This window comes from Streptomyces sp. NPDC018029, from assembly GCF_044327655.1.
In the GTDB taxonomy this organism is placed as follows: Bacteria; Actinomycetota; Actinomycetes; order Streptomycetales; family Streptomycetaceae; genus Streptomyces.
This window is the reverse complement of the sequence record NZ_JBIRFV010000005.1, coordinates 222755-334042: the sequence shown is the minus strand read 5'-3', so window position 1 is coordinate 334042 and position 111288 is coordinate 222755. Positions and strand designations below refer to the sequence as shown.

The 111288-nt window shown below is 72.6% G+C and carries 101 protein-coding genes and 1 pseudogene (1 of these 102 running past the window's edge); 49 read left to right on the top strand and 53 right to left on the bottom strand.

What is annotated here, in order from left to right:
- The 5 genes from ACH4D5_RS17825 to ACH4D5_RS17805 form a co-directional block, all read right to left on the bottom strand.
- Nucleotides 1-1705, bottom strand: the 5' portion of a protein-coding gene (locus ACH4D5_RS17825; RefSeq protein ID WP_398303208.1) for an amidohydrolase family protein. Its footprint begins 35 nt before the window's first position; only the first 1705 of its 1740 coding nucleotides appear in the window; its start codon is at nucleotides 1703-1705; the stop codon falls past the left edge of the window.
- A 134-nt stretch (nucleotides 1706-1839) separates the two neighbouring features.
- The gene (locus ACH4D5_RS17820) at nucleotides 1840-2967 is read right to left on the bottom strand and encodes an LLM class flavin-dependent oxidoreductase (protein ID WP_398303206.1); all 1128 of its coding nucleotides are present in this window, start codon (nucleotides 2965-2967) and stop codon (nucleotides 1840-1842) included.
- Between the two features lie 133 nt (nucleotides 2968-3100).
- The gene (locus tag ACH4D5_RS17815) at nucleotides 3101-3886 is read right to left on the bottom strand and encodes an SDR family NAD(P)-dependent oxidoreductase (RefSeq protein ID WP_398303204.1); all 786 of its coding nucleotides are present in this window, start codon (nucleotides 3884-3886) and stop codon (nucleotides 3101-3103) included.
- Between the two features lie 59 nt (nucleotides 3887-3945).
- On the bottom strand, nucleotides 3946-4854 hold the full coding sequence (locus ACH4D5_RS17810; RefSeq protein ID WP_398303748.1) for an LLM class F420-dependent oxidoreductase: 909 nt from the start codon (nucleotides 4852-4854) through the stop codon (nucleotides 3946-3948).
- A gap of 616 nt (nucleotides 4855-5470) precedes the next feature.
- Entirely contained in the window at nucleotides 5471-6721 is a 1251-nt protein-coding gene (locus tag ACH4D5_RS17805) for an amidohydrolase family protein (RefSeq protein ID WP_398303202.1), read from the bottom strand.
- A 309-nt stretch (nucleotides 6722-7030) separates the two neighbouring features.
- Here ACH4D5_RS17805 and ACH4D5_RS17800 point away from each other — a divergent pair, with 309 nt between their 5' ends.
- The 3 genes from ACH4D5_RS17800 (at nucleotide 7031) to ACH4D5_RS17790 (ending at nucleotide 10778) form a co-directional block, all read left to right on the top strand.
- Entirely contained in the window at nucleotides 7031-10009 is a 2979-nt protein-coding gene (locus ACH4D5_RS17800) for an AfsR/SARP family transcriptional regulator (RefSeq protein WP_398303200.1), read from the top strand.
- Between the two features lie 202 nt (nucleotides 10010-10211).
- Nucleotides 10212-10391, top strand: a complete 180-nt coding sequence (locus tag ACH4D5_RS17795; protein WP_398303198.1) for a sigma-like protein — start codon at nucleotides 10212-10214, stop codon at nucleotides 10389-10391.
- A gap of 186 nt (nucleotides 10392-10577) precedes the next feature.
- On the top strand, nucleotides 10578-10778 hold the full coding sequence (locus tag ACH4D5_RS17790) for a hypothetical protein (RefSeq protein ID WP_398303196.1): 201 nt from the start codon (nucleotides 10578-10580) through the stop codon (nucleotides 10776-10778).
- A 297-nt stretch (nucleotides 10779-11075) separates the two neighbouring features.
- On the opposite strand, the gene ACH4D5_RS17785 is transcribed toward ACH4D5_RS17790, so the two are convergent.
- Nucleotides 11076-11912, bottom strand: a complete 837-nt coding sequence (locus tag ACH4D5_RS17785; protein ID WP_398303194.1) for a hypothetical protein — start codon at nucleotides 11910-11912, stop codon at nucleotides 11076-11078.
- 80 nt (nucleotides 11913-11992) lie between these two features.
- Here ACH4D5_RS17785 and ACH4D5_RS17780 point away from each other — a divergent pair, with 80 nt between their 5' ends.
- Nucleotides 11993-12628 carry a hypothetical protein gene (locus ACH4D5_RS17780; protein WP_398303192.1) on the top strand — a complete coding sequence of 212 codons (636 nt, stop codon included), beginning with the start codon at nucleotides 11993-11995 and terminating at the stop codon, nucleotides 12626-12628.
- Between the two features lie 62 nt (nucleotides 12629-12690).
- The gene (locus ACH4D5_RS17775; protein ID WP_398303190.1) at nucleotides 12691-13086 is read left to right on the top strand and encodes a VOC family protein; all 396 of its coding nucleotides are present in this window, start codon (nucleotides 12691-12693) and stop codon (nucleotides 13084-13086) included.
- On the opposite strand, the gene ACH4D5_RS17770 is transcribed toward ACH4D5_RS17775, so the two are convergent.
- Entirely contained in the window at nucleotides 13064-14692 is a 1629-nt protein-coding gene (locus ACH4D5_RS17770; protein ID WP_398303188.1) for a FadD3 family acyl-CoA ligase, read from the bottom strand. The two genes, ACH4D5_RS17775 and ACH4D5_RS17770, sit on opposite strands and share 23 nt — an antisense overlap.
- A gap of 113 nt (nucleotides 14693-14805) precedes the next feature.
- Between ACH4D5_RS17770 and ACH4D5_RS17765 the strand changes: the two genes are divergently transcribed.
- The 4 genes from ACH4D5_RS17765 to ACH4D5_RS17750 all read left to right on the top strand — a co-directional run bounded on the left by ACH4D5_RS17765 (nucleotide 14806) and on the right by ACH4D5_RS17750 (nucleotide 18070).
- Nucleotides 14806-15957, top strand: a complete 1152-nt coding sequence (locus ACH4D5_RS17765; protein WP_398303186.1) for a lipid-transfer protein — start codon at nucleotides 14806-14808, stop codon at nucleotides 15955-15957.
- Nucleotides 15958-16041: 84 nt separating this feature from the next.
- On the top strand, nucleotides 16042-16491 hold the full coding sequence (locus tag ACH4D5_RS17760; RefSeq protein WP_398303184.1) for a Zn-ribbon domain-containing OB-fold protein: 450 nt from the start codon (nucleotides 16042-16044) through the stop codon (nucleotides 16489-16491).
- Nucleotides 16488-17279, top strand: coding sequence for an enoyl-CoA hydratase/isomerase family protein (locus tag ACH4D5_RS17755; RefSeq protein WP_398303182.1), 792 nt, complete (start codon nucleotides 16488-16490; stop codon nucleotides 17277-17279). The genes ACH4D5_RS17760 and ACH4D5_RS17755 overlap by 4 nt, the downstream gene beginning before the upstream one ends.
- A 125-nt stretch (nucleotides 17280-17404) precedes the next feature.
- Nucleotides 17405-18070, top strand: coding sequence for a hypothetical protein (locus ACH4D5_RS17750; protein WP_398303180.1), 666 nt, complete (start codon nucleotides 17405-17407; stop codon nucleotides 18068-18070).
- On the opposite strand, the gene ACH4D5_RS17745 is transcribed toward ACH4D5_RS17750, so the two are convergent.
- Both ACH4D5_RS17745 and ACH4D5_RS17740 read right to left on the bottom strand, forming a co-directional pair.
- Nucleotides 18067-20460 (bottom strand): PQQ-binding-like beta-propeller repeat protein, encoded by a 2394-nt coding sequence (locus ACH4D5_RS17745; protein WP_398303178.1) that lies wholly within the window; start codon nucleotides 20458-20460, stop codon nucleotides 18067-18069. The genes ACH4D5_RS17750 and ACH4D5_RS17745 overlap by 4 nt on opposite strands.
- 194 nt (nucleotides 20461-20654) lie before the next feature.
- Nucleotides 20655-21446 carry a VOC family protein gene (locus tag ACH4D5_RS17740; RefSeq protein WP_398303176.1) on the bottom strand — a complete coding sequence of 264 codons (792 nt, stop codon included), beginning with the start codon at nucleotides 21444-21446 and terminating at the stop codon, nucleotides 20655-20657.
- A gap of 179 nt (nucleotides 21447-21625) precedes the next feature.
- Here ACH4D5_RS17740 and ACH4D5_RS17735 point away from each other — a divergent pair, with 179 nt between their 5' ends.
- Nucleotides 21626-22273: a TetR family transcriptional regulator gene (locus ACH4D5_RS17735; RefSeq protein WP_398303174.1), complete on the top strand. Its 648-nt coding sequence runs from the start codon at nucleotides 21626-21628 to the stop codon at nucleotides 22271-22273.
- A gap of 63 nt (nucleotides 22274-22336) precedes the next feature.
- Here the strand turns inward: ACH4D5_RS17735 and ACH4D5_RS17730 are convergent, their stop codons facing one another.
- On the bottom strand, nucleotides 22337-22864 hold the full coding sequence (locus tag ACH4D5_RS17730; RefSeq protein ID WP_398303172.1) for a nitroreductase family deazaflavin-dependent oxidoreductase: 528 nt from the start codon (nucleotides 22862-22864) through the stop codon (nucleotides 22337-22339).
- A complete protein-coding gene (locus ACH4D5_RS17725; protein ID WP_398303170.1) occupies nucleotides 22864-24081 on the bottom strand; it encodes an acyl-CoA dehydrogenase family protein in 1218 nt (405 codons plus the stop codon). The genes ACH4D5_RS17730 and ACH4D5_RS17725 overlap by 1 nt, the downstream gene beginning before the upstream one ends.
- Nucleotides 24082-24231: 150 nt before the next feature.
- Here ACH4D5_RS17725 and ACH4D5_RS17720 point away from each other — a divergent pair, with 150 nt between their 5' ends.
- Nucleotides 24232-25419 carry a thiolase C-terminal domain-containing protein gene (locus ACH4D5_RS17720; RefSeq protein ID WP_398303168.1) on the top strand — a complete coding sequence of 396 codons (1188 nt, stop codon included), beginning with the start codon at nucleotides 24232-24234 and terminating at the stop codon, nucleotides 25417-25419.
- Here the strand turns inward: ACH4D5_RS17720 and ACH4D5_RS17715 are convergent.
- On the bottom strand, nucleotides 25393-25650 hold the full coding sequence (locus ACH4D5_RS17715; RefSeq protein ID WP_398303166.1) for a DUF397 domain-containing protein: 258 nt from the start codon (nucleotides 25648-25650) through the stop codon (nucleotides 25393-25395). The genes ACH4D5_RS17720 and ACH4D5_RS17715 overlap by 27 nt on opposite strands.
- Entirely contained in the window at nucleotides 25647-26486 is an 840-nt protein-coding gene (locus tag ACH4D5_RS17710; RefSeq protein ID WP_398303164.1) for a Scr1 family TA system antitoxin-like transcriptional regulator, read from the bottom strand. The genes ACH4D5_RS17715 and ACH4D5_RS17710 overlap by 4 nt, the downstream gene beginning before the upstream one ends.
- Nucleotides 26487-26575: 89 nt before the next feature.
- On the opposite strand from ACH4D5_RS17710, the gene ACH4D5_RS17705 reads away from it, so the two are divergent.
- A complete protein-coding gene (locus tag ACH4D5_RS17705) occupies nucleotides 26576-26983 on the top strand; it encodes a hypothetical protein (protein WP_398303162.1) in 408 nt (135 codons plus the stop codon).
- 65 nt (nucleotides 26984-27048) lie between these two features.
- Nucleotides 27049-27729 carry a pyridoxal 5'-phosphate synthase gene (locus ACH4D5_RS17700; protein WP_398303160.1) on the top strand — a complete coding sequence of 227 codons (681 nt, stop codon included), beginning with the start codon at nucleotides 27049-27051 and terminating at the stop codon, nucleotides 27727-27729.
- Nucleotides 27730-27732: 3 nt separating this feature from the next.
- Here ACH4D5_RS17700 and ACH4D5_RS17695 read toward each other — a convergent pair whose 3' ends face one another.
- The gene (locus ACH4D5_RS17695) at nucleotides 27733-28650 is read right to left on the bottom strand and encodes a GNAT family N-acetyltransferase (protein ID WP_398303158.1); all 918 of its coding nucleotides are present in this window, start codon (nucleotides 28648-28650) and stop codon (nucleotides 27733-27735) included.
- Between the two features lie 87 nt (nucleotides 28651-28737).
- The gene (locus ACH4D5_RS17690; RefSeq protein ID WP_398303156.1) at nucleotides 28738-29181 is read right to left on the bottom strand and encodes a Zn-ribbon domain-containing OB-fold protein; all 444 of its coding nucleotides are present in this window, start codon (nucleotides 29179-29181) and stop codon (nucleotides 28738-28740) included.
- 409 nt (nucleotides 29182-29590) lie between these two features.
- Between ACH4D5_RS17690 and ACH4D5_RS17685 the strand changes: the two genes are divergently transcribed.
- From ACH4D5_RS17685 to ACH4D5_RS17675, 3 genes are all read left to right on the top strand, one after another.
- Complete coding sequence (locus tag ACH4D5_RS17685) at nucleotides 29591-30727, top strand: flavin-containing monooxygenase (RefSeq protein WP_398303154.1); 1137 nt, start codon at nucleotides 29591-29593, stop codon at nucleotides 30725-30727.
- Nucleotides 30728-31185: 458 nt separating this feature from the next.
- Nucleotides 31186-33411: an acetate--CoA ligase family protein gene (locus tag ACH4D5_RS17680; protein ID WP_398303152.1), complete on the top strand. Its 2226-nt coding sequence runs from the start codon at nucleotides 31186-31188 to the stop codon at nucleotides 33409-33411.
- A gap of 112 nt (nucleotides 33412-33523) precedes the next feature.
- Entirely contained in the window at nucleotides 33524-34387 is an 864-nt protein-coding gene (locus tag ACH4D5_RS17675; protein WP_398303151.1) for an enoyl-CoA hydratase/isomerase family protein, read from the top strand.
- A gap of 60 nt (nucleotides 34388-34447) precedes the next feature.
- On the opposite strand, the gene ACH4D5_RS17670 is transcribed toward ACH4D5_RS17675, so the two are convergent.
- Complete coding sequence (locus ACH4D5_RS17670) at nucleotides 34448-35317, bottom strand: hypothetical protein (protein ID WP_398303149.1); 870 nt, start codon at nucleotides 35315-35317, stop codon at nucleotides 34448-34450.
- A gap of 83 nt (nucleotides 35318-35400) precedes the next feature.
- Between ACH4D5_RS17670 and ACH4D5_RS17665 the strand changes: the two genes are divergently transcribed.
- Complete coding sequence (locus ACH4D5_RS17665) at nucleotides 35401-36051, top strand: flavin reductase family protein (RefSeq protein ID WP_398303146.1); 651 nt, start codon at nucleotides 35401-35403, stop codon at nucleotides 36049-36051.
- A 15-nt stretch (nucleotides 36052-36066) separates the two neighbouring features.
- Here ACH4D5_RS17665 and ACH4D5_RS17660 read toward each other — a convergent pair whose 3' ends face one another.
- Entirely contained in the window at nucleotides 36067-37383 is a 1317-nt protein-coding gene (locus ACH4D5_RS17660) for an MFS transporter (protein WP_398303144.1), read from the bottom strand.
- 71 nt (nucleotides 37384-37454) lie between these two features.
- On the opposite strand from ACH4D5_RS17660, the gene ACH4D5_RS17655 reads away from it, so the two are divergent.
- Nucleotides 37455-38444 carry a GlxA family transcriptional regulator gene (locus ACH4D5_RS17655; protein ID WP_398303142.1) on the top strand — a complete coding sequence of 330 codons (990 nt, stop codon included), beginning with the start codon at nucleotides 37455-37457 and terminating at the stop codon, nucleotides 38442-38444.
- Here ACH4D5_RS17655 and ACH4D5_RS17650 read toward each other — a convergent pair.
- The 4 genes from ACH4D5_RS17650 to ACH4D5_RS17635 form a co-directional block, all read right to left on the bottom strand.
- On the bottom strand, nucleotides 38376-39626 hold the full coding sequence (locus tag ACH4D5_RS17650) for an MFS transporter (RefSeq protein WP_398303140.1): 1251 nt from the start codon (nucleotides 39624-39626) through the stop codon (nucleotides 38376-38378). The genes ACH4D5_RS17655 and ACH4D5_RS17650 overlap by 69 nt on opposite strands.
- A gap of 73 nt (nucleotides 39627-39699) precedes the next feature.
- Nucleotides 39700-40749, bottom strand: coding sequence for a Zn-dependent alcohol dehydrogenase (locus tag ACH4D5_RS17645; protein WP_398303138.1), 1050 nt, complete (start codon nucleotides 40747-40749; stop codon nucleotides 39700-39702).
- 12 nt (nucleotides 40750-40761) lie between these two features.
- A complete protein-coding gene (locus tag ACH4D5_RS17640) occupies nucleotides 40762-41988 on the bottom strand; it encodes an acyl-CoA dehydrogenase family protein (RefSeq protein ID WP_398303135.1) in 1227 nt (408 codons plus the stop codon).
- Nucleotides 41989-42021: 33 nt separating this feature from the next.
- On the bottom strand, nucleotides 42022-42945 hold the full coding sequence (locus ACH4D5_RS17635) for an SDR family NAD(P)-dependent oxidoreductase (RefSeq protein WP_398303133.1): 924 nt from the start codon (nucleotides 42943-42945) through the stop codon (nucleotides 42022-42024).
- 83 nt (nucleotides 42946-43028) lie between these two features.
- On the opposite strand from ACH4D5_RS17635, the gene ACH4D5_RS17630 reads away from it, so the two are divergent.
- Complete coding sequence (locus tag ACH4D5_RS17630) at nucleotides 43029-43973, top strand: cyclase family protein (RefSeq protein WP_398303131.1); 945 nt, start codon at nucleotides 43029-43031, stop codon at nucleotides 43971-43973.
- Nucleotides 43974-44624: 651 nt separating this feature from the next.
- On the opposite strand, the pseudogene ACH4D5_RS17625 reads toward ACH4D5_RS17630, so the two are convergent.
- The 3 genes and pseudogenes from ACH4D5_RS17625 to ACH4D5_RS17615 form a co-directional block, all read right to left on the bottom strand.
- A pseudogene (locus ACH4D5_RS17625) lies at nucleotides 44625-45050 on the bottom strand (ATP-binding protein); the annotation flags it as partial.
- A gap of 475 nt (nucleotides 45051-45525) precedes the next feature.
- Nucleotides 45526-46383, bottom strand: a complete 858-nt coding sequence (locus tag ACH4D5_RS17620; RefSeq protein WP_398303747.1) for an acyl-CoA dehydrogenase family protein — start codon at nucleotides 46381-46383, stop codon at nucleotides 45526-45528.
- 8 nt (nucleotides 46384-46391) lie between these two features.
- Nucleotides 46392-47534 carry an acyl-CoA dehydrogenase family protein gene (locus ACH4D5_RS17615; RefSeq protein WP_398303129.1) on the bottom strand — a complete coding sequence of 381 codons (1143 nt, stop codon included), beginning with the start codon at nucleotides 47532-47534 and terminating at the stop codon, nucleotides 46392-46394.
- 160 nt (nucleotides 47535-47694) lie between these two features.
- On the opposite strand from ACH4D5_RS17615, the gene ACH4D5_RS17610 reads away from it, so the two are divergent.
- Nucleotides 47695-49272, top strand: coding sequence for a class I adenylate-forming enzyme family protein (locus tag ACH4D5_RS17610; protein WP_398303127.1), 1578 nt, complete (start codon nucleotides 47695-47697; stop codon nucleotides 49270-49272).
- A 43-nt stretch (nucleotides 49273-49315) separates the two neighbouring features.
- Here ACH4D5_RS17610 and ACH4D5_RS17605 read toward each other — a convergent pair whose 3' ends face one another.
- On the bottom strand, nucleotides 49316-49828 hold the full coding sequence (locus ACH4D5_RS17605; protein WP_398303126.1) for an EF-hand domain-containing protein: 513 nt from the start codon (nucleotides 49826-49828) through the stop codon (nucleotides 49316-49318).
- Nucleotides 49829-50033: 205 nt separating this feature from the next.
- Here ACH4D5_RS17605 and ACH4D5_RS17600 point away from each other — a divergent pair, with 205 nt between their 5' ends.
- Nucleotides 50034-50465 (top strand): hypothetical protein, encoded by a 432-nt coding sequence (locus ACH4D5_RS17600; RefSeq protein WP_398303124.1) that lies wholly within the window; start codon nucleotides 50034-50036, stop codon nucleotides 50463-50465.
- Nucleotides 50466-50484: 19 nt separating this feature from the next.
- Here the strand turns inward: ACH4D5_RS17600 and ACH4D5_RS17595 are convergent, their stop codons facing one another.
- A complete protein-coding gene (locus tag ACH4D5_RS17595; protein ID WP_398303122.1) occupies nucleotides 50485-50859 on the bottom strand; it encodes an STAS domain-containing protein in 375 nt (124 codons plus the stop codon).
- A gap of 330 nt (nucleotides 50860-51189) precedes the next feature.
- On the opposite strand from ACH4D5_RS17595, the gene ACH4D5_RS17590 reads away from it, so the two are divergent.
- Nucleotides 51190-51786: a sigma-70 family RNA polymerase sigma factor gene (locus tag ACH4D5_RS17590; RefSeq protein WP_398303120.1), complete on the top strand. Its 597-nt coding sequence runs from the start codon at nucleotides 51190-51192 to the stop codon at nucleotides 51784-51786.
- Nucleotides 51783-53120 carry a zf-HC2 domain-containing protein gene (locus ACH4D5_RS17585; RefSeq protein WP_398303118.1) on the top strand — a complete coding sequence of 446 codons (1338 nt, stop codon included), beginning with the start codon at nucleotides 51783-51785 and terminating at the stop codon, nucleotides 53118-53120. The genes ACH4D5_RS17590 and ACH4D5_RS17585 overlap by 4 nt, the downstream gene beginning before the upstream one ends.
- Nucleotides 53121-53142: 22 nt before the next feature.
- Here ACH4D5_RS17585 and purU read toward each other — a convergent pair whose 3' ends face one another.
- Both purU and ACH4D5_RS17575 read right to left on the bottom strand, forming a co-directional pair.
- The gene (purU, locus tag ACH4D5_RS17580; RefSeq protein ID WP_398303116.1) at nucleotides 53143-54024 is read right to left on the bottom strand and encodes a formyltetrahydrofolate deformylase; all 882 of its coding nucleotides are present in this window, start codon (nucleotides 54022-54024) and stop codon (nucleotides 53143-53145) included.
- A gap of 91 nt (nucleotides 54025-54115) precedes the next feature.
- Nucleotides 54116-54616, bottom strand: a complete 501-nt coding sequence (locus tag ACH4D5_RS17575) for a hypothetical protein (protein WP_398303114.1) — start codon at nucleotides 54614-54616, stop codon at nucleotides 54116-54118.
- Between the two features lie 118 nt (nucleotides 54617-54734).
- Between ACH4D5_RS17575 and ACH4D5_RS17570 the strand changes: the two genes are divergently transcribed.
- Nucleotides 54735-56009, top strand: a complete 1275-nt coding sequence (locus ACH4D5_RS17570; protein WP_398303112.1) for an ABC transporter substrate-binding protein — start codon at nucleotides 54735-54737, stop codon at nucleotides 56007-56009.
- A 36-nt stretch (nucleotides 56010-56045) separates the two neighbouring features.
- Here the strand turns inward: ACH4D5_RS17570 and ACH4D5_RS17565 are convergent, their stop codons facing one another.
- Both ACH4D5_RS17565 and ACH4D5_RS17560 read right to left on the bottom strand, forming a co-directional pair.
- The gene (locus ACH4D5_RS17565) at nucleotides 56046-58490 is read right to left on the bottom strand and encodes a hypothetical protein (RefSeq protein WP_398303110.1); all 2445 of its coding nucleotides are present in this window, start codon (nucleotides 58488-58490) and stop codon (nucleotides 56046-56048) included.
- Nucleotides 58491-58659: 169 nt separating this feature from the next.
- The gene (locus ACH4D5_RS17560) at nucleotides 58660-60048 is read right to left on the bottom strand and encodes a transcriptional regulator (protein WP_398303108.1); all 1389 of its coding nucleotides are present in this window, start codon (nucleotides 60046-60048) and stop codon (nucleotides 58660-58662) included.
- 315 nt (nucleotides 60049-60363) lie between these two features.
- On the opposite strand from ACH4D5_RS17560, the gene ACH4D5_RS17555 reads away from it, so the two are divergent.
- The 4 genes from ACH4D5_RS17555 (at nucleotide 60364) to ACH4D5_RS17540 (ending at nucleotide 65325) form a co-directional block, all read left to right on the top strand.
- Nucleotides 60364-61023, top strand: a complete 660-nt coding sequence (locus ACH4D5_RS17555; protein WP_398303106.1) for a bifunctional DNA primase/polymerase — start codon at nucleotides 60364-60366, stop codon at nucleotides 61021-61023.
- An 80-nt stretch (nucleotides 61024-61103) separates the two neighbouring features.
- Nucleotides 61104-61880: an ABC transporter ATP-binding protein gene (locus ACH4D5_RS17550; protein ID WP_362998084.1), complete on the top strand. Its 777-nt coding sequence runs from the start codon at nucleotides 61104-61106 to the stop codon at nucleotides 61878-61880.
- Nucleotides 61877-63502, top strand: coding sequence for a transporter (locus ACH4D5_RS17545; RefSeq protein WP_398303104.1), 1626 nt, complete (start codon nucleotides 61877-61879; stop codon nucleotides 63500-63502). The genes ACH4D5_RS17550 and ACH4D5_RS17545 overlap by 4 nt, the downstream gene beginning before the upstream one ends.
- 407 nt (nucleotides 63503-63909) lie before the next feature.
- Nucleotides 63910-65325 (top strand): PAS domain-containing protein, encoded by a 1416-nt coding sequence (locus tag ACH4D5_RS17540; RefSeq protein WP_398303102.1) that lies wholly within the window; start codon nucleotides 63910-63912, stop codon nucleotides 65323-65325.
- A 228-nt stretch (nucleotides 65326-65553) separates the two neighbouring features.
- Here the strand turns inward: ACH4D5_RS17540 and ACH4D5_RS17535 are convergent, their stop codons facing one another.
- From ACH4D5_RS17535 to ACH4D5_RS17520, 4 genes are read right to left on the bottom strand one after another with little or no spacing between them, the layout of a single operon-like run.
- Nucleotides 65554-66774: an ABC transporter permease gene (locus ACH4D5_RS17535; protein ID WP_398303100.1), complete on the bottom strand. Its 1221-nt coding sequence runs from the start codon at nucleotides 66772-66774 to the stop codon at nucleotides 65554-65556.
- Nucleotides 66771-67514, bottom strand: a complete 744-nt coding sequence (locus tag ACH4D5_RS17530) for an ABC transporter ATP-binding protein (RefSeq protein ID WP_398303098.1) — start codon at nucleotides 67512-67514, stop codon at nucleotides 66771-66773. Before ACH4D5_RS17530 ends, ACH4D5_RS17535 begins: the two co-directional genes overlap by 4 nt.
- Nucleotides 67511-68581: an efflux RND transporter periplasmic adaptor subunit gene (locus tag ACH4D5_RS17525; protein WP_398303096.1), complete on the bottom strand. Its 1071-nt coding sequence runs from the start codon at nucleotides 68579-68581 to the stop codon at nucleotides 67511-67513. The genes ACH4D5_RS17530 and ACH4D5_RS17525 overlap by 4 nt, the downstream gene beginning before the upstream one ends.
- Complete coding sequence (locus ACH4D5_RS17520) at nucleotides 68578-69105, bottom strand: hypothetical protein (RefSeq protein ID WP_398303094.1); 528 nt, start codon at nucleotides 69103-69105, stop codon at nucleotides 68578-68580. The genes ACH4D5_RS17525 and ACH4D5_RS17520 overlap by 4 nt, the downstream gene beginning before the upstream one ends.
- A 119-nt stretch (nucleotides 69106-69224) precedes the next feature.
- Here ACH4D5_RS17520 and ACH4D5_RS17515 point away from each other — a divergent pair, with 119 nt between their 5' ends.
- Nucleotides 69225-69893 carry a response regulator transcription factor gene (locus tag ACH4D5_RS17515; RefSeq protein ID WP_398303092.1) on the top strand — a complete coding sequence of 223 codons (669 nt, stop codon included), beginning with the start codon at nucleotides 69225-69227 and terminating at the stop codon, nucleotides 69891-69893.
- Nucleotides 69890-71101 (top strand): sensor histidine kinase, encoded by a 1212-nt coding sequence (locus ACH4D5_RS17510; protein WP_398303090.1) that lies wholly within the window; start codon nucleotides 69890-69892, stop codon nucleotides 71099-71101. Before ACH4D5_RS17515 ends, ACH4D5_RS17510 begins: the two co-directional genes overlap by 4 nt.
- A gap of 1 nt (nucleotide 71102) precedes the next feature.
- On the opposite strand, the gene ACH4D5_RS17505 is transcribed toward ACH4D5_RS17510, so the two are convergent.
- Entirely contained in the window at nucleotides 71103-71879 is a 777-nt protein-coding gene (locus tag ACH4D5_RS17505) for an SIS domain-containing protein (protein ID WP_398303088.1), read from the bottom strand.
- Nucleotides 71880-72039: 160 nt separating this feature from the next.
- Here ACH4D5_RS17505 and ACH4D5_RS17500 point away from each other — a divergent pair, with 160 nt between their 5' ends.
- A complete protein-coding gene (locus ACH4D5_RS17500) occupies nucleotides 72040-72732 on the top strand; it encodes a metal-dependent transcriptional regulator (protein WP_398303086.1) in 693 nt (230 codons plus the stop codon).
- Between the two features lie 608 nt (nucleotides 72733-73340).
- Nucleotides 73341-74207, top strand: coding sequence for an alpha/beta fold hydrolase (locus ACH4D5_RS17495; RefSeq protein ID WP_398303084.1), 867 nt, complete (start codon nucleotides 73341-73343; stop codon nucleotides 74205-74207).
- An 89-nt stretch (nucleotides 74208-74296) separates the two neighbouring features.
- Here the strand turns inward: ACH4D5_RS17495 and pdxH are convergent, their stop codons facing one another.
- Nucleotides 74297-74932, bottom strand: a complete 636-nt coding sequence (gene pdxH, locus ACH4D5_RS17490) for a pyridoxamine 5'-phosphate oxidase (protein ID WP_398303745.1) — start codon at nucleotides 74930-74932, stop codon at nucleotides 74297-74299.
- Nucleotides 74933-75225: 293 nt separating this feature from the next.
- Here pdxH and ACH4D5_RS17485 point away from each other — a divergent pair, with 293 nt between their 5' ends.
- Nucleotides 75226-76326, top strand: coding sequence for a citrate synthase 2 (locus ACH4D5_RS17485; RefSeq protein ID WP_398303082.1), 1101 nt, complete (start codon nucleotides 75226-75228; stop codon nucleotides 76324-76326).
- 64 nt (nucleotides 76327-76390) lie between these two features.
- On the opposite strand, the gene ACH4D5_RS17480 is transcribed toward ACH4D5_RS17485, so the two are convergent.
- From ACH4D5_RS17480 to ACH4D5_RS17445, 8 genes are all read right to left on the bottom strand, one after another.
- Nucleotides 76391-77026 (bottom strand): TetR/AcrR family transcriptional regulator, encoded by a 636-nt coding sequence (locus tag ACH4D5_RS17480; RefSeq protein WP_398303080.1) that lies wholly within the window; start codon nucleotides 77024-77026, stop codon nucleotides 76391-76393.
- Nucleotides 77014-77748: an enoyl-CoA hydratase family protein gene (locus ACH4D5_RS17475; RefSeq protein WP_398303077.1), complete on the bottom strand. Its 735-nt coding sequence runs from the start codon at nucleotides 77746-77748 to the stop codon at nucleotides 77014-77016. Before ACH4D5_RS17475 ends, ACH4D5_RS17480 begins: the two co-directional genes overlap by 13 nt.
- 11 nt (nucleotides 77749-77759) lie before the next feature.
- Nucleotides 77760-78950: an acyl-CoA dehydrogenase family protein gene (locus ACH4D5_RS17470; protein ID WP_398303075.1), complete on the bottom strand. Its 1191-nt coding sequence runs from the start codon at nucleotides 78948-78950 to the stop codon at nucleotides 77760-77762.
- Complete coding sequence (locus tag ACH4D5_RS17465; protein ID WP_398303073.1) at nucleotides 78947-80863, bottom strand: biotin carboxylase N-terminal domain-containing protein; 1917 nt, start codon at nucleotides 80861-80863, stop codon at nucleotides 78947-78949. The genes ACH4D5_RS17470 and ACH4D5_RS17465 overlap by 4 nt, the downstream gene beginning before the upstream one ends.
- Before the next feature lie 12 nt (nucleotides 80864-80875).
- Entirely contained in the window at nucleotides 80876-82474 is a 1599-nt protein-coding gene (locus ACH4D5_RS17460; protein WP_398303070.1) for an acyl-CoA carboxylase subunit beta, read from the bottom strand.
- A 16-nt stretch (nucleotides 82475-82490) separates the two neighbouring features.
- A complete protein-coding gene (locus ACH4D5_RS17455; protein WP_398303743.1) occupies nucleotides 82491-84170 on the bottom strand; it encodes an acyclic terpene utilization AtuA family protein in 1680 nt (559 codons plus the stop codon).
- A gap of 103 nt (nucleotides 84171-84273) precedes the next feature.
- Nucleotides 84274-85071 (bottom strand): TIGR03084 family metal-binding protein, encoded by a 798-nt coding sequence (locus ACH4D5_RS17450; protein WP_398303067.1) that lies wholly within the window; start codon nucleotides 85069-85071, stop codon nucleotides 84274-84276.
- A gap of 113 nt (nucleotides 85072-85184) precedes the next feature.
- Nucleotides 85185-86300 (bottom strand): EamA family transporter, encoded by a 1116-nt coding sequence (locus tag ACH4D5_RS17445; protein WP_398303065.1) that lies wholly within the window; start codon nucleotides 86298-86300, stop codon nucleotides 85185-85187.
- A 140-nt stretch (nucleotides 86301-86440) separates the two neighbouring features.
- Here ACH4D5_RS17445 and ACH4D5_RS17440 point away from each other — a divergent pair, with 140 nt between their 5' ends.
- The gene (locus ACH4D5_RS17440) at nucleotides 86441-87322 is read left to right on the top strand and encodes a LysR family transcriptional regulator (RefSeq protein ID WP_398303063.1); all 882 of its coding nucleotides are present in this window, start codon (nucleotides 86441-86443) and stop codon (nucleotides 87320-87322) included.
- Nucleotides 87323-87347: 25 nt separating this feature from the next.
- On the opposite strand, the gene ACH4D5_RS17435 is transcribed toward ACH4D5_RS17440, so the two are convergent.
- Nucleotides 87348-90350, bottom strand: coding sequence for an FAD-binding and (Fe-S)-binding domain-containing protein (locus ACH4D5_RS17435; protein ID WP_398303060.1), 3003 nt, complete (start codon nucleotides 90348-90350; stop codon nucleotides 87348-87350).
- 157 nt (nucleotides 90351-90507) lie between these two features.
- Between ACH4D5_RS17435 and ACH4D5_RS17430 the strand changes: the two genes are divergently transcribed.
- The 7 genes from ACH4D5_RS17430 (at nucleotide 90508) to serC (ending at nucleotide 97346) form a co-directional block, all read left to right on the top strand.
- Nucleotides 90508-92097, top strand: a complete 1590-nt coding sequence (locus ACH4D5_RS17430) for an ATP-binding protein (protein ID WP_398303058.1) — start codon at nucleotides 90508-90510, stop codon at nucleotides 92095-92097.
- Nucleotides 92094-92549 (top strand): roadblock/LC7 domain-containing protein, encoded by a 456-nt coding sequence (locus ACH4D5_RS17425; protein ID WP_398303056.1) that lies wholly within the window; start codon nucleotides 92094-92096, stop codon nucleotides 92547-92549. Before ACH4D5_RS17430 ends, ACH4D5_RS17425 begins: the two co-directional genes overlap by 4 nt.
- Nucleotides 92546-92902: a DUF742 domain-containing protein gene (locus ACH4D5_RS17420; protein ID WP_398303054.1), complete on the top strand. Its 357-nt coding sequence runs from the start codon at nucleotides 92546-92548 to the stop codon at nucleotides 92900-92902. The genes ACH4D5_RS17425 and ACH4D5_RS17420 overlap by 4 nt, the downstream gene beginning before the upstream one ends.
- Nucleotides 92883-93557 (top strand): GTP-binding protein, encoded by a 675-nt coding sequence (locus ACH4D5_RS17415; protein WP_398303052.1) that lies wholly within the window; start codon nucleotides 92883-92885, stop codon nucleotides 93555-93557. Before ACH4D5_RS17420 ends, ACH4D5_RS17415 begins: the two co-directional genes overlap by 20 nt.
- Nucleotides 93554-94828, top strand: coding sequence for a cytochrome P450 (locus tag ACH4D5_RS17410; protein ID WP_398303050.1), 1275 nt, complete (start codon nucleotides 93554-93556; stop codon nucleotides 94826-94828). Before ACH4D5_RS17415 ends, ACH4D5_RS17410 begins: the two co-directional genes overlap by 4 nt.
- Nucleotides 94825-96078 (top strand): cytochrome P450, encoded by a 1254-nt coding sequence (locus ACH4D5_RS17405; protein ID WP_398303048.1) that lies wholly within the window; start codon nucleotides 94825-94827, stop codon nucleotides 96076-96078. Before ACH4D5_RS17410 ends, ACH4D5_RS17405 begins: the two co-directional genes overlap by 4 nt.
- A gap of 149 nt (nucleotides 96079-96227) precedes the next feature.
- A complete protein-coding gene (gene serC, locus ACH4D5_RS17400) occupies nucleotides 96228-97346 on the top strand; it encodes a phosphoserine transaminase (RefSeq protein WP_398303046.1) in 1119 nt (372 codons plus the stop codon).
- An 81-nt stretch (nucleotides 97347-97427) separates the two neighbouring features.
- On the opposite strand, the gene ACH4D5_RS17395 is transcribed toward serC, so the two are convergent.
- Together ACH4D5_RS17395 and ACH4D5_RS17390 are read right to left on the bottom strand one after the other, a co-directional pair.
- Nucleotides 97428-98267, bottom strand: coding sequence for an ABC transporter permease (locus tag ACH4D5_RS17395; RefSeq protein ID WP_398303044.1), 840 nt, complete (start codon nucleotides 98265-98267; stop codon nucleotides 97428-97430).
- Entirely contained in the window at nucleotides 98264-99262 is a 999-nt protein-coding gene (locus ACH4D5_RS17390) for an ATP-binding cassette domain-containing protein (RefSeq protein ID WP_398303042.1), read from the bottom strand. The genes ACH4D5_RS17395 and ACH4D5_RS17390 overlap by 4 nt, the downstream gene beginning before the upstream one ends.
- A gap of 113 nt (nucleotides 99263-99375) precedes the next feature.
- On the opposite strand from ACH4D5_RS17390, the gene ACH4D5_RS17385 reads away from it, so the two are divergent.
- The gene (locus tag ACH4D5_RS17385) at nucleotides 99376-100158 is read left to right on the top strand and encodes a TetR/AcrR family transcriptional regulator (RefSeq protein WP_398303040.1); all 783 of its coding nucleotides are present in this window, start codon (nucleotides 99376-99378) and stop codon (nucleotides 100156-100158) included.
- A gap of 15 nt (nucleotides 100159-100173) precedes the next feature.
- Here ACH4D5_RS17385 and ACH4D5_RS17380 read toward each other — a convergent pair whose 3' ends face one another.
- Nucleotides 100174-101193 (bottom strand): WD40 repeat domain-containing protein, encoded by a 1020-nt coding sequence (locus ACH4D5_RS17380; protein WP_398303038.1) that lies wholly within the window; start codon nucleotides 101191-101193, stop codon nucleotides 100174-100176.
- An 85-nt stretch (nucleotides 101194-101278) separates the two neighbouring features.
- On the opposite strand from ACH4D5_RS17380, the gene ACH4D5_RS17375 reads away from it, so the two are divergent.
- Nucleotides 101279-101989, top strand: coding sequence for an SGNH/GDSL hydrolase family protein (locus ACH4D5_RS17375; protein WP_398303036.1), 711 nt, complete (start codon nucleotides 101279-101281; stop codon nucleotides 101987-101989).
- Between the two features lie 52 nt (nucleotides 101990-102041).
- Here the strand turns inward: ACH4D5_RS17375 and ACH4D5_RS17370 are convergent, their stop codons facing one another.
- The gene (locus ACH4D5_RS17370; protein WP_398303034.1) at nucleotides 102042-102935 is read right to left on the bottom strand and encodes an MBL fold metallo-hydrolase; all 894 of its coding nucleotides are present in this window, start codon (nucleotides 102933-102935) and stop codon (nucleotides 102042-102044) included.
- A gap of 102 nt (nucleotides 102936-103037) precedes the next feature.
- Between ACH4D5_RS17370 and ACH4D5_RS17365 the strand changes: the two genes are divergently transcribed.
- Nucleotides 103038-104000, top strand: coding sequence for a cupin domain-containing protein (locus tag ACH4D5_RS17365; RefSeq protein ID WP_398303033.1), 963 nt, complete (start codon nucleotides 103038-103040; stop codon nucleotides 103998-104000).
- A gap of 8 nt (nucleotides 104001-104008) precedes the next feature.
- Here the strand turns inward: ACH4D5_RS17365 and ACH4D5_RS17360 are convergent, their stop codons facing one another.
- A complete protein-coding gene (locus ACH4D5_RS17360; protein ID WP_398303032.1) occupies nucleotides 104009-104419 on the bottom strand; it encodes a hypothetical protein in 411 nt (136 codons plus the stop codon).
- Between the two features lie 83 nt (nucleotides 104420-104502).
- Between ACH4D5_RS17360 and ACH4D5_RS17355 the strand changes: the two genes are divergently transcribed.
- Nucleotides 104503-105312, top strand: a complete 810-nt coding sequence (locus tag ACH4D5_RS17355) for a helix-turn-helix domain-containing protein (protein WP_398303031.1) — start codon at nucleotides 104503-104505, stop codon at nucleotides 105310-105312.
- The gene (locus ACH4D5_RS17350) at nucleotides 105309-105554 is read left to right on the top strand and encodes a DUF397 domain-containing protein (RefSeq protein WP_398303029.1); all 246 of its coding nucleotides are present in this window, start codon (nucleotides 105309-105311) and stop codon (nucleotides 105552-105554) included. Before ACH4D5_RS17355 ends, ACH4D5_RS17350 begins: the two co-directional genes overlap by 4 nt.
- Before the next feature lie 5 nt (nucleotides 105555-105559).
- Here ACH4D5_RS17350 and ACH4D5_RS17345 read toward each other — a convergent pair whose 3' ends face one another.
- A complete protein-coding gene (locus ACH4D5_RS17345) occupies nucleotides 105560-106066 on the bottom strand; it encodes a carboxymuconolactone decarboxylase family protein (RefSeq protein ID WP_398303027.1) in 507 nt (168 codons plus the stop codon).
- Nucleotides 106067-106108: 42 nt separating this feature from the next.
- Between ACH4D5_RS17345 and ACH4D5_RS17340 the strand changes: the two genes are divergently transcribed.
- The 3 genes from ACH4D5_RS17340 (at nucleotide 106109) to ACH4D5_RS17330 (ending at nucleotide 108323) form a co-directional block, all read left to right on the top strand.
- Nucleotides 106109-106609 carry a MarR family winged helix-turn-helix transcriptional regulator gene (locus ACH4D5_RS17340; RefSeq protein ID WP_398303025.1) on the top strand — a complete coding sequence of 167 codons (501 nt, stop codon included), beginning with the start codon at nucleotides 106109-106111 and terminating at the stop codon, nucleotides 106607-106609.
- An 81-nt stretch (nucleotides 106610-106690) separates the two neighbouring features.
- A complete protein-coding gene (locus ACH4D5_RS17335) occupies nucleotides 106691-107281 on the top strand; it encodes a Uma2 family endonuclease (protein ID WP_398303023.1) in 591 nt (196 codons plus the stop codon).
- 49 nt (nucleotides 107282-107330) lie between these two features.
- Nucleotides 107331-108323 carry an aldo/keto reductase gene (locus ACH4D5_RS17330; RefSeq protein ID WP_398303021.1) on the top strand — a complete coding sequence of 331 codons (993 nt, stop codon included), beginning with the start codon at nucleotides 107331-107333 and terminating at the stop codon, nucleotides 108321-108323.
- Nucleotides 108324-108471: 148 nt separating this feature from the next.
- Here ACH4D5_RS17330 and thpR read toward each other — a convergent pair whose 3' ends face one another.
- Together thpR and ACH4D5_RS17320 are read right to left on the bottom strand one after the other, a co-directional pair.
- Nucleotides 108472-109065 carry an RNA 2',3'-cyclic phosphodiesterase gene (thpR, locus tag ACH4D5_RS17325; protein WP_398303019.1) on the bottom strand — a complete coding sequence of 198 codons (594 nt, stop codon included), beginning with the start codon at nucleotides 109063-109065 and terminating at the stop codon, nucleotides 108472-108474.
- Between the two features lie 467 nt (nucleotides 109066-109532).
- Nucleotides 109533-110879 (bottom strand): MFS transporter, encoded by a 1347-nt coding sequence (locus ACH4D5_RS17320; RefSeq protein WP_398303017.1) that lies wholly within the window; start codon nucleotides 110877-110879, stop codon nucleotides 109533-109535.
- Between the last annotated feature and the right edge of the window lie 409 nt (nucleotides 110880-111288).

Below are 111288 nucleotides of genomic sequence, written 5' to 3'. Positions count from 1 at the left end.
AGCGCAGCACCTTGCCCGGCACCGCGCCGGTCACCACGTCCTCACGGATCGTCTCGACCCCGTTGACCCAGACCGCGTTGACGCCGATCGCCTTGGAGTCCAGGCGCGGGCTGTCGCCGGGCAGGTCGTGGACGAGGGTCGCCTTGCCCGCGTCGATCCGCTCGGGGTCGAAGAGGACGAGGTCGGCGTGGTAGCCCTCGGCGATCCGGCCACGCTCGCGCAGCCCGAAGAGCCGGGCCGGATCGTCGGTGAGCATCTTCACGGCCTGTTCGAGGCTCGCCAATTTGCGGCCGCGCAGGCAGTCGCCGAGGAAGCGCGTCGTGTACGGGGCCCCGCACATACGGTCCAGGTGCGCGCCCGCGTCGGAGCCGCCCAGCATGACGTCCTCGTGCTGCCAGGCCTCGGCGCGCAGGGCCCATGAGGCGGGGTCGTTGTCGGTGGGCATCGGCCACAGGACGGTGCGCAGGTCGTCGGCCGCGCAGATCCCGACCAGGCACTCGAACGGCTCCTGCCCGCGCTCGGCCGCGATGTCGCCGACGACGCGCCCGGTGAGGCCTTCGTTCTTCTCGGAGTACGTGTCTCCGATGACGTACCGGTCGAAGCGGGCGAGCCGCCGGAAGACGCCCGCCTCCTTGCTGCCCGCGCGCCGCAGCATCTCCGCGCGCACCCCCGGGTCACGCAGCTTCGCGATCCGCTCGGGCACGGGCAGGCCCAGGATGTCGCCCCAGCCCGGGATGAGGTTCAGGGCGCAGAACGTGCCGAGCGACATGTTCATGGGCGTGAGGATCGGCATGGTGAGCGCGACGACCCGGCCACCCGCCTTGCGGGCTCGCTCGCTCGGCACGAGCTGGCGGGGCACGCGCTCGGGGACGGCGGCGTCGATGGTGAGCACGTTCCAGTTGAGCGGCCTGCCCGCCGCCGCGCTCATCTCCACGAGCAGGTCGATCTCGTCGTCGCTGAACTGGTCGAGACAGCCCGCGACGATCGCCTCCAGCTGCGTCCCCTCGTGCTCGGCGACGGCACGGGAGAGCGCGAGGAGCTCCGCCGGCTTCGCGTGCCGCGAGGCGACCGGCTGCCCGTCGCCGTCCGAGTGGGTGGACGACTGGGTGGTGGAGAGCCCCCAGGCCCCCGCGTCCATCGCGTCGTGGAAGAGGCGCAGCATCTCCTCCAGCTGGGCGGGCGTGGGCTGCCCCCCGACGGCGTCCGCGCCCATCACGTACCGGCGCAGCGCGCAGTGCCCCACCATGAACCCGGCGTTGACGGCGATGCGCCCGTCGAGGGCGTCCAGATACTCCCCGAAGGAACTCCACGACCACGGCGCGCCCTCTTCGAGCGCCACCAGCGACATGCCCTCGACCTTCGACATCATCCGCCGCGTGTAGTCGGCGTCGCCGGGCCGCTCCGGATGCAGCGGCGCGAGCGTGAACCCGCAGTTGCCGCCCGCGACGGTCGTCACGCCGTGGTTGAGCGACGGCGTCGCGTACGGGTCCCAGAACAGCTGGGCGTCGTAGTGCGTGTGCGGATCGACGAACCCGGGGGCGAGGACGCGGCCCCGGGCGTCCTCACTGGTCCTTGCCTCCTCGGTGACGGACCCCGGCTCGGCGACGACGGCTATGCGCCCGTCCCGTATCCCGACGTCGGCGACGCGCGCGGGGGCGCCGGTCCCGTCGACGACGGTCGCGCCCTTGATGAGGTGGTCGAGCATGACGGGAGGTCCCCTTTCGAAGGGCGAACGGGAAGGGCGGTACGGGGGGGGAGGGTGGTACGGGAGGAGCGTCCGTCCGCCGGAGAGGGCCCCGGCTTCCGTCCGGGAGGGGAAGCCGGGGCGGTCGAGGGGTGCTACGCGCCGGCGGCCTGCCGGAACCGCGTCGTGCGGTGCACCGGATCCGTGTCGATCTTCGGGATCACGTGCTCACCGATCAGCTTGATCGTGTTCTTCGTGTCCTCGGGCGAGATCCCGATCGGCAGCCCGAAGCTGAGCTGGTCCGCCCCGGCCTGCTCCCACCGCTTGCACTGCGTGAGCACCTCGTCCGGGTCGCCGCAGATCATCAGCTCCTCGGCGATGAGGAGTTCGATCAGCTCCTCGGTGTAGTCGGGGAGCAGCTCGGGCCACTCGGGGATGCCCTCGGGCCGGGGGAAGGTGTCGTGGTAGCGGAAGAGCAGCGACTGGAGGTAGTTGAGCCCGCCGCCGACGGCGATCTCGACGGCCTTGGCGTGCGTCTCCGCGCAGATCGCCGTGGACGTCACCATGACGTTGTCGTTGACGAAGCCGCCGATCGCCTCGGCCTCCTTCACGGCCGTCTTGTACGACTCGACGACCCACTCCATGTCGGAGACCTTCTGCACGCTGAAGCCGAGGACCCCGAGCCCCTTCTTGCCCGCCATGGCGTACGAGGAGGGGGACCCGGCGGCGTACCACATGGCCGGGTGCGACTTCCCGTACGGCTTGGGGAGGACCTTGCGGGGCGGCAGCGACCAGTGCTTGCCCTGGAAGCCGACGTACTCGTCCTGGAGCCACATCTTGGGGAATTCGGCGATGGTCTCTTCCCATATCTCCTTGGTGTGGTTCATGTCCGTGATGCCCGGCATGAAGCCGAGGATCTCGTGCGAACCGGCACCGCGCCCCGTCCCGAACTCGAAGCGCCCTTCGGAGAGGTGGTCGAGCATGGCGACCTTCTCGGCGACCTTCACCGGGTGGTTCACGGGCGCGAGCGGGTTGAAGATCCCGGAGCCCAGGTGGATGCGGTCGGTCGCGTGGGCGAGGTAGCCGAGGAAGACGTCGTTGGCGGAGAGGTGTGAGTACTCCTCCAGGAAGTGGTGCTCGGAGGCCCAGGCGTATTTGAAGCCGGACTTGTCCGCCTGGATGACGTACTCGGTCTCCTCGATGAGCGCCTTGTGCTCCGCTTCGGGGTCGACCTTGGCCCGCTGGGCGGGCACGTATCCCTGTACAAAGAGACCGAATTCCAAGGAGGTTCACCGTCCTCGTGAGAGTCTGACGGTTTCTGACGAGCCGTCAGATTGTGATGCGTCGACTGTTCCACTGGCTCGGGAGGGCCGTCAAGGGCTGGGCGAGCCCGGGCGCCGGTTACCTGACGTAACGTCAGATGACGCTGACCCCGGCGAGCCAGCCGCCGTCCACGACGAACGGCTGGCCCGTGATGTACGCCGAGTCGTCCCCGGTCAGGAAGAGCGCGAGCGCCGCGACCTCCTGCGGGCGCCCGATCCGCCCCAGCGGCACGAGCTTCTTGTACAGCTCCGCGACGGCCTCCCGCGCCTCCGTCGGGTCGGCGGTGGGATCCAGCTGCGCGGGGTTGGTCATGGGGGTGTCGACCGCCCCCGGGCACACGGCGTTGACGCGGATGTTCCTGGCGGCCAGCTCCAGGGCGGCGACCCGGGTGAGGCCGAGAATGGCGTGCTTCGTCGCGGCGTACGCGCCCACGTACGCCATGCCCGTCAGGGCCGTGTACGAGGCCGTGTTCACGATCGTGCCGCCGCCCGCGGCGCCGATCTCGGGCGCGACGGTACGGATGCCGAGGAAGCAGCCGATCTGATTGACCTGGATGAGCTGCTGGAACTCTTCGAGCGGGGTGCTGACGATTTCGTTGAACCGGAGGATGCCGGCGTTGTTCACGAGCCCGTCGACCTTCCCGAAGGCGTCCTTCGCGGCGGCCGTGGCGGCCTGCCAGTCCGCCTCCACTCCTACGTCCAGGTGGACGTAGGCCGCGGAGTCCGCACCCAGCTCCTTTGCGAGCGCCTCGCCCTGTTCGTCGAGTACGTCGGCGACGACGACGCGGGCTCCCTCCTCCACGAAGAGGCGCGCCTCCTGCTCGCCCTGTCCGCGCGCGGCGCCGGTCACGATGATGACGCGGCCGTCGAGCTTGCCCATGCCGTGCTCCCTATTCGCTCGTCATTCGGTCATCAGTGGTTCCAGTGGTGCCAGCGGTTTCAGAGGTTGAGATGTGGGGCCACTTCTGTCGCGAACGCCGCCATCTGGTCGGTGAGTTCGGTACGGCTCCGGCTGCGGAAGCGCACCTGGATCTGGTCCACGCCCATCGCGGCGTACTCGCGCAGGGACTCGGCGAGGGCGGCCGGCTTTCCGGAGAGCGTGCGGCGGCCCACGGGGTGGGTCGGCTCTCCCACGTACAGCGCCTCGGTGATCGCGCCGACGGTGACCGGTTCCTGGATCCCCGCCTCCTCCCGCAGCCGCTTGAGCCTGGCTATCTGAGCGGGCAGCGCGGGGCGCGGGTCGCCCTGCGGCAGCCAGCCGTCGCCGCGGGTGGCCGCCCTGCGCACTGCGGCGGGCGAGGAGCCGCCGATCCAGACGGGGACGCGGGTCTGGGCGGGGCGGGGCCGCTGCCCGAGATCCCGGAAGTCGTAGTGGTCACCGTGGTGCTCGGGATACTCGTCCGGGCCGAGGGCCGCTCTCAGCGCGTCGATCGTCTCGTCGAGGACCGGGCCGCGCCGCGCGAAGTCGACGCCGAGCGCCCCGAACTCCTCCTGTACGTGACCGGCGCCGACCCCGAGGATCAGGCGGCCGCCGCTGAGGTGGTCGAGGGTGGCGTACTGCTTGGCGGAGAGGAGGGGGTGACGCAGGCCGACGATGGCGACGTGGCTCAGGAGGCGGACGTTCTCGGTGACGGCGGCGAGGTGGGCGAGGGTGGCTACGGGGTCGTACCAGACGGTGCCCATCGCGTCGGCGAGGCGGCGCGGGATGGCGACGTGGTCGCAGGTCGCGAGGTAGGCGAAGCCGGTGCGGTCCGCGGTGCGGGCGATCTCGACGAGGTCTTCGGGGCCGGCCTGGGCTTCCCATGGTTCGGCGTAGAGCGAGCTCTGGGACTGGATCGGCAACTGCATCCCGTAGACGAGCACGGGCACCCCACCCTTCGTCTTGACCTGACGCCCCGTCATGTGGAGCGCCGCCGTCATGGTGCTGCCTGACGCCCCGTCAGACAACCCCTGCGGGCTGTCTGCGCGCGGCGTCGCGTTGTGCGGGTCGCGCCTTGGGGCCGTCTGTGGGTGCGGGGCCGCGGGGGTATGTACGTACTCGCCATCACTACGCGCCACGCCTCAAGAACAAAGACGCCACAGTGCGCTCAGTGCTCCGTGCGCACATACCCCCACGCCCCCTCCCGTCTCGACCGCGGCGAACGGCCGGTGGGGAGCCTTGTCCCTTCCCCTGCGGGCCGTCGCGGGGCAATTCCCACCCGCCCGTCCCCACCCCCTCCGGGCGTCGCGGGGAGCACCGGCCCACCCGCCCCACTCCCGGCGCAGGGCAGCCCCCACCCCGCCCGTCCCCACCCCCTCCGGGCGTCGCGGGGAACACCCGCCCACCCGCCCCTACCCCCGCAAGACGTCGCGGGGCAAACGGGTGGGTGGGTGGGAAACATCCGCCGCGAAGCGGCGGGCTTGTCGCCCCTACCCCGCAGGACGGCGCAGGGAAACCCACCCACCCGCCCCCCGGAGGGCAGCCTCACCGGCCGGGCCAGAGGCCCGACTCCGTCAGGCCGAGGAGGCCGATCGCGTTGCCGCGGACGATGCGGTCGACGACCTCGGGAGCAAGGTGACCCATCTGCGCCTCCCCCACCTCCCGCGACTTGGGCCAGGTCGAATCGGAGTGCGGATAGTCCGTCTCGTACAGCACGTTCCCGACCCCGATGGAATCGAGGTTCCGGAGCCCGAACGCGTCGTCGAAGAAGCACCCGAAGACGTGCGAGGAGAACAGCTCGGACGGCGGCCGAGTCACCTTGTCCGCGACGCCGCCCCACCCCCTGTTCTCCTCCCACACCACATCCGCCCGTTCCAGGATGTAGGGGATCCAGCCGATCTGCCCCTCCGCGTACATGACCCTGAGGTTCGGGAAGCGTTCGAACTTGCCGCTCATCAGCCAGTCGACCATCGAGAAGCAGCAGTTGGCGAAGGTGATGGTGGAGCCGACGGCGGGCGGCGCGTCCGCCGATGTGGACGGCATCTTGCTGGACGAGCCGATGTGCATGGCGATGACCGTGCCGGTCTCGTCGCAGGCACGCAGGAAGGGGTCCCACTCGTCGGTGTGGATGGAGGGGAGCCCGAGGTGGGGCGGGATCTCGGAGAAGGCGACCGCCCGCACGCCGCGCGCGGCGTTCCTGCGCACCTCCGCGGCGGCGAGCTCCGCGTCCCAGAGGGGGATGAGGGTGAGGGGTATGAGGCGGCCGTGGGCCTCGGGGCCGCACCATTCCTCCACCATCCAGTCGTTGTACGCCTGGACGCAGAGGAGCCCGAGCTCCCGGTCCTTGGCCTCGGTGAACGTCTGGCCGCAGAAGCGCGGGAAGGTGGGGAAGCAGAGGGCGGACTGGACGTGGTTGACGTCCATGTCGGCGAGCCGGTCGGGGACGGAGAAGGAGCCGGGACGCATCTGCTCGTAGGTGATGACCTCGAGCCGGATCTCGTCCCTGGCGTAGCCGACCGCGGTGTCGAGGCGGGTGAGGGGGCGGTGCAGATCCTCGTAGATCCACCAGTCCCCGATGGGCCCTTCCTCCCCCTGCTCCCCCATGACGGGGGCGAACTTCCCGCCCAGAAAGGACATTTCCCGCAGGGGTGCGCGGACGATCCTGGGGCCGCGGTCCCGGTACTTGGACGGGAGCCGGTCCCGCCAGACGTCGGGGGGTTCGACCGTGTGGTCGTCCACCGAGATGATCTTCGGGAAGGTCCCCGATGCGGTCTCCGAGCTCTCCGTGGTCTCCATGAATGCCACGGTAGCGCTGATCTGACGACCCGTCAGCTAGTCGTACGTGGATGACCGCCCCGGCGAACGCGCGGGCACCGCCGCGGCCCGTGGCGGGAAAGCGATGCGGAATGTCGTGCGAGGACCCTGTGAGAGCCGTCTCCCACGGCTGACGCATCCGCCATGGACAAGGCAAACTGGCGGGGAGCAGGAACCGGGGGCACGACGGACCGGGCAGAACCGAAGGACCGCAGGGCTGCATACGAACCACCGCGGGCGGGCAGACCCGCGACCGGCATGATTGGGAACGGCAGGGCGGCAGGGGGAGCGATGGTCGATGTACCGCGAGTACCGGAGCAGCGGCGTCCGGCCTCGGGGAACACCCCCGAGGAGCGGACCGAGGGGCACCCCCCCGAGGTCCGGACGTCGCGCTTCAGCGTGCTCGGACCGGTGCGCGCGTGGCACGGCTCGGAACAGCTCAACACCGGATCCCCCCAGCAGAGGGCGCTGCTCGCGGCCCTCCTGCTGCGGGACGGCCGCACGGCCACGGCGTCGGAACTGATCGACGCGCTCTGGGGCGAGGAGCCGCCGTCGCAGGCACTGGCAGCGGTACGTACGTACGCGTCCCGGCTCCGCAAGGTGCTGCCTCCCGGGGTCCTCGTCAGCGAGGCCGGGGGCTATGCCGTCCGGGTCGGGGACGGCGCGCTGGACCTGGCCATGGCGGAAGACCTCTGGGCGGCCGCCGAGAAGGCCCGCAGCGTCGGCGACCTCTGCCAGGCGCGCACGCTGGTGAACAAGGCGCTCGGCCTGTGGGACGGCGAACCCCTGGCCAATGTCCCGGGGCCGTACGCCGACACCCAGCGCACCCGCCTCGACGAGTGGCGCCTGCAGCTCGTCGAGACCCGTCTCGACATGGATCTGGAGCAGGGCTGCCACGCGGAGGCGGTGTCGGAGCTGACGGCCCTGACGGCGGCGCACCCGCTCCGGGAGCGGCTGCGCGAACTGCTGATGCTGGCGCTCTACCGCAGCGGACGCCAGGCCGAGGCCCTCGCCGTCTACGCGGACACGCGCCGGCTGCTCGCCGACGAGCTCGGCGTGGACCCGAGGCCCGGCCTCAAGGAGCTCCAGCAGCGCATCCTCCAGGCCGACCCCACCCTCGCCGAGCCCACCGCCCCCGACCAGGAACCCATCACGACGGCGGTACGCCCGGCGCAGCTCCCGGCGACGGTCCCCGACTTCACGGGCCGCGCGTCCTTCGTGGACGAGCTGAGCGACATCCTCTCCACCGCCGAGGGACGCGTGATGGCGGTGTCGGCGCTGGCGGGCATCGGCGGTGTCGGCAAGACGACGCTGGCCGTGCACGTCGCGCACGTCGCGCGCACCCACTTCCCCGACGGCCAGCTGTACGTGGACCTCCAGGGGGCGGGCGCGCGGGCGGCCGAGCCTGAGGCGGTCCTCGGCGCCTTCCTGCGCGCCCTCGGCACGGCCGACTCGGCGATCCCGGACTCCCTGGAGGAGCGCGCGGCCCTCTACCGCTCGGTCCTCGACGGCCGGCGCGTCCTCGTCCTGCTGGACAACGCCCGCGACGCGGCGCAGGTCAGACCCCTGCTCCCCGGCATGGAGGGCTGCGCGGCGCTGGTGACGAGCCGCGTCCGCATGGTGGATCTGGCGGGCGCGCACCTGGTGGACCTGGACGTGATGTCCCCCGAGGAGGCGCTGCTCCTCTTCACCCGCATCGTCGGCGAGGAGCGGGTGACGTCGGAGCGCGAGGCCGCCCTGGACGTGGTGGCGGCCTGCGGTTTCCTGCCGCTCGCCATCCGGATCGCGGCGTCCCGCCTGGCGGCCCGCCGCACCTGGACGGTCTCCACGCTCGCGGCGAAGCTGGCGGACGAGCGGCGCCGCCTGGACGAGCTCCAGGCGGGCGACCTCGCGGTCAAGGCGACCTTCGAGCTGGGGTACGGCCAGCTGGAGCCTGCCCAGGCCCGCGCCTTCCGCCTCCTCGGCCTGGCCGACGGCCCGGACCTCTCCCTCGCGGCGGCCGCCGCGGTCCTGGACCTCCCCCTGGAGGAAACGGAAGACCTCCTGGAGTCCCTGGTCGACACCTCCCTGGTGGAGTCCGCGGCCCCCGGCCGCTACCGCTACCACGATCTCGTACGCCTCTACGCGCGTGCATGCGCCGAGCGGGACGAGCAGCCTCCCGGCGAACGGGACGCTGCGATGTCCCGCCTCCTGGACTTCTACCTGGCCTCCGCCGCCCGGGTCTACGCGATCGAACGCCCCGGTGACCGCACGGTGGACCACCTGGAGCCCACGGAACACGCGGGCCAGGACTTCACGGACGACACGAAGGCCCTGGACTGGCTCCACTCGGAGGCGGCCTGCATCCTGGCCTGCGTCCAGCAGTCCCTGGGCCCGCACACGCTCCGCCGCGCGGTGGACCTGCTGCTGGCTTCCAAGGACCTGGCGGAGTCGGGGGCGAGTTCGCTGCGGTACGAGTCGGCGACGTCGGCCGCGCGGGACGCGGCAGCGGCTTTGGGGGACGCCCACGCGGAGGCTCGGGCGCGGGTCACGCTCAGCCAGGTCCTCGGCAACTCGGGGCGCTTCGACGAGGCCATTCCCGAGGCCGACCGGGCCGCCGAGCTCGTTCCGCTGACCGACGACCCCTGGACCCGGGGCAACGCCCCGAACGAGCAGGGCATCGTCGCGTACTGCTTGAAGCGGCACACCGCCAGCGAGGCGTACCTGCTGAAGGCGGTCGAGGCATTCCGTGCCGACGGCAACCGCCCGGGCGAGGCGAGCACCCTGTGCAATCTCTCCCGGGTCCTGGTGGACATGGGACGCACCTCCAAGGCCATCGACCTCGCGCGTCAGGGGGTGGCCATTTACGACGAACTCGGCCTCACCTTCCGTCTCGCCAACGCCAGGTACGCGCTCGCGATCGCCCTCAGTCACGCGGGCCGCTATGAGGAGGCGCTCGACCAGCTCACCGAGGCGCTGCACGTCTTCGTGGAGAACCGCCAGCGCCTGTGGGAAGGGACCACGTACTTCCGTATCGCCCAGGTCCACCTCGCGGCCCGGCGGTCCACCGCTGCGGCGCAGCACGCCGAGCAGGCCCTGACGACCGGCTGCATCGGCGGCGACTGGATGCGCGCCAACGTATTGCTGCTGCTCGGAAGGTCCCTCGACAATCTCGGGCAGGCCGATCGCGCCCGGGCCTGCTGGCGCGAAGCGCTGTCCATCCACGAGCGAGCGGGTGCCCCGGAGGCCGCGGAGGCACGGGCGCTGCTCTCTCCTGTCGCAGCGGCCTGACACCCCCGGCCCAGGCGTTCATCGAACGTTTATGAGTGGCTGCCACTCTCTACTTGTCGATCCGTCGCGTCGGGGGGCAGACGGGTCGCCTTGGGCCTCACAGATAGGGTGAGCGGCCCTGGAACGCCCGTTCGGCGACCCTCGGGGGAGTTGCCGAGCGGGCGTTCTGCCCCAGCGAACCGTCGAACCCGAGGAGCCCGGCATGAGCGACGCCAAGCAGAACACGCAGATCACGACCATGGGCGACAGCCACATTCCCGCCCCGCCCAAGGACGGCCAGATCACCACGCAGGGCGACAGCCACATTCCCGCCCCGCCCAAGGACGGTCAGGTCACCACGCAGGGCGACAGCCACATTCCGGCTCCGCCCAAGGACGCCTAGAGCTGCATTCCTGACGGGGGAACGATCGGCCGCGGCGGCGCGGAGGGGGAGCCGCCGCGGCCGACGCATGCCCGGGCCCGGTTCAGGCCAATCAATGGCGGGAACCACGCAAGCAACCCGAACAACCGTGCCATTCGCAAGTAGCGTCCCCGGCGATCATCAGTTGCACTTTTCAAGGGAGTTGGAATGACCCGCACCAAGAAGGCCTTCGTCACCCTGGCCGTCGCCGCCGCAGTCGCGGGCGGCGCCGCGAGCCCCGCGCTCGCCGACAGCCACCTGCCGGTCTCCCCGCAGAGCGACAGCCATCTGCCGGCCCCTCCCGGTGACAGCCACCTGCCGGTCACCCCCCAGGGCGACAGCCACCTCCCGGCTCCCCCGCAGGGCTGAGCCGGGCAACGAGCTGCGGTGGCCCCCCGCGCGCGCCAACGCCGTGGCTCCCCTCCGGGGTCGGCGCGCGCCTGCCCTCACGGCGTCGGGGCGTGCGGGAGAACGCCCCGGTCGGTGCGGGCCGGAAGGGCAACGGACCGGAGCCGTCCGGGCGGTGGCACGGCTCCGGCGTCCGGGGTCCGGGGACTGGGAAGAGTGGCGACTGCGCTGCCATGCTGCCGCGAGCTCTCCTTCTTTGTGAGGCTAGGCCCGTCTGCGGCGGGGCGGAAGGCGCGACGCGGCACCAGACGGACTGCGTCAATCGGCCCACTCCGCCAGGGACCTTTTCAGTGCCGCCACGAACGCGTCCCGCGTCTCCTCGTCCAAGAGGTCCAGGGAGAGGTAGGGGTTGAGGTCCTCCAGTTCGACCAGCAGCAGCTCCCCGGCACGGGTCCTGCACGCGTCGACCCGCTGGATGCCGTGGTCGATGGCGTTCCACTCGACGAAGCCCCGGGCGAAGGCCAGGTCGGCGTCGGTCGGGACGTAACGCTCCAGGTGCCAGCGCTTGGCGGGGTCGGGCGCGTGCAGGGCGTACTGGAAGCTGTGGTCCACGAAGTAGAACGACACCTCGTACGTGAAGTCGACGCACGGCTGGATCAGGATGCCGGACTCGGCCCGCAGCTCCGCGAGGCCCTCGCGGCTCACGAACTCCAGGCCTATGGAGTCCGCGCCCGCCTTCGGCTTGACCACGTACCTGTCCGTCTCGGGGAGGCGGCCGACGTCCCGCGGGTCGTCGACCGTGGGGATCACGGGGTGACCGGCCGCCGTCAGGTCGAGCAGGTACTGCTTGCCGACCATGTCGGCCTTGCCGGTCAGCTGGTTGTAGACCCGCGCACCGCGACGCCCCGCCCGCTCCTTGAAGTCCTCCCACTGTGCCTCGTAGTGGAGTACGGGGCCGCTGTTGCGGACCACGACGGTGTCGAAGGCGCCCGTCTCCATCAGGGAGGCCGCGTCCAGCGGGTGGCACAGGGCCACGTCGAAGTCCTCGCGGAGGCGTGAGGAGAGGTAGATGTCCTCGTCGCAGTAGCGGCGGCCCTTCGCCTGGTAGGCGAGGTCCGTGACGAAGAGGATGCGGGGCTGTCGTGCGGTGTGCATCGGACAATCCTGGCAGAGTTGTTCGCTCGCCTGTCCGCTCGACGCACAGTCGTCCACGCTGTCGTGGCACAGTCATGGGCATGGCCACCTCGACGTACCGAACCCACCGAAGACGCCTCGGTGCCTGCGCGCTCCTCCTCGGCTCCGCTCTCGCCCTCACCGCCTGCGGCGACGAGCGGCCCGCCACGGACGCTGCGGCCCCCTCCACCGGCACACCGTCCCCACCCCCCACGCCATCCGAATCCCCCACGCCCTCGGAAACCCCCGGCGCCTCCCCCTACGTAGAGCCCGGAGTCGTCGACGGCGCGCCCCACTACGGCGAGAACAACGCCTACCGCCGGCCCGGCGAGATGTCCGTGGACTCCGCGGAGGCCGCACGCGTCGAGGCCGCCCGCGTCCGGCCCGTCCTGAAGCGGCTGTGGAAGGCGAAGAAGTGGGACCCGGACAGCGTGCGCGCCGCCCTCACCGGCGAGCTCGGGTACGAGGTCCGGAAGACGACCAGGAAGGGTGAGCTGATCGGCGGGCAGCTCGACGTGCAGGCGATGAACTCCCGGTACGAGGGCGGGGATTACGTCACGCCCGAAGGCGCCGTGATCGGCCTCTACGTAGGCGACGACGCCTGCGTCACCGGCTTCGTCCAGAAGACCAACTACGAGGTCAGCACGAGCGGGCGCTTCATGGAGACCGGCTGTTTCGAGCCGCCGTCCGGGCACTGACCGCCCCGTCCCGGGCGAATTTCCGTGGACAACTCCCGCCCCCACAGCGGAGAGTGCCGGCCATGACTTCTCTCGTGCGCCACCTCACGTTCGACTCCCACGACGCCTACCGCCAGGCCACCTTCTGGGCCGAGGTCCTCGGCGGCAAGGTCTCCGACGACGATGCCCCCGGTGACCCTGAGGCCCTGGTCGAGTCGGCAAGTGTCACGCTGCTCTTCGTGACCGTGCCGGACACCAAGACCCTGAAGAACCGGCTGCACGTCGACCTCCAGCCGCAGGACCGCACCCGCGACGAGGAGGTCGAGCGGCTGCTCGCGCTCGGCGCGAAGCTGTACGAGGACCACCGGCGGCCCAGTGGCCGCGGCTGGGTCACCCTCACCGACCCGGAGGGCAACGAGTTCTGCGTGGAGTGCGGCGAGGCCGAGCGGGCCGCCCTCATCGCGGCCGGCGCCGAATAGCACCGGCAGTGCCGCCCCGCAGCTCCCCCTTGACCACCTTCCCGCTCGCGTTCCGCGGCAGTTCCGGCACGAACTCGACGGCTCTCGGCACCTTGTAGTTGGCCATCTCCCGGCGCGCCCACGCGATCAGGTCGTCCGCCGTCACGACGGCCCCCGGGCGCCGCACCACGTACGCCTTGCCGACCTCGCCGAGCCTCGGGTCGGGCACGCCGATCACGGCGACGTCCGCCACCTCCGGGTGCAGGCCGAGGAGTTGCTCTATCTCGGCCGGGTAGGCGTTGAAGCCGCCGACGATGAACATGTCCTTGATGCGGTCCGTGATGCGGAGGTTGCCCGCCTCGTCGAGGACGCCCACGTCACCCGTCCGCAGCCAGCCGTCCGGCGTCAGGCACTGTTCGGTGCCGGCGGGGTCCTCGAAGTAGCCCTGCATGACGTGGTGGCCGCGCACGAGCACCTCGCCGGGGCGGCCCGGCGGCAGCGGCTCCCCCGCGGGGCTCACCACCCGCACCTCCGTGTCGGGGATGGCCCGGCCCGACGTCGCCGCGATGACGTCGGGCGGGTCGCCGCGGCGGCACATCGTGACGATGCCGCTCGCCTCCGAGAGCCCGTACGCGGTGAGGACGGTGGCGATGTGGAGCTCCGTGCGCAGCCGCTCCACCAGCCGCAGCGGCACCACCGCGGCGCCCGTCACGACGAGCCGCAGCGCGGACAGGTCGTGCTGGTCGCGCGAGGGGTGGTCGAGGAGCGACTGGTGCAGGGTGGGCGGGCCCGGCAGGACCGAGATGCGTTCGGCGGCGACGTTGGCGAGGACCGTGTCCACGTTGAAGACCGGCTGCGGGATCATCGTCGCGCCCCGCATCAGGCAGGCGATGATCCCGGCCTTGTAGCCGAAGGTGTGGAAGAACGGGTTCACGATCAGATAGCGGTCGCCCTCGCGCAGCCCGGCGAGATCGCTCCACACGCCGTAGCAGCGCAGGCTCTGGGCGTGGGTGATGACGGCGCCCTTGGGGCGGCCCGTCGTGCCCGAGGTGAAGATGATGTCCGAGGGCGCCGAGCCGACGACGGACGCCGCCCGGGCGCGGACCGCCTCGCCGGGCACCCGGTCGCCGCCCGCCAGGAAGTCCTTCCAGGTGCGGAAGTCCTCCGGGGCGTCGTCCGCGAGCACGACCACGTCCTCCAGGTGCGGCAGGCCCGGCAGCGGGCCGGACCCGGGACCCTCGGCCGCGGCGCGACGCAGCGAGGCGACGTACGACGTGCCGAGGAACGTGCCCGTGACGAAGAGGAGTCGCGCGCGGCTGCGCGCCAGGACGTCCGCGGCTTCGGTGCCCTTGAAGCGGGTGTTGAGGGGGACGAGGACCGCGCCGGCGGAGACCGCGCCGAGCGCGGAGACGATCCAGTCGAGGGTGTTGGGCGCCCAGACGGCGACGCGGTCGCCCGGCTCGACGCCGTTGGCCATGCAGGCGGCCGCCGCGTGCTCCACGCGTTCGCCCAGTTCCGCGTACGAGACGCGGGTGCGGCCCTCGACGACCGCCTCCCGCGAGCCGTACCGTCCGGCGGCAGCCCGGACCAGTCCCGGGATGCTGCCCCACTCCAGGTCGCCGCGCATCGCAAGCCCCTCCCGCAGAGAACCTAGTAGCTGACTAACCGTCAGATTAGCTGTAGCCTGACGCGCTGTCAGCAGCCTTGACACGCTCGCGACAGGCGGAGGTGCCGTTGCCCATGGCTTCACTCAAGGACGCTACTGCGATCGTCGGGATCGGCCAGACCCCGTTCGCCAAGCAACTCGCGCAGAGCGAGAAGGAGTTGGCGTGCCGGGCGATCGTCGACGCGCTGGACGACGCCGGTATCGCCCCGTCCGAGGTCGACGCCTTCGCCTCGTACACGATGGAGGAGACCGACGAGGTCGAGGTCGCCAAGGCCATCGGCGCCGGTGATGTGACTTTCTTCAGCAAGGTCGGCTACGGCGGCGGCGGTTCCTGCGCCACGGTCGGCCACCTCGCCTCGGCCATCGCCACCGGCCAGGCGAGCGTCGGCATCGCCTGGCGCTCCCGCAAGCGCGGCAGCGGCCCGCGCCCCTGGAAGAACACGACCGTCCAACTCCCCACCCCCGCCCAGTGGACGCGCCCCTTCGGCCTCCTCCGCCCCGCCGACGAGATAGCGATGCTCGCGCGCCGCTACATGCATGAGTACGGCGCGACCCGCGACCACCTCTTCAACGTCGCCCTCGCCTGCCGCAACCGCGCCAACCAGAACCCGGCCGCGATGATGTACGAGCGCCCGCTGACCCGCGACATGTATATGACCTCGCGCTGGATCAGCGAACCGCTCTGCCTCTTCGACAACTGCCTGGAGACGGACGGCGCGCTGGCCTGCGTCATCGTCTCCGCCGAGCGGGCGCGCGACTGCCGCCAGCGGCCCGTGTACGTCCACTCCGTCGCGCAGGGCCTGCCCTCCCAGCACCACGGCATGGTCAACTACTGGAACGACGACCCGCTCTCGGGCCCGGCCTGGACGGCGGCCCGACACCTGTGGAAACAGGCCGACTTCGGACCGCAGGACGTCGACGTGGCGCAGATCTACGACGCGTTCACCCCGCTCATCCCGCTCTCCCTGGAGGGCTACGGCTTCTGCGGCCGCGGCGAGGGCGGCGCCTTCACGGAGGGCGGCGCGCTGGAGAGCGGCGGCCGGCTCCCCATCAACACGGGCGGCGGCGGCCTCAGCGAGGCGTACGTCCACGGCTTCAACCTCATCAACGAGGGCGTGAAACAACTGCGCGGCACCTCCACGGCCCAGGTCCCGAACGCGACGACGTGCCTGGTGACAGCAGGCGAAGGGGTCCCCACCTCAGCACTGCTACTGAGGTCCGCATAAGCGCCCTGGGGCCCCGCAGGGGCCGTCCAGGGGCGCGGGGAACTGCGCGACCACCACAAACCCGCACCCGGCAAAGGACAGCACATGGCAGACGCAACCCCCGAACCCCTCCTGACACCCACCATGGACGACGACGGCGCCCCCTTCTGGGCTTACGCCGCCCGAGGCGAACTCCGCATACAGACCTGCACCGCCTGCGGCGAGCCAAGGTTCCCGCCCAGACCCTGCTGCCCCCACTGCCAGTCCTTCGAGAGCGACTGGCGCCGCATGAGCGGCCGCGCCCGCATCTGGTCGTACGTCTTCCCCCACCCACCCCTCCTCCCCGCCTACGCCGCACAGGCCCCCTACAACGCGATCATCGTCGAGCTGGCCGACGCCCCCCGCATCCGTCTCGTCGGCAACCTCGTCGCGACGCCCGACGGCGAGCTGAACTCCGTACCCCCGGAGCGGCTGCGCATCGGCGCGAAGGTGCAGGTCGTCTTCGCGGACGTGGGCGGGACCGTCGTCCCGCGCTGGCTCCTGGAGCGCCCGTGACGTCGACCGCCGCCCTGCGCACGGCGGTCGACGAGGGCACCGGCGTGGCGGTCCTGACCCTGGACCGCCCCGAGCGCCACAACGCCATCGACGTACGGACGGCGGACGAACTGGCCGCGACCTGGCGGCGGTTCCGGTACGACGACACGGTCCGTGCGGTCGTCGTGACGGGCGCGGGCGAGAAGGCCTTCTGCACCGGCATCGACCGGGACGCCGACGTGCCGCAGCCCAGCTCCCCGTACACGATCGACGATCCGCTGATCGCGATCGGCCCGAAGGCGAACGACCTGTGGAAACCGGTGATCGCCGCGGTCAACGGCATGGCGTGCGGCGGCGCCTTCTACCTCATCGGCGAGGCGGAGTTCGTCGTGGCCGACGAGCACGCCACGTTCTTCGACCCGCACACCACGTACGGCATGGTCAGCGCGTACGAGACGATCCACCTGGCGCAGCGCATGCCGTTCGGCGAGGTCGCGCGGATGGCGCTGATGGGCACGGCCGAGCGGGTCTCCGCGCGGCGGGCGTACGAGACCGGCCTCGTCTCCGAGCTGACGCCGCCCGGCGGCTCCATAGGCGCCGCAATCCGCGCCGCCGAGACCATCGCCTCGTACCCCACGGAGGCGGTGCAGGGCACGGTGCGGGCGGTCTGGTCGGCGAAGGAGGCAGCCCGTGCGCAGGCGCTGGCGCACGCGCCCCATCTGATCGCCCTCGGGAACCTGCCGCCGGACCGCCAGGCGAAGCTGTTCGCGGAGCGGCCGCGGCGGAGCGGCGACTTCCGTACGCGGTAGCGGGGAGGGCCTCGCGACCCACGCGTCCCTTCCCGTGGCGGGGTTCACGCACTCGGCGTAGCGTCGATCTTGAGAGACGCGTACGGATGCGCACAGCGAGTCGCACGCCAGGAGGAGGCCCGTTCATGGTCCGCAACGTCCTCGGGTCGATCCTCGCTCTCGCCGGAGCGACGGCCGCCGTATGGAGCCCCTTCCGAGCCTGGTACGACGGCCGTCCCGGACGTGACTTCCGCATCGGTGAGCTGTTCTCCGGCGGGGTCACCGACGCCAAGGCGGAGCTCTTCGGCTCCCTCTTCCTGCCGTTCGTCTTCGCGGCGCTCGTGACGCTGATCGGTCTCGTGCTGAGGTCGCGGCTCCTCGTGGCGCTCGCGGGCGTGCTCGTGCTCGGCTTCACGGTGCTGTGGATGGTCCGGCAGGGCCAGGCGGAGGGCAGTCTGGCGGTCGCGGGCGACGGCTCGGGCCTCGGCCTGGGCGTCCTGCTGAGCCTCGCGGGCGGCTTGGTGCTGCTGCTCGCGGCGGCGCTCATGGCGGGGCGCCGCCGCAGACGCGGGCGCCGCAGGGCGACGGAACAGGACGCGGTCCCGGCCGCTCCGGCACCGGCACCCCCGGAGCCCTCCACCTACGGGGACCTTTACGGCGACCCCAACTATCCGGCGGACCCGTACCCCCCACCGGACCCGTACCCGACGGAGCCGATCCCGACGTACCCGACAGACGCGCCCCCACCCCCCTGGCAGGACCCGCACAACCCGCCGGACCCGCACAACCCGCCGGACCGCCCTCACCGCTAAGCCCTCGGCGACGTCCCCGTCCCCCGCTCCGCGTCCAGCGCGTACACGCACCGGTCCTTGCTGCAGGCGTAGACCACGCCGTCCCGCACCACGGGCGCGCCCGTGATCTCGCCACCCGTGGCCAGCTTCCAGCGGAGGCGGCCGTCGTCCGCCTTCAGGGTGTAGAGCAGGTGGTCCGTGGAGCCGAAGTGGATGCGGCGGTCGGCGACGACGGGTGCGCCCACGACCTCGCCGCCCGCCTGGAAGCGCCACTTCGGCGTGCCCGTGACGGCGTCCAGGGTGTAGAGCCCCTTGCCGCTGCCCACGTGGACGTGGCCGTCCGCGACGAGGACGGGCTCGATGGAGGAGCGGGACTCCGTGGCGATGCGCCAGCGGTCGCGGCCGTCGGTCGCGTCGAGGGCGTACACCGTGCCGAGGTAGTCGGCGAGGTACACGCCGCCGCCCGTGACGGCGGGCCCGGGCGCGAAGGCGGGCGGGCAGAGGAAGGCGGCGGGCGCCTCGAAGTGCCAGCGGACGTGCCCGCTCGCCACGTCGATCGCGAGGACGCGGGTGCCCGCGGCCACGTACACGTACCCGTCCTGCCCCTGGGCGAGCCGCACCGGCACGCCGCCGCAGGAGGCCGCGTCGCCGACGGGGTACGACCAGCGTTCCTCACCGGTCCGCGCCTCCAGCGCCCGCAGCCTGGCGTCCTTCCAGACGTACACGGTGCCGTCGAGGACGAGGGGCCCGGCCTCGGGCGTCTCGAAGTCGGTCTGCGCGCCGGTGATCTCCCAGAGCTTCTCGCCGTTGGCCGCCTCCCACGCCTGGACGCCGCCGCCGCGCGTGCCGGTGACGACCGTGCCGCGGTCGGCCTGGAGGGAGTACACCCAGGCGTCGGTCGGCAGCCGCCAGAGGTCGGAGCCGTCGGCGCCGTCGAGGGCGTAGAGCGTGGGGCCGTCGGAGGCGTGGATACGGCCGTCGGCGACCGCCATGGACCAGGCGACGTCCCGCGTCTTGAAGCTGCGGCGGCCCGTGGCGACGTCCAGCGCGTGGACCTCGAAGGACGTCACGTAGACGAGGTTCCCGGCGACGGCGGGGGTGCCCCAGACGTCGTTGGACATCCGGAAGCGCCACGGCCGCCACGACGAGGCCGCGTCCGGGGCCGGGGCGGGCGCCGGGACCGCGGGCGCCGGTTCCGCGCCGTTGCCCGGGGTCCGGTGGCCCGCCGACCGTGACCAGGAGGCGGCGAGCGCGGCGGCGCCGGGCGCGACGGCCGGGCGGGCGCCGGCCACCCGCGGTCCCGGACCGATCGGCACCTTCGCCCCGGCGAGCCGCACGGGCCCGGAGTCGGGGCTGCCGCCGAAGGGCGACCGGGCCGGCGGCGCGGGCGGCGGCTGCTGCGGGGGCGGCGGGGCCGTCACGGGCGCGGCGGGGGCGGCGGACACGGCGGGGGCGGCGGCCCGTCCCGCGCTGCGCCCGGCGGAGGCGGGGACCCGGGCGGGCGGGCGGCCGCCGCGGCGGGCCTCGATGAGCGCGACGGCGCGCTCCGGCAGCCACGCGGACGCCGTGCCGCTGTCGTCGTTGTCTGCGCTCTCGGAGGCGAAGAGGTGCGGGGCGAGCTGCGCCTGGAGATCGGCGGGGGACGGCCGGAGGGCGGCCTCCATCTGCATGCACGACTCGATGAGGGGCCGCAGGTCGCTCGGCAGCCCTTCGAGGTCGGGGCCCTCCCTGAGCAGCATGAAGACGGTCTCGACGGGGTTGGCGCCGTGGAACGGGGCGTGCCCGGTGGCGGCGAAGACGAGGGTCGAGCCGAGCGAGAAGACGTCGCTCGCGCCGGTCACGCTGCGGGAGTCCTTGGCCTGCTCGGGCGACATGTAGGCGGGGGTGCCCACGGCGACGTTGGTCATGGTGAGCCGCGTGTTGGAGACGCCGGACGCGATGCCGAAGTCGATGACGCGCGGGCCGTCCTCGACGACGAGGACGTTCGACGGCTTGAGGTCACGGTGGACGAGCCCGGCGCCGTGGATGGACTCCAGGGCCTCGGCCACGCCCGCCGCCAGCCAGCGCACCGCCTGGGTGGGCAGCGGCCCGTGTTCGTTCACTATTTCTTCGAGGGAGGGCGCGGGGACGTACGCGGTGGCGAGCCAGGGCACGGCGGCCCGCGGATCGGCGTCCACCACGGCCGCCGTATAGAAACCGGACACGGCGCGGGCCGCCTCGACCTCGCGCGTGAAGCGGACACGGAACAGCTGGTCCTCGGCGAGCTCGGTCCGCACCGTCTTGATCGCCACGCGCCGCCCCGACGCGGAGCGCGCGAGATAGACCAGGCCCATGCCACCGGCGCCCAGCCTGCCGAGGACCTCGAACGGGCCGATCCGCCTCGGATCGTGCTGCGTCAGCTGATCCACCACTTGCCCTGCCACCTCCCCGTACGCGGCCGCCGAAGAAGACAGCCCCGTGCAGCGTCTCACCACCGAGCCGCTACGGCGGCACGCACCCTGATTCTTCCTGTCCGGGGCGGCGGTGGCGAACCCGGGGCGCGATCGGGGTGTCTCCGGACAAAATGCCGTGTTGCCTGGTCCGGCGGGCGGTTTCGAACGGTCTCTCAGTCCTGGAGGACCGCGAAGGTGGCCCCTTGGTTGTCCGTGAAGACCGCGATCCGCCCGTACGGGGTGTCGTGGGGCGGCGCCTGCACGCGCCCGCCGAGCCGGGTCACCGCGGCGGCCGTCGCGTCGGCGTCGTCGACGTTGAAGTACACGAGGAAGTGGGCGGGCATCTCGTCGGGGATCCGCAGCCGGGCGCCCGGGCCGGCGGCGGCCGGGATCAGGCTGCGGCCGCCGATCGCCGTGTCGGGGCCGGGCTCGGCGCCCGCGGGCGACCAGGTGCGGAAGTCCTCGCCGTCGAGATCGAGGTCGAAGCCGCCGTATCCGAAGACGCGCTCGTAGAACGGGTCGACCAGATCCTTGTTCCGCGAGTACACCTCCGCCCAGCAGTACGACCCGGGCTGCTGCCGCTTGCCGAAGCCGTGGTGCGTGCCGGGCTGCCAGAGGCCGAAGACGGCGCCCTCGGGGTCGGCGACGAGCGCCATCGTCCCTGCGGCCCCGGCCGGCCGGGGCTCCGTGATCACGGAGCCGCCCGCGTCCCTGACGCGTTCGGCCAGGGCGGCCGCGTCGGGGGTGGCCATGTACACCGTCCATACGGTGGGCATGCGGCCGTCGGCCTTGGGGGCGAGCGCGGCGACGGGCAGGCCGTCGCTGTACGCCTCGGCATGGCGCCCGTGCTCCGGCCCGCCTCCCTGGCCGAAAGTCCACCCGAAGAGCTCACCGTAGAACCGCTTGCCGCCCTCGACGTCGGGGAGCATCGCGTCGACCCAGCAGGGCACGCCCTCGTAGTCCATACCAGTCAAACTAACCGCCCGCCCGGGCCCCCGCAGCGCAAAGATTCGAACGTATGGCCAATTTCCACGGGATCCCTCCGGGCGGGCGCCGAGGTGCGCCCCGCGCCGTGCTTCCGCGCCCCAACCCCATTTGCACTCGGCCGAATCGCGCTCCGATCACCCCTCGGTAAGCTGACGGCATGACAGGACAAGTACGTACCGTCGACGGCCGCGTGGCCGGCCGGCGCGGTCAGGCGACGCGTCAGAAGCTGCTCGACTGCCTCAGCGAGATGCTCAGCTCCTCGCCCTACCGGGACGTCAAAGTCATCGACGTCGCCCGGAAGGCGGGGACTTCACCAGCGACCTTCTACCAGTACTTCCCCGATGTCGAGGGCGCCGTCCTGGAGATCGCGGAGCAAATGGCCGCCGAGGGCGCCGAGTTGACCCAGCTGCTCGACGGGCGCTCCTGGGTCGGCAAGGCCGGCTGGCAGACCTCCCAGGACCTTGTCGAGGGCTTCCTCGACTTCTGGCGCAAGAACGACGCGATCCTGCGGGTCGTCGACCTGGGCGCCGCCGAGGGCGACAAGCGCTTCTACAAAATCAGGATGAAGATCCTCAACTCGGTCAACAACTCCCTTACGGACACCGTCAAGGAGCTGCAGGCCAAGGGCAAGGTCGACAAGGACGTCAGCCCGGCGGCCATGGCGGGCTCCCTGGTCGCGATGCTCGCGGCGGTCGCCTCCCACCAGCGGGGCTTCCAGACGTGGGGCGTCAAGCAGACCGAACTGAAGCCGAACCTGGCGATGTTGGTACATCTGGGCGTCACCGGCAAAAAGCCGACGAAGTAGCCCGAAGAGCTCCGGGCTCCCTGCGCCCGAGCTCTCTCCCGGTCCTGTCAGCCCGACGGCGGATCACCTCGGTGGTCCGCCGTTGTGGTCGGGACGGGCACCAGGCGCCGGGACCGGCACCAGGCGGAACAGCCGTATCTCCCGCTCCACCCGGGCCTGGTACGCGGCATACGGCGGCCAGAACCGCAGCGCCGCCTCCCAAGCCGCCGCCCGCTCCTCCCCCGTGAGCAGCCGCGCCCGCACGGGCACGTCGGCGCCCCGCCAGTTCACCTCGGCATCGGGGTTGGCCAGCAGATTGGCGGTCCACGCGGGATGCCCGGGGCGCCCGAAGTTGGACCCGATCAGCACCCAGCTCTCGCCACCTTCCCCACCCTCCTCCGGCATACAGGCCAAGGGCGTACGCCTCGGGAGGCCGCTCTTCGCGCCCCGCGCGGTCAGGATGAGCCCGGGCAGCATGCGCGCGCTGAGCAGCACCTTTCCCCTGGTCAGCCGGTGCACGGCCCGGTCCATGGCGGGCACGAAGTGCGGCGCGACCTTCGCGAAGGCCCGGGTGGCCGACACCTTCTGCACCAGCCGCAGCCCGGCCGGCATCAGACGGCCTCCTCGACTTCGGCGCCCTCGAACAGACCGGCCCGGTCCGCCGCGCGGGCCCGCAGCCGGTGGACCGGACCGAAGAGCAGTTCGTCACTGGACGCCCGCTTGAAGTACAGGTGCGCCTCGTGTTCCCAGGTGAAGCCGATGCCGCCGTGCAGCTGCACCGCTTCGGACGCGGCGGTCCGCAGCGCGTCGAGCGCCTGCGCGAGGGCGAGCCCGCCGGCCCGTTCGGCGCCCTGCCCGCCGAACCCGGCGGCCTCCGCGCCCGCCGCCCACGCCGCGTAATAGGCGGCCGACCGCGCCGCCTGCACCTGGACGTACACGTCGGCGAGGCGGTGCTTGACCGCCTGGAAGGACCCGATCGCGCGGCCGAACTGCTCGCGCTGCTGTACGTAGTCGACGGTACGTTCCAGGGCTCGTTCCGCGGCCCCGACGGCCTCGGCGGCGACGACGGTGGCGGCGACGTCCCCGACCGCACCGAGCGCGGCCGGCACATCGGCCTCGTCGAGTCCCAGCAACTCCCCCTCCACATCGCGGAGTTCCACGCGGGCCTGGGTGCGGGTCTCGTCCAGCGCGGTCTGCCGGGTCCGCACCATGCCGGGCGCCCCCTCGCGCACGAGGAAGAGGAGCGTACGGGACCGCGCGAAGCCCCCCGCGTGCGCGGCGACCACGAGCAGCCCCGCGCTGTGCCCGTCGATGACCTGCTCGGCCTGCCCGTACAGCCGCCACACCCCGTCCGCGAGCCGCGCCTGCACACCGCCCGCACGCCCGCCGCCCGCCCAGTCGCCCCGGTTGTCGCCGACGAGCCCGAGCGCCGTGGCGAGCCCCGTGCCGGGGACGGCGAGGGCGGCGGTCAGCTCTCCGGCCGCGATGCGGGGCAGCAGCGCGGCGCGCTGCTCGTCGGTGCCGAGCGCGAGGATCAGCGGGGCGGCGAGGACGGCGGTGGCGAACAGCGGCGTGGGCGCGAGGGCGCGCCCCAGCTCCTCGCAGCCGAGGGCCAGCTCGGCGGAGGTGCAGCCGACCCCTCCGTACGCCTCGGGAAGCGCGAGGCCGGGCAGCCCGAGCTGTTCGGCGAGAGCGGTCCACAGGGCGGTGTCGTGACCGGCCGGGGTGCGCACCGCCGCCTTGACCTCGTCGGGACCGCACCGCTTGGTGATGACCTCGCGCAGGGTGCGGCGGATCTCGCCCTGTTCCGCGCTGAAGGCGGCGTCCATCGGCAGGCTCCTCCCCGGGCACCGGCCAACGGCGGCCCGGCCCTGTAACTGACGGGCCGTCATGTTAGGGCGGGGGTGCCGATATGCACAGGGGGTGGACGACGGCGCAGGCCTCTTCCGCGCGCGTGTATCTGATGTACCGTCAGATTCATGTCTGCTGCCATCCGTTCAGGCTCCGCATCCGGCCGCAAGGTCGCCGTCGTCGGTGTCGCCCTCTCGGACTGCGGCCGGGTCGACGAGGCGACGCCCTACGCTCTGCACGCCCAGGCCGCCCGCCGCGCCCTCGCCGACTCCGGCCTGGGCCGCGACGTCGTCGACGGCATCGCGTCGGCCGGCCTCGGCACGCTGGCCCCGGTGGAGGTCGCCGAGTATCTGGGCCTGAAGCCCCGCTGGGTGGACTCGACGTCCGTCGGCGGCGCCACCTGGGAGGTCATGGCCGCACACGCCACGGACGCGATAGCGACGGGCCACGCCAACGCCGTCCTCCTCGTCTACGGCTCGACGGCCCGCGCCGACATCAAGGCGAAACGGCGTACGTCCAACCTGTCGTTCGGCGCGCGGGGCCCGCTCCAGTTCGAGGTCCCGTACGGGCACACCCTGATCGCGAAGTACGCGATGGCCGCGCGCCGCCACATGCACGAGTACGGCACGACGCTGGAACAGCTCGCCTCGGTCGCCGTACAGGCCCGGGCCAACGCCGCGACCAACCCGGACGCGATGTTCCGCGACCCGATCACGGTCGACGAGGTCCTGGACGGCCCGATGATCGCCGACCCGTTCACCAAGCTGCACTGCTGCATCCGCTCCGACGGCGGCGCGGCGGTGCTGCTCGTCGCCGAGGAGTACGTACGGGACTGCGCGACCGCCCCGGTGTGGGTACTCGGCGCGGGCGAGCACGTCTCCCACACGACGATGTCCGAGTGGGACGACTTCACGGTCTCCCCGGCGGCAGTCAGCGGCCGCCTCGCCTTCGAGCGGGCCGGGGTCACGCCGCACGAGATCGATGTGGCCGAGATCTATGACGCCTTCACGTACATGACCTTGGTGACGCTGGAAGACCTCGGCTTCTGCGCGAAGGGCGAGGGGGGTCCCTTCGTGGAGAAGGGCCGCCTTCTGCGGGACGGCACGCTGCCGATCAACACGGACGGCGGCGGGCTCTCCGCCCAGCACCCCGGCATGCGGGGCCTGTTCCTGCTGGTGGAGGCGGTACGACAGCTCCGGGGGCAGGCGGGCGACGGGCAGGTCCGCCGCCCCGACGGCAGCCTGCCCGAGCTGGCGGTGGCGTCCGGGACGGGCGGGTGGTTCTGCTCGTCAGGGACGGTGGTACTCGGGCGCTGACCTCAGGAACGCAGTCCACGCGGTGGGCGTGACCGTGAAGGTGGGCCCGCCCTCGTGGGCGGTCTTGGAGTCGCGGATGTGGATGGCGTGGGGGCAGGTGGCTACCTCTACGCAGTCGCCACCCTCATTGCTGCTGTAGCTCGACTTACGCCAGGTGTAGGCGACTTCGATGCACTCGCCGCCCTCGTTGGTGCTGTAGCTGCTCTTGAACCACGCCAGCTCGGCGTTCATAGCTGCCCCGCCATCCTCTCGATCAGTTCCGCGGATGCCCGGGGCGTGAGCGCCTGGGCTCGCAGTGCGCCGAAGCGGTCGATGAGTTGGTTGACCTCCTGCGGCTTTGAGATCAACCTACCGCTGATCTGCCCTTCGTCGTAGGCGAAGTTACGGCCTTCAGGGGTGCTCAGAAGCTGGATCGATCCATGAACTCCAGCGTGCTCTCGGGTCTCCGTCGGCATCACCTGCACCTTCAGATGATGCATGGTGCGCACGCACTCCAGCACGTGCAACAGTTGCTTCCGCAGCACCTCTCGTCCGCCGATGGGGCGCTTAAGCACCGATTCCTCGATGACGTACCCAACCATCGGCGGCTGGATGCGGCTCAGCACCGCCTGCCGCTCCAGCCGTGCCGTCACGTTTTTCTCGATCTCGGCTTCGGTGAGCTGCGGTACTCGCTCCTCGTACAGCGCGCGGATGTAGTCCTCGGTCTGCAACAGGCCCGGGAACACCATGATCTCGTAACCACTGATGCTGGCAGCGGCCTTCTGATGCCGCATCCAGCCCACAAATGTGGGCGGGTACTTCTCCTCCTCCATCAGCGGGATGCACGACTTCAGCGCGCCTCGCGCGTCCAGCACCGTGTCCGCGTCTTCTAGGTAGTTGGACGTGGGGATGCGCTCCGCCCGCTCGTACGCCCCCGCCAGGGACTCCGAGACGAGCAGGCGCCCGGCCACGTCCTTGCGGGACAGCCCCGACCGCTCGCGGAAGTTCCTCAGCAGGCCGCCCACGAGGCGTCGCGCCGGGGACGGGACGGCCGTCTCCGCCCGCTCGGTCGTCGTCTTCTCACTCATCACCACAACGCCACCGCCCTCTCCACGCCCTGCCGATGTGTCCCCTGCGCCTCTGGTAACGCTACGCAGTCACCCCGACCCTCGTAGTCATGACGAGCGAACTCACCCCTGATTGGGTACCCGCCCACGGCCACCAACTTCGCCTCACCGGCGTGCACTTTGACGCGATCCGGGTCAGGGGCGTACGCGGCGAGGCCGTCCTGCACCACCTCGCCATGCTCACGGAGGGCGACCCCGGGCCCGTCATCCGCGAGGTGTCCGGGGGCCGCTGGAACTACTTCCTGCTCGCGCCGGGGACGAGCAAGGACTTCGACTGGCCACCGGGCGCCACGTGTCTCGGGCCCGCCGCGCGGGACCAGTACGTCGGCGTCCCCGCCGCGCACGGCAACACGTATCCGCTGAGCTGGCGGTGCGGGGCGCCCCGGGAGGGGGTGTTCGTGGACGGGGAGCTGCTGCACGGCGTCCTGATGGCCCAGCTCGTCGGAGGGCCGGAGTGACGGGAGCGGTGGAGCGGTGGAGTGGGAGTAGCGGGGCGGGAGTGGCAGGAGGTCACAATCGACGCATGACATCACCCGTTCCGCAGGAGACCTTCCGTACGCTGCTCCGGGCCCAGAAGGTCTGGGACGTAGAACTCCCCGTCTTCGACCCGGCGCACGCCCCCGCCGCACCGCTGCCCCTCTTCCACGCGTGGTTCGCGGAGGCGGTCGACGCCGGGCAGCCCGAGCCGCACACGATGCAGCTCGCGACGGTGGCGGAGGACGGCGGTCCCGACGTGCGGACCGTGATGCTGCACGACGCCGACGAGCTCGGGTGGCACTTCGCCTCGCACGCGACCAGCACGAAGGGCCGCCAGCTCGCGGCCAGGCCCGAGGCCGCCCTGCACTTCTACTGGGCGGCGCAGGGGCGGCAGATCCGCGTCAGGGGCCGGGTCACCACGGCCCCGCACGCCGAGAGCCTCGCCGACCTGCACGCCCGGTCGACCGGCGCGCTTGCGGCGGCGCTGGTGGGCCGGCAGAGCGAAGTCCTGCCCTCCTCGGAGGAGTTGGCGCGGTCCTCCCAGGCCGCCTGGGAGCGCGCGCAGGCGGAGCCCGACGCGGACGCTCCGACCTGGACGCTGTACGTCCTGGACCCGCTGGAAGTGGAGTACTTCCAAGGGGACGCGCGGCGCCGCCACGTACGGCTGCGCTACCGGCGGCAGGCGGAGGGCGAGGGCGGCTGGGCCCGGGAACTGCTCTGGCCGTGACGGTCAGCGGGCGAAGTCGTACTGCGCGAAGTCGCCCACGGGCCGGTACCCGATGCGCTGGTAGAGGCCGTTGCTCGTCGGGTTGGCCAGGTCCGTGAAGAGCAGGACCTCCGCCGCGCCCGCGTCGAGGGCGGCGCGGGTGACCGCGACGGTGGCGGCGCCTCCATAGCCCCGGCCGCGCAGGTCGGCGGGGGTGTAGACCGGGGCGACGCGGACCTGGCCCGCGACGCGGCGGGTGGCACCGGCCATCGCGAGGGGGGTGCCGTCGGGGGCCTCCCAGAGGGTGACGCCGCCGTACGCGATACGGGTGTCCGCCCAGTCGCCGGCGTTCATCGAAGTCGACTCCCCGACGGCCTCGCCGAACTCCCTGCACCAGCGCACAAGCAGCTCCCGGTCCGCCTCCCCGGCGACGCGGGCGCGGCCGGCCGGGACGGGCTCGGGCGGCGTGAGCTCACCGAGCCGGTAGAGGCGCTGCCGGGTGTCGAGGGTCGCGGTGGCGCCGGTGTGCTTCTCCCAGGCGTGGGCGAAGGATTCGGCGGTGGCGTGGTCGGCGCCGACTCCGGGCAGGTCCGGGCTGACGTCGGCGAGCTGCCGGGCGAGCGCGTCGACGACCTCGGGGCCGAGCGGGGCGATCGGGCTGAGGGACACGCGATGCGGTGGGGTCCGCACGAAGGCGCCGAGGACGGCACCGGAGGCATCGGTGTACGTACCGAAGAGGGGCGCCCCCTCCCCGTACGCCTGGAGCCCTCGCACGCGGAGCGTGTCGGTGACGGTGAGCAGGACGGTGTGCAGGGCTGGTTCGGACCGCAGATACGCCTCGCTCCGGGTCAGGAACCCGTCGAGGTCGGTGGTCAATTGCCAGCCGGGGGCGGGGGACGGGGTCACAGAGGGCGTGGAATCGGGTGGGGTTTCTGGAGACATGGCCCATGTTCCCTCGGGGGCCGGGCCGGTTGCCTCCCGTTTTTCACCTCCGCGTTCGGCCTCCACTCCTGGGATGCGGGGCGCGGCTCACCCGTCGACGCGCGCCGGCCGGAACACCGGCACCGCCACTCCCTCCGCCGCCTCCCGGAAGGTCACCTCCACCGCCATACCGACCCGCAGCGCCGCTCCCTCCTCCTCGCACTCGACGATCTCCGTCATCATGCGAGGCCCCTCCGCGAGGTCGACGACGGCGGCGACGTACGGGACGCGGCTGCCGAACGGCGGCAGGTCGTTCCGGTGCACGACGGACCAGGTGTAGAGCGCGCCCCGCCCGCTCGCCTGCTCCCAGGTGACGTCCTCGCTCCAGCAGTGCGGACAGAACTCACGCGGATAGTGATGCGCCGCGCCGCACGCCCCGCAGCGGCGTATCAACAACCGGCCTGCGGCTGCCGCGTCCCAGTAGGTCCGGGTGAAGGCATCGGTCTCGGGGAGGTCGAAGCGGGGTTCGGCAGCACGCTGGTCCGTACTCACGTGGGACTCCGATCAGGAGAGAGGGTCGGCTGCGGGTCGGGCGGGGCCGGCGTCCGCGCCTTGGGTCCGTCTGTGGGTGCGGGGCCGCGGGGGTATGTACGTACTCGCCATCACTACGCGCCACGCCTCAAGAACAAAGACGCCACAGTGCGCTCAGTGCTCCGTGCGCACATACCCCCACGTCCCCTCCCGTCTCGACCGCGGCGAACGGCCGGTGGGACCTGCCGCGCGTCCGGGCACTTCTGACGCTACGTCAGTTCAACGTGTGGGGCGGCGGGAGCGCAAGAGACGCGCATCCCGCATCCCCTCGTGATCTATTCGCAACCGGTTTCGGACTTGACCGTCACCCATCAAGTAATCGCGCGGTTACTCTCCAGTCATGGCCGACTCGATCCCTCCGCTTACGCTCATGCAGGATCGTCCCGTGTACGTCATCGGCGGCGGACCCGGCGGGCTCGCCGTCGCGGCAGCCCTGCGCGGACGCGGTGTCCGCGCGGTTGTCCTGGAGAAGTCCGACCACGTCGGCGCCTCCTGGCGCGGCCACTACGACCGGCTCCGCCTGCACACGACGCGCCGTCTGTCCGGCCTGCCCGGACTGCCCATGCCCCGTTCGTTCGGCCGCTGGGTGGCGCGCGACGACGTCGTCCGCTACCTGGAGAAGTACGCCGAACACCACCGGCTCGACATCGTCACCGGGGTCGAGGTGGCCCGCCTGGAGCGCACCGCCGACGGCACGGGATGGCTGCTGCACGCCACCGGCGGGCGTGAACTGACCGGCAGCGCGGTGGTGGTCGCCACCGGCTACAACCACACCCCCCACCTCCCGGACTGGCCCGGCCGCGACACCTACACCGGCGAACTCCTGCACGCCGCCCGCTACCGCAACCCCCTCCCCTACGCCGGCAAGGACGTCCTGGTCGTCGGCGTCGGCAACACCGGCGCCGAGATAGCCGTCGACCTCGTGGAGGGCGGCGCCGCCCGGGTCCGCCTCGCGGTGCGCACCGCCCCGCACATCGTGCGCCGCACCACGGCGGGCTGGCCCGCCCAACGCGCCGCCATCCTGTGCCGCAGGCTCCCCGTCGCCCTGGTCGACCGCCTCGCGCGGCCGATCACCAGGCTCGCCGTCCCCGACCTCACCTCGCGAGGACTGCCACGCCCCGACACCGGCTTGTACTCGCGGGCGAAGCGGGGCTCGGTCCCGGTGCAGGACGTCGGCCTGATCGACGCCGTACGCAAGGGCCGGGTGGAGCCGGTCGCCGCCCTGGAGTCCTTCGAGGACGACAAGGTCGTCCTCGCCGACGGCAACAGGATCGCCCCCGACACCGTCATCGCAGCCACCGGCTACCGCCGCGCCCTCGAAGGCCTTGTCGGCCACCTCGACATCCTCGACCCCAGGGGCCGCCCAACCACCCACGGCCCCCACACCCCGCCCCATGCCCCCGCCCTGTACTTCACCGGCTTCACCAACCCCATCAGCGGCATGCTCCGCGAACTCTCCCGAGACGCCAAAAAAATCGCCAAGGCAGTAGCCCGACTACCCCAGTAGCTCCGACCGTTCCGGCAGCTCCGGTCAGCTCCGGTCGTTTCGGTAGCTCCGGCAGCTCCGGCAGCTCCGGCAGCTCCGGCAGTACGGGGAGGCCCGGTAGTTCCGGCAGCGCCGGTGGGCCCTGTGGCGCTGGTGGGCCGGGCACCCCGGGATAGGCCACCCGCAGGATGCGCCTTTCAGGCGCGGGGGGCTGTCGGGGGGGGCTATCGGGGGAGGCCGCCCGCAGGGCGCCTCCCAGGGGCGCGGGGAACTGCGCGCCCAGCCACAACCAACCCGCGGCCGATTCACGACCTTGGCACCGCAAGGATCCTGCGCTTCCGTAGACGAGGCGGACGACCGCGCCCCACCCACCCCGCCCCGCCGGAGGCTTTACGTGCAGCACCGTTCCTGACGAAGCGTCAGTTGCGTAACCTGACTGTGCGTCAGATACGTGCTGTCACACAGGAGCGGGCGGACCGATGCTTGGATCGACTCACGGCACCTTCACCACCGACCCCCGCCGCGCACACGTCGTGGCCTGCGGCGAACTCCCTCCCGGCGCCGTCCACGGCCGGGCCGTCACGGCGGACGACCTGGACGTCAGCGGCCGGCCGCTGTACTCCGGCGTACCCGACCTGGACCGCTTCTTCCGCCCGAACTCCGTCGCCGTCATCGGCGCCTCGGACGCCGAGGGCCGGCCCAACACCGGCATCACCCGCCAGCTCATCGCCTGGGCCGAGCGGGTCGGCGCGCGTCTGCACCCCGTGCACCCCACGCGTCAGTCGGTTTTCGGCATCCCCTGCTTCCCCTCTGTCGCGGACCTGCCGGAACAGGTCGACCTCGCCGTCCTGCTGGTCGGCGACCCGCTGCCCGTCATCGAGCGGCTCGCCGAGGAGAAGGTGCGGTTCGCCGTCGCCTTCGCCTCCGGGTTCGCCGAGACCGGGGAGGAGGGAGCCGCCGCCCAGGCCCGCCTCGCCGCCGCCGTCCAGCGCTCGGGCCTCCGGCTGCTCGGCCCGAACACCAACCTCAACGCCTTCGAGCACTTCCGTGAGGACCTCGAAGGGCCCGCCGTCGCCCTCATCACCCAGTCCGGCCACCAGGGCCGCCCCGTCTTCGCGATGCAGGAGCTCGGCGTCCGCCTCTCCCACTGGGCGCCCACCGGCAACGAAGCCGACCTGGAGACCTCCGACTTCATCTCCTACTTCGCCGAACGGCCCGAGGTCGGCGCCATAGCCTGCTACATCGAGGGACTCAAGGACGGCCGCGCCTTCCTGCTCGCCGCCGACCGGGCGGCCCGGCGCGGCGTGCCCGTCGTCGCCGTGAAGGTCGGCCGCACCGAGACCGGCGCCCGCACGGCCGCCTCACACACCGGCAAACTGACCGGCGCCGACACGGTGGTGGACGCGGCGATGCGGCAGTTCGGCGTGATCCGCGTCGACGGACTCGACGAACTCCAGGACACCGCCGCCCTGTTGGCGCGGGCCCGCACACCGCGGGCCGACGGGGTCGCCGTCTATTCGATCTCGGGCGGCACGGGCGCGCACTTCTCGGACCTGGCGACGGAGGCCGGCCTCTCCCTGCCCACCCTCTCCGCCGCCAAGCAGGCGGAGCTGCACCAGTGGATACCCGAGTACCTGAACGTCGCCAACCCCGTCGACAACGGCGGGCACCCCGTCGGCGACTGGCGCGGCCGCAAGATCATCGACGCGATCCTCGACGACCCGCAGGTGGGGGTGCTGATCTGCCCGATCACCGGCCCCTTCCCGCCGATGAGCGACAAGCTCGCGCAGGACCTGGTGGACGCGGCGGAGCAGACGGACAAGCTGGTGTGCGTGGTGTGGGGCTCGCCCGTCGGCACCGAGGACGCCTATCGCAGGACGCTCCTCGGCTCCTCGCGCGTCGCCACCTTCCGCACCTTCGCCAACTGCATCACGGCGGTGCGCGCGCATCTGGACCACCACCGCTTCACGACCGGCTACCGCTCCCCCTTCGACGAGGCGCCGCGCACGCCGTCCCCCTCCTTCCGCAAGGCGCAGGCCCTGATGCGGCCCGGCCAGCAGCTCAGCGAGCACGCGGCGAAGCAGCTGCTGCGCGCGTACGGCATCAGGGTGCCTCGGGAGCAGTTGGTGACCAGCGCGGCGGCGGCCGTCCGGGCGGCCGGGCTCGTCGGCTATCCGGTCGTCATGAAGGCGTCGGGGCCGCAGCTCGCGCACAAGACCGAGCTGGGGCTCGTGAAGATCGGGCTGACCTCGGCGAGCCAGGTGCGGGACGCCTATCGGGAGCTGACGGACATCGCCCGCTACGAGGACGTCCCGCTGGACGGCGTCCTCGTCTGTCAGATGGTCGAGCCGGGCGTCGAGATGGTCGTCGGCGTCACGCACGACGCGCTCTTCGGGCCGACGGTGACGGTCGGGCTCGGCGGCGTACTCGTCGAGGTGCTGCGGGACGTGGCCGTGCGGGTGCCGCCCTTCGGCGAGGACCAGGCGAAGGCGATGCTGTCCGAGCTGCGCGGGCGCGCGCTCCTCGACGGGGTCAGAGGGGCGGCTCCCGCCGACGTCGACGCGCTCGTGGAAGTCGTCCTGCGGGTGCAGCGCATGGCCCTTGAACTCGGTGACGACCTCGCGGAGCTGGACATCAATCCCCTGATGGTGCTGCCGCGCGGGCAGGGAGCCGTCGCCCTCGACGCGCTCGCCGTCTGCCGCTAGGCCACCCCCGCCCCGCGCCCGGAGCCGCCCGCACGCCGTCCGCGCCAATGCCGACATCAACGCCCGTGTCCGTGCCCGCACCCGTCCCCGTACACAACGGAGCCACTCCCCCATGACAGCCTCCCCCGGACCCGTCGAACCCCTCGAACCTCTCGACTCATTGATACGGCACACCACTGACAACGTCGTCTCGTGGATCACGCTGAACCGGCCGGAAGCCCTGAACGCCCTCACCCCTGACCAGCGCGAATGCGTCATCGGCCTGCTCGGCGAGGCCTCCGGCGACCCCGCCGTACGGGCCGTCGTGATCACCGCGACCGGCAAGGGATTCTGCGCGGGAGCCGACCTGCGCGGGGCGAGCGGGGCGAGCGGGGCGCCCGGAGCATCCGGGGCCTCCGGTTCGGGCGAGCGCGTGCCCGGTGACGTCGCCCGCACCATCCGCCAGGGCGCGCAGCGGCTCGTCGCCGCGGTCCTCGACTGCGAGAAGCCGGTGATCGCCGCGGTGAACGGCACCGCCGCCGGCATCGGCGCCCACCTGGCGTTCGCCTGCGACCTGGTCATCGCCGCCGAACCGGCCCGATTCATCGAGGTGTTCGTGCGCCGCGGCCTCGTGCCGGACGGCGGCGGCGCCTATCTGCTGCCCCGGCTGATCGGACCGCAGCGCGCCAAGGAGCTGATGTTCTTCGGGGACTCCCTGTCCGCCGCCGACGCCGAACGGATGGGGCTCGTCAACCGCGTCGTACCGGCCGACGAGCTGGAGAAGACGGCACGGGAGTGGGCGCAGCGGCTCGCGGCCGGTCCGACCCGCGCCCTCGCCCTGACCAAGCAACTGGTCAACGCGTCCCTGGAGTCGGACCGCGCGACGGCCTTCGCGGCCGAGGCGGCGGCCCAGGAGATCAACATGACCACGGCGGACGCGAGGGAAGGCGTGAGCAGCTTCGTCGAGCGCCGCACCCCGTCGTACCGGGGCCGCTGACGCCCACCCGCAACCGGCTGCCCCTCTCCCCCTATCCCCTCCGCAAGATCCCCTCTCCCCCTATCCCCTCCGCAAGATCTCGACCTCGGGAGAGTCCGGGTCGCCCGAGGTCACGAAGAGTTCGAGGTCGTCCTGCGTGCCCCCGATGATCCAGGCGGGGCTCGCCCCGCACTCCGCGCCGCGCCCTTCGAGCAGGACCGCGGGCCGGTGCAGGACGGTGTCGACGCCCACCTTCCAGGCGGCGTCGGCGTCGCAGCCGCGCAACTCCGCACGGCCGCTCCCGTACAGCCGCAGCTCGGCCTCGCCTCCCTCGCCGCGCCAGACGCCGGCCAGCTGACCGGTGGTCGGCCGCGGGGGCTCGTACTCCTTGATGAATCCGGTCAGCGTGGCCACGACGGCCGCGCCGACGATCGTGGCGCACAGGCCGAGCGAGGCGAGTCCGGAGAGGATCCAGACCTTGCGCAGCGGCCTGCCGAGGCGTTCCTCGCGCCGTCGGCAGTACGCGACGTTCAGTGCGGGCACCACTCCGCTCGCCGCGATCCACAGCGCGAGGGCGACGAAGGGGGCGCCGAGCGCGGCGAAGGGCGCGGCCCACGCGGCGCCGACCGGCAGCAGACAACCGAGCGACCAGGCCCACTCCGGGCCGCGTCCGCGTCCCCACCGGGTGGCGGCGGCCCGGCGTCCGAGCCGGCAGGCCGGGAGCGTCAGCACAGCCGCGTGCAGCAGGCCGAGGAGCGGCAGGAGCAGCGGCGCGAAGAGGACGACGCAGGCCAGACCGATGGCGGGGCCGCCCGCCGCGCCGTACGTGTCGTCGTCGAGCGACAGCACGAAGGCCACCGCTCCGGCCACCGGCAGCTGTGCCGCGCACGCCGCCCCGGCGGCCCGCATGTTCGCATCGCCCCAGGTCCGGCGCGTACTCCCCCGCTTCATGGGGCTGAAGATACGCGTGGGCCTGCAGCGATTCGGCCACACCCTTCCCATCTGACGCCCCGTCAGCTTCAATGGGCGATGTGATGGGACACGCAGGGATGGCGGCCACCGCTGTTCGATACCTCAGGTCGGTCGGGGCCCGCACCACCACGGCCCCCGTCGAGGCGCTACCCCGCCCTCAGCTGCGCGCGGTCGGCGACGACGAGCGGGCACCACTCGACCGCGGCGAGTTCCGGCGCGTGCTCGGGAACTTCGCGACGGGCGTCACCGTGATCACGGCCCCCGCCCCGGTCTCCCCCGCGGCGGACACCGGAGCCGGCGGCGAGGACCCCGGCGGCCCCGCCGGCTTCGCCTGCCAGTCCTTCGCCTCGCTCTCCCTCGACCCGCCCCTGGTCTCCTTCTCGGTGGCGCGTACGTCGACGACGTGGCCGCGCATCGCGCGCGCGGGCGTCTTCTGCGTCAACATCCTCGGCGCCGACCAGGGCGAGCTCTGCCGCGCCTTCGCGGTGAGCGGCGCCGACAAGTTCGCCGGGGTGGAGTACGACGCGGCGCCGGTCTCCGGCTCGCCGCGCCTGGCCGGGGCGCCGGCCTGGGTCGACTGCACGATCCAGGCGGTGCACACGGGCGGCGACCACCTCATCGTGGTGGGCCGGGTGGACGCCCTCGGCGCGACCGAGGACGCCGCCGATCCGCTCCTGTTCCACCGGGGCACGTTCGGCCGCTTCACCCGCTGACGCTCCCGGGACCGCTCAGGCGGCCACCGCCGCGGGCTCGGACTCGCGCCGCCGGATCACCAGCGCCATCAGCGCCGCCGCCGCGCACAGCGCCCCGGAGGCGTACCAGACCACGTCGTACGAGCCGAAGGCGTCCCGCGCCACACCCCCGAGGAACGCGACCAGGGCCGCGCCCACCTGGTGCGAGGCGAGGACCCAGCCGAAGACGATCGCGCTGTCGTCGCCGTACTGCTCGCGGCAGAGGGCGAGGGTCGGCGGGACGGTGGCGACCCAGTCCAGGCCGTAGAAGACGATGAAGAAGATCATCGGCGGGTGGACGGTCGGCGCGAGCAGGATCGGCAGGAAGAGGAGCGAGACGCCGCGCAGCGCGTAGTAGACGGCGAGCAGCCGCCGCGCGTCGAAGCGGTCCGTGAACCAGCCCGACGCGATCGTCCCGATGATGTCGAAGACGCCGATGACCGCGAGCAGCGACGCGGCGGCCGTGACGGGCATGTGGTGGTCGTGCGCGGCGGGCACGAAGTGGGTCTGGATGAGCCCGTTCGTCGAGGCGCCGCAGATCGCGAAGGTGCCGGCGAGCAGCCAGAAGGGGCCCGTGCGGGCGGCCTTGAAGAGGACCGTGACGGCGCGGCGCGCGGCGCCGGGGACGGGTGCCGGCTTGGCCACGAACTCCTTCGAGCCGTACGGCTTGAGGCCGACGTCGGCCGGGTGGTCCCGGAGGAGCAGCCAGACGAAGGGGACGACGACCAGGGCGGCGAGGGCGACCGTCACGGTGGCGGGCCGCCACTTGTGCGTCTCGACGATCCAGGAGAGGAGCGGCAGGAAGATCAGCTGGCCCGACGCGGAGGCGGCGGTGAGGATGCCGGTGACCAGGCCGCGCCGTTCGGTGAACCACCGGTTGGTGACCGTGGCGGCGAAGGCGAGCGCCATCGAGCCGGAGCCGAGCCCGACGAGCAGACCCCAGCAGAGCAGCAGCTGCCACGCGGAGTCCATCCACACGGTGAGGCCGGAGCCGCTCGCGATCACGATCAGGGCGACCGCGACGACCTTGCGGATGCCGTAGCGGTCCATGAGCGCGGCGGCGAACGGCGCGGTGAGGCCGTACAGCGCGAGGTTGAGGGAGACCGCGAGCCCGACCGTGCCGCGCGACCAGCCGAATTCGTCGTTCAGCGGGTCGAAGAGGAGACCGGGCAGCGAGCGGAACGCGGCGGCGCCGATGATCGTCACGAAGGTGACGGCGGCGACGAACCACGCGCGGTGGATACGAGGGGTACGGCGCCGGGGCGTGCTGCCCGGCGGGGTGGTGCGCGCGGGCGTCTCGGTTGTCTGGGTCACGTCATTCAGGATCCGAAAACGGTACGTGCCGAACGAGTGGCCCGAGGGACAGCATTCGCTAGGATCGGGCCATGCCCTCATCGCCCGACCGGCACCGTGTCGTCGTCCTCGCCCTGGACGGCGTGATCCCCTTCGAACTGGGCATCCCCCAGCGGATCTTCAAGGGAGCGCGTACGCCCGAGATGCGGCGCTTGTACGAGGTCGTGACGTGCTCGGTGCGTCCACCGGGGCCGATCCGCACGGACGCCGACTTCTCGATCCTGGTCGAACACGGGCCGGAGGCGCTGGCCACCGCGGACACCGTCGTGATCCCCGCGTCGTACGAACTCGGCCCGGTGTACGAGGAGGGCCGCCTCACCGAAGAGCTGACGGCGGCCCTCGCCCACATCAGGCCGGGCACCCGGCTGGTCTCCATCTGCACCGGCGGCTACATCCTGGCCGCCGCCGGGCTCCTCGACGGCCGCCCGGCGACCACGCACTGGTCGTCCGCCGAGCACTTCCAGCGGCTCTTCCCCAAGGTCAGGGTGGACGCGGACGTGCTGTTCATCGACGACGGTGACGTCCTGACGTCGGCGGGCGTGGCCGCGGGCATCGACCTCTGCCTCCATGTCGTACGCCGGGACCACGGCACCGCCGTCGCCAACGAGGTGGCCCGCCGCACCGTCGTACCGCCCCACCGCGACGGCGGCCAGGCGCAGTACATCCACCGGCCCCTGCCCGAGCCGCAGGTGGCGACGACGCGGACGGCACGGGCCTGGGCGCTGGGCCGCCTCGACCAGCCGCTGCAACTGCGCGACATGGCGGAGCAGGAGTCGATGTCGGTCCGCACCTTCACGCGGCGGTTCCGCGAGGAGGTCGGCATCAGCCCCGGCCAGTGGCTGACGCAGCAGCGCGTGGAACGGGCGCGCCACCTCCTCGAATCCACCGACCTCTCCGTCGACCAGGTGGCGCGGGACGCGGGGTTCGGCACGGCACAGTCGATGCGGCAGCACCTACAGGCCGCGCTCGGAGTCACCCCCACCGCCTACCGCCGCACCTTCCGCGACGTCACCCCCGCCTGACCCCCCGCCGCCCGAACGACCGCCTTCCAGCGGTTTCGCCTCCCCCAGCACACCGATCACGGTCAGGACGACGCCGAGCGCCACGCCCGCCAGAATCGCCGTCGACGGCGGGACGACGCTCAGCAGCCCACCGGCCAGCGAGCCGCTCGCGGCGTAACCGGCGCCGACGGCCGCGTACATCACCGAATAGCCCGCGGCGAGGGCGCTGGGCGGCAGCAGCTCGCGCAGCGACAGGTTCCGGGTGAGCATGGCGCCCGCCTGCAACACCCCGGCGACCGCGAGCACACCGAACATCCAGCCGACGCCCGGCACCACGGCGACCAGGCCCAGGCACCCGCAGAGACCGGACATCAACACCATGCTCTGCGTCCGCAGCCGCCCCGGCCACCGCCGCAGCCCGTACACGAACGACCCGGCGGCCGACCCCACCGCGAGCCCCGCGAGGAGCGGGCCCGCCCACCCGACGGCGATGCCGCGCTGCTCCAGCAGGGCGGGCAGCACCAGCTCCGCGAGAGCGAGCATCGACAGGCTGGCCGCCCCCGTCACGAAGACGGGCCAGGCCCGCACGAGGATCCGCGCCATGGACTCGCCGCCCCGGTCGTCCGCGTCCGACTCCCACCCCGCGGGCAGCATCCACAGCCCCGCCACGGACGCACCCATGAGCAGTCCGGCCAGCAGCAACGGCAGCACCGCCGAGACCCCCAGCGCGAGCCCGGTGACGGCGGCCGGCGCCACCGCCCAGATCGCGAAGGTCAGCATCGACTCGACCGCAAGCGCCTGGGCGACGGCCTTCTCCGGCACGAGACCGGTCAGCAGCGCGCGCAGGCCGCCGGGCGCGGCGGCGGGGCCGGCACCGGCGAGGAAGGCGAGGCTCCCCAGCACGACGGGGTGCGCGTTCGGCAGGGCGCCGAGCCCCACGAAGGCGAGGGCCCCCACGCCGAGTCCCACAGCGAGCTGCGGGCGCGCTCTCTCGGCCCGTATCCGCATCCCGAGCAGCGGGGCGCCGATGATCTCTCCCACGACGTACGCCGCGGCGAGGGCCGCGCCCAGGACATAGCCGCCCGGGCGCTCCCGTACGAGGAAGACGAGGGCGAGGGGCGCGGCCGCCACAGGCATCCGCGCACCCACGGCCACAATCCCCCACCGCGCGACTCCCCCTGACACAACCTCCCGATATCCCATCCCCCGACGCTAACGACCCCGGCGCCTCGCTTGCCTCCGGATAACCGGGGCGGGAGGCGTCCCTCTCGGAACGTCAGAACGTCAGTACCCCCCGCGCCACCCGCCCCGCCCCCGCGTCCTCCGCTGCCTTGGGGAAGTCCTCCAAGGGGTAGGTCGCCGTCACCAGTTCGTCCAGGAGGAGTTGGCCGCTGCGGTACAGCTCCGCGTACAGGGCGAAATCGCGCTGCGGGCGTGAACTCCCGTAGCGGCAGCCCAGGATCGACTTGTCCAGGAACATCGACGCGACCACGAACGACGCCTCGGCCGTCGCCCCCGGCATCCCGAGCAGCACCGCCTGCCCGTGCCGGTCCAGGAGGTCCACCGCCTCCCGCACCAGTTCCACCCGCCCCACACACTCGAACGCGTGGTCCGCCCCGTCCGGTAGCACATCGCGGACGCCCTCCGTGGAGGGCAGGAAGTGCGTCGCCCCGAACCTCCGCGCCACCCCCTCCTTCTCCGGATTCGCGTCGACCGCCACGATCGTGCCCGCCCCCGCGATCCGCGCCCCCTGCAGCACATTGAGCCCGATCCCGCCCGTGCCGATCACCACCACCGAGTCCCCCCTCCCGACCCGGGCGCGGTTGAGCGCGGCCCCCACCCCCGTCACCACGGCGCACCCGATCAGCGCCGCCGACGTCAGCGGCACGTCATCCGCGATCTTCACGGCCTGCACCGCCTTGACGATCGTCCGTTCCGCGAAGGCGGAGTTCGCCGCGAACTGATACACCGGCTCCCCGCCCCGGGAAAACGGCTGATCCGGCATCCCGATGGCCCGCCGGCACATCGTCGGCCGCCCCCGATGACACTCACCGCACGTCCCACAGTTGGCGATCGTGGAGAGAGCCACATGGTCCCCGGGCGCCACATGGGCCACCCCCTCCCCCACCGCCTCCACGACCCCCGCCCCCTCATGCCCGAGCACCACCGGCGACGGAAACGGAATCGTCCCGTCGATCACCGAGAGATCGCTGTGACACAGCCCCGCCGCGGCCATCGCGACCAAGACCTCCCCGGGCCCCGGTGCCCGTATCTCCAGGTCGTCGACGACCTCGACCCGCGCCCCGTCGAACACGACACCCCTCATCACGCACACCCCTCACCGAGGCCCTCTGGCCTCTCTCGGCAGACCGAGCACGCGCTCGGCGATGATGTTCCGCTGCACCTCGTCCGACCCGCCGTAGATGGTGTCGGCCCGGCTGAAGAGGAACAGCCGCTGGGTGGCGTCGAGTTCGTACGGTGTCTCCGACGACCAGTTCCGCGGTCCCACGGCAGCGGCAGCCCCCCGCACCTCCATCGCCAGCTCCCCGAGCCGCTGATGCCACCGCCCCCACAGCAACTTGGCCACGCTCGGCGCCCCCGGACCAGCCGAGGCCCCCGAACCCGCCGAACCCCCCAGCGTCCGCAGCGCGTTCCAGCGCATCACCCGCAGCTCCGCCCACTGCCGCACCATCCGCTCCCGGACCACCGGGTCCCCCACCGCCCCGGACGTCACGGCCTCCCGTACGACGGCCGCCAGTTCCTCCGCGAAGCCGATCTGCTGGACGAGCGTGGAGACACCCCGTTCGAAGCCGAGCAGGCCCATCGCGACCCGCCACCCGTTGCCCACGCCACCCACCACGTGCTCGGCACGCGCGCGTGCGCCGTCGAAGAAGACCTCGTTGAACTCGCTGGTCCCCGTCAGCTGCCGGATGGGCCGCACCTCGATCCGGCCGGGCTGATCCATGGGTATCAGCAGGAGGGACAACCCGCGATGGCCCGGCCCCTCACCTCGCTCCTCCGTCCGCGCCAGCACGAAGCACCAGTCGGCCTCCTGCGCCAACGACGTCCAGATCTTCTGCCCGGTGACCCGGAAGAACCCCGCCCCGTCCCGCACCGCCCGCGTCCGCACGCCCGCCAGGTCGGACCCGGCCCCGGGCTCGCTGTACCCCTGGCACCACAGCGCCTCGCCCCGGGCGATCGCGGGCAGGAACGCGTCCCGCTGCTCCTGGGTCCCGTACGCCAGGAGCGTCGGCGCGAGGAGGTTCTCCCCGATGTGCCCGTACCGTCCGGGCGCCTTGGCCCGCGCGTACTCCTCGGCCCACACCACCTGCTGGGTCAGCGTCGCTTCCCGGTTGCCGTACGGGCCCGGCCCCCACCCGAGGCCGATCCAGCCCCCCTCCCCCAACTCCCGCTCCCACGCCCGCCGCACCGCACCGCCCTCGTGCTCGCTGCCGGGGCCGCCCCGCCCCACCGCGGCGGCGAACTCACCGGTCAGGTGTTCCGCGAGCCAGGCCCGCGCCTCCGCGCGGAACTCCTCGTCCTCGGGCCCGAATCCGAAATCCACAGCCCTGCCCCGCTCTGCCCTCCCCCGCCCCGCCTACGCGTCCGGCCGTTCCCGGCCGGCCTTCGCCTCCGCCGCCGCCTTAGCCATCGCCTCCAGCTGCGCCAGCATCGGCATCGGGTCGGTGCCCACCGTCCCCGGCAGGAAGTCTGCGATCTTCTCCGGGGTCCACGCCCCCTCGGCGTACCCTGCGCGCAGCTCACGCGGCTGTGCCCATACGGCGATCTTGGAACCGGCGATCGTGTAGACCTGCCCGGTGATCTCCTCCTCGCGGGCCCGGTCGCTCAGGAGATAGACGACCAGCGCGGCGACGTCCTCCGGCTCCCCGATCTCCTTCAGCTCCATCGGTACGTTCGCGGACATCCGCGTCCGCGCGACGGGCGCGACCGCGTTGGCCGTCACCCCGTACTTGTGCAGGCCCAGCGCGGCACTCCGCACCAGCGAGATGATTCCGCCTTTCGCGGCGCTGTAGTTGGCCTGCGCGACGGATCCCTGGTGGTTGCCGCTGGTGAAGCCGATCAAGGTGCCCGAGCCCTGCTTCCGCATGACCGCCGACGCGGCGCGGAAGACGGTGAAGGTGCCCTTCAGGTGGGTCGCGACGACCGGGTCCCACTCCTCCTCGGACATGTTGAACAGCATCCGTTCGCGCAGGATCCCGGCGACGCACACCACTCCGTCGACGCGCCCGTACTCGGCGAGCGCGACGTCGACGATCCGCTGCCCGCCGGCCATGGTCGAGATGTCGTCGGCGACGGCGACGGCCTCCCCGCCGGCCGCCTCGATCTCCTTGACGACCGCGTCGGCCACCGCGCTGGTCGGCTCGGCGCCTTCCATCGAGACGCCGTAGTCGTTGACGACGACCTTCGCGCCCTCGGCCGCGGCGGCGAGCGCGACGGCCCTGCCGATACCGCGCCCGGCGCCGGTCACGGCCACCACCTTGCCTGCCAAGAAGTTCCCCACGCCGGCCCCTTCCCGCGGTTTCTGACGGACCGTTAGATTCTATGGCCCGTCAGATACCGGAAGACAAGCCCCGGGGAGCACTCATGTCAGACGCAGGCCCATCGCCACTGCCCGCCGAGTTCCACGACATCGCCAAGCGTGTGAACAACTGGGGGCGCTGGGGCGCCGACGACGAGCTCGGCACCCTCAACCTCGTCGCCGACGAGGTCGTACGCGCGGCCGCCGCCGAGATCCGCTCGGGCCACCGCGTCCCGCTCGCGCTCCCGCTCCAGGAGGACGGCGTGCAGACGGGCCTGATCCCGGGCCGTGTGAACCCCCTGCACACCATGGTGCAGATCAACCAGGAGCTGTTCGGCCCCGGCACGGTCGCCACCAGCGACGACGCGGTGACGATGGGCCTGCAGACGGCCACCCACTGGGACGCCCTCACCCACGCGTCGCACTCGGGGAAGATCTACAACGGCCGCCCCGCGCACAGCATCACCGCCCACACACGGGCCCGGTTCAGCGGCATCGACAAGGTCCCGCACATCGTCTCGCGCGGCGTCCTGCTCGACGTCGCACGCGCCAAGGGCCTCGACCGGCTGCCCGGCGACCACGCCGTCACCCCGGAAGACCTGGACGAGGCCGCGGAGTTCGGGGGCGTGACGGTCCGTGCGGGCGACATCGTGCTCGTACGTACGGGACAGATCCAGGTCTATCTCGCGGGCGACAAGCACGCGTACGGCCATCCGTCGCCGGGCCTCTCGCTGCGCACGCCCGAGTGGTTCCATGCGCGGGACGTGGCGGCGGTCGCGAACGACACCCTCACCTTCGAGATCTTCCCGCCGGAGGTCGAGAACCTGTGGCTGCCCGTGCACGCTCTCCACCTGGTCGAGATGGGGATGCTGCAGGGCCAGAACTGGAATCTGGAAAACTTGTCCACAGCCTGTGCACAAGTTTCCCGCTACACCTTCCTGCTGTCCGCGATGCCCGAGCCGTTCGTCGGCGGGACGGGCACGCCGGTGGCGCCGGTCGCCGTACTGTGAACACCGGTCCCGCCGACGCCGCTTCCACCAGGACCGCTTTCGCACCGGACGGCGGCGCGTCGGCCTGCGCCCCGAGCGCGCCGCCGCGCACGCCGCCGTCCGGTTCCGGCACTCGGTCCCGTCCTGTGCACCTGCGCGGCCACGAAGGGACTGACGCCGAACGCGCGACCCACACTTCGTCAAGGATCTCCGTCACCGGGCACCCTCGACGTCCCCTCGCAGCGAATCGCTGCACACAAGCGTGATCAATCGGACACGGCACGTCAACAGCGCACCGTGGCACACGACGGCGCATACGGGCTCGAAGTCAGACCGTCAGCACGTCAGGCTGTCGGCACGTAAGGACGTCAGCACGTCAGGACGTCAGACCGCTTCGTAGGCGACGTCGACGTCGCCATAAGCCGCCCTGTTGTAGACCGTCCTGCCATAGACCCCGTACACGCCATAGGTCTGCCCGCCGTAGACGGCGCCCGCCCCGTCGCACGCCGTCACGCCGTGGGGCGCCACGCCGTGGGCCGTGACGTCGCAGCCCACGGTGTCGTAGGCCGCTGTGTCGTGGGCCGCGGCGTTACAGGTGACCGTGTCACAGCCCGTCGCGTCGTACGCCGACGCTTCATGGGTCGTCCCCTCGAACGCGACCGCCGCGACACCGGGCTCGCACCGGTCCACCTCGCACCAGATGCTCTTGCCCGTGCCCTCCGGGCGCCAGCCCCAGCGGTCGGCGAGGCCGTCGACGAGCTCCAGGCCGCGGCCATTGGTGTCGTCGCCGTGCGCATGACGCTGCGCCGGGGGCCGGGCGCTCCTGTCGACCACCTCGACCCGGACCGTCCCCGCCCCGTCGCCCGCATCGGCCGCGTCGGCCGGGGAGCCGGGGAGCAGCATGCGCAGTACAGCCGGACACCCGGTGTGCACCACGGCGTTGGTCACGAGTTCCGAGATCAACAGGATCAGGGTCTCGGCCACTGGCTCGTCGGCTTCTATCCCGGAGCCCGCCAGTCGTGAACGGGCCCAACGCCTGGCCCGTCCCACTTCCGCGGGGTCGGCCCCGACCTCCAGCTGAACTTGAAGCACCTGCACCGCTCACACCATCCGAACCGGCGGACACATCGCCTCGCGACTCCACAGGGTCACCGAACGTGATCCCCTTGGGAGACAGCATGATTGACGTTCAGTCACCCCAACAAGCGCTTCGGGCATATTCCAGCGCGAAGGAGTACGCGTGCTGCATACTGTGCGACGCGCGCCGCGGGGGGTCGAACAGGCGGCGGCGTAGCCCCGCCCTGTCCTGCGAACGGCGCGCACCGCCGGGTCCGGGGCCGCCCCATGGGCAACACCGGCATGGCTCGGCCTCAGAACCATTCGCATCTCACACAAGGTACCCGAGCCGGACACCGACTCCATGCCGTGACGAGTCTCGCGTAGGACACAACCCGATATCGACGCTGAGTAGTCTTCGCGCGGGCAGGGTTCACCCCATGGAACACCGGGACAAATGGCCTGATATCGGGCAGACCAATTTCTCCTCAGCACCGCCGAGCACCTTCCCCTCACCTCACAGCGCCGCGGCCAGCTCCTCCTCGGCGTCCCGCGCCGACCGCCCCAGCTCGGCCCGCACCCAGGCCCGCTTGAGGTGCAGGTGCACCTCGGCCTCCCAGGTGAAGCCCATGCCGCCGTGCACCTGGAGGCAGTCGCGCGCGTTGCGCACGGCCGCGTCGTCGGCGAGCAGCTTGGCGGCCGAGGCGTCGAGCGCGTCCCCGGTCACGGCCGCCGCGTACACGGCGCTGCGGGCCAGCTCGGCGCGTACGAGCATTTGTGCGCAGAGGTGTTTCACCGCCTGGAACGCGCCGATCGGCCTGCCGAACTGCTCGCGGCGCCGGGCGTGTTGGACGGCCGTCTCGCAGCTGCGGGCGGCGCTGCCGAGCTGTTCGGCCGCGTAGAGGAGGACCGCCGGGGCCCCTCCGGCTCCCCGGGTGGCGCCCCCGGCGTCCGGGACCCGGTGCAGCGGCGTCAGCGGGTCGACCGACCGCAGGGGTACGGCACCGGTGGCGTCGCCCCGCACCACGTCCGCCTCGGCCAGCCACGGCACCAGGGAGCCGTCGACCGCGGTCACGACGGTCTCCCCGGTCGCGGCGCCCGGCACGTCCCCCGCCGCGAGGAACGACGGCACCGCGGGCCCCGGCAGCAGCACCCGCCCCGCCTCCTCGAACACCAACACGGCCTCCGGAAGCCCCAGTCCGACCCCGCCCTCAGCCTCGGGCAGCGCGAGCGAGAAGAAGCCCGCCTTCCCCAGTTCGCGCCAGAGCGCCCGGTCGAGGCGGTCCGTGGCGTCCCGCAGGGCGAACCGGCCGTTCAGGAGCTGCCGCATGCCGTCCCGCAAGGCCCGCTGGTCGTCGGTCAGTTGGAAGTCCACGCGGTCCTTCACCGCCCCTTCGGGAGGCCGAGAATCCGTTCGGCCACGATGTTCTGCTGGATCTGTGAGGTCCCCGCGGCGATCGTGTACGAGAGCGAGGAGAGCCGGTCGAGGGTCCACTCGTGCCGCAGGTCGAGGGAGCCGGGGCCGAGGACCTCGGCGGCGGCGTCGTACAGCTCCTGGCGCGCGTGCGAGTAGCGCAGCTTGAAGACCGAGCCCCCCACACCGGGCACCCCGCCGGTGCGCTGCGCCTCGCTCACGTTCCACTGCGTGAGCCGCCACAGCGCCGAGAACTCGGCGCTCAGCCGGCCGAGCCTGCGCCGCAGCGCCGGATCGTCCCAGCGGCCGTTCCCGCGGGCCCCGCGGGCCAGCTCGCCGAGGACGCGCCGGCAGGCCACCACCTCCCCGACGAAGGCGGTGCCGCGCTCGTACGAGAGGGTCACCATGGTCACGCGCCAGCCGTCGTTCTCGTCCCCGACGCGGTTGGCCACCGGCACCCGTACTTCGTCGAGGAATACCTCGGCGAACTCGGTCGAGCCGGCCAGCGTCCGCAGCGGGCGCACCGTGATCCCGGGGGCGTCCATCGGCATCGCGAGCCAGGTGATGCCCCGGTGCTTGGGCACGGCCTCACTGACCGGGGTGGTGCGCACCAGGAGCTCGCACCAGTCGGCCACCTCGGCGTGGGAGGTCCAGATCTTGGACCCGCTCACTACGTAGTGGTCGCCGTCGCGCCACGCGCGCGTGCGGAGCGACGCGAGGTCGGACCCGGCGTCGGATTCGCTGAATCCCTGGCACCACACCTCGTCGCCGCGCAGGACGGGCGGCAGCCACCGTTCGCGCTGTGCGGGCGTGCCCTCGGACGCGATGGTGGGGCCCGCGTGCAGCAGGCCCACGAAATTGGCGCCTACGTAGGGTGCGCCCGCCTTCTCCGTCTCCTCCAGGAAGATGAGCCGCTGTGTCGGGGAGGCGTCCCAGTGGACCTCTCCGTAGCCCGCGTCGTGGAGCATGCGCTGCCATGCGGTGTCGTAGGCGCGGCGGCCCGGCCAGTCCTGCGGGGAGGGCTTGGCGGGGAGTGTCGGCAGCACCGCGGTGAGCCACTCGCGCAGCCCGGCCCGGAAGGCTTCCTCCTCGTCGGTGTACGTGAGGTCCATGCGGCTCCTACGCGTCCGGCAGGCCACCTGACGAGCCGTCAGATGACGTCTGACCGCAGGCTAGCCCCGCACCCCTGGACCGACAAGGCGCCGGGGCTTACGCTCTCGGCACGATCTGACTGGCCGTCAGGTCGGGCTTCGCGGGCTTGGAGGGGATCGCATGGGGTCTTCGGAGGAAGACACCGCGTACGCGCTGGGTGAGTCCCGCACTCTCTGGGAGCTGATCGCGCGCCGCGCCGACCTCACCCCCGAGAGGCCCGTCCTCATCCAGGCCGCGGCCGAGCCCGCGGACGACCGCACGCTCACCTTCGGCGAGCTGCGGGACCGCGCCGAGCGCGTCGCCGCCGGGCTGTACGGGATGGGGGTGCGGCCCGGCACGGTCGTCGCCTGGCAGCTGCCGACCCGTATCGAGACGGCCCTGCTGTCCTTCGCGCTCGCCCGCATCGGCGCGGTCCAGTCGCCGGTCATCCCCTTCCACCGGGACCGCGAAGTCGGCTTCGCGCTGCGGGAGTCGAAGGCGGAGTTCTTCGCCGTGCCGGGGGTCTGGCGCGGTCACGACCATCTGGAGATGGCGTACCGGCTCGGCGCGGGACGCGACTTCGAGGTGTTCGAGGCGTACGCGTCGCTGCCCGACGCCGACCCGGCCGTCCTGCCACCGCCGCCCTCCGACGGCACGTCGGTGCGCTGGATCTACTGGACGTCGGGCACCACGTCCGACCCCAAGGGCGTCCTGCACACGGACCGTTCCCTGCTCGCGGGCGGCTCGTGCCTGGCCCACGCGCTGCGTCTGAAGGCGTCGGACGTCGGCTCGATGGCGTTCCCCTTCGCGCACATCGCGGGCCCCGACTACACCGTGATGCTGCTGCTCTACGGCTTCCCCGCGGTGATGTTCGAGCACTTCGCGCTGCCCGCGTCGCTCGACGGCTACCGGCGGCACGGCGTGACCGTGGCGGGCGGGTCGACGGCCTTCTACTCGATGTTCCTCACCGAGCAGCGCCAACTGCCCGAAGGCCAGAAGGTCATCCCGACCCTGCGCCTCCTCGCGGGCGGCGGGGCGCCCAAGCCGCCGGAGATCTACCACGCCGTCGTACGGGAGATGGGCTGCCAGCTCACCCACGGCTACGGCATGACCGAGGTGCCGATGATCACCATGGGCGCTCCGGACGACACCGCGGAGAACCTCGCGACGACCGAGGGGCTGCCTCCGGAGGGCATGGAGATCCGCATCACGGACGCGGCGGGCAACGAACTGCCGCCCGGCACGGACGGCGAGGTGCGGCTGCGCGGCGAGGCCGTCTGCCAGGGCTATGTCGACCCGGCGCAGAGCGCGGCCGTCTTCGACGCCGACGGGTTCCTGATCACCGGGGACCTCGGCCATCTCAAGAAGACGGGCCATCTGGTCCTCACCGGGCGCGCGAAGGACATCATCATCCGCAAGGGGGAGAACATCTCCGCCAAGGAGATCGAGGACCTGCTGCACCAGCACCCGGCCGTGGGCGAGGCCGCGGTCGTCGGGCTGCCCGACCCGGAGCGCGGCGAACGGGTCTGCGCGGTGGTCGAAGAGCGCGCGGGGACCGGCGTACTGACGCTGGAGGCGGTCACCGCGTACCTGCGCGGGGAAGGCCTCGCCCCCTACAAGCTGCCGGAACAGCTGGAGGTGGTCGAGGCGCTTCCCCGCAACGACACGCTGCGCAAGGTGCTCAAGTACAAGCTCCGGGAGCGCTTCTCCCGGCCCTGACGCCCACTCGGACACCTGGCGGCGCATGCTGCTCGGGCGCGTGCTACTCGGGCACGGTGAAGTACTGGGCGAAGGCCGTCACGATCTCCTCCTCCGAGACCCGGCCGTCGTGGTCCACGTCCAGGGCCGCGGCGACCCCCTCGGCGACGTCCTCGGGCACGCCGAGCGCCTTGAGCGCGCGCTTGGCCTCCACCGGCGTGACCGCGGCGTCCGCGTCCCCGTCGGCGACGTCGATCGCCGCGTGCAGGAACGGCCGGGCGATCTCGGCGAACCGGCCAGGGTTGTCCCGCAGCCGCTTCACCGCGCCGCCCACGAACTCGTCGCGGGTGATCCGCTGGTCGCCGTCGCGGTCCGCGATCCCGGCCATGCCCTGCCAGAACGCCTCGGCTCCGATGTAGAGGGCCTGCCCCTTCTCGGAGCGCGCCGTCGCGTCGAACTCCGTGCACAGGGCTGCCGCCGCCGTACTGAAGTCCTCACGCGAGATGTAGCCGTTGCCGTCCTGGTCGAAGGTGGCGAACCGGGCCGCGATCCTACGCTCGTACTCGGCACTGTCCATGATCTTCGGGCCGCCTCACTTCCGCGGTTGGATACTTGCTTCGGGGGTGTTCTCCCCGGCTGCGAGCGTACGTGGTGGACGGCTACCCGGAGGCGGGAAAGCGACGCTTGTGGCAAGACCGCCGGAATTCCGGGACACGGGTGTGCCACGGGCGGGATGTGCTGCACTGTCCTGCGTGGAAGCGGTAGCGGCGAGTGTCATAGCGGTGCTTGGAACCCTGCTGGGTGCGGGTCTCACCCACTCCTTCCAGCGGAGGGCGATCGAACGGACGGAGCGGTTCACGCGGGGCGAGAGGCTGCGGCAGGAACGGATCGACGCGTACTGCGCGTACGCGGGAGCGCTGGTCAACTACCGGCGGATACTGGTCGACCGCTGGTTCAGCAGGGCGGAGAACCGGCACGACGAGAGCGAGGAGGCCCGCTTCCGCTCGTACGAGATGCGCTCGGAGGCCCAGGAGGCGCTGTTCCGCGTGCAGTTGCTCACCAGCAACGACGAGCTCGTCCGGCTCGCGTGGGAGACCCTCGACCACGTCGCCGATGTGCACAGGGCCGACGACCGCGACGAACTCGCCGAGCGGCGGCGCGTCTCGCGGGACGCCATCAACTCCTTCGTGGCGGAGGCCAAGCGGCACGTGTAGGAAGAGCCGGGCGAGAGAGCTAGGCGGAGAGGGGCGTCGCGCCGTCGTCCAGGGCCGCCGGCACGTCCGGGAAGACCTCGAAGAGCCTGCGGACGCCGAGCGCCGCGAGGACCCGGTTGACGTGCGAGCCGTCCTCGGCGCCCTGGGCGGGCAGTATCAGCCGCAGCCGGCCCTGGAAGGAACGGATCAGCCGTCGTGTGGCGATCAGCACACCGACGCCGCTGGAGTCGCAGAACAGCACTTCGGAGAGGTCGAGCACGATGCGGCGGCGGCCGTCGGCGACGGCGTCGTGCACGCGCTGGCGCACCATGGGCGAGGTCATCAGGTCCATTTCGCCGGAGACGCACAGCACGGCCCAGCCTGCCTGCTCGCTCACCGTCACCTTGAGCGTCACACGCCACGCCTCTCGCTCGCCCTCGCCTGCCCCGCCGTTGCGGAGTGATCCGGAAGCAGTCCTTACGTTTCGTTCAGCTTCGGCTGCCCCATCTCTGCCTCCATGAAACACCAGCAGGCCAGCGTCAATATCATCCGGCCTCCGCCGAGGTGCGCGCTTTGCCGCAATCAAGAGTGTGCTGTCAGCGGCGGCGACTACATTCGAGAGAGTTCCAGGAACAGGGACAGCAGCGTGAGCGCAGAACTCGAAGTACCGTTCGAGTAGCGAGTAGCGAGTAGCCAGTACGAGCAGTCAGGCAGGCAGCACAGGGCAAGCGCACGAGGGGGCCGCATGCCGAAGGAAGCGCCGCGGCGCTGGGACCGCCGGATGCAGCAGCGGCTCGCGCACGGAGAAGCCGCCGCGCTGGGAGAGCTGTACGACCGCTTCGCCTCGCTCGTGCATGGCCTCGCGCACCGCGTCCTCGGCGACGTGGGCGCCGCCGACCGCGTCACCCGCGAGGTCTTCGGCCACGTCTGGGAGAACCCCGACGCGTACGACCCGCGACAGGGCCCCCTGCGCTCCTGGATCGCCACGCTCGCCCACCAGCAGGCCGTCCGCAGGCTCCGCGAGACCGAGTCCGCCGCCCTCGCCCGCGGCGGCGAGGGCACCAAGGAGGACCTGGAGCGCAAGGTCCGCCGCGCGTCGGCCGCGGCCCGCGCGGACTACATCGTGACGGCCATGCCCACCCCGCTGCGCGCCGCCCTCGAGCTCGCCTACTTCCAGCGCCGCGACTACCGCCAGACGGCGGCCGACCTCGGCGTCACCGAGGACGAGGCCCGCCGCAGACTCCGCCTCGGCCTCCAGCTCCTCGCCACGGCCAACGACGCCCCCGCGCCCGCCACCGGCCTGCCCCACGACACCTCGCAGGGCCCCGGAGCCGCGCTGTGACCGGCGCCGACCGCCCCGAGCCGCTCGACGGCCCCGACGGCCCGGGACCCGACCGCCCCGACGGCACCGCGCCGCGCATACCACCGCCGCGCGCCTCCCTGGAGGACACCGGACAGCCCCTGCCCGACCTGCCCGATCCGCCGCCGGCGCCCGCGCCGCTCGTCCTGGAGCACCGCGTCCTGAAGTCCCTGCTCGGCGCCTGGGCGCTCGCCGCCTGCTCCGCGGAGGAGGCCACAGCCGTCGAGGAGCACCTGGGCGGCTGCGGCCCCTGCGCGGAAGAAGCCCTGCGGCTGCGCGACGCGGTCGGCCTGCTCCACCCCGAGGAGAGCCTCGACCTCGACCCGGGCCTGCGCACCCGCGTCCTGGAGAGCTGCCTCGGCCGCCGCCCGCCCCGCATCCCGGTGCCCGAGTGGGCCGTGCCGTACGACGCGGAGACCGCCCGCCTGGACGCCCTCCTCCAGGACATCGGCGACGCGGAGTGGCACGCTCCCGTGCGGCTCCGCTGGTTCGAGGGCGACGGCCCGGTCAGCAGGAAGACCACCGTGGCCGGGGTCATCGCGCATCTCCTCGCGGTCGACGGCATGGTCGGGCGCGCCCTCGGCCTCGACGACCCGCTCGGTCCTGAGGTCGGCGTCCCGCAAGACCCCTCCCACCGCACCGAGGCGTACTGGCGCGCCTCGCACTTCCCGCCCACGCGCGCGGTGCGCACCCCTTGGCGCGACCAGACGCACGAGCTGATCCGCACGGTGTCGTTCGCGGCCGGCGGTCCCTCCTCGGGCTCCGGGGGCGGCTCGGGCCGGCTCCCGGTGCCGTACGGGACGGTGGCCGCCCCGGGAGGCGGCGGCGGGCCCGGGCCGCGGCTGACCGTCGAGCTGCCGTTGCGCGACTCGATGGTCGACCGCGCCTTCGAGTGCTGGATCCACGCGGGCGACATCGCCGACGCCGTGGACTATCCGTACGCGCCGCCCGCGCCCCGGCACCTCCACCGCATGATCGACCTCGCGGCCCGGCTGCTCCCCGGCACGCTCGCCGAGCGGCGCCGCTCCGGGCTCGCCACGCCGCCCCGCCGGCTGGTCGCGGCAGGTGCGCCGGGCCGCAGTCTGCGCCTGGAGATCGAGGGGCTCGGCGGCGGCGAGTGGCTCATCCCGCTCGACTCCCCCGCGGCGACCGGGTCGCGGGAGCACGAGGTGGCCCATGTGGCGCTGGACGGCGTGGAGTTCTGCCGCCTCGCGGCGGGCCACGTCTCGCCGGAGGAGGCGGCCGCGGGCCAGGACGGCGACCGCGAGGCGATCCGCGACGTGCTGTTCGCGGCGGCCTCGCTGAGCCGGATGTGAGCCAGCAGACAGGGAGGCAGGGCTAGGCGAAGACGACCGTGCGGCGGCCGTTCAGCAGGATCCTGCGCTCCGCGTGCCACTTCACGGCCCGCGCAAGGGCCTGGCACTCCACGTCACGGCCGACCGCGACCAGCTGGTCGGGGGTGACGTCGTGGCCGACGCGCTCGACCTCCTGCTCGATGATCGGCCCCTCGTCGAGGTCGGCCGTCACATAGTGCGCGGTCGCACCGATCAGCTTCACACCGCGCGCGTGCGCCTGGTGGTAGGGCTTCGCGCCCTTGAAGCTCGGCAGGAAGGAGTGGTGGATGTTGATGATCCGCCCGCTGAGCTCCTTGCACAGGTCGTCCGAGAGCACCTGCATGTAGCGGGCGAGGACGACCAGCTCCACGCTCTCCTCGCGGACGATCTCCAGGAGCCGCGCCTCGGCCTGCGGCTTCGTGTCCTTGGTCACCGGGATGTGGTGGAAGGGGACGCCGTACGAGGCGACGAGCTCGGAGAAGTCCGTGTGGTTGGAGACGACCGCGGCGATCTCCACCGGCAGCGCGCCGATCCGGGAGCGGAACAGCAGGTCGTTCAGGCAGTGGCCGAACTTCGACACGAGCAGGACCACCCGCATCTTGTCCTCGGCCCGGTGGATCTGCCAGTCCATGTGGAAGGAGTCGCCGATCGCGGCGAAGCTCGCCCGCAGCTTGTCGACGGTCACCGGGGCCTCGGCCGAGAAGTGCACGCGCATGAAGAACAGTCCGGTGTCGTGGTCGCCGAACTGCTGGCTGTCCTCGATGTTGCAGCCGGTCATGAAGAGATAGCTCGACACGGCGTGCACGATGCCCTGCTTGTCGGGGCAGGAGAGGGTGAGGACGTACTGCTCAGCGGGGGCGGCGGGCGCGGTGGACTGCTCGTTCATGCGGCCAAGGTTCCCACAGCGGGGACCGCGGACGGCAATCGTCCCGCGGGTCGGACCGTGTCACCCCGGGGACATGCCCGGGAGCGCGCCGTCAGGCGGTCCGCGTCATGATCCGCAGCACTTCGAGCGTCTGCGGCGGTACGTCGGGGTCGTCGCCGTCGCCCGCCGCGAGCCGGACGTGCGCGTCGCGCGCGGCACGGACCGCCTCGGGCCAGCCGGGGTGCTCCAGATAGACGGAGACCAGCGCGTCGGGCCCGACCTCGTGCATGATCCGCAGGACCCGCAGCACGGCCGTGTCGACGAGGGCCGCCTCCTGCGGGTCGCGGAAGATCGTGCCCACGTACTTCTCAGCGGACCAGTTGTCCAGCCACGTGTCCTCGACCAGCCGGTACACGGCGTCGGTCACGTCCCCGTACTCGTCACGCCCCGCGAGCCAGCACTCCCGCTGGAACGCGGGGTCGGAGAGCATGTGCAGCGCCGAGCGCACGTTGCTGCGCCAGCGCCACCACGGCATGTCGTTGGTCGGCATGCCACCCATGGTGCTGGAGCGACGGCCGCGACGGGAAGACTTCTCCGAACCTTGCACGGTCATGGATCGTACGTTCCCACGCCGTGCACGCGAACCGGACCCCGCCCGTTCACCTTCATGTCACTGTCCGTTGAGAACGCGTCACTCCACGGTTGGCCACGTCACGGAATCGTGCAGGGACATGACCGGCTGGCGACGCACCTTCCTCCCCCGCCCCTCCCGAACCGCAGCACTCTCGGCGGCCGCTGTGGCGGCGTGTACGTCCCTGATAACCGGCTGCGGGGTCATCCCCGGAACCACGGGGGGTTCCGGGGACGACCCCATCACCGTCATGACGTGGGCCCCCGAGAAGACCAAGGCCACCAACAAGCCCGGCGTCCCCGCCATGGCGCAGGCCTACGCCCGCTGGGTCAACGCCCACGGCGGCCTCGGCGGCCGCGAGCTGAAGGTCCTCACCTGCAACGACCACAACGACTCGGTCGGCGCCGCGAACTGCGCGCGCGAGGCCGTCGAGAACGACGTGGTGGCGGTCGTCGGCGCGTACAGCCAGCACGGCCGCTCCTTCCTCGGCCCCCTCGAGGTCGCAGGCATCCCCTACATCGGCGGCTATGGCATCACCGACGACGAGTTCAGCAGCCCGCTCTCGTACCCGGTCAACGGCGGCGAACCGGCGCTCCTCGCGGGCAACGGCCGGCAGCTCGCCGCCCGCTGCGCCCGCGTCTCCCTCGTCCGCCCCGACACCCTCGCCGGCGACGAGCTGCCGAAGCTCCTCAACCAGGGCCTCGCCGACGGCCACCACAAGCCCGTCTCCGACATCCGCGCTCCCGAGGACGGCACCGACCTCACGCCGCAGGCCGAGCGCGCCCTGAAGGACGCGGGCGCCTCCGACGGCTGTGTGACGGCCGCGCTCGGGGCGCGGACGGACACCTTCTACGACTCGTTCCGGCGCACCAAGGACGACTATCCGCCGGTACGGATCTCCTCGGTCCTCGGCAGCGTCGACCAGTCCCTCATCGACCGCACCGGCGGCGCGAACGGGCCCTATGAGGGGGCGTACGTCACCGGCTGGTACCCGGCGGCGGGCGACGCCAGGTGGGACCGGATGCGGGACGTCATCCGCGAGCAGGCGTTCGGCGACAACCGGGTCGACCCGGCGGACGCGGGCGTCCAGACGACGTGGATCGCGTACACCGTCCTGAAGCAGGCCGTCGAGTCGCTCGACGGCGGCGAGGTGTCGTCCCGCACGCTGCGCCGCGCCCTCGACGGCGGCCTGCGGGTCGAGACGGGCGGCCTCACACCGCCGCTGAGCTGGCGCTTCGAGGACCTGCTCGCCGCCAGCGAGTACCCGCGCCTGATCAACTCTGGCGTCACGTTCCAGGTGGTGCGGGACGGGCGGCTCGTCCCGGCCCGCGAGGGCTTCGTGAACGTGGAGAAGACACTGGAGCAGACGGCGTAGAACGGTCGGCCGCCCCCGACTTGTGTCCTCCGCCCGTCAGAGCTGGGTCTTGGTGCGCTCGGTCAGGCCGTACTTCCGCGCGATCGCGTTCCAGTGGTTGGCGGCCTGCTCCTTGGCCGTCGTCGCCGCGCCGCTCTGCCGGTTGCCCGCAGCGGTCTGCGAGGTGTTGCGGGCGTGGCCCTTCCTGCAGCCCTTCTTGCCAGCGACCTGGTCCGCCCACGCGGCGTAGTGGTTGTCTGCCGCCGCCGATGCCTTCCACGCCCTGTTGAGGGAGGCGGTCAGCTGGTCGTTGGCGGGGAGCTTGTCGACCTTCAGGGCGGCGAGGCGGGTGACGAGCCCGTTGCGCTGCCGGGCCGCGCCGCGCAGGTCCTTCGCCGACTGGCTGAGGTTCTGGCACTTTCCTACGTTGCGTACGGCGGCGATGACCGTGTCACGGCTGTTGTTGCTGTCGGCGAGCAGCTTGTCCAGGGCGACGGCCTGGTCCTTGGCGGGGTCGGCGGTGGGCGAGGGCCGCTCGTCGGGCTCGGAGGAGGCGGAGACGGGCTTGCCGTCGTCGCTCTTCTCGTCGTCCCCGCCCCCGGAGCTGAGGAGAGCGCCCGCGCCGACGCCGAGGAGGGCGATGCCGACTCCGACGGCGGCGATGAGCGGCACCTTCGATCCGGTGCGGTTGCGCCGGCCGCCTCCGCCGCCGTGGCCGCCGGGGGCGGGCGCGGGGACGGGTGCGGGGCCGTGCGCCTCGACGCGGGGCATCTGCTGGGTGGAGGCGGGACCCCCGGATTCCGCATCGCTGTCGCTACGGAAGAGGCTGTCGAACTCGGCGGGCGGCTGCCGGTCGCCGGGGGCGCCGGGCCGGATGCCGTACGGGGCGGAGGCCGGCTCGGGCGGCGGGCCGTCGGCGGGGATCGGCGCGATGAACTGAGTGGGATCACTGTCCGAAACGGACGCGGGCGGGGATGTGGACGCGGATGAGCTGGTCCGCCCCAGGAACTGCGTGGCGTCGGCGGCGGGAGCCTCGGGCGGCAGCGCACCGGGTCCCACCGGGGGTATGTACTGCGTGGCCCCCTCGTCGGTCACGGGGGCTATGTACTGCGTCGCCTCGCTGTCGGAGGGCGCGGGCGCTCCCGGCGCGGCGACGGGAGGCAACGGCATGCTCTGCGGTGCGGGGGCGGCCGGGGGCAGCGGCTGGGCTCCTTGCGGCGCGGCATGCGCACCGTGCGCACGCTGCGACGCGGGCGGGCCCGCCTGGCCCCCCTGCCCCGACTCTGACTCCGACGGCGCGGCGTGCGCGCCGTGTCTCGGCTGTCCGGCCTGCCCGCCCGGCGACGGCTGCCCCGGCTGGGGGGACGCGGCATGGGCACCGTGCGCCTGCTGCGGCGCGGCATGGCCACCGTGCGCCGCCTGCGCCCCGTGCGCGCCCCGCCCCATGGCAGCACCGTGCCCCGGTGCGGCGCCGTACGACGCCCCACCCTGAGACTCCCCACCCGCCCGCCCGTACGGCCCCTGCGGGCCGTCGTACCCGGACTGCGGGGCGCCTTGCCCTGCCTGCGGGTAGCCGTATCCGGGCTGCGGAGCGCCCTGACCCGGCTGCGGGTAGCCGTATCCAGGCTGCGGGGTGGCTCCGGGGCGAGACTCGCCCTGGCCCGCCTGCGGGTAGCCGTAACCGGCCTGCGAAGCGCCCTCGCCCTGCTGCGGGTAGCCGTACCCGGGCCCTGGGGTGCCCTGGCCCGACTGCGAAGCACCCTGGCCTGACTGCGGAGCACCCTGGCCCGACCGCGGGTCGCCGTACCCCGGCAGCGGGGCGCCGTACCCGGACTGCGAAGCGCCCTGGCCCGCATGCTGCGCGCTGTATCCGGCCTGCGGAGCGCCCTGGCCCGACTGCTGAGCACCCTGACCCGGTTGCTGAACACCCGGACCAGACTGCGGATAGCCGTACCCGGGCTCCGGGGTGCCGTGGCCCGGCTGCGAAGCGCCCCCTCCCGGCTGCGGATAGCCGTACCCGGGCTCTGCGGTGCCGTGGCCCGGCTGTGGAGCACCCTGACCTGGCTCCTGAGCACCCTGACCGGAATGCGGGTCGCCATACCCGGGCCGCGAAGCGCCCGCGCCCGACTGCTGCGCGCCATACCCAGGCTGCGAAGCACCCTGGCCCGGCTGCGGAGCGCCCCCGCCCTGCTGCGGGTAGCCGTACCCGGGCTGCGGAGCAGCTGGGCCCGGCTGCGGGTTGCCGTAGCCCGGCTGTTGGCCTCCGTAGGAGGCGTCGTACGAGGGGGTGGGGGCGTTCTCCGGGGGGAGGGCCTGGGCGGGTGGGGTAGAGGTTTCGGGGCCCCAGGGGTCGCCCCAGGGGGTGCCGCCCGTGGGGGCGCTGCGGCCCGCGGTGGTGGGGAACAGCGGCTCGCTGCCGTCCGCGGGCAGCACCACGCCCTCGTGGGCGGGCCGCTGCTGCGGATCGGAAGAAGCAGCGCCCTGACCGCTCTGCTGCGTCACCGGGACTCCTACACCTGGGGGGACCTACGGAACCGTCGGGTCACGCTACCGGGTCCCCACATCCCTCTGCCACGCAGCTCAGAACGCCGCCCTCCGTCCGCCGTCCGCCCGGTGTCGGGTGTAACAGAACCTTTCCGGCCGGCGCTGTTCACGGGGACGTTTCCCCGTCTCACGCCGCCTGGACCTCGACGCGCGCCCCGAACTCCCGTACCACCGGCTCGTCCCGGTACGGCTCGAGGCGGTCCTGGAAGTCCTCCAGGTACTCCGCGCCGCGGTTGGAGCGCAGGGTGCCGAGGAGTTCGACGGCCTTCAGACCCGTGTGGCAGGCCTGTTCCACCTCGCGCCGCTGCACCTGTGCCGTGGCGAGGAGGACCAGGCCGATCGCGCGACGGCGCGCCCGGGTCTCCGGGTGCCCGTCCAGGGACTCCTGGGCGCTGCGCGCCGCCGCGTCGGCCTGGCCCAAGTCCCGGTGACAATGCGCCATTTCATCGGCCAGATACGCGTGGTCGAAGTGCCGGATCCAGACCGGGTCGTCGCCGGAGTCCGCCGTGCCGGACGCGCGGTCCATCGCCTCGGCCGCCCGCCCCGCCACGACCTGCGTGGCCCGCGCGTCACCGAGCAGCGCGTGCCCGCGCGCCTCGGCGGCGTAGAACATCGCCTCCGCGCGGGGCGTGACCCTGCCGCGCGTCCCCTCCTGTGCGGCCCGCGCCAACTGCGCGATCTCGCGCGGGTTTCCGAGCTGGGCGGCGAGGTGGCTCATGGACGCCGCGAGCACGTACCCGCCGTACCCCCGGTCGCCCGCCGCCTGGGCCAGGCGGAGCGCCTGGATGTAGTAGCGCTGGGCGAGTCCTGGCTGGCCCGTGTCGACGGCCATGTACCCCGCGAGCTCGGTCAACCGCGCGACGGCGGCGAACAGTTCGCGTCCGACCGCTTCCCGGTAGGAGCCCGCGAGCAGCCCGGAGACCACGGAGTTGAGGTAGTGGACGACGACCGGCCGCACGTGGCCGCTGCCGAACTGGTGGTCCAGCTTGGTCAGCGCCTCCGTCATCGCCTTGACCGCCGCCACGTCCGCCATGCCGACGCGCGGCCCGGCGGCCCGGCCGACCTGCGAGTCGGGCGACGAGATCAGCCAGTCACGGCTGGGTTCGACGAGCGCGGACGCGGCCACGGACGACCCGGAGAGGAAGTCCCTGCGGCCCACGTCGCTGCGCCACAGCTCGCAGACCTGCTCGATGGCGCCGAGAACGGTCGGAGAGAACTGCAGCCCCACGCCGGAGGCGAGGTTCTTGCCGTTCGCCATGCCGATCTCGTCGATGGTGACGGTGCGGCCCAGCTTGCGGCCGAGTGCCTCGGCGATGATGCCGGGTGCCCGGCCGCGCGGCTGCTGCCCGCGCAGCCAGCGGGCCACGGACGTCTTGTCGTACCGCAGGTCGAGACCGTGTTCCGCACCGCACATGTTGACCCTGCGGGCCAGTCCGGCGTTGGAGCAGCCGGCTTCCTGGATGAGCGCCTGCAGCCTTTCGTTGGGCTGTCGCGCGACGAGCGGCCTTGCGGCCATGGCGTACCCCCTGTGTGCACCGTGGACCATCGGATCGGTCGGCCGCCATGGGCCGCCTCACGATGATCAATGCCCTTGAGGCGAGGCGAAGATGCGCCACAAAAGAAGCAAAAGAAGGCATAAAGAACTATAAGAACTACAAATGCTTCTCCGAGGCGTTCTCTGTCTGCCGTGACCTGGTTACCCGCACCCGGGAGCCATTCCTCCTGCGCGCCCCCACCCATGCACCCATGCGCCCCAGCCGCAGGATCGATGCTCCTCCCCCGCCCTCGCGTGCGCCCGTAACCCGCGGTGGCACCGGGAGTTGAGAACTCCGTGGAAGAGACCATCGGAGTCACGTCAGCCGCGCAGATCCCGAAGCAGCGCGGAGAAGCCTTGCTGGACACGGCCGTGCGGTACGCGGAGGAGCGTCACTGGGACGTGTTTCCGGGGACCTGGCTCGAGTCCGTCGAAGGGGTCGAGCAGTGCTCGTGCGGGGAGATTCCGTGCGATGCGCCCGGCGCACACCCCGCCAGGGAGGACTGGGCGACCCAGGCCACCGGCAGCGCGACGGTCGCCCGACGGCTCTGGCAGAAGCAGCCCAAGGCGTCGATCCTGCTCCCCACGGGGCGTACGTTCGACGCGATCGACGTGCCCGAGACCGCCGGCTTCCTCGCCCTCGCCCGCATGGAGCGCATGGAGCTCACGCTCGGCCCCGTGACCCGCTCGCCCGACCGCCGCATGCAGTTCTTCGTGCTGCCCGGCGCCACCGCCAAGGTCCCCGACCTGGTCCGCAAGCTGGGCTGGCCGCCCGCCGCCATCGACCTCGTCCCGCTCGGCGAGGGCACCTACGTGGCCGCGCCCCCGACCCGCTTCGGCACCTCCGGCGCGGTCCAGTGGGCCTGCCGCCCCACCGCCGCCAACCGCTGGCTGCCCGACGCCGAGGAGATCATCTCCCCGCTGGCGTACGCGTGCGGCAGGGAAGCGCGCCGCTGACCGGCTGACCGCCCCCGGGACCGCCACCGACGTATCGTGCGGACACGGCGGAAGCGGCGGAAGCGGCGAAGGGCGGCACGGTGACCGAGGCGGCGGCGGTACGGATCCAGGGGCTCTGGAAGCGGTTCGGCGAGCAGGTCGCGGTGGCTGGCATCGATCTCACCCTGCCCGCGGGCAAGTTCATCGGTCTGGTCGGCCCCAACGGCGCCGGCAAGACCACCACACTCTCCATGGTCACCGGCCTCCTCAGGCCCGACCACGGCACCGTCGAGGTCGTCGGCCACGACGTGTGGCGCGACCCCGTCGAGGTCAAGGCCCGCATCGGTGTCCTGCCCGAGGGCCTGCGCCTCTTCGAGCGGCTCTCCGGGCGCGAACTCCTCGCGTACACCGGACGGCTGCGCGGCCTGCCCGGCGCCGAGGTCGACAAGCGCGCCACCCAGCTCCTCGACGTACTCGATCTCGCGGGCGCCCAGCACAAACTGGTCGTCGACTACTCGACCGGCATGCGCAAGAAGACCGGCCTCGCCGCGGCGCTGCTCCACAACCCCGAAGTCCTCTTCCTCGACGAGCCGTTCGAAGGCGTCGACCCCGTCTCCGCGCAGACCATCCGCGGCGTCCTGGAGCGCTACACCGCCTCCGGCGCCACCGTCGTCTTCTCCTCGCACGTCATGGAGCTCGTCGAGTCGCTCTGCGACTGGGTCGCGGTCATGGCCGCGGGCCGCATCCGCGCCCACGGCACCCTCGCGGAGGTGCGGGGCGAGGCCCCCTCGCTGCAACAGGCCTTCCTCGAACTCGTCGGCGCGAACAGCCGCGACGCGAGCTCCGACCTCGACTGGCTGGGCGGCGGCCTCCGATGACCACACCGCCCGCGACCACCACCCCCGTCACCTCCGTCACCCCCGTCACCTCCGTTCTCGTCTCGCTCAAGCTGTCCCTCCTGCGCAACGGCCTGCGCCAGTCGGCGGGCCGCCGCGCCGCCTACATCGCGTCCGTCGCCGTCTCGCTTCTCTTCGCCGCGCTCCAGCTGCTCGGCCTCGTCGCGCTGCGCGGCAACGCCCACGCCGCCACCCTCTGCGTCCTGCTCGTCGGCTTGCTCGCCCTCGGCTGGGCCGTCATGCCGCTCTTCTTCCCCAGCGGCGACGAGACGCTCGACCCGACGCGCCTGGTGATGCTGCCGCTGCGCCCCCGCCCGCTCGTACGGGCACTCCTCGTGGCGTCCCTCGTCGGCATCGGCCCTCTGTTCACCCTCTGCCTCGCGGCCGGTGCGACGGTCGCCCTGGCCCACGGCGCGGCGGCGGCCCTCACCGGTGTCGTCGCCACCGCCCTCGCCCTCCTCCTCTGCGTGGCGCTGGCCCGCGCGGTCGCCGCCGCCAACATCCGGCTCCTCACCAGCCGCAAAGGGCGCGACCTGGCGGTCCTCAGCGGCCTCGTCATCGCCGTCGGCGCGCAGGTCGTCAACTTCGGCGCGCAGAAGCTCGGTTCGTCCGGCCTCGGCACGCTCGACCCGGCGGCGGACGTCGTGCGCTGGATCCCGCCCGCCGCGGCGCTCGGCGCGGTGGACTCGGTGAGCGGGGGCGCGTACGGGACCGCTGCGGCCCAACTCGCCCTGTCCGCGGCCGCCCTTCTGGCGCTCCTCGCCCTCTGGCAGCGCAGCCTCACCCGCCTGATGACGACACCGGACGGCTCCACGCTCGCCGCGGCGGAACCGGACAAGGGCACCTCCCGCGCCTCCGGTGCCCTCGGCGCACTGCTGCCCCCCGGCCGCACCGGCACCGTCATGGAGCGCAGCCTGCGCTATGTGTGGCGCGACCCGAAGACCAAGGCGGCCTGGGTGACGTCCCTCGCCATCGGCCTGATCGTGCCCCTCTTCAACGCCCTGCAAGGCACAGGGTCCGTCTACTTCGCGTGCTTCGCCGCGGGGATGCTCGGCATCCTCATGTACAACCAGTTCGGCCAGGACACGTCGGCGTTCTGGATGGTGGCCATGACGATCTCCTCGACGCGCGACGCGTACGTGGAGCTGCGCGGCCGGGCCCTCGCGCTGCTCCTCATCACCCTGCCGTACGCCACCCTTGTCACCGTCCTCACCACCGCGCTGCTCGGCGACTGGGCCGCCCTGCCGGAGGTCCTCGGCCTGTCCTTCGCGCTGCTCGGCGCGATGCTGGCCACGGGCGCGTGGTCCTCGGCCCGCTTCCCCTACTCGATCCCGCAGGAGGGCTACAAGAACGTCGCGCCCGGCCAGGCGGGACTCGCGTGGATCTCCATCCTCGGCGGCATGGTCGCGGCGGCCCTGCTCTGTGCGCCCGTGCTTGCCCTCGCGATCTGGCTGCACGCCTCGGGCGCGTCGTCGTGGAGCTGGGTGCTGCTCCCGCTCGGCGCGGCGTACGGCGCGGTGGTCACGGAGCTGGGCACGCGGCTCGCCGCCCCGCGGGTCGCGCGGCGCCTGCCGGAGATCCTCACGGCGGTGAGCAAGGGCTGAACGGCTGCGGCCGCCCGCCCCCCAGAACGCAGGCGACCCGCGAGCCGTGGTTCCTGCCGCCGGGGCGGAGGAAGCCGGCCGGACGTACCGGCGGCTCGCGGGTCGGGTGACTGCTTGGGAATAGGGCCGGCTGCGCGCACATCACACGCGCTGGTCCGGCGCCGAATTCGAGTTGCGACGTCGGGCCGCTAGCCCGCAGTCACCTCACGCGTCCGGTTTCCATACATCTGCCGAACCACCTCCCTTCTCGTGTGCACGCCACCCTAGGAACCGCCCCGCGGGCCGCACAACCGAATTTCCCCGCACGATTTTCTGTCCGACTTCCGGGAACTTCCTGTGGGGTGCGTCACGTTCCAGTTGAATGATCTGACATGCGGTACAGGCAGGCGGCCTGTAGGGGGTGCCACGTGAGTGCTTCGCGGCAGAGCGGAACCACTGACGAACTGGGTCCTGAAGAACCCGAGCCCGGCGGAGCCGAGTTGCTCGCGGCACTGCTCGACGGGATGGACGCGGCTCTGTGCGCGTTCGACGCCGACGGTGTGGTGACGCACTGGAACCGCGAGGCCGAGCGGATCCTCGGGTGGTCGGCGGCGGAGGCCGTCGGGCGGCGCGGCTTCGCGGGGTGGGCGGTGCGCGCCGCGGACGCCGGGGAGGTCGAGGAGCGGCTGCTGTCCGCGATGGACGCGCCGGGGCGTCAGGTGCACGAGTTCGCGCTCGTGACGAAGGACGGCGGGCGGGTGCTGGTGCGGATGCAGTCGGCGTCCGTGCGGGGCGGTGACGGCAAGCCGTCGGGGGTGTACTGCGCGTTCAGCGAGGTCCACGCGCAGATAGACCTGGAGCGGTCCATCGCGCTCAGCGAGGCCCTCTTCGAGAGCGCCTCGTGGGGTGTGGTCCTCGTCGACGCGGACCTGCGGCCCGCCGTGGTGAACGAACACGCGGCCCGCGCCTTCGGGGTGGGCCCCGCCGCCGTCCTCGGGCGGCCGCTCGCCGATCTGCTCGGGACGGGCGTCGAGGAGCTGGAGAGCGCGCTGACCCATGTCCTGGCCGAGGGCACGCCGCCCGCGCCCGCCGAGATGTGGGTGTCGCTGCGTGCGGGGCAGTCCGGTGCGGGTCAGTCGGGAGCCGGGCAGTCCGGGACCGGCCAGGAGGGCGGGGGTGAGCGGCGCTGCTGGCGCAGCGGCTTCCTGCGCCTTGCCTCGCCGCTCGCGGAGGAGCCCGTGCCGCTCGGCGTCGGCTGGCTCTTCCTCGACGTGACCGAGGCCAAGCAGGCGGAGCAGGAGGCCGCGCAGCTGCGGTTCCGCTCCCAGCAGCTGCACCGGGCGGCGCGGGCCACCGCGGAGTGCGAGAACCCCATGGAGGCGGCGACGGTCCAGCTCGACTTCGCGCTCGCCGGGTTCGCCGACCACGCCCTGGTGGACCTGGTGGCCGGCGGGGACCCGGTGCGGCTCGTGCGGGTCGCGGCGACGCCCGCGGGGCCGCCGGGTCCCTGCCTGCCGGTCGCCACGGCGGGCGTTCCCGTCCGCTACCCCGAGGGGCACCCCGCCCCCCAGTGCGTGGAGCGCACCGGCTCGGTGCGGGCCAGCGCGGGGGCGGCGGCCGCGCCGGAGCGGGCGCGCCAGTGGGCGACGGTCCGCCAGTGGCCCGAGGAGTCGGTGCACGCGCTGTGCGTGGTACTGCGCAGCCGGGGCCGCACCCTGGGCGTGCTGACCTTCCTGCGGGGCGCGGCGCGCGGACAGTTCGACCGGGGCGACGCGACGTACGCGGAAAGCGTCGCGTCCCGCGTCGCCGCGTCCTTGGACCTGGCGCAGGCCCTGGCGCCCTGAGGGCCTCCGGGAACCCTGCCACCGCAGGCGAGCCGGGCATGCCCCCCGCCTCCGAGGGGGGCGGCCCGTGGGGAGTCCGATCGCGGGGACGCCACGCACGCCAAGAGCGCCGCGCCCCCGGTCACCTGGCGCAGGCCTTGGCACCCTGAGTACGCCGAGAGCGCCGCGCCCCCCGGTCGCCCGGGGCAGTCCCCCGGCGGCCTGATAGCCGTGCCGCCGCGAGCGGCGTTACGTCGCGTGGAGTGCCAGTGTCGGGGAGAGGCGGGCCGCTCGGATCGCCGGGTACAGGCCCGCTGCCGTGCCGATGGCCAGGGTGGCCGCGAAGCCGCCCGCCATCGACCAGGGAGGTACCACCCACGGCAGGCCGCCGGAGACCGCGTACGCCGCCGTCGCGGCCGCGCCGAGCGCCACGCCCGCCGCGCCGCCGAGGCCCGACAGCATCAGGGACTCGGTGACGAACTGGACGCGGATCTGGCCCCGCGTGGCGCCCAGGGAGCGGCGCAGGCCGATCTCGTAGCGGCGCTCCAGGACGGAGATGATCATGGTGTTGGCGACGCCGACCCCGCCCACCAGCAGCGCGATCCCGCCCAGGCCGAGCAGCAGCGTGGAGAACGCCCCCTCCGTCGCCGCCTTCGCCCGGAGCGCCGACGACGGGTCGGTGACCTGGACGTTGCGCGGGTTCTCCGGGTCGATGGAGGCCGCGAGCAGCTTGCGGACCGTGTCGACGGAGGCGTCCGTGGAGCGTTCGTACACCGATGTCGGACGGCCGTCGAAGCCGAGCAGCTTCTTCGACGCGGACCAGCCGGTCAGCGCCGACCGTTCGATGTCGGGGGCGAGCGGCAGGGCGTCGAGGATGCCGATGACGGTGTAGTACCGGTCGTCGATCCAGACCTGCTGCCCCGGCGAGGTGATGCCGAGCCGCGCGGCCGCGACGTGGCCGAGGACCACGGACGGGTAGCGGCTGTTCGCCGCGTTGAACCAGCTGCCGTGCGCCATGCGCCCCCGCAGCACCTTCAGCAGCCCCTCCGTGGACGCCTTCACGGAGATGCCGCCCGTCTCGTCCTCCGGGATCTTCTCGCTGCGTCGCACGGACCGCTCCGCGAGGTCGCCGGTGGCGCCGACGTCCTGGACCCCGTCGACCCGTGCGACCCGGCCCGCCGCGTCGGGCGGCAGCGTCACCTGCTCCCCGGAGAACATCGCCTCACCGGGCGACGCCACCAGCATGTTCGTGCCCAGCGCGTCGAGTTCCCTGATGAGCTGGGCCTTGCTGGAGGACGAGATGCCCACCACCGCGACCATCGTCGCGATGCCGATGGCGATGCCGAGCGCGGAGAGGACGACCCGCACCGGCCGGCTGCGCAGCCCCGCGGAGCCGACGTGGAGCACGTCGCGGGGGCCGAGCCGCGCCGCCTTCAGGACGTGCCCCTTCGCACGCTTCCCCGCCCTCACGCCGCGACCTCCGCGCCCCGCGTGTCCGCGACGAGCCGCCCGTCCCTGATCCGCACCTGCCGGGGCAGGCGTCCGGCGATCTCCGTGTCGTGGGTGATGACGGCGATGGTCGCGCCCTCCGCGTTGAGGTCGTGGAGCAGGGCCATGACGGTCTCGCCGGACTCGGTGTCGAGCGCGCCGGTGGGTTCGTCGGCGAGGAGCAGGTCGGGTTCGCCGACGACCGCGCGGGCGATGGCGACGCGCTGTTTCTGCCCGCCGGAGAGTTCGTGCGGCCGGTGCCCCATGCGGTCGGCGAGCCCGACGCGCTCCAGGGCGTACGCGGCCCTGCGGCGCCGTTCGGCGCGTGAGAGGCCGGAGTACAGCAGGCCCTCGGCGACGTTGTCGCGGGCGCTGACGCCGGGGACCAGGTGGAACGCCTGGAAGACGAAGCCGATGTGCCGGGCGCGCAGCGCGGAGAGGCTGCGGTCGGTGAGCGCGGCGACGTCGTGTCCCGCGATGGCGACGGAGCCCGCGGTGGGGCGGTCGAGGGTGCCGACGATGTGCAGGAGGGTGGACTTGCCGGATCCGGAGGGCCCGACGATGGCGAGGAGTTCGCCGGAGGCGACGGTCAGGTCGATGCCTCGGAGGGCCGCGACCCCGCCCGGGTACTCCTTGGTGACGCCGGCCAGCGCCACGACAGGGGGTGCGTCCTCGGGTGCGCCCTGGGATGCGCCCTGGGGCGTGTCCTGGAGGGTGCTCATGTCTTCGGCACCCCGACCTTCGCGCCCTCCCGCAGCCCGCCGCCGCGCACCTCGACCCTGCCCTGCCCGAACATGCCAAGCTCGACCTCGACCTCCCGGGTGCGGCCGCCGTCGACGACCTGGACGCCGAACCCGCCGCCCGGCAGCGCGAGAAGCGCGTTGACGGGGACGGACAGGACGTCCTCGCGGGTCTCGCCGGTGAGGTGCACGGTGACCGGCGACTGGTCGAAGCCGCCGACCTTGCGCGGGTCGTCGAAGGTGATGGTGACGGGGATCTTGGGGGTCTTGTCGGACGGGTCGTCGCCGGGCTTGGCTGTCCTGCCGACGGCGGAGACCTTGCCGCCCGCCGTGGAGCCGTCCGGGAGCGTGACGGTGACCTTGGTGCCCTTCTTCGCCGTGCCCGCCTCCGCCACGTCGAGCCGGACGCGTACGACACGTTCCGAACCGGTCGTCGCGAGCACCGGCCTGCCCGGCGCGACCTGGTCGCCGACGGTGGCCCCAGTCGACTTCACGCGGACCGCGGACGGCTGGAAGGAGACCTGGTCGGGGCCGACGCGGCCGGTCCGCTCGCGGTCGTGGGCCTGCTGCCACCGCTTGACGGCGGCCGCCGTGCCGTCGGTGTACGTGTCGTCGACGGCGAGCCCCGCCCCGTACCCGAGCGCGACCAGGTTCTCTTCGAGCTGGCGTACGTCGTTTCCCTTGGCGCCCGGCTTCAGCGTGCGGTACATGGGTTCGGTGCCGTACATGAGGCGGACGGGGACGCCGTCGACCTCGTAGAGCCGGCCGTCGCGCCGGATGGTCGAGCCGGCCTCGGCGGACCAGGTGAGCGTGCCCGCCGTACCCGCGTTGACCTTGCGTTCCTTGGCGTAGCCGAGCGTGCCGTCGACCTGGGTGCCGCTGCTGAGGTCGCCGCGTTCGACGGGCGCGGTGGCGGGCGGGAGGCCCTCGTTCCGGTGGCCGGCGTCCTGGGTGCCGCCCGCGTCGGCGAGGGCGGTGACGGCTATGCCGCCGCCCGTGACGGCGAGCAGCGCGACGACGGTGGAGACCACGGCGGTGCGGCGCCTCATCCGACGATGCCCTTGCACGCTGCGGCGGCCTTCTCCATCTTCTTGGCCTCGGCGCCCTTGGGCATGGGCTGGGCCTGCATCGCGCCGCCGTCGAACTTGGGGTCCGGCATGTCGAAGCCGTTCTTGCGCATGCACTGCGCGTACTTGAGCATCTTGTCCTTGTCGGCCTGCGAGACACCGCCGCCCTTGGAGCCGCCGCCCAGGCCGCACTTCTCCATGGCGGCCTGCATCTTCTCCTTGCTCATGTCGCCGCCGATGGTGATGCCGCGGCTGTCCTGGCCGCTCTTGGGCTCGGGCACCTTCAGGCCCTGCTCGCGCAGGCACTCGCGCTCCTTGAACGCCTTGTCGGCATCGGCGCCCTTGCCGCCGTCGGCGCTGTCGCCCTTGGCATCGGACCTCGAGTCCGAGCCGGCCGAGCAGCCTCCGGCGAACAGGGCGAGCGCGGCGAAGGCCGACGCGACGGCCACTGAGCCGGTACGGGTACGGGTCCGGGTCCGGGTCCGGGAGACGGTCCTGGTCTTCATGGCTTCCCCTTCACATGTGGCGTGAGTGACGCGCACAGGCTGGCGGGGAGCGGGGTTTCGTTTCTCTCAGCGGAGACGCTTACACCGGCGAAAGGTCACTCTCGGGTACACAGGGCGGCATGCGCGTACTGCTGGTGGAGGACGAGGAATTCCTGGCCGAGATGATCGCCGACGGGCTGCGCCGCGACGCGCTCGCCGTCGACGTCGCGGCCGACGGACTGACCGCGCTGCGGAAACTGCAGCTCGGCGAGTACGACGTGCTGATCCTCGACCGCGACCTGCCGGGCGTGCACGGCGACGAGGTGTGCCGCCGGGTCGTCCGGCAGCGCCTGCTGACCCGGGTGCTGATGCTGACGGCGTCGGGCACGGTGCGTGACCGCGTGGCGGGTCTGGGTCTCGGCGCGGACGACTATCTGACCAAGCCGTTCGCGTACGACGAGCTGCTCGCCCGGGTCCTCGCGCTCGGCCGCCGCGCGCGCCCCGCGCTGCCGCCGGTGATCGAGCGGGCAGGGCTCGTCCTGGACACCGCGCGCCGCCAGGCCAGCAGGGACGGACGCCATCTGACGCTGTCCCGCAAGGAGTTCGCGGTCCTGGAGGCCCTGCTGCGGGCGGACGGCGCGGTGGTCAGCGGCGATGACCTGATCGAGCAGGTGTGGGAGGAGGACACCAGCTACCGCACCAACGCGGTCCGCGTCACCCTCTCCAAGCTCCGCGCGAAGCTGGGCGAGCCGCCGGTGGTGGAGACGGTGCCGGGGGCCGGGTACCGGATCGCGGGGCAGTCGCTGTGAAGGTGACGGCCGGCGGCGAGCGGGCCCGGCTGACCGCCCTGTACGGCGGGCTGCTCGTGCTGGCAGGGGCGCTCCTGACGGGGCTCGTGTACCTGCTCGTGCAGCAGGGTCTGTACACGTCGATCAGTACGGCGGTGACCACGGCGGTGCCGCGCGGCCCGGTCCCGCCCTGGAACACCGGCCCGGTGCCCGCGGCCTCGGCGGTGCCCGCCCGGCGCATGGAGGGCGTACCGGTCGACCTCGACAAGGGCCTCGCCGTGACGAAGATCAGCGACCTCGCGGGAGAGGCCGCGCTCAACCGCCTCCTCAGCGTCTCGGTGATCGTCCTCACCGTCTACGCCGTCCTGTCGATCGCCCTCGCCTGGTGGATGGCGGGCCGCGTGCTGCGCCCGGTGTCGGTCATCGCGGAGACCGCGCGCCGCCTCTCGGGGGCCAACCTGCACGAGCGGATCGCGCTGGACGCGCCGCCGGGCGAGCTGAAGCACCTCGCCGACACCTTCGACGAGATGCTGGACCGGATGGAGCGGCTCGTCGGCGCGCAGCAGCGGTTCGCGGCCAACGCGGCGCACGAGCTGCGCACCCCGCTCGCGGTGCAGCGGGCGGCCGCCGAGATCGGTCTCGCCGGGGAGCCGGACGCGGAGCGCGTGGCGCGGATCCGTACGAAGCTGATCTCCGTCGCCGACGACAGCGAGCACCTCATCGAGGGGCTGCTGCTGCTCGCCGCGTCGGAGCAGGGCCTGGAGCGGCGCGAGCCCGTCGCGGTGGACGTCCTCGCGCACGCCGTCGCGGACGGCCTGGCCGAGGAGGCCGCCGGGCGCGGCGTCACGGTGTCCGTGCGGGCGGATCCGCTGACCGTGGCGGGCGACGGGGTGCTGCTCGACCGGCTGGTCCACAACCTGGTGGCGAACGCGGTGCGGTACAACACGCCGGAGGGCCGGGTGAGCGTCCTCGTCACCGGCGACGGCACCCTGGAGGTCGCCAACACGGGCCCGGAGGTCCCGCCGGACACCGTCCCACAGCTCTTCGAGCCCTTCCGGCGCCTCGCCGAACGCACGCACGGGCGTGGGGAGGGCGCGGGTCTCGGCCTGTCCATCGTGGCGGCGATCGCGCGGGCGCACGGCGCGGAGGTGTCGGCGGAGGCGAACCTGCGGGGCGGCGGTCTCACCGTGCGGGTGGGCTTCCCGGGCGCCGCGGTGGCCGGTGGGTGACTCAGTGCCGGTAGAAGATCCGGTCCCCGTACTCCTGGAAGACGCGGCCGTTCCAGTCGTGGCCGCCGTCCACGTTCCCCGACCTGAGGAGTGGCGGCTGGATGCCGCGCTCGGCGAGCTGCTCGACGGCCGCGGCGGTCATGGCCTGCATCAGCGCGTTGGTGACGACGCTGGAGGCGGGCCCGAAGGGGGCGTCGACCCCGTCGAGGGAGAGCTCCGCGTCGCCGACGCCGATCTTGGAGTCGACCACCACGTCGCAGTGGTCCTTCAGGAAGGTGCCGGAGACGTGCCGCGACCTGGTCTCCGTCGCGTACGCCACCGAGGTGACGCCGATGACCTTCAGGCCGAGGGCGCGGGCGTTCATGGCCATCTCGACCGGCAGCGAGTTCCGCCCGGAGAGCGAGACGATCACGAGTACGTCGCCGGGGCGGGCCGGCGAGGAGTCGAGGACGGCGCCCGCGAGGCCGTCGACCCGCTCCAGGGCGGAGCCGAGCGTGGCGGGCATCACGTCGACGCCGACCACACCGGGCACGGCGAGGAGGTTGACGAGGGCGAGGCCGCCCGCGCGGTAGACGACGTCCTGCGCGGCGAGGGAGGAGTGCCCGGCGCCGAAGGCGAAGAGGCGTCCGCCGGCCTCGACCGCGTCGGCGAGCAGCGTGCCGGCCTCCGCCACATTCCCGGACTCTTCGTCGCGGACCCTCTGGAGCAGTCCGATCGCGGCGTCGAAGTACTGACCTGCCGACTTGCTCTCGCTCTTGCTCTCGCTCTTCGAGCTCATTCGCATCACGTTGCGGTCTGGACCAGTGCCCTGTCAACACCGTCGCAGGCCCTCACAGGCCGGTACTGGGCGGGAATTCCACCGGCGCGGCACGGTTGTCAGTGGTATGCGTCAGAATTGAGGGCAGGGCCAGCGCACGAGCGAATTCTGAGGGGCACCCATGTCGGGGCTGATTGACACCACTGAGATGTATTTGCGCACCATCCTCGAGCTGGAGGAGGAAGGTGTGGTCCCCATGCGCGCCCGGATCGCGGAGCGGCTCGACCAGAGCGGACCGACGGTGAGCCAGACCGTGGCGCGCATGGAGCGCGACGGCCTGGTGGCGGTCGCCAGCGACCGGCACCTGGAGCTGACCGAGGAGGGCCGCCGCCTGGCCACCCGCGTGATGCGCAAGCACCGCCTCGCGGAGTGCCTGCTCGTCGACGTGATCGGTCTCGAGTGGGAGCAGGTGCACGCCGAGGCCTGCCGCTGGGAGCACGTGATGAGCGAGGCGGTGGAGCGCCGCGTCCTTGAGCTCCTGCGCCACCCCACCGAGTCTCCGTACGGGAACCCGATCCCGGGCCTGGAGGAGCTGGGCGAGAAGGACGGCGCGGACCCGTTCCTGGACGAGGGCATGGTCTCCCTGACGGAGCTCGACCCGGGCTCCGAGGGCAAGACGGTCGTGGTGCGCCGCATCGGCGAGCCGATCCAGACGGACGCGCAGCTGATGTACACGCTGCGGCGGGCCGGCGTGCAGCCGGGCTCCGTGGTGAGCGTGACGGAGTCGGCGGGCGGTGTCCTGGTGGGCAGCAGCGGCGAGGCCGCGGAGCTCACCACGGAGGTCGCGTCGCACGTCTTCGTCGCCAAGCGCTGAGGCCGTCCGCCACCGGGCACCGAGCCCTCGGCACCGCCGGTCGCCGAGCTCTCGGCACCGCCGGTCGCCGGGCTCTCGGGCCCGGTCGCCGCGCTGAGGTCAACTTCCGTTGCGCATGAGGTAGTTGACGGTTCTTCATGGTCTCCCCGCGATTTTGCGGAGTCCAAGATTCAGTGTGCGGAATCGCAGCGCCCGAGCGTTTTGCGTGCGAGGCTGTCGCGAGAGGCATATGACCTGAGGGCTCTTGACCGTGTCGGCGCCAGGTCTGGCCGGTCGGCCGGAGAGGGGGCTGGAGGATGTGCCCGTCTGGTGAGCGCGAACAAGGCGAGGGCCCCGGCGCTCAAGAGCGCCGGGGCCTGTCCTCCCCTGTGCTGACCCGGAGCCCCGAGCTCTCAGGGTCATTCCCCTCGGACCGAACTCCCCGAGCGGCCCGCCTCCCGATGAAGATCTCCCCTCGGCCGCGCCGGTCAATCCTTGAGCGTGGTCACCCGAAGGTGGGGTGTTATCGGCGAACCGGCCGATTTCGAAAGGGAGTTCGATAGCGTGCGGGGGTGTGAAGCAGGACCAGGCGTGAAACCCGAGCGGAACCAAGGGGGGTGCCAGGAACCATGGTGCGGCGCATCGACGTGACGGGTGCGGGTGGCGTACGCCTCGCCGCCTGGGAGTACGCCGACCCTCCCAAGCTCAGGGAGGCCGAGGGAGCGTCCGGCGGGGTGCTGTTGCTGCACGGCCTGATGGGCCGCGCCTCGCACTGGGCGGGCACCGCCCGCTGGCTCGCCGAGCGGCACCGCGCGGTCGCACTCGACCAGCGCGGCCACGGCAGGAGCGAGAAGCCCGCCGACGGCCCCTACACCCGCGACGCCTATGTGGACGACGCCGAGGCCGCCCTCGTCCAGCTCGGCCTCGCCCCCGCCGTCCTCATCGGCCACTCCATGGGCGCCCTCACCGCCTGGCAGCTCGCCGCGCGCCGCCCCGACCTCGTCCAGGGCCTCGTCATCTGCGACATGCGGGCCTCCGCCCTCGGGGCCGCGTCCCAGCGCGACTGGGAGGACTGGTTCAAGTCCTGGCCGGTGCCGTTCGCGACCCTCGCCGACGTACGCAAGTGGTTCGGCGAGGACGACCCCTGGGTGGAGCGCCCCAACCCGGCGCGCGGTGAGTTCTTCGCCGAGGTGATGGCCGAGGGCCCGGACGGCTGGCGGCCCGTCTTCGACCGCGCCCAGATGCTCAGCTCCCGCGAGACGTGGGTGCACGACGCGCACTGGGAGGAGCTCATCCAGGTCCGCTGCCCCGCGCTCGTCGTGCGCGGCCAGGACGGCGAGCTCGGCCGTGCCGAGTCCCAGGAGATGGTCCGCGTGCTGCCCCGCGGGGAGTACGCCGAAGTGGCCGACGCGGGGCACCTCGTGCACTACGACCAGCCGGACGCGTGGCGCGCCGCGGTCGAACCGTTTCTGGACGGGGTCCTGGCCGGCGGGTGACGTGGTGCCCCGTGCGGTGCCCGGCGTGTGCGGCGCCGTCAATCGTGGCCTTCGGCCTACTCGTCCTCAAACGCCGGACGGGCTGACATCTACGGGCTCAGCCGCTCGATGCGCCACCCGCTGCCGTCCTCCGTGCGCACGTACCGCAGGCGGTCGTGCAGGCGGTCCACGCGCCCCTGCCAGAACTCCACCGCCTGCGGTCTCACCCGGAAGCCGCCCCAGTCCGGCGGCGCCGGGACCTGCTCGCCCTCCGGGTAACGGGCCGCCAGGTCGGCGTAGGCGCGGTCCAGTTCGGCGCGTGAGGCGAGCACGGAGGACTGGGCGCTGGCCCAGGCGCCGAGCTGGGAGCCGTGCGGGCGGGTGCGGAAGTACGCGACCGTCTCCTCGCGCCCGACGCGCTCCGCGGTGCCGGAGACGATCACCTGGCGGGCCACGGCGTGCCAGGGGAAGAGCAGCGAGACGTGCGGATTGGCGGCGAGCTCGCGGGCCTTGCGGGAGCCGTAGTTGGTGTAGAAGACGAAGCCCCGCTCGTCGAAGCCCTTCAGGAGCACCGTGCGGGAGCTGGGCCGGCCCGCCTCGTCGGCGGTCGAGACGACCATGGCGTTCGGCTCCGGGACGGCGTCCTTGTCGCGTGCCGCCTCCTTGAACCAGAGGGCGAACTGGTCCATGGGCGCGGCCGGCAGCTCGGCCTCGGAGAGCCCTCCGGTGACGTACTGCTCGCGCATGTCAGCCGGTTCCGGAAGAGGAGCACTGGAGTCGGTCACGCGGTCATCTTGCCGTATGAGCCTTGAACACAGGGCTGCCCGAAGAGGCACGTGGCGCCACGGAGAGGTGACGTGTGGCACTGAGTGCCGCATTCCATCGCCAAAGGTGGCACCAGGGGATATCGTCCCTCTGCCGTATCGGTTGGGTGACCGCCGGCCTCACGGGGCATCACCGGGATACGTTCCGGTCCGCGGGTCGCCGAAGCCGCCTCTCTCGCCACCATCATGTCGAACCCATCACGAGGAGCCGCCTGATGTCCGACTTCGTACCTGGTCTTGAAGGAGTCGTCGCGTTCGAGACGGAGATCGCCGAACCGGACAAGGAAGGCGGCGCCCTGCGCTACCGCGGCGTCGACATCGAGGACCTGGTCGGCCACGTCTCCTTCGGGAACGTGTGGGGCCTGCTCGTCGACGGCGCCTTCAACCCCGGTCTGCCGCCCGCCGAGCCCTTCCCGATCCCGGTGCACTCCGGTGACATCCGCGTCGACGTCCAGTCCGCCCTGGCGATGCTCGCGCCCGTCTGGGGCCTGCGGCCGCTGCTCGACATCAGCGAGGAGCAGGCCCGCGAGGACCTGGCGCGCGCCGCCGTCATGGCCCTCTCGTACGTCGCCCAGTCGGCCCGCGGGCAGGGTCTGCCGATGGTTCCGCAGCGGGAGATCGACAAGGCAGGGACGGTCGTCGAGCGGTTCATGAAGCGCTGGCGCGGCGAGCCCGACCCCAAGCACGTGCAGGCCGTCGACGCGTACTGGACGTCGGCCGCCGAGCACGGCATGAACGCGTCCACGTTCACCGCCCGCGTCATCGCCTCCACCGGCGCGGACGTGGCGGCGGCGCTGAGCGGGGCCGTCGGCGCGATGTCCGGGCCGCTGCACGGCGGTGCCCCGTCCCGCGTCCTCGGCATGATCGAGGAGATCGAGCGCACGGGCGACGCGGTGGCGTACGTGAAGCAGGCCCTGGACAAGGGCGAGCGGCTGATGGGCTTCGGGCACCGGGTGTACCGGGCCGAGGACCCCCGCGCGCGCGTGCTGCGGCGCACCGCCCGTGAGCTGGGCGCGCCCCGCTTCGAGGTCGCGGAGGCCCTGGAGAAGGCGGCCCTCGACGAGCTGCACGCCCGCAGGCCCGACCGCGTCCTCGCCACGAACGTGGAGTTCTGGGCGGCGATCGTCCTCGACTTCGCCGAGGTGCCGGCGCACATGTTCACGTCGATGTTCACGTGCGCGCGGACCGCGGGCTGGTCGGCGCACATCCTGGAGCAGAAGCGGACGGGACGGCTCGTCCGGCCTTCCGCCCGCTACACCGGGCCCGGCAGCCGCTCCCCGCAGGCCATCGAGGGGTACGACGAGATCGCCCGCTGACGGCACCGTGTGCTGACGTCCCGGGGCTCCGCCCCGGACCCCGCTCCCCGATCGCCGGAGGGGCTCAATCCTTCGTCCTCAACGCCTCCTCCACCAGCACCGTCCACTGCGCCACCACCCGCTCCCGTCTCGTCCCGTCGTCCGTCAGCAGGTTCGCGAGGCCCAGGCCCCGCGCCATGTCCAGGAGGCCCTGGATCGTCTCGCGGACGCCGGGGCGGGACTCGTCGGCGTCGAGCAGCTCCACCGCGATGCGGTGCGTCTCGCGGCCCACGCGGGATTCCAGTTCCGTGACGCGGGAGCCGAGCTGCGGCTCGTTCGACGCGGCGACCCACAGGTGGAGCGCCGCGCGGAAGAGCGGGCCGGTGTAGAGGTCGACGAGAGCGGCGACCACGGACGCCCTGTCCTGGGCGGGCAGGGCGCGCAACGCCGTGGAGCGCTGTTCGGCGACGTACTCGACGGCCGCCGTGAACAGGTCCTCCCTGGTGGGGAAATGGTGCTGCGCCGCGCCCCGCGAGACACCCGCCCGCTCGGCGACCACCGAGACCGTGGAGCCCGCCCAGCCGTGCTCGGCGAGGCAGGACACCGCCGCCTCCAGGAGTTTCTGCCGCGTCGCGCGGCTGCGGTCCTGCTTCGGCGCACGCTCCTGCTTCGCGGCACGCTCCTGCCGGGGCGCGCGGTCGTCGGCGGTCACAGCACCCATGGGCGCTCCCGTCGTTCGAGGAACGCCGTCATGCCGTCGCGCGCCTCGGCGGAGCCGAAGAGCCGCGCGGACAGGGCCGTGAGGGCGTCCGATTGGTCGTCGAATGCGTCGAGCACCCTAGCCGTGAGCAGCTTCTTCGTCTCGGCCAGGGCGCCCGGCGCCGCCGCGCGGAACCCGTCGAGCAGCGGTTCCAGTGCGGCGTCGACGTCGGCAGCGGCCAGCGTGACCAGGCCGGTCCTGGCCGCCTCCGCCGCGTCGAAGCGCTCCCCGGTGAGGTAGTAGCGGGACGCGGCGCTCGGGTCGAGGCGGGGCAGCAGGGGCAGGGAGATCACGGCGGGGGCGACGCCGATGTGCACCTCCGTGAACGCGAACGTCGCCCCCGGGCCCGCGACCGCCACGTCGCAGGCGCCGAGCAGCCCGAGCCCGCCCGCCCGCACATGCCCGTCCACCCGCGCGGCGACCGGTTTGGGGAGCGCCACGAGCTGCCGGAGCAGCGCCACGAAGTCCCGCGGGTCGGGCGGCGCCTTCAGGTCGGCGCCCGAGCAGAACGTCGTGCCGGTGTGGGTGAGGAGGACCGCGCGCGTGTCGCGGTCCTCGCCGAGGTCGCCGAGCGCCTCGGCCAGGGCGCCCACCAGCTCCGCCGAGAGCGCGTTGCGCCGCTCGGGCGCGTCCAGCGTGACGGTGGTGATGCCGCGCACCGGTGAAGAGACGGAAAGACTCACGGGAGCGCTCCTCAGTAGGACTTGGGCAGGCCGAGCGTCTGGTGCGAGACGTAGTTGAGGATCATCTCCCGGCTCACCGGGGCGATCCGCGCCACGCGGGACGCGACGATCAGCGAGGCGAGGCCGAACTCCTTCGTCAGGCCGTTGCCGCCCAGCGTGTGCACGGACTGGTCGACGGCCTTCACGCAGGCGTCGGCGGCGGCGAGCTTGGCCATGTTGGCGGCCTCGCCCGCGCCGACGTCGTCACCCTCGTCGTAGAGCCTCGCGGCCTTCTGCATCATCAGGCGGGCGAGTTCGATCTCCACGTGGGACTGGGCGAGGGGGTGCGCGATGGCCTGGTGGGCGCCGATCGGCGACTTCCACACGCTGCGTTCCTTGGCGTACTCGACGGCGCGGGACAGCGCGTACCGGCCCATGCCGAGTGCGAACGCGGCGGTCATGATGCGCTCGGGGTTGAGGCCCGCGAAGAGCTGGAGGAGCCCCGCGTCCTCGTCGCCGACGAGCGCGTCGGCGGGCAGCCGCACATCGTCGAGGGTCAGCTCGAACTGCTTCTCGGCGGCCTGGAGTTCCATGTCGATCTGCCGCCGCCCGAAGCCGGGGGCGTCGCGCGGGACGATGAACAGGCACGGTTTGAGGTTGCCGGTCCGCGCGTCGGACGTACGGCCCACGATGAGTGTCGCGTCGGCGATGTCGACGCCGGAGATGAACACCTTGCGGCCGGACAGGAGCCAGTCGCCGGAGTCGGGGTCGCGGCGGGCCGTGGTGGTGATGCGGTGGGAGTTGGAGCCCGCGTCGGGCTCGGTGATCCCGAACGCCATGGTGCGGGAGCCGTCGGCGAGGCCGGGCAGCCAGGCCCGCTTCTGCTCCTCGGTGCCGAAGCGGGCGATGACGGTGCCGCAGATCGCGGGCGAGACGACCATCATGAGGAGCGGACAGCCTGCGGCACCCAACTCCTCCAGGACGATGGAGAGTTCCGCGATGCCGCCGCCCCCTCCCCCGTACTCCTCGGGCAGGTTGACGCCCAGGTAGCCGAGCTTGGCGGCGTCCGCCCACAGCTCGTCGGGGTGGCCGCCGGCGCCCGCGACGCGGGCCAGGTAGTCGCGACCGTACCGCTTGCCGAGTGCGGCGACGGCGGCGCGCAGGGCCTGGTGCTCAGCGGTTTCGAGGACGGTGCTGCGAGCGGTGCTGCGAGCGGTGCTCATGAGGCGTTCTCCTCCGGGACGGCGGCTTGGGCGGCGGCTTGGCCGGTGGCCTGGGCTGCGGCTTGGACGACGGCGAGCAGCGTGCCGACCTCGACCTGGCGGCCGGGCACGGCGTGCAGGGCGGTGAGCGTTCCGGCGGCGGGGGCGCAGATGCGGTGCTCCATCTTCATGGCCTCCAGCCAGACGAGGGGCTGCCCGGCCGTGACCGGCTGCCCTTCGGCGAGCCCCTCGGCGACGCGGACGACGGTGCCGGGCATCGGGGCGAGCAGCGAGCCGGGCGCGCGGCGGGCGGCCGGTTCGGGGAGCAGCGGCAGCGGCGTGAGGGCGGTGTCCCCGTCGGGTGTGCCGACGTGCACGCGGTCTCCGTACCGGTGGACCCTGTACTGCCGCCGTACGCCGTCCACTTCGAGGACCACGAGCCCGGGGCGCACGTCGATCACGGTCACGCCGTCGGCGGCCGGCCCCTGCCGGGTGTGGTGGTAGCGCACCTCGTGCTCGGTGCCGTCGGGCTCGGTGCGGTAGCGCTTGAGGTGGGGCTGGGAGCGGAGGTTGCGCCAGCCGCCGAACCGGGAGCGGCCGTGCGCGTCGGCGAGGGCGGCGGCCAGCGGTGCGTGCGGGTCGGGCGCCGAGGTGGTGAGCGCGGCGGCGTGCCGGTCGTAGAAGCCGGTGTCCATGCGGCCCTCGGTGAACTCGGGGTGCCGCAGGGAGCGTACGAGCAGGTCACGGTTGGTCACGGGGCCGTGGACCGCGGCGCGTTCCAGGGCGCCCGCCAGTTTGCGTACGGCCTCTGCGCGCGTCGGCGCGTGCGCGACGGCCTTGGCGAGCATCGCGTCGTAGTGCACGCCGATGGTGTCGCCCGCGGTGTACCCGGTGTCGAGGCGCACGCCGCCGGGCACGTCGATGCGGTGCAGGGTGCCGGTCTGCGGGGCCCAGTCGGCGGCCGGGTCCTCGGCGTAGAGGCGGGCCTCGACGGCGTGGCCGTGCGCGGCCGGCGGGTCCTTCTCCAGGGCGAGGCCTTCGGCGATCCGGATCTGCAGCGCCACGAGGTCGAGCCCGAACACGGCCTCGGTGACCGGGTGTTCCACCTGGAGCCGGGTGTTCATCTCCAGGAAGTGCGCCCGCTCTCCGGCCACCAGGAATTCGACGGTGCCCGCGCCGCGGTAGTCGGTGACGCGGGCGGCGCGCACGGCCTGCGCGTGCAGCTCCGCGACCAGTTCCGGCGTGAGGCCGGGGGCCGGGGACTCCTCGATGACCTTCTGGTGGCGGCGCTGGAGGGAACAGTCGCGGGTGCCGAGCGGCCACACGGTGCCGTGCGCGTCGGCCATGATCTGCACCTCGACGTGCCGGCCGCCCTCGACGTACGGCTCGACGAACACCTCCCCGTCGCCGAAGGCACTGGCGGCCTCGGCCCGGGCGGCCGCCAGCTCCCCCGGCAGATCGGCCAGATCCCGTACGACGCGCATGCCGCGCCCGCCGCCGCCCGCGGCCGCCTTCACGAGGACGGGCAGGTCGGCCTCGGTGACGTCGCCGAGCGGTTCGACGCCCATCAGTTCCTTGGCGCGCGTCTTGGACGCCATCGCCTCGATGGCGGCGGGCGGCGGGCCGATCCAGGTGAGGCCCGCGGCGAGGACGGCCCGCGCGAAGTCGGCGTTCTCGGAGAGGAAGCCGTAGCCGGGGTGGACCGCGTCGGCGCCCGCGGCCTGCGCGGCCTTCACGACGAGGTCGCCGCGCAGATACGTCTCGGAGGGCGCCGCCCCCGGCAGCCGTACCGCCGTGTCGGCCTCGCGTACGTGCAGGGCGCCCGCGTCGGCGTCGGAGTGCACGGCGACCGTGGTGATGCCGAGATCGCGGCAGGTGCGGAAGACGCGGCAGGCGATCTCGCCCCGGTTGGCCACCAGCAGGGTGGAAATCATGGGGTGTTCTCCTCACATCCGGAAGACGCCGAAGCCGCCGCGTGCGCCCTCGTAGGGGGCGGTGTGGATCGCGGACAGGCACAGACCGAGGACGGTGCGGGTGTCGCGCGGGTCGATGACCCCGTCGTCGTAGAGCCGCCCGGACAGGAACATCGGTAGCGATTCCGCCTCGATCTGCTGCTCCACCATGGCGCGGAGCCCGGCGTCGGCCTCGTCGTCGTACGGCTGCCCCTTGGCGGCGGCCGAGGCGCGGGCCACGATCGACAGGACGCCCGCGAGCTGCTGCGGGCCCATGACGGCGGACTTGGCGCTCGGCCAGGCGAAGAGGAAGCGCGGGTCGTAGGCGCGCCCGCACATGCCGTAGTGCCCGGCGCCGTAACTCGCCCCCATGAGCACCGACAGATGCGGCACGCGCGAGTTGCTGACCGCGTTGATCATCATCGCGCCGTGCTTGATGATGCCGCCCTGCTCGTACTCCTTGCCGACCATGTAGCCGGTGGTGTTGTGCAGGAAGACCAGCGGGATGTCGCGCTGGTTGGCCAACTGGATGAACTGGGCGGCCTTCTGCGACTCCTCGCTGAACAGCACGCCCTGCGCGTTGGCGAGGATGCCGACGGGATAGCCGTGCAGGGCGGCCCACCCGGTGACGAGGGAGCTGCCATACAACGGCTTGAACTCGTCGAAGTCGGAGCCGTCGACGACGCGGGCGATGACCTCGCGCGGGTCGAAGGGTTTCTTCAGGTCGCCGGGGACGATGCCGAGGAGTTCGTCCTCGTCGTACTTGGGCGGCTCGGCGGGGCCCGGATCGGGGTACGCCTTGCGCCAGTTGAGGCGCGACACGACCCGGCGGGCCTGGCGGAGCGCGTCCCGCTCGTCCTCGGCGAGGTGGTCGGCGAGGCCGGAGGTGCGGGCGTGCATCTCGGCGCCGCCGAGCGACTCGTCGTCGCTCTCCTCGCCGGTCGCCATCTTCACCAGGGGCGGCCCGCCGAGGAAGACCTTCGCGCGCTCCTTGACCATGATCACGTGGTCGCTCATGCCGGGGACGTACGCGCCTCCGGCGGTCGAGTTCCCGAAGACGACGGCGATCGTCGGAATCCCGGCCGCCGAGGACTGCGTGAGGTGTTTGAAGAGGGCGCCGCCCGGAATGAAGATCTCCTTCTGGGACGGCAGGTCGGCGCCTCCGGACTCCACGAGGTGGATGGAGGGCAGCCGGTTCGCGTGCCCGATCTCGTGCGCCCGGAAGGCCTTCTTCAGTGTCCAGGGATTGGAGGCGCCGCCCCGCACGGTCGGATCATTGGCGGTGATCAGACACTCCACGCCCTCGACAACGCCGATGCCGGTGACCATGGACGCGCCGACGGGATAGTCGCTGCCCCAGGCGGCGAGGGGCGACAGCTCCAGGAAGGGCGTGTCGGGGTCGAGGAGCAGCTCGATCCGCTCCCGGGCGAGCAGCTTGCCGCGCTTGCGGTGCCGCTGGACGTACTTCTCCCCGCCCCCTTCCAGCGCCTTGGCCTGTTCGGCGTCGAGCTCGGCGAGCCGGTCCAGCATGACCTGCCGGTGCTCGGCGTATTCGGCGCTCGCGGGGTCGAGCGCGGAGGCGAGGACGGTCACAGCAGTACCTCCTGTGTCACAGCAGTACCTCCGGTATGTCCAGGTGGCGGGCGCGCAGCCACTCGCCGAGGCCCTTGGCCTGCGGGTCGAAGCGGGCCTGCGCGGCCACGCCCTCGCCGAGCAGCCCCTCGGCGACGAAGTTCAGGGCGCGCAGGTTGGGCAGGTCGTGGCGGGTGACGGGCAGCCCCGCGGTCTCCGGCAGGAGTTCGCGCAGCCGGTCCACCGTCAGCTCGTGGGCGAGCCACCGCCACGCGTCGTCGGTGCGCACCCACACGCCGATGTTCGCGTCGCCTCCCTTGTCGCCGCTGCGGGCCCCGGCGACGAGGCCGAGGGGGGCGCGGCGGGTGGGGCCGGGCGGGAGGGGCGCGGGGAGCGGGGACGGGGACGGATCGAGGTCTTCCGGTACGGGGCGGTCTTCCGGTACAGGGAGGTCTTCCCGTACGAGGGTGTCGGCGCCGGACGGGATCGGGCGCCGCTCCCCGTCCGGCAGGACCGCCACGTGCTGGACGCTGTCCCGGTCGACGTACGCCGCCTCGAAGACGCCGTAGGGCGATCCCTTTCCGGGCGGTGCCGTCACATGGAAACCGGGATAGCTGGCGAGGGCCAGCTCGATGGCGGCGCCGCTGAGGGTGCGGCCGACCGTGTCGGCGTCGGCGTCGCGCACGACGAGGCGGAGCAGGGCGCTGGCGCTCTCCTCGGTGAGCGCGTCCTCGCGGTCGGTGCGGGCGAGCTCCCACCGGACGTGCGCGGGGCGGGACTTGGCGCGGTCGAGGGCGTCCTCGATCTGGGCACGGACGAGGGCGGCCTTGGCCTCGATGTCGAGCCCGGTGAGCACGAAGACGACTTCGTTGCGGAACCCGCCGAGGCGGTTGAGGCCCGCCTTGAGGGTCGGGGGCGGCGCCTCACCGCGCACGCCGTCGATCCGGACGCGGTCGGGGCCGGCCTGGGTGAGGATGACGGTGTCGAGGCGGGCGGTCACATCGGGCCCGGCGTACCGGGCGCCCTGCGTCTCGTACAGGAGCTGCGCGGTGACGGTCCCGACGTCGACGAAGCCGCCGGTGCCGTCATGTTTGGTGATGACGCACGAGCCGTCCTCGTGGATCTCGGCGAGGGGGTACCCGGGATGACGCAGGCCGTCCGCCCCGTGCTCGGCGAAGAAGGCGTAATTGCCCCCGGTGGCCTGCGCACCGCACTCCAGCACGTGCCCGGCGACGACGGCGCCCGCCAGCCGGTCGTACTCCGTCGGCCCCCACCCGAAGTGCGCGGCGGCGGGCCCGGTGACCAGGGCGGCGTCGGTGACGCGGCCGGTGACGACGACATCGGCGCCCGCGTTGAGGCACGCGGCGATGCCGGCGCCGCCGAGGTAGGCGTTGGCGGTCAGCGCGCCGGGGAAGCGGGCGCCGAGGTCGTCGCCCTCGACGTGCGCGACCCGCGTCTCCCCGAGCCCGAGCCGCCCGGCCAACTCCCGTACGGCCTCGGCGAGACCGCCCGGATTGAGCCCACCCGCATTGACCACGATTCGCACGCCCCGCTCCCGGGCGAGCCCGAGACACTCCTCCAGCTGCCGCAGAAAGGTCTTGGCATACCCGCGCCCCGGATCCTTGAGCCGGTCCCGCCCGAGGATGAGCATGGTCAACTCGGCGAGATAGTCCCCGGTGAGGACATCGAGCTCCCCACCGGTGAGCATCTCGCGCATGGCACCGAACCGGTCCCCGTAGAAACCGGAGCCATTGCCGACACGGAGAGGTCGGGGTCGTACGGTCACTGTCCGGGTCCCTTCGTCGGACGGCCGGGTGGGGTCACTGGGCCGGGGTCTTCCGGGGGCGGCCGGGGCCGGGTGGGCCTGCGAAGGCCTGGGCGATGTCGAGCCAGCGGTCGGCGTCGGGGCCCTCCGCCCGGACGGACAGGTCGGCGCGGTGGGCGCGTCGGGTGACGAGCAGGCAGAAGTCGAGCGCCGGGCCGATCACACGTTGTGCGGCGGTCTCGGGGCCGTACGACCACACCTCGTCCGTCACCGGTGAGGTCAGTTCGACCCGGAACTCCTCGCGCGGTGCGCTCAGTCCGCGTACGGCGAAGGCGAAGTCACGTGCCCGCACCCCGATCCGCGCCACGTGCCGCAGCCGGTCCGTCGCGGCCCGCGTCACGCCGAGCGCGTCCGCCACGTCCTGGCCGTGCGCCCAGGTCTCCATGAGCCGCGCCGTCGCCATGGAGGGGACGGCCATGGGCGGCCCGTACCAGGGCAGGCGCGTACCGGCGGGGGCCTCGCTCAGGACCTGCCACAGCTCGTCGCGCCCGGCCCGCCAGCGGGCGAGCAGCTCGGCGGGCGGCAGCGCGGCGCCTTCCTCCGCGCCCTCGTCCACGAAGGAGTCGGGCGCAGCCGCGGCCTTCTCGACCTCCGCCGCGAAGGCGTCCGGGTCCGTGGCGGCGAGCAGCGCGGCCCGGTCCGTCCAGGTCAGGTGCGCGATTTGATGGGCCACGGTCCAGCCGGGCGCGGGCGTCGCGAGTGACCACCGCTCCCGGCTCAACTCCGCCACGAGGCGGTCGAGTTCCTCGCTCTCGCTGCGCAGGTCGTCGAGCACGGGCAAGGCATCGGACACGGAACGCTCCCCTCGGGGCACGGTCGGGTCCCCCCTGCCCGAACCAGGTCAAGGGCCGAGGGAAGTGCCTCGGAGCATGGCAGCGCTCATAGAAACAAGCAAGCGTGCTTGCATTACTTTTCGGACGGCCGCCCGACGGGTTCGGCGCCCGGGGTGGTGTGGACAGGGCCCGGGTCGGACGGGGGCGCCGCGGCCACCCCCGCAACAGGATCCACCCCCACCACCGGATCCACCCCTGCCACCGGCTCCGCCCCCGCACGCCTCCGCCGCCGCCCCACCTGCGTCCGCACCGCGCCCATGCTCGCCGCGATGACCAGGCTGATGGCGACGGCCTCGACGGCGGAGAGGGCCTGGCTCAGGACGAGGAACCCGGCGACGGACGCGATGGCCGGTTCCAGGCTCATCAGGACCGCGAAGGTGTGCGCGGGCAGCCGCCGCAGGGCGAGGAGTTCGAGGGTGTACGGCAGTACGGACGACATCACCGCCACGGCCGCGCCGAGCGCCAGCGTGCCCGGCTGGATCAGCCGCGACCCGGACGCGGCGACGCCGAGCGGCAGGAAGAGCACCGCCGCGACCGCCATCGCGAGGGCAAGACCGTCGGCCTGCGGGAAGCGCCGCCCGGTGCGCGCGCTGAAGAGGATGTATATCGCCCACATCGCGCCGGCCCCCAGGGCGTACGCGACACCGACCGGGTCGAGGCCGTCGAAGCCTCCCCCGCCGCCGAGCAGGAAGACACCGCAGAGGGCGAGCCCCGCCCAGACCACGTTCACGGCGCGGCGCGAGGCGAGGACGGAGAGCGCGAGCGGGCCGAGGACCTCGAGGGTGACAGCGGGGCCCATGGGGATGCGGGCGACGGACTGGTAGAAGAGGCCGTTCATCCCGGCCATGGCCACACCGAACGCGACGACCGTCCCCCAGTCGGCCCGCGAGTGCCCGCGCACCTTCGGCCGGCACACGACGAGCAGCACGAGCGCGGCGAAGACGAGCCGCAGCGCCACGATGCCGACCGCGCCGACCCTCGGCATCACGCTCACGGCGAGCGCGCCGCCGAACTGCACGGAGATGCCGCCCGCGAGCACGAGCCCGACGGGGCCGAGCGGACCGATGCGCCCGCGGAGCCCCGACGCCCCGTGGCCCGACGCCCCCTGGGAGGTCGCCTCGGGTGCCGCCTGATCGCTGCGGGAGACATTCACGGCGAGCCCTTCCCCGAAAAGTTCAGTGTCCTGCACTACGCCAGCCAAGGTAGTGCACCGAGACAGGATTGTGGAGCCGTTTCACTGCTGTACGCAAACCACGTCCACATGTCGAAGCTACGGCGCCCGGCACGGCTTGAGAAATACCGATTGCGCTCCGGTTATGCTCCGCGGACATGACCGATCCGCCGCCCGGTACGCGCGCCGTCGAAGTGCGTCACCTGCGCTGTTTCCTCGCCGTCGCCGAGGAGGGCAGCGTCACCCGTGCCGCCGCCCGCCTCCGCATCACGCAGCCCGCCGCGTCCCGCACGCTCGCCGCGCTGGAGGACGCGCTCGGCGTACGGCTCGTGGACCGTTCGACGCACCACCTCACGCTCACCGCGGCGGGGCAGGATTTCCGGGACCGGGCGGCGGTCGCCGTCGCCGCGTTCGAGGACGCGCTGGACGCGGGCCGCTCGGTGCGCCGGCCGCTGCGGCTCGGGCACGCGTGGTCGGCGGCCGGCCCCTACACCACGCCCCTGCTGCGCCGCTGGCGCGCGGCGCACCCCGACGTCCCGCTGGAACTCCTCCGCATCGACGACCGCACGGCGGGGCTGACCCGTGGCGCGGTCGACGTCGCGCTGCTGCGCGGGCCGGTCGACGCGCCCGGCCTGGTCACCGAGCTCCTCCACACGGAGCGCCGGGTGGCCGCCGTCCCCGCCGACAGCCCTCTCGCGGACCGTGCCGCGCTGGCCCTCGCGGACCTGGCGCACCGCACGATCGCCCTCAACCCGGTCTCCGGCACCACGACGCTCGACCTGTGGCCCGCCGACGCGCGCCCCACCTCCACGGTCACCGTGGCCAACACCGACGACTGGCTGGCCGCGATCGCCGCCGACCGCGCGGTGGGCGTCACGACGACCGCGACCCCCGACATGCACCCGCACCCGGCGGTCGCCTACGTCCCCCTCACGGACGCCCCGCCCCTCCCGGTCTCCCTGGCGTGGCGCGACGGCCCGGCCCCCCACCCGTACGTGAGGGAACTGGTGGAGCTGGCCAGGGAGATCACCCGGGGGTAGCCGCCTCCCGGCACCTGCCTGGCGCTCACCCGCCCCCGGAGCCCCGCTCGTGGTGCTCACCCCCGGAGCCCCGCTCCCGGTCCTCGCTCCCGGCGCCGACGTGGCGCAGTCCCTCCGCGAGCACCTCCGCCAGATGCCGCCCCCGCACCCCCGCGAGCTGGTCCAGCTGGGTACGGCAGGAGAAGCCGTCGGCCAGAATCACCGCGTCCCCGTCTACCTCCGCCTCTGCCACCGAGGGCAGCAGCTGTTCCTCGGCGCAGGCCTTCGACACGTCGTAATGGCCGCGCTCGAAACCGAAGTTCCCCGCGAGTCCGCAGCAGCCGCCGCTCAGTTCGCCCGTCAGGCCCGCCTTCGCCCGCAGGCGCCGTTCCGCCGCGTCGCCCAGGATGGCGTGCTGGTGGCAGTGGGTCTGGCCGGCGACGGGGCGGCCGAGGACCGGGGGCTGCCACTGCGGGGCCAGTTCCTCGACGGCCTGCGCGAAGGTGCGGACCGCGGCGGCGAGCCGTGGGGCGCGGGGGTCGTCGCCGAGGAGCTCGGGCAGGTCCGACTTCAGCGCGGCGGCGCAGCTCGGCTCCAGGACGACGACCGGGGTGCCGGCGTCCAGGAGCGGCTCCATGCGGTCGAGGGTGGCGCGCAGGACGGCACGGGCGCGGTCGAGCTGACCGGTGGAGACGTACGTCAGGCCGCAGCACACGCCACGCGGCGGCACGGCGACGCGGAGCCCCGCATCCTCCAGAACCGCCACCGCGGCCTGCCCCACGGACGGCGAGAGATGCTCGGTGAAGGTATCGGGCCACAGCACGACGTCGGCCGCCTCCGCGCCCCGCGCCCGGCTCCCGCCGCGCGACTGCCCCCCGCCCCGCGCCCGACTCCTCTCCCTGCTCCCCCACCACTGCCGGAACGTTCGCGGCGCCACCCGAGGGAGTGGCCGCTCCGGGGTGATGCCGCCCAGGCGCTTGGCGAGTGCGGCCAGCGGGGTGACGCGGGAGAGCGTGTTGACGAGCCGGGCCGTGCGGGTCGTCGCGACGGCGCGGAGCCAGCGGGGGAGTCGGCCCATCGTGTAGTGGGCGGCGGGTCTGCGGCGGCCCTCGTAGTGGTGGTGGAGGAACTCCGCCTTGTACGTGGCCATGTCGACGCCCACCGGGCAGTCCGAGCGGCAGCCCTTGCAGGAGAGGCAGAGGTCGAGGGCGTCCCTGACCTCCGTGGAGCGCCAGCCGTCCGTCACCACCTCACCGGCGAGCATCTCGTGCAGGAGGCGGGCGCGGCCGCGCGTGGAGTGCTCCTCCTCGCCGGTGGCACGGAAGGACGGGCACATCACGCCGGTGGGCGAGGCCGGTGACGCGGTACGGCACTTGGCCACGCCGACGCACCGCCTGACCGCCGCCGAGAAGTCGCCGCCGTCCTGCGGGTAGCCGAAGACGACGTCGACGGGTTCGCGGGGCAGGGGTGCGAACCGCAGGTCGGCGTCGAGGGGCGCGGGCCGCACCAGCATGCCTGGGTTGAGCAGGCCGGCGGGGTCCCAGAGGTCCTTGACGCGTTCGAAGAGGCGGATGAGTCCGGGGCCGTACATCTTCGGCAGGAGCTCCGCGCGGGCCTGTCCGTCGCCGTGTTCGCCGGAGAGCGAGCCGCCGTGGGCGACGACCACGTCGGCGAGGTCCTCGGAGAAGCGGCGGAAGCGGGCCACGCCTTCGGTGCTGAGCAGGTCGAAGTCGATGCGTACGTGAATGCAGCCGTCCCCGAAGTGCCCGTACGGCGTGCCGCGCAGCCCGTGTTCGCCGAGCAGGGCCCTGAAGTCCCGCAGGTAGGCGCCGAGTCGGGCGGGCGGCACCGCGCAGTCCTCCCAGCCGGGCCAGGCCTCGGACCCGTCCGGCATGCGGGTGGCCGTCCCGCTGGCGTCCTCGCGCACCCGCCACAGCGCCCGTTGCCCCGCCGGGTCGTCGACGACCACGGCGTCCACGGTGTCGGGGGCGGCCGCCCGCACGATCGTGACGGCACGCGCGCGTGCCTCGGCCGGGCTGTCGCCGCCGGTCTCCACGAAGAGCCAGGCGCCGCCCTTGGGCAGCCCGCTCTCCCGGGCGGCTCCGCGTACGAGGTCGGCGGCCATGCCCTCGACGGTCAGCGGCCCGTGCGGCAGGAGTCCGGCCGCGGCCTCGGCGGCCGCGCTCTCGTCGGCGTAACCGAGCACGGCGAGCGCACGCGCGCGGGGCGCATCGACGAGGCGTACGACCGCTTCGGTGACGACGCCGAGCGTGCCCTCCGAACCGCAGAAGGCGCGCGCCAGGTCCGGGCCGCGTTCGGGGAGCAGCGCGTCCAGGGCGTAGCCGGAGATGCGGCGCGGCAGGTCGGCGAAGCCGGTGCGCAGGAGCGCCAAGTCGCCGTCCACGAGCGCGCGCAGGCCCGCGGGGGCGCTGTCCCATCCTGTTGCGAGGTTACGGAGGACGCCCGCGCCGTCGACCACGGAGAGGGCGGAGACGTTGTCGGCGGTCGTGCCCCAGGCCACCGAGTGGGAGCCGCAGGAGTTGTTGCCGATCATTCCGCCGAGGGTGCAGCGGCTGTGGGTGGAGGGGTCGGGGCCGAAGGTCAGGCCGTGCGGGGCCGCGGCGGCGCGCAGGTCGTCCAGGACGACGCCCGGCTGCACCACGGCCGTGCGGTGCTCCGGGTCGAGGGCGACGACGCGGTTCATGTGGCGGGTGAAGTCGAGGACGACGCCGGTCCCCGTGGCCTGCCCGGCGATGGAGGTGCCGGCGCCGCGCGGCACGACCGGCACGTTCCGCTCGCGGCAGACCGCGAGGACCGCGGCGACGTCGTCGGCGTCGCGCGGGGCCACCACCGCGGTGGGCACCCGGCGGTAGTTGGAGGCGTCCATGGTGTGCAGGGCCCGCGCGGTGACGGAGAGGTCGACGTCCCCGCGCACGGCGGCGCGCAGCTCCCGCCCGAGGCCGTCCGGGCCTCCCCGCGCCGGGGCCGCCCGCTCCTGGTCTCCCCGGTTCCCCGTCGGGCCGTCGGCGTCCGCGTCGAGATCGCTCATGTCGAACAGGATGCCCCCGCGGAGGCCTCCCGCGGCCACCCCGCCCCACCCGATTTCGCACGATCCGGACGGGAAGGTTCCCAAGCCGGTCTCTAACTCTCCTATAGTGATCCCGACTTGAGCAGAGTGTGTCGCTTCCGATCGAGGACCCCGATTGATGACCGCGCAAACCCCCCTCGCGCGCCCCGGGACGAGTGGGGCCTCCCCTGCTCGAGCGGAGACAGGAACGGCGGAAAAGCCCCCGCTGCGCCCGGCCGCGCTCGTCCTGCTGGCCTGCGCCCTGACCACCGCGGCCCTCACCGGAGCCGCCGTGGCCGTCGCGCCCGGCTCCGTGCGGACCTCCCTGGCGTGGGGCGCCGGCGCCGCCTCCCTCGCGCTGAGCGTCGCCGTGACGCTCGCCTTCCACTTCTTCCGCGCCGCCGCCCTGCTGCGCCGCCGCGTGGCCGCCGCGCGGCAGGACGCGGAACGGCTCGTCCATGAACAGGCCGCCCGCACGGCGGAGTTCACCCGCGAACGCACCGCGCTCACCGAGTACTTCGCCCGGGAGCGGAACGAACTGACCATGCGGGCCCGCACCGCCGAGTCCGAGCGGGCCGCCGCCCTCGCCGCCTGCGCCAACGCCGCGGGACGCATGCAGGCCCTGGCCACCGGCATGCTCGCCGACCTGCGCGAGATGGAGGGCAGGCACGCCGACGAGGACGTCCTCACCGACCTCCTCCACCTCGACCACAGGACCGCGCAGGCGGGCCGCATCGCCGACTCCGTGGCGGTGCTCACCGGCGCCCGTTCGGGCCGCCGCTGGTCCCGGCCCATCGTCATGGAGTCGATCCTGCGCGGCGCGATGGGCCGCATCGGCGCCTACCAGCGCGTGCGCGTCCACTCGGCGAGCGAGGTCGCCGTCGCCGGCCACGCCGCCGAGGGCGTCATGCACGCCCTCGCCGAAATCCTGGACAACGCGGCGAACTTCTCGCCGCCCACCTCCGAAGTGCACGTCTACATCGAGGAGGTCGCGGCCGGCGTCATCGTCTCCGTCGAGGACAGCGGCCTGGTGATGGGCCCCGTGCAGCAGCGCCGCGCCGAGCGCGCCGTCTCCGGCGAGACGACGGGCCTCAGCGGTCTCTCCGGCACCCGGCTCGGCCTCGCGGTGGTCGGCAGGCTGGCCCGCAAGCACGGGCTCACGGTGTCGTTCCGCCCGTCGGCCCGCGGCGGCACAGGCGTACTCCTGCTCATACCGCAGGAGCTGCTCTCCCGCCCCTCGGAGCCGACGGCACCGGTACCCGCCGCTCTTCCGGCGAAGACCCCGGCCGAACTCCCCTCGCGGACGCGGTCCGAACTCCCGCCACTCGCAGGCGCAGCGGCCACGGAGTCCAGCCCAGTCGCAGAGGCCACCCCGGACACCCACGCCCTCGAAGCCCCCCTCGACCGCGTCGACCCGGACCCCGTGCCCACCCACCAGTCAGCCGCGCCCGAGTCCGCCCCCGCCCCCGCGCAGGCCGCCGAAGTGCCCCTCCCCAAGCGGCCCCGCGGTCGTACGCTCGCCGCTGCCGAGCGGGCCCGGGCCGACAGTGACACCGGGGAGACGCGCAGGCCCCGCGCCCCCGGCGCCGCGAGCACCGCCGACCGCTTCAGCAGCTTCCGTCAGGCCGTCCGCACCACTCCGGCCGAGGCCGCCACTCCCCCGGCTCCCCCGGAAGCCACGGACGCCCCCGCAATCCCCCAGCACCCGGAAGGCGACACCCCCCGATGACCACCGGCACCACCGGCACCTCCCCCGGCAGCACCACCGACGCCAAGCTGACCTGGCTGCTCGAAGGGCTCCTGGAGCGCACCCCCGGCGCCCGCCACGCCCTCGTACTCTCCCGTGACGGCCTGAAGCTGTGCCGCACCCCCGAGCTCTCCGTGGACCAGGCCGACCAGCTCGCCGCGATAGCCGCCGGCATCCAGTCCCTGTCGCACGGTGCGTCCGCCGAGTTCGGCGACGGCACCGGCGGGGTCCGCTCGGCGATGGCCGAGTTCTACGGCGGCATCCTCTTCATCGTCGAGGCCGGCGAAGGCGCGCACCTCGCCGTCATCGCCGCCGAGGACGCCGACGCGGGTCTCGTCGGCCACACCATGAGCGAACTGGTCGAGCAGCTCGGCGAGCACCTGCGCGCCGCGCCCCGCGCGGAGGACGCCCCCCGCGGCCGGCCCGCGTCATGAGCCGCCCCGGCCGGGACGACTCCCCCGACCGGCTGTACACCCTCACCGGGGGTCGCAGCCGGTCGGCGCCCGACGCGCCCTTCGACCTGGTGACCCTCGTCGTCGCCGAGTCCGCGCCGGTCCCCGGCATGCAGTCCGAGCACGCCGCGATCCTGCGGATGTGCGCGCTGCCCACCGCGGTCGTGGAGATCGCCGCCGAGCTCCGCCTGCCGGTGAGCATCACGCGCATCCTGCTGTCCGACCTGCTCGACGCGGGCCGGATCAGCGCCCGCCACCCGCGTTCGGGCCCCGCCCACAGCCTTCCCGATTCCGACCTCCTGGAGCAGGTGCTCGTTGGACTCCGCAACCTCTGAACGCAGCGCCGCCGGGACCGCCCCGGCGGCCGGGCCCGCCCGCACCGAGCTGACCGCCACCGCCGACAACGGCCTGAAGATCGTCGTGGTCGGCGGCTTCGGCGTCGGCAAGACGACCCTGGTCCGCTCCGTCAGCGAGATCCGTCCCCTCAACACCGAGGAGACGATGACGCAGGCCGGGCGGGGCATCGACGAGACGGGCGGCCTCGAAGGGCTGCGCGCCAAGACATCCACGACCGTCGCCTTCGACTTCGGCCGCATCACACTCGACGCGCACAACGTCCTCTACCTCTTCGGCGCCCCCGGCCAGGAACGCTTCTGGTTCCTGTGGGACCGCCTCTTCGCCGGCACGCTCGGCGCGGTCGTCCTCGTCGACACCCGCCGCCTGGAGGACTCCTGGTACGCGATCGACCGCCTGGAGCGCCACGGCACGCCGTTCATCGTGGCCCGCAACGACTTCGGCGGCCCCGCGCACACCACCGAGCAGCTGCGCGAGGCGCTCGACCTCGACCCCGGGGTGCCGCTCATCGACTGCGACGCACGGTCCCGGCAGTCCGGCAAGGACGTGCTGATCACCCTCGTCGAACACCTCCAGACGCTGTACGCCGCCCAGCGCGCCGACCAGCCGCACACGCACCGGGAGACCGCCCAGTGACCTGCCCCGTGACCGGCGCCGGACAGGGCGCCGCCCCCGGCCCCGTCCCGCTCTCCGGCCCGCGGTTCGCCACCGAACCCGCCCAGCTGTACCGGGAGATGCGGCGCGACCACGGCCCCGTCGCCCCCGTGCTCCTCGACGGCGGCATACCGGCCTGGCTGGTGCTCGGCTACCGCGAACTGCACCAGGTCACCGGCGACCCGCTGCTCTACAGCCGCGACTCCGAGCTGTGGAACCAGTGGCCGAACGTCCCCGCCGACTGGCCGCTGCTCCCCATGATCGGCCACAAGCAGCCGTCGATCCTCTACACCGTCGGCGAGCGCCACACCCGGCGCGCCGCGGTGATCTCGCACGCCCTCGAAGCGATCGACCCCTTCGAACTCAAGGCGCACGCCGAGACGTTCGCGGACGAGCTGATCGACCGCTTCTGCGGCAAGGGCACCACGGACATCATCTCCGAGTACGCGATGCTGCTCCCGGTCCGCGTCCTCGCCCGCATCTACGGCTTCCCGGACGAGCAGGGCCCCGGCCTCGTCACCGCCATGAACGACATGATCGACGGCCGCGAGCGGGCCCTCGCGGGCCAGCAGCACCTGGCGGGCTCCATGATGCGGCTCATCGCCGACAAGCACGCGAAGCCGGACCAGGACGTCGCCTCGTACATGATCGAGGCCCAGCTCACCGAGGAGGGCGCGGACTTCACCGACGAGGAGATCGCCCAGGACCTCATGGTGATGATGGCCGCCGGCCACCAGCCGTCCGCCGACTGGATCGGCAACTCGCTGCGCCTCATGCTCACCGACGACCGCTTCGCCGCCTCCCTGTTCGGCGGCCGGCACAGCGTCGCCGAGGCCATGAACGAGGTCCTGTGGGAGGACACCCCGACGCAGAACGTCGCGGGCCGCTGGGCCTCCCGCGACACCCAGCTCGGCGGCCGCCGCATCAACGCGGGCGACCTGCTCCTCCTCGGTCTCGCCGCCGCCAACTCCGACCCGCAGGTCCGCACCGACGGCTCCGCCCTGACCGGCGGCAACAGCGCCCACTTCTCCTTCGGCCACGGCGAGCACCGCTGCCCCTTCCCGGCCCAGGAGGTCGCCGAGGTCATCGCGCGGACCGGCATCGAGGTCCTCCTCGACCGCCTGCCCGACCTCGACCTCGCGGTCCCGGCCGCTTCCCTGACCCGCCGCCCTTCGCCGTGGCTGCGCGGCCTGACCGAACTGCCGGTGAGCTTCACCCCGACCCCGACCTCAGCGTTTGGAGACTCCAGATGACGCGCATCGCCCTGGACCCGTTCGTCACCGACCTCGACGGCGAGAGCGCACGGCTGCGGGCGGCGGGCCCGCTCGCGGAGGCGGAGCTGCCGGGGGGCGTGCCGGTGTGGGCGGTCACGCACCACGCCGAGGCGCGGCAGCTGCTCACCGACAGGCGCCTGGTGAAGGACATCGAGGTCTGGGGCGCCTGGCGGCGCGGCGAGATCCCCGCCGACTGGCCGCTGATCGGCCTCGCCAACCCCGGCCGCTCCATGCTGACGGTCGACGGCGAGGAGCACCGCAGGCTGCGCACGCTGGTCGCGCAGGCGCTGACGCCGCGCCGCGTGGAGCACATGCGCGGCCGCATCGAGGAACTGACGGAGGGCCTGCTGGCCGGCCTCCCCACGGACGGGCGGGCCGTCGACCTGAAGGCGGAGTTTGCCTACCCCCTCCCCATGTACGTCATCAGCGACCTGATGGGCATCGACGAGGCGGACCACCCCCGCCTGAAGGTCCTCTTCGACAAGTTCTTCTCCACGCAGACGCCCCCCGAGGAGGTCGTCGCGACGCTCGGCGAACTCGCCGGGATGATGGCCAAGGTCGTCGCGGCCCGCCGCGCGGAGCCCGGCGACGACCTGACGAGCGCGCTGATCCAGGCCTCCGAGAACGGCGACCACCTCACGGACGCCGAGATCGTCTCCACCCTGCAACTGATGGTCGCGGCCGGCCACGAGACGACGATCTCCCTCATCGTCAACGCCGTCGTCAACCTCTCCGCCCACCCCGACCAGCTCGCCCTGGTCCTGTCCGGGCAGGTCGGCTGGGACGCGGTGATCGAGGAGACCCTGCGCTACGCCACCCCGACCTCGCACGTCCTGATCCGCTTCGCGGCGGAGGACGTCCCCGTCGGCGACAAGGTGATCCGTGCGGGTGACGCGCTGATCGTCTCCTACGGCGCGATAGGCAGGGACGAGCAGGCGCACGGGCCCACGGCGGGCACCTTCGACATCACCCGCACGTCCCCCACCCGCCACATCTCCTTCGGCCACGGCCCACACGTGTGCCCCGGCGCGGCGCTCTCCCGCCTGGAGGCGGGCGTCGCCCTCCCTGCCCTGTACGCCCGCTTCCCCGACCTGACCCTGGCGGTCCCGCACACATCCCTCCGCAACAAGCCGGTGGTGACGCAGAACGATTTGTACGAGCTGCCGGTTGTGTTGGGTCGTTTCAGCCCCTCCGGCGTTCATGGAGCGGGGCCGGGCGCGGGGATTTGAGCCTGTCCGGCGATTGAGGACGAGCGCGGAGCGCGAGGGGGTAGCCTCTCCGGCGTTTGAGGAGCGGGGGCCGGGGCGGAGCCCCGAGGTGCGATCTCAGTCGCCGGACTGGTCGAGGCCCAGGGGCCAGGAACCGCTAGGCTCGCGTCGTGGCTGAGATCCAGATTCCCGCTGACATGAAGCCCGCCGACGGCCGTTTCGGCGCGGGCCCCTCCAAGGTGCGTACGGAGGCGCTGGACGCCCTGGCCGCCACCGGCACCTCCCTCCTCGGAACCTCCCACCGCCAGGCCCCGGTCAAGAACCTGGTCGGCCGCGTGCGCGAGGGCGTCAAGGACCTCTTCTCCCTCCCCGAGGGGTACGAGGTGATCCTCGGCAACGGCGGCTCCACCGCGTTCTGGGACGTGGCGACGCACGGCCTGATCGAGAACAAGTCGCAGCACCTCAACTTCGGCGAGTTCTCCTCCAAGTTCGCGAAGGCGGCGAAGCTCGCCCCGTGGCTGGCCGAGCCGACCGTGATCGCCAGCGACCCGGGCACGCACCCCGACCCGAAGGCGGAGGCGGGCGTCGACGTCTACGCCTTCACGCACAACGAGACCTCGACCGGCGTCGCGGCGCCCGTCAAGCGCGTCGCGGGCGCCGACTCCGGCTCCCTCGTCCTCGTGGACGCCACGTCCGGCGCGGGCGGCCTCCCGGTCGACATCGCCGAGACGGACGTCTACTACTTCGCCCCGCAGAAGTCCTTCGCATCGGACGGCGGCCTGTGGATCGGCGTGTTCTCCCCGGCGGCGATCGAGCGCGCCGAGCGGATCCACGCGTCGGGCCGCCACGTCCCGGAGTTCTTCTCGCTCCCCACCGCGATCGACAACTCCCGCAAGAACCAGACGTACAACACCCCGGCGCTCGCCACGCTGTTCCTGCTCGCCGAGCAGCTGGACTGGATGAACTCGCAGGGTGGTCTCGACTTCACGACCGGCCGTACGGCCGCGTCCTCGCGGACGCTGTACGGGTGGGCCGAGGAGTCCAAGTACGCGACGCCGTTCGTCACGGATGCGGCGAAGCGGTCGCAGGTCATCGGCACGATCGACTTCTCCGACGAGGTCGACGCGGGTGCTGTCGCCAAGGTGCTGCGCGCCAACGGCATCGTGGACACGGAGCCGTACCGCAAGCTGGGCCGCAACCAGCTGCGCGTCGCTATGTTCCCGGCGATCGACCCGGCGGATGTCGAGGCGCTGACCAAGTGCATCGACTATGTGATCGAGCGCCTCTGACGTTTCGCTGCGCGGCCGGCTGCGGGTTCGTCGTGGCTGGTCGCGCAGTTCCCCGCGCCCCTGAAGGGGCGCCCCCGGTACCTAACGGCTCAGTCGCCTGAACCTTCGTACCGCCAGCGGCAAGAACACCAGTGAGATCACGATTGGCCACACCACGGCCATCAACACCGCGTGTTGCTCCACCCAACTCGCGCCGCCCGCGCCCGGGTTGCCGAAGAGCTCCCGGGTAGCCGTACCCGTCGACGAGACGGGGTTCCACGCGGCGACCGGTGCCAGCCAGTCCGGCATCAGGGACGGTGCCACGAAGACGCTGGAGATCATCGTGAGCGGGAAGGCCACCGCGTAGAGGCCGCCCGCCGCCTCGGGGGTCGGCACGACGAGGCCGAGGAAGACGCCCACCCAGATCAGGCTGAACCGCAGGAACAGCAGCAGCCCGAAGGCGAGCAGCGTGTCGGGCACGCCCGCGCTGGAGCGCCAGCCGATGGCGAGCGCGGTCAGCGCGAGGATGGTCAGCTCGGCGCAGGCCACGATGAGGTCGGCGAGGCCGCGCCCCGACGCCACCGCCGAGGGGGCCATCGGCATCGAGCGGAAGCGGTCGATGACGCCCTTCGTCGAGTCCGTGACGACGCCCATCGCGGTGTTCATGAAGCCGAAGGCCATGGTCATCACGAACATGCCGGGCATCAGGAACTGCTTGTAGTCGCCGTCCTCGCCGCCGCCCGGCACCTTCATCGCCTCGCCGAAGACGAAGCCGTACAGCAGCACGCTGATGATGGGGAAGCCCAGCTGCCAGGCGATGGTGACGGGCTGGCGCAGGAAGTGCGTGAGGTAGCGGCGGGTGACGTTCCAGCAGTCGGAGAGGGCCCAGAAGAGGCGTCCGTGCGCCGCCTGCGAGGTGCCGGTGGTGAGGGCGACGCTCATGCCGCGGCCTCCGCTTTCTCGTCGTCCTTCTCGGATGTCTGTCCCGTCAGGGATGTCTGTCCCGTCAGGCGCAGGAACACGTCGTCGAGGCTGGGCCTGCGCAGGCCGATGTCCTCGACGTCGATGCCCTCGTCGCGCAGGTTCCGCGCCACCTCGGTCAGCGCGCCGACCCGGTCGGTCACGGCGGCCTGCACGCGGCGCTCCACGTCGACGGTGAGCGGCTCGCCGTCGCAGACGCGGGCGACGGCCTTCACCGCGGCGGGCAGGTCGGCGGTGTCGCGGACCACGACGTCGAGGTGGCTGCCGCCGACCGTGTTCTTCAGGCCGTCGGGGGTGTCGTCGGCGATGGCCCGGCCCCGGTCGATGACGGTGATGCGGGAGGCGAGCCGGTCGGCCTCTTCGAGGTACTGGGTGGTGAGCAGCACGGTGGTGCCGCGTGCGACCAGGTCCCTGACGGTGTCCCACACTTCGAGGCGGCTGCGCGGGTCGAGTCCGGTGGTCGGCTCGTCCAGGAAGAGGACGGCGGGCGCGAGGATCATCGAGGCGGCGAGGTCGAGCCTGCGCCGCATGCCGCCGCTGTACTGACCTGCGCCCTTCTCCGCCGCGTCCTGGAGGTGGAACTGTGCCAGGAGTTCGTCGGCGCGCTGCCGGGCCCGCCTGCCGCCCAGGTGGAAGAGTCGGCCGAACATCTCCAGGTTCTGCCGCCCGGTGAGGATCTCGTCGACCGCCGCGTACTGCCCGGTGAGGCCGATGCGGCCGCGGACCAGGGCGGGGTCGCGGACCACGTCGGCGCCGGCCACCTCGGCGCGGCCGCCGTCGAGCCGGACGAGGGTGGAGAGGATCCGGACGGCGGTGGTCTTGCCCGCGCCGTTGGGTCCGAGGAGTCCGTGCACCGTGCCCTGCTCGACGTGCAGGTCGAAGCCGTCCAGGGCGCGTTTCTCCCCGTACCGCTTCTGGAGCCCTTCGGCTCGTACCGCGTAGCCGTTCCCGTTCATGGACTGCCCCTTCTCCGCCATCTGAGTACGCCGTACCCAATAGAGAGTACACCGTACTCAGTTTCGCGCGTACGCCGTACTCAATTTCCCGGCCTGCGATTAGGGTGAGGGCCATGACGAGCACGAACGGCAGCGGCGGCGGCGACGACCGGCGCACCGGTGACGACATCGCCCGCAGCCTGGAGCTGCTCTGGGGTGAGGGCGGCCGCCCGACCCGGGGGCCCAAGCCGGGCCTCACGCTGGACCGGATCGTCACCGAGGCGGTGCGCCTCGCGGACGCGGAAGGCCTCTCGGCGGTCTCGATGCGCCGCCTGTCCACGGAGCTCGGCACCGGCACGATGTCCCTGTACCGGTACGTGCGCGGCAAGAGCGAGCTCGTCGACCTGATGCTGGACCGCGTGTACGCGCCGCCCGAGGAACCCGAGGGCGCGGCCCCCTGGACCGGCACCTGGCGCGAGGGCGTCGAGCAGTACGCGCGGGAGACCCTGGTCCTCTACCGCCGCCACCCCTGGCTGCTCCAGGTCAACCAGGCCCGCCCGGTGCTCGGCCCCGGCGCCGTCGGCGGCCTGGACCGCACCCTGTCCCGGATCAAGCCGATGGGCCTGACCGACCCCGAACTGATCGGCGTGATCGTGATGACGGAGGGGTACGTCACCGGGATCGCCCGCACCCAGGTGCACGAGGTGGAGGCGACGAAGAACACGGGCCTGTCGGACCAGGCGTTCTGGGAGGCGCAGACCCCGGTCCTCGAACGCGTCATGACGAGCGGCCGCTACCCGACCCTCGCGGGCCTCTCCGAGGACTCCTTCGGCCCGGACTTCGACCACTTCGAGTTCGGCCTGCAGCGCCTGCTCGACGGCTTGGACGTGTTGGTGGCCAGCCGCGCCCGGAAGTGACCCCGGGGCGGGCCGCTACCTGCCTCCGCGCCGGCCAAGCCGCTTCAGCCCGAACACGGCGAGCAGGACGGCCCCGAGGACGATGGCACCCGTCTTGACGTTGCCGTCGATCCCGGAGTCCCCGCCCCCGTCACCGTCGGCACCGCCGCCGCCCGACGACGAGCCGCCGGACCCGTTGCCCGACCCGCCCGGCGCCTCGACCGGCTCGACGTCGCTCTGCTCGCCCTCGGTGCCGTACATCAGCGTGGTCCCGTCGGGCGTGTAGGTGACGGACTCGCCCTGCCGCTGGAGCGGCACGCTCAGCCGACCCTTGCGCTGCGGCTTCTTCCCTTCGCCCTGCCACGCGTACCAGATGCCGCCGAAGTACCCGCGCAGCGCGAGCTGTTCGCCGTCGGGCGAGAAGGCGCCGTCGGTCACCCAGAGATCGATCTCGGACACCCGCTTGAAGACGTTCGTGCCCGAGGCGGACATCCGCTCCGGGCCCTCGTAGAGTCCGCCGCCGTCCTCGTTCTTGCTGACGATGTAGATCCGCCCGGTCTTAGGGTGCACCATCAGCGCCTCCGCGTCCCGCGCGCCGTCGGCGTACTTCACGACGTACTGCGTGGCGCGGACCGTCTGGTCCTTCAGCTGCTTCGGCTCGGGCAGCTTGTAGACCCAGACGTTCGGCCAGGTGCCGTTGAGGTTGTCGCCGATGTCGCCGACGTAGATGTTCCCGTCGCCGCCGACCGAGATCGCCTCGACGTCGCGCGGGGCGCCCACGCCGGTCATGGTCACGGTGGCGACGGTCTTCCCCGTCTTCGAGTCGACCGCGTAGAGGAAGGCGCCCTTGTCCTGGTCGTTGTGCGTCCAGTAGACGCCCGGGTGGGCGCGGGACGCGGCGAGACCGCTGGACTCGACGATCCGCGGGTCCTTGATGGTGAACCCGTCGTGGTCGTCGGCCGCGGCGGGCACGGCGGACACGGCCGTGGCGAAGACCAGCACGGCACCGGCAGCGGTGGCGGCGAGGACAGACGGAACAGCCCGAAGCGAACGCATGCGCCCAAGAGTGCCATCCGCGCTCCGGAGCGGAGTGCGCAGCCTCACATCGCAGGCGCGGGCCGTGATCCGGGATGATGTCCGGATGCTCAGGTTCATGTTCGTCGGCGACTCGATGACCATCGGAAGCGCCGGGGAACACACCTGGCGCCACCGGATGTGGCAGCACCTGTGCGCCACCCTCGGCCCCGAAGGCTTCGCCGTGGTCGGCCCGCGCACCGCCCTCTACGACAAGGCGGCGGGAGAACCCCTCTCGTACGACTACGCCGACCCGTCCCCCGACTTCCCGCGCCACCACCTCGCGGGCTGGGGCGAGGGCTGGCTGCACATGGCCCCGCAGATAGCCGAAGCCCTGCACCGCGACCCCGCCGACGTCCTCCTCGTCTCCCTCGGCCTCATAGACCTCGGCTTCTACACGAACGCGGAACAGACGACGGAGAACGTCCGCGCCTTCATCACGGCGGCCCGCTCGGCGAACCCGCACGTCAGGATGGTCCTGCTCCCCGTGATCCCGAACGTCCGCGCGGCCTCGGACGCGCCGTTCGCGGAGGAGGTGTCCCGCTTCAACGAACTCCTCGCGAAGACGGTGGCGGACCTGGACACCCCCGCTTCCCCCCTGCTCCTGGCCTCACCCCCACGCTCGTACGACATCCGGCTCGACACGTACGACGGCACGCACCCGAACGCGAGCGGCGAGCACAAGCTGGCGGCGGCGTTCGGGGACGCGATGGCGCAGGCGTGGGGGATCGGCGGCCCCTACGCCGCCGAGCGGCTGTCCACACCCGCCACCGGCTGACCCCGTCACACCCACCGGCTGACCCCGTCACACCCACCACCGGCTCACCCCGTCACACCCACCGGCTGATCGCGAACTTCTCCCCCTCGCGGCGCACTTCCACGGCGCCGGGCCCGGCGAAGTGCGCCGGAACCACCAGCTCGCCCTCGTCGGCGGCCCGGCCGAGGACCCGCACGCGGGACGCGGCCGCCTCTTTCGGGTCCTCGCAGAAGGCGCTGCTGCAGCACGGTTCGAGGATCTGCACCGGCACGTGGAGGAGGTCGCCGACGAAGACGGCGCGGTCGGTGCCGGACTTCAGCCGCAGCACGGACGAGCCGGGGGTGTGGCCGGGCGCGGACTCCAGGGTGAGGTGGGAGTCGATGCGGTGCGTGCCCTCCCACAGCACGGCCTGGCCGGCGTCCACGACGGGGGCGACGCTGTCCGCGAAGCCGTACCGGTGGTCGACGCGGACGGCGTCCCCGCGGGCGGGCCCGTAGAAGGCGTGGTCGGCGGCAGGGATCAGATAGCTGGCGTTGGGAAAGGTGGGCACCCAACTCCCGCCCTCGTTCCGCGTGTTCCATCCGATGTGATCGCCGTGCAGGTGCGTGTTGACGACGACGTCGACGTCCTCGGGCCGCACACCCGCGGCGGCGAGCCGGTCCAGGTAGTCCGTGTCGAGGCCCTCGAAGGCGGGCACGCCGGGCCGCTCCCTGCCGTTGCCGATGCCCGTGTCGACGAGGACGGTCCCGCCCTCGCTCCTGAGCACCCACGTCTGTATGACCGCGAGGGCGTCACCACTGCCCGGATCCCAGTGGTCGGGCGTCAGCCACTCCTCGTTGCCGCGCCACACCTCGTCGGGCACCTCGGGGGCGATGACCTCCGCCGCGAGCGGGAACCTCGCCACTTCGACGACGCGGCTCACCTCGACGTCGCCCAACACGACCTTCTGCGCACTGAGTTCGTTCATGGACCCAACGTATGGAGGGCGATACGAGCGCCTCAATGCCCGCCCGCCTCATCCGGATACGCATACGTCTCACGCGTCGGGTCGTGGCACTACACTCCCGCCATGGACCTGGTCAGCGACGCGATCTCGGCGGCCCGGATCGGACAGCCGGTCTCCAACCGGATCAGGGCGTCCGGCTCGTGGTGCGCCAGGATTCCCTCGTACGACGGCCTCGGCTTCCGCGTGCTCCTGGAGGGGAGCTGCTGGCTGCTGCCGGACGACGGCGGCGCCCCGTTCGCGCTCGCGGCGGGCGACGTGGTGCTGCTGCCACGCGGCTCCGGACACCTCCTCGCGGACTCGCCCATCGACGCGGCCGCGGCGGCGCGGGCGACGCCCTTCGACCTCTGGCTGGAAAAGCACGCCCTGCCCGTGACGCACGACCAGGCACCCGACGGCTCCCCCGGGCCCGCGGTCGAGATGCTCTGCGGCAAGTACCACCTGGACCGCGGCCACGCGCACCCGCTCCTGGAGGAGATCCCCGACATCGTCCACCTGCCCCGCAGGGCCGGCCGCCATCCCGAGCTGCAGGCCGCGATCGACCTGCTCGGCAGGGAGGCGGGCGCCTCCCGCTGCGGCGGCGACGTGGCCGTGGCGGGCCTCCTCGACCTGCTCCTCGTCTACATGGTGCGCGCCTGGCTGGAGTCGTCCCAGGCCGACTCCCACTCCATGGCCCGCTGGCCCGCCGCGCTCGGCGACCCGGTGGTCGCCCGGGCCCTGCGCCTGCTCCACGAGGCACCCGAAGCGCCGTGGAGCAACGAGGAGTTGGCGTCCCGCACGGGCGTCTCCCGCGCCACGCTCGCCCGCCGCTTCACGTCCCTCGTGGGCCGCGCGCCCATGGCGTACCTCACCTGGTGGCGCATGTGCCGCGCGGCCACGCTCCTGCGCGACTCGACGGCGCCCCTGGACACGGTGGCCCGCCAGGTCGGCTACAGCTCCCCGTACGCCCTCTCCCACGCCTTCACGCGTACGTTCGGCACGACGCCGGGCCGGTACAGGTCGCGGAGCCTCGCCGCGCGCTCCGCGTAGGAACCTCCTCACCGCTCGGCGCGCCGCACCGCCTCCCTCAGCAACCGCCCGTCCACGTACGGGACCCTGGCCGTCGGCCGTGACTGCCAGTCCAGGGGCCATGTGTAGCCGTCCAGCGCGGGCACGCCCACGAACGCGAGGGCCCCCGCGTTCCGGCTCAGCGCACGGGCCCCTGCCGGCCAGTCGTACGTGGCCGCTTCCAGCGGGGGCAGCAGGAAGTAGAAGTAGCGCGCGCCCGTCGCCTCGCGGACGACCGGTCCCGCGCGGAAGTCCGTGAACTGCTGCAGCTCGTACGCTGCCTGCGCGCCGAGCGCGCCCTCGATCCGTACCGCGTCGAAGTGAATGCCCGCGTGCCGCAGGGCGTGGCCCGTCGCCGGGATCCAGTCGTGGACCCTGAGTGATGACGTTTCCGAGTTCATGCAGCAAATGCTGTCGGGCGCTCACATACTGTGACCAGGGATTCGCAGGTGGCGTGCTGCGCTGTGCACTTGGGGAGGACGTTGTGCACTCCGGTGAACGAGGTTCGGAGACGTTCGGCGCACTGTTGCGGTTCTACCGCGAGCGAGCCGGGCTCACCCTTGAGGCGCTGGGCGCGCATGTCCAGTACTCCAAGTCGCAGGTGGCGATGGTGGAGCGCGGGGAGCGACCGCCCAAGGGCAAGTTGGTCGAGATCGCTGATGAGGTGCTGGGTGCACAGGGTGCACTGACGCTGCTCGCGGAGAAGGAGTTCGGGGGCAGTGGGCTGCGGCCGTGGACCGAGGACTATCTGGCTGAGGAGAGGAATGCGTCGTCCATTCACTCGTACCAGAGCCATGTAATCCCCGGACTGCTCCAGACCAGGGCATACGCGCAGGCGGTCTACAACAGCAGTTGCTTTCCCTCACTGGACGACGACGAGGTCGAGAAGCAGGTTGAAGCCCGACTTAAGCGCCAGCAGCTCATCCATCGCAAGCCACCACCGAACCTGGGGTTCGTGGTGGAACAGAGTGCACTGACCCGCCCCCTGGGTGGCCCCTCGGTCCTCAAGGAACAGCTGCACCACATCCTCGACGTGGGCCGACTTCGCCACGTCGAGATTCAAGTCATGCTGCACGACCGGGAGACCCATGCCGGGCTGGCGGGTCCCCGGATCCTCCTGGAGACAGCGGAACGCCGCCAGCTCGCCTACATCGAAGGACACAAGGGTGGCTACTTTGTCAGCGAACAGCCGGACCTGGCAGACCTGTTCGGGCGATATGGCATTCTGCGAGCGCAGGCTCTGACCCCCGAGGAGTCCGCAAAGCTGATCGGACAGGTGGCCCAGGATCTATGAGCACGGACCTCAGTTGGTTCAAGAGCAGCTACAGCACCGACGAAGGCGAATGCCTGGAGGTAGCCCTCACCTGGACAAAGTCCACATACAGCGGCGATCAGGGCAACGAATGCGTAGAGGTAGCCGCAACGCCCACCACCATCCACATCCGCGACTCAAAGCTGAACCCCACCGGCCCCACCCTCCGGATATCCCCCGCCACCTGGACCGCCTTCCTGGGGCGCCGCGGCGAGGCGGACTGACGCGCTCACACCGCCCGCGTCAGCCGGTTCGCCAGCGTCGACATCGTGTACGTGCCGATGCCCATGACGACTTCGAGGGCGTTGCGCTCGGTGTAGCCGTGGGCGAAGAACTCCTTCAGGGCGGCGTCGTCGACCCCGCCCGCCGTGGCGAGGACGGTGAGCGTGAACCGGCGTACCGCTTCGAGGCGTTCGTCGGACAGCGCCCGCTCCTCGCGGAGGGCCGCGACCAGCTCGGTCGACGCGCCCAGCTTGCGCAGCTTGCCGGCGTGCAGAGCAACACAGACGTGGCAGTCGTTGCGCGTCGCGACCGTCATGATGACGACCTCGCGGGCGATGGGGTCGAGGGTCGTCCGGTCGAAGGCCGCCGTCATCTCCAGGAAGCCGTTGAGGAGTTCGGGCGACTCGGCGAGGCGGGCGACCGCGTCCGGCACCTGACCGAAGGCGGCGGCGGTGCGCTCCATCGCGGCGCGTGATGCGGACGGTGCGGTTTCCAGTGTGTGCGCGGTGAACATCCCGTACCCCCTGCGGGCCTGCCCGGCCCTAAAATGGACAACATGGTTGACGACAAGACGAAGGTAAACCAGGTTGACGGTTCGGGCAAGGGATATGAGCTGCCCCTGCTCCTCTTCGCCGGCTTCCGCACCCTCATCGACCGCCTGCACGCCGAACTCGCCCGCCAGGGCCACCCCGACATCCGCCCCGCGCACGGGTTCGCGATGCAGGCCATCGGGGCGGACGGCGCCACCGCCAGCGAGGTCGGGCGGCGGCTCGGCGTCTCCAAGCAGGCGGCGGGCAAGACGGTCGACCGCCTCATCGCCCTCGGCTACGCCGCCCGCACCGACGACCCCGCCGACGCCCGCCGCAAACTCGTCCGTCTCACCCCGCACGGCATCGACGCGCTGCGCCGCTCGGCGGCGGTCTTCGACGAGCTGCGGGCGGAGTGGGCGCAGGCCCTCGGGACCCGGCGACTCGGCGAGCTGGAGTCAGACCTTCGCACGGTCGTTCCCCCGGACGCGTTCCGCCTCGACGCGGCGGGCTGGCTCGGCGGCTCGTGACCGGACGTGACCTCGGCTCCGTGCGTATCGTTGTACCGCGCGACCGCACTCGACCGGGAGCGGTCGGGGAGGAGCGCCACGATGACCGTCGTAGAGACCGACAGGATCGCCATGGCCGAAGACGACGTCGAGTGGGACTTGGACCGATGGTTCGAGCTGCTCGAGCGGATGACCCCCGAGGGAATCAAGGCAGAAGTTGTCGAGGGGGCCGTTTCCATGGTGCCGCAGCGGGACACTCACTGGCAGATCATCCGCAGGATCGTGCGGGCACTGGAGGACCAGTTCGGAATGGACGTCCGGGTGACGTCCGACGTGCGCATCGACTTTCCGGGCCTCGACAACGGCTTCTGCCCGGACGTGGCAAAGCTGCGCGAGACGGCCAAGAAGGACGGGCACGGCCGCTGGCGTCACCAAGACGTGGAGTTCATCGCCGAGGTCATCTCCCGAGGCACCGGAATGAACGACTACGGCCCGAAGAAGGCCGCCTACGCCGAAGCCGGCGTCCCCGTCTACCTCGTCGCCGACCCGTACCAAGGCCGATGCCACGTGTACACCGATCCCAAGGACGGCGAGTACCGCACCGAGTCGAAGTCCGACTTCGGCGAGGAGATCGACCTGTCCGGCACCGTCGTCGACCTCATCCTCAAGACCGACGGTTTCCCCCGCGACTGACCGAGCCCCCCTTGCCTGGAGCCCACTCCACCCCGTTGGCTATGACCCCATGAGGTACACGCAACTGGGACGCACAGGGCTCAAGGTCAGCCGGCTCACGCTCGGCACCATGAACTTCGGGCCGCTCACCAACGAACCCGACAGCCACACGCTCATGGACGCCGCGCTCGACGCGGGCGTCAACTTCTTCGACACCGCCAACACCTACGGACAGAGCGCCGGCAAGGGCCGCACCGAGGAGATCCTCGGCACCTGGTTCACGCAAGGAGGCGGCCGCCGCGACAAGGTCGTGCTCGCCAGCAAGGTGTACGGGAACATGGCCCCCGACGGGGAGTCCTCCTGGCCCAACCACGACCGGCTCTCCGCGCTCTCCATCCGCCGCGCCGTCGACGCGTCGCTCAAGCGGCTGCAGACCGACCACATCGACCTCTACCAGTTCCACCACATCGACCGGCTGACGCCGTTCGAGGAGATCTGGCAGGCCGTCGACGTCCTCGTCCAGCAGGGCAAGATCCTCTACGCCGGATCCTCCAACTTCCCCGGCTACAAGATCGCCCAGGCCAACGAGACCGCCCACAGGCTCGGCAGCTACGGCCTCGTCAGCGAGCAGTGCCTCTACAACCTCGCCTCGCGCGACGCCGAGATGGAGGTCATCCCCGCCGCCCAGGACTACGGCCTCGGCGTCATCCCGTGGTCGCCGCTGCACGGCGGGCTGCTCGGCGGCGTACTGAAGAAGGAGGGCGAGGGCTCGCGCCGCACCGGCGGGCGCGCCGCCGCCGAGCTCGCCAAGCCGGAGGTCCGCGCGCAGGTCCAGGCGTACGAGGACCTGCTCGACAAGCACGGTCTCGAACCCGGCGAGGTCGCGCTGGCCTGGCTGCTCACCCGGCCCGGCGTCACCGCGCCGATCGTCGGCCCGCGCACGGCGGAGCAGCTCGACTCCGCGCTGCGCGCCGTCGAGCTGGAACTGCCCGCGGAGATCCTCGACGCGCTGGACGAGATCTTCCCCGGGCCCGGACCGTCGCCGGAGTCCTTCGCCTGGTGAGCCAGGACGGACAGGACGGACCATGAGGGGCGGTGGTGCCCGCGCCGGCTAACCGCCGAGCGCGGCCGCCACCGCCACCACGACGAACATCAGTACGAGCACACCGGCCATGATCCGGTTTCTGGTCTTCGGGTCCACACCGTCGAGGTTAACCGGCGCCGCCCGGCCCCCGGACGCCGCCTCCCAGAATCCAGCGCCCGACCGCCTCGTACCGGGGCCGTTCCCCCGGCACTCCACTCCTCGGCAGATTGCTGCGTACGAGCGTCAGCTCCCGTACGGTCCACGCCGCGCCCTCGAAGGAGCGGAGCGCTTCGGCGTAGGGCCCGAGGTCCGGCTCGCCGCGGCCGCGCGCCACCGTGAGGTGCGGGCGGTAGTGCCGGTGCTGCTCCTCCATCGTGACGCCCGCCTTGCGGGCCGCCGCGTCCGCCCGCGCGGCCAGCAGCCGCAGGGCGGCCACGTCGCCCGCGGCGCCCGCCCACAGCGCCCGGTTCCCGAAGTGGCCGCCGCCACGCAGGGAAAGGGGGAAGGGCGGCGTGCGGTGCGCGGCCCGCTCCAGGCGGGCGGTGAGGTCCGGCACCGTCCCTTCGTCGACCTCCGCCATGAAGGCGAGAGTGAAATGCCAGCCGTCACGCGCCGTCCAGCGCAGCTCGTCGCCGCCCGGCAGCTCCTGCAACGCGCCGACGGCTGTGGCCAGTTCGACGATCGCGGAGTCCGGCGGGAGGACGGCGGCGAAGAGTCTCATGGGACGGAACGCTAGCCTCCCGGCCGCACGGGGTGAACCGATGATCGGTGCCGCCGGTGGAGGCGCTACAGCCACCCGCTCACCACCGACCACCACCGCTCGCGGACCGCGGTGTGAACCGTTGCGTGGGCCACGCGGCGCGGGTCGCGGCGCGGGTGGCTGCGTGGGCCCGGTGCGGGTGGCTGCGTGGGCCGCGGTGTGGGCCGCGCCTTGATCGCGTACGACGAGAACAGCGGCTTCACCACCACCGAGCCCTGCACGGGGCCCGCCGGGAGCCGCCCCGGCCAGGTCCCCGCACAGCGAGTGCGACTGGGCCCGGCACACCATCGGAACCGACGGAAGCCGACCCGGCCAGGCCCCCGCACAACCAGCCCAACCGGGCCCGGCACACCACCGGGAGCGACGGGAGCCGGCCCGGCGGGCAAGTGCTCGCTGAGGGCCGACGGCCGGGCCGGCACACCGTGCGGCTACGCCGCCGTCGCCAGTTCCCGTTCCCTCGGCACGAACTGCACGTGCCGGCGGCCGCGGCGCAGGTCCACCTTCAGCCGCAGGTTCGCGGCGCGTCCCAGCATCAGGCCGACGCCGATCGCGGCGAGCGCGCAGATGAGGCCGCCGATGGCCATGCTGACCCGGACACCGTAGGCGTCGGCGAGCCAGCCGAAGAGCGGGCCGCCGAGCGGGGTGCCGCCGGTGAAGACCATCATGAACAGCGACATGACACGGCCCCGCATCTCCGGGTCCGTGGCCATCTGGACCGACGAGTTGGCGGTGACGTTCACCGTCAGGCCGAGGATGCCGATGGGCACGATCAGCGCGACGAACATCCACAGGTCGGGCGCGAACGCGGCCGCCATCTGGAGCACGCCGAAGGCGACGGCCGCCCCGGCGAGCAGCCGCAGCCGCGAGGTGCCGCGGCGGGCGGCGAGCAGCGCGCCGGCCAGCGAACCGACCGCCATCAGGGTGTTGAACAGCCCGTACATCCCCACGCCGCCGTGGAAGATGTCGTCCGCGAAGGCGCTCATCCAGATCGGGAAATTGAACCCGAAGGTGCCGATGAAGCCGACGAGGACGATCGGCCAGATCAGCTCGGGGTTCTTCGAGACGTAGTTCAGGCCCTCACGGAGCTGCCCCTTGCCGCGCGCCTTGCGCGGGGTGTGCTGCAGCTCGGAGGTGCGCATCAGCAGCAGGCCGGTGAGCGGCGCGAGGAACGACAGGCCGTTGGCGAGGAACGCCCAGCCGGGTCCCACGGCGGCCGTCAGCGCACTCGCCACGGCGGGGCCGACGAGGCGGGCGGACTGGAAGTTGGCGGAGTTCAGCGATACGGCGTTGCGGACCTGGTCGGGGCCGACCATCTCGGACACGAAGGACTGCCGCGTCGGGTTGTCGACGACGGTCACGAGGCCGGTGAAGAAGGCCGCGAAGTAGACGTGCCAGACCTGGACGTGGCCGCTGAGGGTCAGCGCCGCGAGGAAGAGCCCGCTGAGGCTCATCGCGCCCTGGGTGACGAAGAGCAGGTTCCGCTTGGCGAAGCGGTCGGCGATCACGCCGCCGTACAGGCCGAAGAGGAGCATCGGCAGGAACTGCATGGCCGTGGTGATGCCGACGGCCGCGGACGATCCCGTGAGGCTCAGCACCAGCCAGTCCTGGGTGATGCGGGCCATCCAGGTGCCGGTGTTGGAGACGACCGCGCCGGTCGCGAAGAGCCGGTAGTTGCGGATCTTCAGCGAGCTGAACATCGAGGTCTTGTGGGGGCGGACGGTCTTGTCGAGGGTGGTTGGTGCGGGGGCGGAGTCTGCTCCGGGTCCCGTACTCAAAGTAGGTTCGCCTCCTTGGCGTACGTGCGCGTACGTAATGTCTGACGCCTCCCGCCGGTCGACGGGAGGCGCGCGGGGGCGGGGCCCCGCCGGTCGGCAGGGGTCCCGCCGGTGACGGGTTTCCCGCCGGTGGCAGGGCGCCCGCCGGTCGGCGGAGCCCCGCCGGTGGCAGGAGCCCCGCCGGTGACGGGGTCCCCGCCGGACGGCAGGAGCCCCGCCGGTGACGGGGTCCCCGCCGGACGGCAGGAGCCCCGCGGGTGACGGGGTCCCCGCCGGTCGGCAGGAGCCCCGCGGGTGACGGGGTCCCCGCCGGACGGCAGGAGCCCCGCGGGTGACGGGGTCCCCGCCGGACGGCAGGAGCCCCGCGGGTGACGGGGTCCCCGCCGGACGGCAGGAGCCCCGCGGGTGA

Bases quoted from the DNA above. Each gene is read 5' to 3' on its own strand.
- ACH4D5_RS17680 (WP_398303152.1), top strand. From the start codon at position 31,186: ATGCTTGGATCGACTCACGGCACCTTCACCACCGACCCCCGCCGCGCA.
- ACH4D5_RS17665 (WP_398303146.1), top strand. From the start codon at position 35,401: ATGGGACACGCAGGGATGGCGGCCACCGCTGTTCGATACCTCAGGTCG.
- ACH4D5_RS17430 (WP_398303058.1), top strand. From the start codon at position 90,508: ATGACCGCGCAAACCCCCCTCGCGCGCCCCGGGACGAGTGGGGCCTCC.
- ACH4D5_RS17435 (WP_398303060.1), bottom strand. From the start codon at position 90,350: ATGAGCGATCTCGACGCGGACGCCGACGGCCCGACGGGGAACCGGGGA.
- ACH4D5_RS17725 (WP_398303170.1), bottom strand. From the start codon at position 24,081: ATGGACGCCGCCTTCAGCGCGGAACAGGGCGAGATCCGCCGCACCCTG.
- ACH4D5_RS17360 (WP_398303032.1), bottom strand. From the start codon at position 104,419: ATGAACTCGGAAACGTCATCACTCAGGGTCCACGACTGGATCCCGGCG.
- ACH4D5_RS17695 (WP_398303158.1), bottom strand. From the start codon at position 28,650: ATGTCTCCAGAAACCCCACCCGATTCCACGCCCTCTGTGACCCCGTCC.
- ACH4D5_RS17740 (WP_398303176.1), bottom strand. From the start codon at position 21,446: ATGGACTACGAGGGCGTGCCCTGCTGGGTCGACGCGATGCTCCCCGAC.
- thpR (WP_398303019.1), bottom strand. From the start codon at position 109,065: ATGAGACTCTTCGCCGCCGTCCTCCCGCCGGACTCCGCGATCGTCGAA.
- ACH4D5_RS17645 (WP_398303138.1), bottom strand. From the start codon at position 40,749: ATGAGGGGTGTCGTGTTCGACGGGGCGCGGGTCGAGGTCGTCGACGAC.
- ACH4D5_RS17685 (WP_398303154.1), top strand. From the start codon at position 29,591: ATGCAGGATCGTCCCGTGTACGTCATCGGCGGCGGACCCGGCGGGCTC.
- ACH4D5_RS17810 (WP_398303748.1), bottom strand. From the start codon at position 4,854: ATGCAGTTGCCGATCCAGTCCCAGAGCTCGCTCTACGCCGAACCATGG.
- ACH4D5_RS17815 (WP_398303204.1), bottom strand. From the start codon at position 3,886: ATGGGCAAGCTCGACGGCCGCGTCATCATCGTGACCGGCGCCGCGCGC.
- ACH4D5_RS17335 (WP_398303023.1), top strand. From the start codon at position 106,691: ATGACCGTCGTAGAGACCGACAGGATCGCCATGGCCGAAGACGACGTC.
- ACH4D5_RS17715 (WP_398303166.1), bottom strand. From the start codon at position 25,650: ATGAACGCCGAGCTGGCGTGGTTCAAGAGCAGCTACAGCACCAACGAG.
- ACH4D5_RS17570 (WP_398303112.1), top strand. From the start codon at position 54,735: ATGACCGGCTGGCGACGCACCTTCCTCCCCCGCCCCTCCCGAACCGCA.
- ACH4D5_RS17800 (WP_398303200.1), top strand. From the start codon at position 7,031: ATGGTCGATGTACCGCGAGTACCGGAGCAGCGGCGTCCGGCCTCGGGG.
- ACH4D5_RS17380 (WP_398303038.1), bottom strand. From the start codon at position 101,193: ATGCGTTCGCTTCGGGCTGTTCCGTCTGTCCTCGCCGCCACCGCTGCC.
- ACH4D5_RS17650 (WP_398303140.1), bottom strand. From the start codon at position 39,626: ATGGGATATCGGGAGGTTGTGTCAGGGGGAGTCGCGCGGTGGGGGATT.
- ACH4D5_RS17395 (WP_398303044.1), bottom strand. From the start codon at position 98,267: ATGAGCGTCGCCCTCACCACCGGCACCTCGCAGGCGGCGCACGGACGC.
- ACH4D5_RS17330 (WP_398303021.1), top strand. From the start codon at position 107,331: ATGAGGTACACGCAACTGGGACGCACAGGGCTCAAGGTCAGCCGGCTC.
- ACH4D5_RS17340 (WP_398303025.1), top strand. From the start codon at position 106,109: ATGGTTGACGACAAGACGAAGGTAAACCAGGTTGACGGTTCGGGCAAG.
- ACH4D5_RS17700 (WP_398303160.1), top strand. From the start codon at position 27,049: ATGACATCACCCGTTCCGCAGGAGACCTTCCGTACGCTGCTCCGGGCC.
- ACH4D5_RS17805 (WP_398303202.1), bottom strand. From the start codon at position 6,721: ATGGAGACCACGGAGAGCTCGGAGACCGCATCGGGGACCTTCCCGAAG.
- pdxH (WP_398303745.1), bottom strand. From the start codon at position 74,932: ATGCGCGAGCAGTACGTCACCGGAGGGCTCTCCGAGGCCGAGCTGCCG.
- ACH4D5_RS17405 (WP_398303048.1), top strand. From the start codon at position 94,825: ATGACGCGCATCGCCCTGGACCCGTTCGTCACCGACCTCGACGGCGAG.
- ACH4D5_RS17655 (WP_398303142.1), top strand. From the start codon at position 37,455: ATGCCCTCATCGCCCGACCGGCACCGTGTCGTCGTCCTCGCCCTGGAC.
- ACH4D5_RS17495 (WP_398303084.1), top strand. From the start codon at position 73,341: ATGGTGCGGCGCATCGACGTGACGGGTGCGGGTGGCGTACGCCTCGCC.
- ACH4D5_RS17440 (WP_398303063.1), top strand. From the start codon at position 86,441: ATGACCGATCCGCCGCCCGGTACGCGCGCCGTCGAAGTGCGTCACCTG.
- ACH4D5_RS17390 (WP_398303042.1), bottom strand. From the start codon at position 99,262: ATGAACGGGAACGGCTACGCGGTACGAGCCGAAGGGCTCCAGAAGCGG.
- ACH4D5_RS17720 (WP_398303168.1), top strand. From the start codon at position 24,232: ATGTCTGCTGCCATCCGTTCAGGCTCCGCATCCGGCCGCAAGGTCGCC.
- ACH4D5_RS17525 (WP_398303096.1), bottom strand. From the start codon at position 68,581: ATGAGGCGCCGCACCGCCGTGGTCTCCACCGTCGTCGCGCTGCTCGCC.
- ACH4D5_RS17750 (WP_398303180.1), top strand. From the start codon at position 17,405: ATGGTCCGCAACGTCCTCGGGTCGATCCTCGCTCTCGCCGGAGCGACG.
- ACH4D5_RS17630 (WP_398303131.1), top strand. From the start codon at position 43,029: ATGTCAGACGCAGGCCCATCGCCACTGCCCGCCGAGTTCCACGACATC.
- ACH4D5_RS17500 (WP_398303086.1), top strand. From the start codon at position 72,040: ATGTCGGGGCTGATTGACACCACTGAGATGTATTTGCGCACCATCCTC.
- ACH4D5_RS17710 (WP_398303164.1), bottom strand. From the start codon at position 26,486: ATGAGTGAGAAGACGACGACCGAGCGGGCGGAGACGGCCGTCCCGTCC.
- ACH4D5_RS17775 (WP_398303190.1), top strand. From the start codon at position 12,691: ATGACTTCTCTCGTGCGCCACCTCACGTTCGACTCCCACGACGCCTAC.
- ACH4D5_RS17485 (WP_398303082.1), top strand. From the start codon at position 75,226: ATGTCCGACTTCGTACCTGGTCTTGAAGGAGTCGTCGCGTTCGAGACG.
- ACH4D5_RS17455 (WP_398303743.1), bottom strand. From the start codon at position 84,170: ATGCGCGAGATGCTCACCGGTGGGGAGCTCGATGTCCTCACCGGGGAC.
- ACH4D5_RS17515 (WP_398303092.1), top strand. From the start codon at position 69,225: ATGCGCGTACTGCTGGTGGAGGACGAGGAATTCCTGGCCGAGATGATC.
- ACH4D5_RS17530 (WP_398303098.1), bottom strand. From the start codon at position 67,514: ATGAGCACCCTCCAGGACACGCCCCAGGGCGCATCCCAGGGCGCACCC.
- ACH4D5_RS17760 (WP_398303184.1), top strand. From the start codon at position 16,042: ATGGCAGACGCAACCCCCGAACCCCTCCTGACACCCACCATGGACGAC.
- ACH4D5_RS17465 (WP_398303073.1), bottom strand. From the start codon at position 80,863: ATGATTTCCACCCTGCTGGTGGCCAACCGGGGCGAGATCGCCTGCCGC.
- ACH4D5_RS17505 (WP_398303088.1), bottom strand. From the start codon at position 71,879: ATGAGCTCGAAGAGCGAGAGCAAGAGCGAGAGCAAGTCGGCAGGTCAG.
- ACH4D5_RS17605 (WP_398303126.1), bottom strand. From the start codon at position 49,828: ATGGACAGTGCCGAGTACGAGCGTAGGATCGCGGCCCGGTTCGCCACC.
- ACH4D5_RS17670 (WP_398303149.1), bottom strand. From the start codon at position 35,317: ATGAAGCGGGGGAGTACGCGCCGGACCTGGGGCGATGCGAACATGCGG.
- ACH4D5_RS17735 (WP_398303174.1), top strand. From the start codon at position 21,626: ATGACAGGACAAGTACGTACCGTCGACGGCCGCGTGGCCGGCCGGCGC.
- ACH4D5_RS17420 (WP_398303054.1), top strand. From the start codon at position 92,546: ATGAGCCGCCCCGGCCGGGACGACTCCCCCGACCGGCTGTACACCCTC.
- ACH4D5_RS17545 (WP_398303104.1), top strand. From the start codon at position 61,877: ATGACCACACCGCCCGCGACCACCACCCCCGTCACCTCCGTCACCCCC.
- ACH4D5_RS17425 (WP_398303056.1), top strand. From the start codon at position 92,094: ATGACCACCGGCACCACCGGCACCTCCCCCGGCAGCACCACCGACGCC.
- ACH4D5_RS17350 (WP_398303029.1), top strand. From the start codon at position 105,309: ATGAGCACGGACCTCAGTTGGTTCAAGAGCAGCTACAGCACCGACGAA.
- ACH4D5_RS17590 (WP_398303120.1), top strand. From the start codon at position 51,190: ATGCCGAAGGAAGCGCCGCGGCGCTGGGACCGCCGGATGCAGCAGCGG.
- ACH4D5_RS17470 (WP_398303075.1), bottom strand. From the start codon at position 78,950: ATGAGCACCGCTCGCAGCACCGCTCGCAGCACCGTCCTCGAAACCGCT.
- ACH4D5_RS17345 (WP_398303027.1), bottom strand. From the start codon at position 106,066: ATGTTCACCGCGCACACACTGGAAACCGCACCGTCCGCATCACGCGCC.
- ACH4D5_RS17790 (WP_398303196.1), top strand. From the start codon at position 10,578: ATGACCCGCACCAAGAAGGCCTTCGTCACCCTGGCCGTCGCCGCCGCA.
- ACH4D5_RS17730 (WP_398303172.1), bottom strand. From the start codon at position 22,864: ATGCCGGCCGGGCTGCGGCTGGTGCAGAAGGTGTCGGCCACCCGGGCC.
- ACH4D5_RS17560 (WP_398303108.1), bottom strand. From the start codon at position 60,048: ATGGCCGCAAGGCCGCTCGTCGCGCGACAGCCCAACGAAAGGCTGCAG.
- ACH4D5_RS17675 (WP_398303151.1), top strand. From the start codon at position 33,524: ATGACAGCCTCCCCCGGACCCGTCGAACCCCTCGAACCTCTCGACTCA.
- purU (WP_398303116.1), bottom strand. From the start codon at position 54,024: ATGAACGAGCAGTCCACCGCGCCCGCCGCCCCCGCTGAGCAGTACGTC.
- ACH4D5_RS17520 (WP_398303094.1), bottom strand. From the start codon at position 69,105: ATGAAGACCAGGACCGTCTCCCGGACCCGGACCCGGACCCGTACCCGT.
- ACH4D5_RS17370 (WP_398303034.1), bottom strand. From the start codon at position 102,935: ATGAACGAACTCAGTGCGCAGAAGGTCGTGTTGGGCGACGTCGAGGTG.
- ACH4D5_RS17705 (WP_398303162.1), top strand. From the start codon at position 26,576: ATGACGAGCGAACTCACCCCTGATTGGGTACCCGCCCACGGCCACCAA.
- ACH4D5_RS17575 (WP_398303114.1), bottom strand. From the start codon at position 54,616: ATGACCGTGCAAGGTTCGGAGAAGTCTTCCCGTCGCGGCCGTCGCTCC.
- ACH4D5_RS17785 (WP_398303194.1), bottom strand. From the start codon at position 11,912: ATGCACACCGCACGACAGCCCCGCATCCTCTTCGTCACGGACCTCGCC.
- ACH4D5_RS17795 (WP_398303198.1), top strand. From the start codon at position 10,212: ATGAGCGACGCCAAGCAGAACACGCAGATCACGACCATGGGCGACAGC.
- ACH4D5_RS17780 (WP_398303192.1), top strand. From the start codon at position 11,993: ATGGCCACCTCGACGTACCGAACCCACCGAAGACGCCTCGGTGCCTGC.
- ACH4D5_RS17365 (WP_398303033.1), top strand. From the start codon at position 103,038: ATGGACCTGGTCAGCGACGCGATCTCGGCGGCCCGGATCGGACAGCCG.
- ACH4D5_RS17615 (WP_398303129.1), bottom strand. From the start codon at position 47,534: ATGGACCTCACGTACACCGACGAGGAGGAAGCCTTCCGGGCCGGGCTG.
- ACH4D5_RS17480 (WP_398303080.1), bottom strand. From the start codon at position 77,026: ATGGGTGCTGTGACCGCCGACGACCGCGCGCCCCGGCAGGAGCGTGCC.
- ACH4D5_RS17385 (WP_398303040.1), top strand. From the start codon at position 99,376: ATGACGAGCACGAACGGCAGCGGCGGCGGCGACGACCGGCGCACCGGT.
- ACH4D5_RS17610 (WP_398303127.1), top strand. From the start codon at position 47,695: ATGGGGTCTTCGGAGGAAGACACCGCGTACGCGCTGGGTGAGTCCCGC.
- ACH4D5_RS17770 (WP_398303188.1), bottom strand. From the start codon at position 14,692: ATGCGCGGCGACCTGGAGTGGGGCAGCATCCCGGGACTGGTCCGGGCT.
- ACH4D5_RS17375 (WP_398303036.1), top strand. From the start codon at position 101,279: ATGCTCAGGTTCATGTTCGTCGGCGACTCGATGACCATCGGAAGCGCC.
- ACH4D5_RS17765 (WP_398303186.1), top strand. From the start codon at position 14,806: ATGGCTTCACTCAAGGACGCTACTGCGATCGTCGGGATCGGCCAGACC.